Source organism: Polaromonas sp. A23 (assembly GCF_002001015.1).
Classification (GTDB): domain Bacteria; phylum Pseudomonadota; class Gammaproteobacteria; order Burkholderiales; family Burkholderiaceae_C; genus Polaromonas.
Genome location: NZ_MUNO01000018.1, coordinates 1 through 111,730 on the forward strand (window position 1 = coordinate 1; position 111,730 = coordinate 111,730).

Consider the following 111,730-nt stretch of genomic DNA (forward strand, 5'->3'; position numbering starts at 1 on the left):
CCGCTTAACTGCACGGCCTCGAGTTTGAATTCAAGGCTGTACTGCTTGATCTTCGCTGGTCCGATTCTTCTTGCCATAGACTCTCTCTCCGTTAGGTAAGAGTGTCAACCAAAGTGAGGCAAGCTCCAAACCTTACACTCGAACGATGTTAGTTCTTGGAATTGAATCGAGTTGCGACGAGACCGGCGTGGCGCTGGTTGACGCGTCGGGGCAGGGCGTGCCCGTGCTGTTGTCGCACGCCCTGCACAGCCAGATTGACATGCACCAGGCCTACGGCGGGGTGGTGCCCGAATTGGCCAGCCGTGACCACATCCGCCGCGTGCTTCCGCTGATTGATGAGGTGCTGGGACAGGGGCAGCGCTCGCTGGATCAGGTCGATGTGATTGCCTACACACGTGGCCCCGGTCTGGCCGGCGCCTTGCTGGTGGGCGCGGGCGTTGCATGTTCGCTGGCAGCGTCGCTTGGCAAACCGGTGATGGGTGTGCACCATCTGGAGGGGCATTTGCTTTCGCCCTTTTTGAGTGCAGACCCGCCAGCGTTTTCTTTTGTAGCCCTGCTGGTTTCGGGCGGGCACACCCAGCTGATGCGCGTCGATCGTGTTGGCAACTACGAGTTGCTGGGCGAAACCATCGACGATGCGGCCGGCGAAGCTTTTGACAAGTCAGCGAAATTGCTGGGATTGCCCTACCCGGGTGGGCCGCACTTGGCCAAACTTGCGCAGGGCGGGGACGCCGAGGCCTTCAAACTCCCCCGGCCCTTGCTGCACAGCGGCGATCTGGATTTCTCATTCTCAGGCCTGAAAACGGCGGTGCTGACACAGGCCAAAAAACTTGGTGAGCCAATCGGCGAAAAAGCGCGGGCAGACTTGGCGGCGTCGACCCAGGCGGCGATTGTGGAAGTGCTGGTGAAAAAATCCCTCAAGGCACTGGAGCAGACAGGCCTGAAGCGGTTGGTCGTGGCCGGTGGTGTTGGCGCCAATGCACTGTTGCGAGAGCAGCTCAATGCAGCATGCAAGAAGAAGGGGATTCGGGTGCATTACCCGGAGCTGCACCTGTGCACCGACAACGGAGCCATGATTGCGCTGGCAGCCGGCATGCGGCTGCAGGCCGGCATCTCCGAGGCCAATAGCGCCTACAGCTTTGATGTCAAGCCGCGTTGGCCTCTGGATATGCTGGCTGCGCAGCAGTGATCAGCGCGGACTCAACACCACGATTTCACCGTTGCTCCGGAGTTTGACCTGCAGCGTCTCGCCCAGGCTGCGGAACTCGCTGCAGCCGGCCGGGAAGCGCGACCATTCGACGCAAACGGCGGATTCCTCCACTCGCCACTTGCCGCTGTCATTGGACGATCCCACGTTGACAAAGGCATAACCGTTGTCCTTGTACTCCACACGCACCGTGCCTCCTGCTGCGGTCTTATAGGAAAAGGCTTTGCCGTTCACCCGGGTGCGCAGGGCCTCGGCTTCCAGTGGTTTGGCCTCTGCAGCAAAACCGGGCAGAGGCGTTGCCTGCGCAAGCGCGACTGATGGCAGGACAAGTAACAGAAAAAGTGCTTTCATGACAGGAGTCCCTTTTGTCCAAGGTGTGGGTGTCCTGCAATCTAACACCTGAACTCGCTGTACAGAACGCCTGCAGCGCGGCATGGCAAAAGGAAAGCCCGCTGGCAGGTGCACAGCGGGCTTGCAGGCGCGGGCCTCCGAAGGCGTTGAGTCTCTTAGTTGATGGTCAGGGGAATCACTTTGCTTGCGGGTATTTTTTTGCCCAGCTGCAATGTCAATACGCCGTTTTCGAGTTTCGCCGAGCTGGCTGCCGCATCAATTTCCAGCGGAAAACGCCAGGCGGCTTTCACGCTGCGCGCCGCGTCGGCCTTGCTTGCCACACGAACGACATCTCCTTCGATACCAATGTCCAGCTGTTCCCTGGTCAGGCCCGGTACATCCATCTGCAGCGAGTAAGCCTGCTCGTTGTCTTCCACCGCGGCCGATGGCGCGGACCGTGCGCCGGCCAGAGAGCCCAACGTGTCATCGAGGAAGCGGTCAAGGGCGAGGTTGTTCACCAGCTGCGAAGCAGGGCGCTGGTAGCTGCGTGCGGGACGGTTGGCCAATGAGTAAAACATGTGTGATTCCTTTGGGTTGAGGGGAATTTTTCCCCTTACACTTCGCGGCTCTCAACCGTGATTGCCGCATGAACAGCAGGTAGGCGTGGCAGAGCTTATTTCAAGGAAATTTCAGAATGTATTTTTTTGCACCAGCACTCTTGAAACGGATCGTGTCGACCCTAGGGGTCTGCCTGTTGTCACTGGGCGTGCACGCTCAGCAAGCGCCGGCTGCGCCAGCGCCGATCCGGGTTGCCTTGATCGAGAGTCTTTCCGGTCCCTTTGCCAATACCGGCGAAGCCGTGTTCCGCAACCTGGTCTGGGCGGCTGAGCGTGTCAACGCGCGCGGCGGCGTCAAGCTGCCGGGCGGCAGTCGTCCGCTTGCTTTTGTGCGATACGACAGCAAGGGGCAGAACGAGGAGGCACTGTCTGCATTGCGTTCGGCCATGGACGACGGCATCACGCTGGTGGCCCAGGGCAACTCTTCATCAACCGCTGCGGTGCTGGTGGACGCGATCAACAAGCACAATGAACGGGAGCCCGGCAAACGCGTGCTGTTCATGAACTATTCCGCGGTGGACCCGGTGCTGACCAACGAGAAATGCAGTTACTGGCATTTCCGTTTTGATGCCCACGCCGACATGCGCATGACCGCGCTGATGGAAGTTTTGAAAGACGACAAGGCGCTCAAGAGCATTTATCTGATCGGCCAGGACTACAGCTTTGGCCAGGCCGTGCTTCGCGAAGCCCGCAAGCAACTCGGTGGCCAGCGGCCTGACGTGCAGATCGTGGGTGACGAGCTGCACCCGGTGGGCCGTGTGAAGGACTTTCTTCCCTATGCCGCGAAGATCAAGGCCAGCGGCGCGCAGGCTGTGCTCACCGGCAACTGGGGGAATGATCTGACCCTGTTGGTGAAGGCCGCCAGGGAAGTGGGCTTTGAAGGCAGCTTTTATACCTTCTACGGCAACGCGTTGGGTGTGCCAGCCGCACTGGGCGATGCCGGTGTGGGCAAGGTCATTGCGGTGGCTGACTGGTTCCCGAATGAACCAGGCAGCGCTTCGGAAGTGTTCTACCAGTCCTTCCGCCAGCGTTTTCCCAAGCCCCAGGATGACTATGTGCACATGCGCATGCAATTGATGGTTGAAGCCCTGGCGCAGAGTATTGAAAAAGCCCGCACGGTAGAGTCCGCCGCAGTTGCTGCCCAGCTGGAAAAAGCGACAGTGCTGTTTGCCGGTCACAAAGGCGTCATGCGCGGTGCCGACCACCAGTTCCAGCAGCCCTTGCTGGTGGCTGTCATGGACAAGCAGGGGGCGCCCGGGGTGAAGTTTGATGTCGAGGGATCGGGTTATGGTTTTCGCGTGATCAAGACCATTGACGCTGCGCGTTCCGAGCAGTCGCACAGCTGCAAGATGCAGCGGCCCTGAGCTCATTCCAGTCCCCAGAAAGATGCCGATGCGACAGACTGTTTTAAACCTTGAAGAATCGATGATCCGCCAGGTGGCCAACGCGGGCATGGGGCGCAGCGATGTGCTCAAGTTCTGGTTTGGCGAGAGTGACGAAGTCACGCCGGCGTTTATCCGCGAGGCGGCCATCGCATCGCTGCAGCAGGGCGAAACTTTTTATGCGCACAACCTGGGCTTACCGGAGCTGCGCGAAGCGATTGCCGGCTACGCCACAGCCATGCGTTGTGCGGGCGCCGCACCCATTGGGGCAAACCGCATTGCCGTGACTTCGGGCGGCGTGAGTGCCCTGATGCTGGCGGTGCAGGCGCTGGTCGATGCCGGCGACGAGGTGGTGGCCGTGACGCCGGTCTGGCCCAACCTGACGGCGCAGCCCCTGATCATGGGTGCGAAGCTGCGCTGCGTGAGTCTCAGGCCCGTGAAGGGTGAGTGGCAGCTCGACATGGCCGAGTTGCTGGCTGCGATCACACCGCAGACGAAGCTGCTGATCGTCAACGCGCCGAACAACCCGACCGGCTGGACCTTGAGCCGAGCTGAGCAGGAAACCCTGCTGGCGCATTGCCGCGCCACCGGCACCTGGATTCTGGCCGACGAGGTTTACGAGCGGCTTTATTTCGAGCCCACCGAAAATGGCTGCGCCCCGAGCTTTCTGGACCTCGCCCAGCCGGACGACCGGCTGGTGGTCGTGCACAGCTTTTCCAAGAGTTTTTTGATGACCGGCTGGCGCCTTGGTTGGCTGGTCATGCCGCCTGCCATGACGCCGCACATGGGCAAACTGGTGGAATTCAACACCTCCTGCGCGCCGGTGTTTGTCCAGCGGGCCGCCCTGGTGGGGCTGGAAAGAACCGCCGACGTCACGCCGCAGCTGGTGGCGCACCTGAAAACCTGCCGCGACACGCTGGTGCCCATGCTGCAGGCGGTTCCGGGTGTCGAACTCGCTTCGCCCAGGGGCGGCATGTACGCGTTTTTCAGGCTGGCAGACCAGTCTCGTTTTGGCGATTCGCTGGCCACGGCCAAAAGGCTGGTGGTGGAGGCTGGTTTGGGCCTGGCGCCGGGCGATGCCTTCATGGTCAACCCGGCCGCTGAGGCCCGGGGCTGGCTGCGCTGGTGCTTTGCCAGCCGGGACCTGGACCGGTTGGGGCAGGGGGTTGAACGCCTGGCCCGCTGGCTGCCAGGTGCCTAGTTCTTCAGTCTGGGCTATAATCCAAGGCTCTGCGCAAGGGCGTGCTTTTTCATTCATGAAGCGGCACACCGCAGAACACGGCGGCCACGGTCAACTCCCACGTCGGGAACACTGTACCGCTCGCAAGTACATAAAGGTATATCCATGATCGAGAAATCCATCAAGGCCGAGATCGTTCAGGCCAACGCACGCGCTGCCGGCGACACCGGCAGCCCAGAAGTTCAAGTGGCCCTGCTGACCGGCCGCATCAATGAACTGATGCCCCATTTCAAAACCCATGCCAAGGATCACCACGGCCGCCGTGGCCTGTTGCGCATGGTGAGCCGCCGCCGCAAGCTGCTGGACTACCTGAAGTCCAAAGACGCGGCTCGTTATGTTGCGTTGATTGCCAAGCTTGGCCTGCGTAAATAATCGCTGATACGACTGCAAAGCGCCTGAGTTAGTTCACTAGCTCAGGCGCTTTGCACTTTAAAGAACCAAAAAACCAATTTCAGAAGCGCCAGCGGCGCCGCTGACTTACTTCGGAGCAAGGCAAAACGATCACGCGCTGTGTCATTCCACAAGAAAAGACCTGAAATTGCAGGCATTTTGTGGAATGGCATCGTGTTCTGCCAGCCACCACTCCGGGCCTCCAGCGCTGCCTCAAGTGCTTGAAACTAGTGGAGATAAAACATGAGCATTTTCAATAAAGTCACAAAATCCTTCCAATGGGGCCAGCACAAGGTCACGATGGAAACCGGCGAAATCGCCCGCCAATCCGGCGGCGCTGTCATGGTGGACATGGACGGCACCGTGGTGCTGGCCACCGTAGTTGCCAAGAGCGATGCCAAGCCCGGCCAGGACTTTTTCCCGCTGACTGTTGATTACCTCGAGAAAACCTATGCCGCCGGCCGTATTCCCGGCAGCTTCTTCAAGCGTGAAGGCCGCCCCAGCGAATTCGAAACGCTGACCTCGCGCCTGATCGACCGCCCGATCCGTCCCCTATTCCCTGAAGGCTTCTTCAACGAAGTGCAGGTTGTCATTCATGTGCTGTCGTTGAACCCTGAAGTTGAGGGCGACATTCCCGCGCTGATCGCTTCGAGCGCTGCGCTGTCGATTTCCGGCATCCCGTTCAATGGCCCCATCGGTGCAGCTCGCGTGGCCTACATTGATGGCCAGTACGTGCTGAACCCTGGCAAGACCCAACTCAAGGATTCCAAGATGGACCTGGTAGTGGCCGGTACCGAAGCCGCCGTGCTGATGGTCGAGTCCGAAGCCCAGCAACTGTCCGAAGAAATCATGCTCGGCGCCGTGGTGTTTGGCCATGAACAGGGCAACATCGCCATTAATGCGATTCACGAACTCGTTCGTGACGCAGGCAAACCGGTCTGGGCCTGGCAGGCGCCTGCCAAGGACGAGCCACTGATCGCCAAGGTCAACGAACTCGCCGCTGCCAAGCTGCAGGCCGCTTACCAGATCCGTGCCAAGCAGGCTCGTACACAAGCCTGCCGCGTTGTGACTTCCGAAGTCATGGCTGCGCTCAAGGCCGACGGCGCTGCGTTTGACAGCGTTGCTGTCGAAGGCATGTTGTTCGACATCGAAGCCAAAATCGTTCGCAGCCAGATTCTGTCCGGCGAGCCACGTATTGACGGCCGCGACACACGTACCGTGCGTGCGATTGAAATCCGCAACAGCGTGTTGCCACGTACCCACGGTTCGGCCCTATTTACGCGCGGCGAAACCCAAGCTCTGGTCGTCACTACGCTGGGCACCGAGCGCGATGCACAGCGCATCGACGCACTGTCGGGCGACTACGAAGACCGCTTCATGCTGCACTACAACATGCCTCCGTTCGCCACTGGCGAAACCGGCCGTGTCGGCAGCCCGAAACGCCGCGAAATCGGCCACGGCCGTCTGGCCAAGCGCGCGCTGATCGCCGTGCTGCCGACCAAGGAAGAATTCCCGTACACCATGCGTGTGGTCAGCGAGATCACCGAGTCCAATGGCTCTTCGTCGATGGCTTCGGTCTGCGGTGGCTGCCTGTCGCTGATGGACGCTGGCGTGCCGATGAAAGCCCACGTGGCAGGCATCGCCATGGGCCTGATCAAGGAAGACAACCGCTTTGCCGTGCTGACCGATATCCTGGGTGACGAAGATCATCTGGGCGACATGGACTTCAAGGTCGCCGGCACCACCGCTGGTATCACCGCGCTGCAGATGGACATCAAGATCCAGGGCATCACCAAGGAAATCATGCAGGTCGCACTGGCTCAGGCCAAGGAAGCCCGCATGCACATTCTGGGCAAGATGCAGGAAGCCATGGGCGAAGCCAAGGCCGAGGTCTCTGACTTCGCACCGCGTCTGTATGTCATGAAGATCAATCCCGAAAAAATCCGTGACGTGATCGGCAAGGGCGGCGCTGTGATTCGCGCGTTGACCGAAGAAACCGGCACGCAGATCAACATCGAGGAAGACGGCACCATCACCATCGCGTCGAACGACAGCGCCAAGGCTGACGAAGCCAAGCGCCGCATCGCCGAGATCACGGCTGAAGTGGAAATCGGCAAGGTTTACGAAGGCCCGATCACCAAGATCCTGGACTTCGGTGCCCTGGTCAACCTGTTGCCCGGCAAGGACGGTCTGCTGCATATCAGCCAGATCGCCCACGAGCGTGTCGAGCGTGTGACCGACTACCTGAGCGAAGGCCAGATCGTCAAGGTCAAGGTTCTGGAAACCGACGAAAAGGGCCGCGTCAAGCTGTCCATGAAAGCACTGCTGGACCGTCCTGCCCAAGGCCAGGACCAAGGTTAATTTGCTATTTATTTTGTAGCTGCTCGCGCCCGCTAACCGGGGGCTGCAGCCACAAATAATCAGAAAATTCCATGAAAGCAGTTGAAATCACTTCCTACGGCGCGCCGGACGTTCTGCGCCTGGGCGAGCGGCCCGACGCGGTTGCCGGTGCCGGTGAGTTGCTGATTCGCGTGGCTGCCTCCGGCGTGAACCGGCCTGATGTGTTGCAGCGCACCGGCAACTACCCGGTGCCACCAGGCGCCTCGGATATTCCGGGGTTGGAAGTTGCCGGCGTCATTGTCAGCGGTGATGCCGCAGCCATGGCGCAGGCAGGTCTGAAAGTCGGCGACCGGGTCTGTGCGCTGGTGGCTGGTGGCGGTTATGCCGAGTTGTGCGTGGCGCCTGTCGGGCAGTGCCTGCCGGTGCCGGCGGGGCTCACCGATATCGAGGCAGCTTCCTTGCCCGAAACCTTTTTTACCGTCTGGAGCAACGTCTTCGATCGGGTGCGCCTGCAAAAGGGCGAGACGCTGCTGATTCAGGGCGGCTCCAGCGGCATCGGCGTGACGGCAATCCAGCTCGGCAAAGCCATGGGTGCGACGGTGCTGGTCACTGCCGGCAGTGATGAGAAATGCGCGGCCTGTCTGGCGCTGGGGGCTGATCACGCCATCAATTACAAGACCAGCGACTTTGCCGAAGAAGTCAAAAAGCTCACCGATGGCAAGGGCGTCGATGTGATTCTGGATATGGTGGCCGGCAGCTACGTGGCGCGTGAGATCGGCTGCCTGGCTGAAGACGGTCGCCTGGTATTCATCGCGGTGCAGGGCGGGACCAAGGCAGAATTCAATGCCGGCCTGGTGTTGCGCAAACGCCTGACAATCACCGGCTCCACCTTGCGGCCGCGGCCGCTGGAATTCAAGACAGCCATTGCCAGGGCGCTCCAGGAAAAAGTCTGGCCGCTGATTGCCAGTGGCGTCATCAAACCCGTCATTCACAGCACTTTCGCCGCGGCCGATGCTGCCAAAGCGCATACGCTGATGGAGTCGAACCAGCATGTCGGCAAAATCGTTTTGACCTGGTAATACGCAGTCTCATGAAAAAGCTCATTGCAGGAAACTGGAAGATGAACGGCAGCCTGGCTGCCAATGAAGCCTTGTTGACGGCTGTGGCGGCGGGCATGCCGGCACAGCCTGTTTGCGCTGTCGCTGTATGTGTTCCCTCACCTTATCTCGCACAATTTCAGGCTTTGGCCCTTTCTGTGCGTGGGTTGTCTGCTATAGATTTGGGAGCTCAGGACGTTTCTGCAAAAGCCTCCGGTGCCTACACGGGTGAGGTCAGCGCGGCGATGCTCAAGGATTTTGGTTGCCGCTATGTGATTGTCGGTCATTCAGAGCGCCGCCAATACCACGCTGAAACGGATGCCTTGGTGGCTGAGAAGGCGCAGCAGGCATTGGCTGCAGGCATCACGCCGATTGTTTGTGTCGGCGAAACGCTGGCCGAACGCGAAGCGGGCCAGACTGAAAACATTGTGAAGCGCCAACTCGCGGCGGTGATCCATACCAACGGTCATTGCATTAGCGAAATTGTTGTGGCGTATGAGCCTGTCTGGGCCATCGGCACTGGCAAGACAGCCACGCCTGAAGAGGCGCAGGCTGTTCATGCCGTGCTCAGGGCCCAGCTCAAGGCTGCAACGGATCACGCCGATCGCGTGAAGATTTTGTACGGCGGCAGCATGAATGCCGCCAATGCCGCCTCCCTGCTGGGGCAGCCCGACATTGATGGCGGCCTGATTGGCGGTGCTTCGCTGAAGGCCAATGACTTTTTGACAATTATTGCTGCAGCCGCCGTCTGACGGGCGAAAAGTGCTATTAAATTAGGAGTAACCATGAACGTTTTATTGACCATTGTCCTTGCGATCCAGATGATTTCTGCCCTGGGCATGATTGGCCTGATTCTTGTGCAGCACGGCAAGGGCGCTGATATGGGTGCGGCTTTTGGCAGCGGCGGTTCCGGCAGCCTGTTTGGTGCCAGCGGCAGTGCCAATTTTCTGTCGCGCACCACGGCGGTTCTGGCCGGTGTCTTTTTTGTGTGCACTCTCGCGTTGGCATACTTCGGCAATTCCGGCCCGCAGACTGGCACCAGCGTGCTGGAAGGCGCAGCGATCACGGCACCTGCTCCGGCAACCCCGGGAGCCGGACAGATTCCAGGTACCGTAACTCCAGCGCCAGCATCTGGCGCCACTGCTGTGCCGCCTGCACCAGCCGCTTCTGGCGCAGGTCAAATTCCGACGAAATAGAGTGCCGCTTCGCTAAGGGAGCGACATAATTTCAGGGTAAACTCTGAGACTGCCCGGAAAGCCAAAACCGCAAGGTTCCTCATGCCATCCGGGCATTAAAAAAACCGCGGACGTGGTGAAATTGGTAGACACGCTATCTTGAGGGGGTAGTGGCGAAAGCTGTGCGAGTTCGAGTCTCGCCGTCCGCACCACTTACAGGTACTGGTCAGCGCGCTGCACGAGCAGGGCTCAGGGCCTGGAACAGCAAACTGGCACACAGCACAAGCGGCTTGCAGAAGTTGAATCGACGATGAACCTCGACCAATACCTCCCCGTCCTGTTGTTTATCCTGGTCGGCGTGGCTGTCGGCGTGGTACCCCAGTTGCTCGGGCGTCTGTTGGGCCCGAACAAGCCGGACAGCGAAAAAAATTCCCCTTATGAGTGCGGCTTCGAGGCGTTCGAGGATGCCCGCATGAAGTTTGATGTGCGCTACTACCTGGTCGCCATCCTGTTCATTCTTTTTGACCTTGAAATTGCTTTCCTGTTTCCCTGGGCGGTTGCGCTCAAGGAAATCGGCGCCGTCGGTTTCTGGGCCATGATGATTTTCCTGGGTATTCTGGTCGTGGGCTTTGCCTACGAATGGAAAAAAGGCGCCCTGGACTGGGAATAGCTCACCAAGATTTCAGCGGCAGCGCAAGCGGTCGCCACAAAGGGCAGGTATGTCACTAGAAGGTGTTTTTAACGAAGGCTTCATGACCACGAGTTACGACTCGGTGGTCAATTGGGCCAAGACCGGATCGCTCTGGCCCATGACGTTTGGGCTGGCCTGCTGTGCGGTGGAAATGATGCATTCGGCCGCTGCGCGTTACGACATCGGCCGTTTTGGTGCCGAGGTGTTTCGCGCCAGTCCGCGCCAGAGTGATCTGATGATTGTGGCCGGAACGCTGTGCAACAAGATGGGGCCGGCCCTGCGCAAGGTGTATGACCAGATGGCTGAGCCGCGCTGGGTGATCTCCATGGGCTCCTGCGCCAATGGCGGCGGCTATTACCACTACAGCTATTCGGTGGTCCGGGGTTGCGACCGCATCGTGCCGGTGGACGTTTATGTCCCGGGTTGCCCGCCCACGGCCGAGGCCCTGATCTACGGCATCATCCAGCTGCAGCAGAAAATCCGCCGCACCAACACCATTGCGAGGGCTTGATGGGTCCTTTGCATCCTGCTTCTGCTGAAGAACTCGCCGGCATCGTTACCGCCGCCCTGGGCGAAAAAGCCAAACGTGTCACGGTCGCACTCGGTGAGTTGACTGTTGTTGTCGATGCTGCCGACTACAAGGCTGCGGCTCTGATCTTGCGCGACGCCAAAGGCTGCCAATTTGAGCAGTTGATGGATCTTTGTGGTGTCGACTACTCCGAATATGCTGACGGTCAATACGATGGCCGGCGTTTTTGTGTGGTCTCCCACTTGCTCTCCGTCAGCCTGAACCAGCGTGTTCGCCTGAAAGTTTTCTGTGGGAATGATGATTTTCCGGTGGTGGACTCCCTCAACGACCTGTGGAATTCAGCCAACTGGTTTGAGCGCGAGGCGTTTGACCTGTTTGGCATCATCTTCGAAGGCCACAACGACCTGAGGCGCATCCTGACCGACTACGGTTTTATCGGCCATCCTTTCCGCAAGGATTTTCCGACCACCGGATATGTCGAGATGCGCTACGACCCCGAACAAAAACGCGTGATCTACCAGCCGGTGACGATCGAACCCCGTGAAATCACACCGCGCGTGATCCGCGAAGATAACTACGGGGGGCTCCAGTAAGGAGCGCCGTGAGAGATCCACATGGCTGAAATCAAAAACTACACACTTAACTTCGGGCCGCAGCACCCCGCTGCCCACGGCGTATTGCGCCTTGTCCTTGAGTTGGACGGCGAAGTGGTGCAGCGTGCCGACCCGCATATCGGTCTGTTGCACCGCGCCACCGAAAAACTCGCCGAGAGCAAGACCTACATCCAGTCGCTGCCCTACATGGACCGGCTCGACTATGTGTCCATGATGTGCAACGAGCATGCCTATTGCCTGGCCATCGAAAAACTGCTGGGTGTCGACGTGCCGATTCGCGCGCAATACATCCGTGTCATGTTTTCGGAAATCACGCGCCTGCTCAACCACCTGATGTGGCTGGGCTCGCATGGCAACGACTGCGGCAGCTCGACCATTCTGATCTACACCTTCCGTGAGCGTGAAGACTTGTTTGACATCTACGAGGCGGTATCCGGAGCGCGCATGCACGCGGCTTATTTCCGTCCCGGTGGTGTTTACCGCGACTTGCCGGACACCATGCCGCAGTACAAGGTCAGCAAGATCAGGAATGCCAAGGCGATAGAGGCGATGAACGAGAACCGTCAGGGTTCGCTGCTCGATTTCATCGGTGACTTCACGCGCCGCTTCCCGGGCTATGTGGACGAGTACGAAACATTGCTGACAGACAACCGCATCTGGAAGCAGCGCACGGTGGGTGTCGGTGTGGTATCACCGGAACGCGCACTCAGCATGGGCATGACCGGTCCGATGTTGCGCGGCTCCGGCATCGCGTGGGATTTGCGCAAGCAGCAGCCCTACGAGGTGTACGACCGCATGGATTTCGATATTCCCGTGGGCAAGACCGGTGACTGCTACGACCGCTATCTGGTGCGGGTCGAAGAGATGCGCCAGTCCAACCGCATCATTGAGCAGTGCGTGGCCTGGCTGCGCGACAACCCGGGTCCCGTGATCACCAGCAACCACAAGGTGGCTGCTCCTAATCGTGAGTCCATGAAGTCCAACATGGAAGAGCTGATCCATCATTTCAAGCTCTTCACGGAAGGCTTTCATGTACCCGAGGGTGAAGCCTATGCCGCGGTTGAGCACCCGAAGGGCGAATTCGGTATTTATATCGTGAGCGACGGCGCGAACAAACCTTATCGCCTGAAGATCCGTCCGCCCGGTTTTGCACACCTTGCCGCGCTGGACGAAATGGCGCGTGGCCACATGCTGGCCGATGCCGTGGCGATCATCGGAACCATGGACATTGTTTTTGGAGAGATTGATCGATGATCTCTGAAGTTACCAAAGCGCGCTTCGCCAAAGAAGTCGCCAAATACCCCGCGGACCAGAAGCAGTCGGCCGTCATGGCCTGCTTGGCGATCATCCAGGAAGAGCAGGGCTATGTCAGCGCCGAGAGCGAAAAGCTGGTGGCCGAGTACCTGGGCATGGCGCCGATTGCCGTGCATGAGGTCACGACCTTCTACAACATGTACAACCAGAAGCCGGTGGGCAAGTACAAGATCAACGTCTGCACCAACTTGCCGTGCCAGTTGCGCGATGGCACCAAGGCGCTGGCGTATCTTGAGCACAAACTCGGTGTCACCATGGGCGGCACGACGCAAGACGGCCTGTTCACCCTGCAACAGTCCGAATGCCTGGGTGCCTGCGCGGACTCGCCGGTCATGCTGGTCAACGACCTGCACATGTGCAGCTTCATGAGCAACGACAAACTCGACCAGTTGATCGATGGCCTGAAATCGAGCGAGGCAAAATAACCATGTCTGCTTCCAGCATCCTCTCCCAGTTTGAAGCCACCGGCGTTCAGACCTCCTTTCACGGCCGTCACATCAATCCGCAGATCATGGCGGACCTGGACGGCGCCAACTGGCGCCTGAAAGACTACGAAGCGCGCGGCGGCTACCAGGCGCTGCGCAAGATCCTCGGCAAGGACGGTGGCGAAGGAATGACGCCTGACCAGGTGATTGCCGAGGTCAAGGCCGGCAGCCTGCGCGGCCGCGGGGGGGCTGGTTTCCCGACCGGCCTGAAGTGGAGCTTCATGCCGCGCCAGTTCCCGGGCCAGAAATACCTGGTCTGCAACTCGGACGAAGGCGAACCGGGCACCGCCAAAGACCGCGACATCATGCAGTACAACCCGCACATCGTCATCGAAGGCATGGCGATTGCAGCGTACGCGATGGGCATCAGCGTCGGCTACAACTACATCCATGGCGAAATCTTCACGACCTACAAGCGGTTTGAAGAGGCGCTGGAAGAAGCGCGCGCCGCCGGCTTGCTGGGCGACAACATCCTCGGCAGCAATTACAGCTTCCAGCTGCATGCGGCCCACGGTTTCGGCGCCTACATCTGCGGCGAGGAAACCGCCTTGCTCGAATCGCTGGAAGGCAAAAAAGGCCAGCCGCGTTTCAAGCCGCCGTTTCCCGCCAGCTTTGGCCTGTACGGCAAGCCGACCACCATCAACAACACGGAAACCTTCGCGGCCGTGCCCTGGATCATCCGCAACGGCGGCCAAGCCTACCTGGATTGCGGCAAGCCCAACAACGGCGGCACCAAGATTTTCACCATCAGCGGTGATGTCGAGCGTCCGGGCAACTACGAAATCCCGATGGGCACCCCGTTTGCCAAACTGCTCGAACTCGCGGGCGGCATGCGCGGCGGACGCAAGCTCAAGGCCGTGATCCCCGGCGGCTCGTCAATGCCAGTGTTGCCGGCCGACATCATGATGGCCACCGACATGGACTACGACTCCATCGCCAAGGCCGGCTCCATGCTTGGCTCCGGCGCGGTGATCGTGATGGACGAGACCCGCTGCATGGTCAAGAGCCTGCTGCGCCTGTCCTACTTCTACATGCACGAAAGCTGCGGCCAGTGCACACCCTGCCGCGAGGGCACGGGCTGGCTCTGGCGCATGGTGGACCGCATTGAACACGGCCACGGCCGCGAGAGCGACCTGGAGTTGCTCAACTCGGTTTCCGACAACATCCAGGGCCGTACCATCTGCGCGCTTGGCGACGCAGCGGCCATGCCGGTGCGCGCCATGATCAAGCACTTCCGCGCCGAATTCGAGCATCACATCACCCACAAGACCTGTCTGGTCCCGGTTTACGCATAACAGCGCTCCAATAAAGCAGATTCACATGGTTGAAATCCAACTCGACGGTCAGAAAGTGGAAGTGCCCGAAGGCAGCACGGTGATGCATGCTGCCGAAAAAGCTGGCACCTACATTCCGCACTTCTGCTATCACAAGAAACTCAGCATCGCGGCCAACTGCCGCATGTGCCTGGTGGATGTGGAAAAAGCCCCGAAGCCGATGCCGGCCTGCGCCACGCCCGTGACGCAGGGCATGGTCGTGCATACCAAGAGTGACAAAGCCATCAAGGCCCAGAAGGGCGTGATGGAATTTCTGCTGATCAATCACCCGCTCGACTGTCCGATCTGCGACCAGGGTGGCGAGTGCCAATTGCAAGACCTTGCAGTGGGTTATGGTGGCAGCGGTTCGCGCTACGAAGAAGAAAAGCGCGTGGTCTTCCACAAGGACGTTGGCCCGTTGATCTCCATGGAGGAGATGAGCCGCTGCATCCATTGCACCCGTTGTGTGCGTTTTGGCCAGGAGGTAGCCGGCGTCATGGAGCTCGGCATGTCCAATCGGGGCGAACATGCCGAGATTGAAACCTTTGTCGGCATGTCAGTGGACTCCGAATTGTCCGGCAACATGATAGACATCTGCCCGGTGGGCGCGCTGACCAGCAAGCCGTTCCGCTACAGCGCCCGCACATGGGAGCTGTCGCGACGCAAGTCGGTCAGCCCGCATGACTCCACCGGCGCCAATCTGATCGTTCAAGTCAAGAACAACCAGGTCATGCGCGTGGTGCCGCTTGAGAATGAAGACGTCAACGAGTGCTGGATTGCTGACCGCGACCGTTTTTCGTACGAAGCACTGAACAGCACTGAGCGTTTGACGAGCCCGATGCTGAAGCAGGGCGGCCAATGGAAGGCCGTGGACTGGCAGACGGCGCTCGAATATGTTGCCAACGGCCTGAAACAGATCAAGGTCGACCATGGCGCCCAAAGCATAGGACTGCTCGCCAGCCCGCACAGTACATTGGAGGAGTTGTACCTCGCCGCTTCTCTGATGCGTGGCCTCGGCAGCGACAACATCGACTACCGCCTGCGCAACGCAGAATTTTCGCCTGCGCCGTCCGTGCGCTGGCTGGGCACCTCGATTGCATCGCTGTCGCAGTTGCAGCGTGTGTTGATCGTCGGCTCCAACCTGCGCAAGGACCACCCGCTGTTTGCACAGCGAATTCGCCAGTCCGTCCGCAAAGGCTGTGCGCTGAGTGCTATCACTTCCGTAGCGGAGTTGGTGTCTGCCGACGCCTGGGCCATGCCCGTGGCCCATAGCGTGCTGGCCGGACCGGGCGCCTGGGCACAGGCTCTTGCCGACGTGGCCGCTGCGATTGCCGCAGACAAGGGCGTAGCGGCGCCGGCTGCCGGCCAGGTCACGGATGCCGCCAAGGCCATCGCCAGGTCCCTGCAGGGTGGCGAACGCAAGGTCATCCTGTTGGGCAACGCCGCTGCGCACCATGCGCATGCGGAGAGCCTGCTGGCCCTGGCCAACTGGATCGGCGCCCAAACCGGGGCCAGTGTTGGGTTCCTGACAGAAGCGGCCAACACCGTGGGCGCACAGCTAGCGGGTGCCATGCCGTCAGGCCAGGGCTTGAACGCGGGGCAGATGTTGGCAGGCGGCCTGAAGGCGGTGCTGCTGCTCAACAACGAACCCGAGTTCGATTCCGCGGCAGGCGCGTCGGCCGGGACTTCGCTCAGTGCAGCGCAAATGGTGGTGACCCTGAGCCCCTTCAAAGCCAACATGGCGTTCAGCGACGTCCTGTTGCCGATTGCACCGTTCTCGGAGACCCCGGGCACCTTTGTCAACGCCGAAGGGCGGGTGCAGGGTTTTCATGCTGTGGCCAAGCCGCTCGGCGAAACGCGGCCGGCCTGGAAAGTCTTGCGTGTGTTGGCCAACCTGCTCGAATTGCCGGGCTTTGACTTTGAATCCGCACAGGACGTGCTCAAGCAGGTTCCCGCTGCCGCAGCAGCGCAGGTTCCCGCAGAGCATCTGGGCAACAGCACTCAGGCTGGCATTGATCTGTCGGCGGCAGGCCGGTCCCCGGTGGTTGCCGGCATTTACCAGCTCGACGGCCTGGTCCGACGTGCGACTTCGCTGCAACTGACCGCCGATGCGCGGCAGGCGCTGGCAGGTGAGGGAGCAGCAGCATGATTGACAGCATTTTCGGCTTTGGCCAGGGTTTGATGGGCGGCATCTGGCCGGGCACGGTCTGGCCTGTCCTGTGGATTCTGATCAAGATCGTCTGTGTCTTGCTGCCCTTGATGGGCGCGGTGGCTTACCTGACCCTGTGGGAACGCAAGCTGCTGGGTTTCATGCAGGTGCGGCTTGGCCCGAATCGCGTGGGTCCGTTTGGCCTGTTGCAGCCCATCGCCGATGCGGTGAAGCTGCTGACCAAGGAAATCATCAGCCCGACGGCTGCAAGCAAGGGCCTGTTCGCACTCGGTCCCATCATGGCCATCATGCCCGCGCTTGCGGCGTGGGTCGTGATTCCGTTCGGCCCCGACATTGCGCTTGCCAATGTGAACGCTGGGCTGTTGCTCATCATGGCGATCACTTCCATCGAGGTGTATGGCGTGATCATTGCCGGTTGGGCCTCCAACTCGAAATACGCTTTCCTGGGGGCGTTGCGCGCCTCAGCCCAGATGGTCAGTTATGAGATCGCCATGGGCTTTTGCCTGGTGGTGGTGTTGATGATATCGGGCAGCATGAACCTGACGGACATCGTCATGGGTCAGGCCAGGGGCATGGCAGCCGACAAGGGTTTGACCTTCCTGTCCTGGAACTGGCTGCCGCTGTTGCCCATCTTCATGGTCTACATGATTTCCGGCGTGGCTGAAACCAATCGCCACCCGTTTGACGTGGTGGAAGGCGAGGCCGAGATTGTGGCCGGCCACATGGTCGAGTACTCGGGCATGGGCTTTGCCATCTTCTTCCTGGCCGAATACGCCAGCATGTGGCTGGTGGCGATCCTGGCGGCGCTGATGTTCCTCGGCGGCTGGCTGTCGCCGGTGGACAGCGCGCTGTTCAACTGGATTCCCGGCTGGATCTGGCTGGGGCTGAAGACTTTCCTGGTCGTGTCCATGTTCATCTGGATCCGCGCCACTTTCCCGCGCTTCCGGTATGACCAGATCATGCGGCTGGGCTGGAAGATTTTTATCCCGGTCACCCTGGTGTGGCTGGTCGTTGTGGGTGTGTGGATGCAGACGCCCTGGAATATCTGGAACTAAGCGAAAAATCATCATGGCCAGCGCAACCGCTTCAATGTTTTCGTTCAGGGATTTTTTCAGGAGCTTCATGCTCGTGGAACTGCTCAAGGGCATGGCCTTGACCGGCCGTTATGCCTTCCGGCGCAAGATCACCGTGCAATTTCCGGAAGAAAAAACACCTCTTTCGCCGCGCTTTCGAGGCCTGCACGCCTTGCGCCGCTACGACAACGGCGAAGAACGCTGCATTGCCTGCAAGCTCTGCGAGGCCGTGTGCCCCGCGATGGCGATCACCATCGAGTCGGATGTTCGCGAAGACGGCAGCCGCCGCACCTCGCGTTACGACATCGACCTGACCAAATGCATCTTCTGCGGCTTCTGCGAGGAAAGCTGCCCTGTGGATTCCATCGTTGAAACACACATCCTCGAGTACCACGGGGAGAAGCGTGGCGACCTCTATTTCACCAAGGACATGCTGTTGGCGGTCGGTGACCGTTATGAAAAAGAAATCGCCGCCAATCGCGCCGCGGATGCCAAGTACCGCTGAAACCGCCGCAACGTAGTTGGCTCAAGAAAGATTCGCAGAACATGGACGTTACAACAGGTCTTTTTTATCTTTTTGCCCTGGTGCTGCTGTTTGCCGCCTTCCGGGTAATCACGGCGCGCAACCCCGTGCATGCCGTGCTTTATCTGATGCTCGCCTTTTCACAGGCGGCGGCAGTGTGGCTGCTGCTCAAGGCAGAGTTCCTCGCCATTACGCTGGTGCTGGTGTATTTGGGCGCGGTGATGGTGCTATTTCTGTTCGTGGTCATGATGCTTGACGTCAACATGGATGCCGTGCGCAGGGGGTTCTGGAAGCATTTCCCATTGGCCGCCACGGTGGGCGTGTTTATTGCGCTGGAAATGGCCGCCGTGCTGATGGGCGGTTTCCGACTGACCGAAGAGCCCAAGAGTGCTGCGCTGGTCAATGCCGCAGGCCAGGTCATACAGCCGTCCAATACCAAGGCGGTGGGCAAGCTGCTCTACACAGAGTATCTGTATCCTCTGCAAATTGCTGCAACCATTTTGCTGGTGGCGATGATTGCCGCCATTGCACTGACGCTGCGTCAGCGCAAGGACAGTAAGCACATCAACCCGGCCCTGCAAATTCGCGTGAAAGCAAGTGACCGTGTCACGCTGGTCAAGGTGGCGGCTACACGGGCCGCGACCGAGGTCGCTGCAACCCAGTCGCCCGTCGAGGAGAAGAAGGCATGACTTTGACCCTGGGACACTTTCTTTCGTTGGGAGCGATGCTGTTCGCGTTGTCCGTGATCGGCATCTTTCTCAACCGTAAAAATCTGATCGTCTTGCTAATGGCCATTGAGCTGATGCTGTTGGCCGTAAACACGAATTTCGTTGCCTTCTCCCACTATCTGGGCGACATGCATGGTCAGATCTTTGTGTTTTTTATTCTGACGGTTGCTGCTGCCGAGTCCGCCATCGGCCTGGCCATCCTGGTGCTGCTGTTCCGGAACAAGTCCAGCATCAACGTGGATGAACTCAATACGCTCAAGGGATAACAAGAACATGAGCCAAACCCTTTCGGCCGCCACTCTGCTGGCCGTTCCCCTGGCGCCCCTCGCGGGCTCGTTGCTGGCCGGTATTTTCGGTACCGCGTTTGGCGGCAACTGGATTGGCCGCCGCCTGTCGCACACGCTGACCATCCTCGGTGTGCTGGTGGCCTTCGTTATTTCCGCCATGACGCTCAAGAGCGTGGCGCTCGACGGCGCGCGTTTCAATGAAACGCTTTACACCTGGATGGTCGTGGGCGGCCTGAAGATGGAGATCGGCTTCCTCGTCGACGGCCTGACGGCCATGATGATGTGCGTCGTCACCTTTGTCTCGTTGATGGTGCACATCTACACCATCGGCTACATGGAAGAAGACGAAGGCTACAACCGCTTTTTCGCCTATATCTCGCTGTTCACCTTCTCCATGCTGATGCTGGTGATGAGCAACAACATGCTGCAGCTGTTCTTCGGCTGGGAAGCTGTGGGCCTGGTGTCCTACCTGCTGATCGGCTTCTGGTTCAACAAGCCGACAGCCATCTTCGCCAACATGAAGGCCTTCCTGGTCAACCGTGTCGGTGACTTCGGTTTCATTCTCGGCATCGGCCTGCTCGCCGCCTATGCCGGCACGCTCAACTACACCGAGGTGTTCGCCAAGTCGGGCGACATCGCCAAGCTCGGATTCCCCGGCACCGACTGGATGCTGATTACCGTGATCTGCATCTGCCTGTTCATTGGTGCCATGGGCAAGTCGGCCCAGTTCCCGCTGCATGTCTGGTTGCCCGATTCGATGGAAGGCCCGACGCCAATTTCGGCGCTGATCCACGCGGCAACCATGGTGACCGCCGGCATTTTCATGGTGGCGCGCATGTCACCGTTGTTCGAGCTGAGCGACACCGCGCTGAGTTTCGTCATGGTAATTGGGGCCATCACGGCCCTGTTCATGGGTTTTCTGGGCATCATCCAGAACGACATCAAACGTGTGGTGGCCTATTCCACGTTGTCGCAGCTGGGTTACATGACCGTGGCGCTGGGGGCTTCGGCCTATTCGGTGGCTGTGTTCCACTTGATGACGCACGCTTTCTTCAAGGCATTGTTGTTCCTGGCGGCGGGCTCCGTCATCATGGGTGTGCACCACAACCAGGACATCCGCTGGATGGGTGGGCTGCGCAAGTACATGCCCATCACCTGGATCACCGCGATGCTCGGTTCTCTGGCCCTGATCGGTACGCCGCTGTTTGCCGGCTTCTATTCCAAGGACAGCATCATCGAGGCGGTGCATTTCAGTAATCTGCCGGGCGCCGGTTTTGCCCACTTCGCGGTGCTGGCCGGCGTGTTCGTGACCGCCTTTTATTCCTTCCGCATGTATTTCCTGGTCTTCCACGGTAAGGAACGTTTTGACCAGAATCCAGACGCGCATCACGATGATCACCACGGCCACGATGCGCATCATGGATCGCACGCACCGCACGAATCTCCCTGGGTGGTGACCGCGCCACTGGTGCTGCTGGCCATCCCTTCCGTGGTGATCGGCTTCATGAGCATCGACGCCATGCTGTTCGGCGACTTCCTGAAAGACGCGATCATCGTCAACGCCGACAAACATCCGGCCATGGCCGAGCTGGCAAAGATGTTCCATGGGCCTGCGCAGATGGCCTTGCACGGCCTCTCGACTGCACCGTTCTGGCTGGCGCTCGCAGGCGTGGGTTCCGCGTATTACATGTACATGCTGAATCCGGCCCTTCCAGCAGCGATCAAGCGCCGTGTCGAGCCGCTCTACACGCTGCTCGAGAACAAGTACTACATGGACTGGTTCAATGAAAACGTTCTTGCGCGCGGTGCGCGCGGGCTCGGTATCGGCTTGTGGAAAGGCGGTGACGAAAAGCTCATCGACGGTGCGCTGGTCAATGGGTCCTGGAAACTGGTCGGTTGGGTGTCGGGTGTGGTGCGCAAGGTCCAAACCGGCTATATCTACCACTATGCGCTGGCCATGATCATGGGTATTTTTATTCTGATCACCTACTTTTCGACCTGGCCCCTGATTTCGACTTGGCCTGTCATCAAAGACCTGCTCAGCAAATAAGCGACAAGGAGAAAAATAAAAATGGGATTGTTGAGCCTTGCCATCTGGACGCCGGTCTTTTTCGGTGTCGTGCTGCTGGCACTTGGACGTGACGACCAGGCACGCAGTGTGCGCTGGATCGCACTGATCGGTGCCGTCGTCAGTTTCCTTGTGACCCTTCCCTTGTATGGCGGCTTTGAGGTCGGATCCTCGGCCATGCAGTTCGTCGAGAACGCACCCTGGATTGCGCGCTTCAATGTGAATTACCACCTTGGTGTGGACGGTATTTCACTGTGGTTTGTGCTGCTGACGGCCTTTATCAATGTGGTGGTCATCATCGCCAGCTGGGAGTCCATCACCAGCCGCGTCAACCAGTACATGGCCGCCTTCCTGATTCTCAGCGGGCTGATGATAGGTGTGTTCGTCGCACTCGACGGCATGCTTTTTTATGTGTTCTTCGAGGCTACGCTGATTCCGATGTACCTGATCATCGGCGTCTGGGGCGGCCCCCGCAAGATTTACGCAGCGTTCAAGTTTTTCCTTTACACGCTGCTTGGCTCGCTGCTGATGCTGATCGCGCTGGTCTTCCTGTATGTCAAGTCGGGCGGCAGTTTTGATCTGGCCACCTGGTACAAGTTGCCGTTGGGTGATACGGCGCAGACCTTCCTTTTCTTTGCCTTCTTTGCCGCTTTTGCCGTCAAGGTGCCGATGTGGCCGGTCCACACCTGGCTGCCCGATGTGCACGTCGAGGCGCCCACCGGAGGGTCGGCCGTGCTGGCGGCCATCATGCTCAAGCTCGGCGCCTACGGCTTTCTGCGTTTCTCCATGCCCATTGCGCCTGATGCCGCCCGGGAGTGGGCCTGGCTCATGATTGCGCTGTCCCTGATTGCCGTGGTCTATGTTGGTCTGGTGGCCATGGTTCAGCAGGACATGAAAAAGCTGGTGGCTTATTCGTCCGTGGCGCACATGGGATTTGTCACGCTGGGTTTCTTCATCTTCAATGACATCGGTGTGTCCGGCGGCATTGTGCAGATGATTGCGCACGGTTTTGTGTCGGGCGCCATGTTCCTGTGTATTGGGGTGTTGTACGACCGTGTGCATTCGCGCGAGATCGCAAGTTATGGTGGCGTGGTCAACACCATGCCCAAATTCACCGCGTTTGCGCTGCTGTTTGCCATGGCCAATTGCGGCTTGCCTGCTACCGCCGGTTTTGTCGGCGAGTGGATGGTTATCCTGGGCGCGGTCAAGTTCAACTTCTGGATCGGCGCGGCCGCTGCTTCGGCACTGATTTTCGGTGCGGCCTACACGCTGTGGATGTTCAAGCGCGTTTACCTCGGCCCGGTTGCCAATGACGACGTCAAGGGGCTGACCGACATCAACAGCCGTGAGTTCCTGATGCTGGCCCTGCTTGCCATTGCCGTGCTGTTCATGGGTATTTATCCGAAGCCTTTCACCGATGTGATGGACAGCTCGGTCATCGACCTGCTCAAGCACGTGGCGATCTCCAAACTGCAATAAGCAACCATTCAAAAGAATTCAGATGATTGACAAACTCAGTTGGCTATCGGTTTACCCGGAGATCGTGCTCCTGGTCATGGCGTGTGTGATCGCCCTGGTCGACCTTGGCGTAAAGAGCCCCCAACGCACCCTGACTTATGTGCTGACCTTGCTGACCCTGGCCGCTGTCGCCACGCTGGAGGCCGTGTACGCCGTGAAGGGCAATACTTTCTATGGCTTCGGCAACATGGTTGTGAGCGACCCGATGGGCAACTGGCTCAAATGTTTCGCTGCCATCGCAATGATGGTCACCCTGGTGTATGGCCGCGGCTACGCGGCAGATCGTGACATGTTGCGCGGCGGCGAGCTGTTCACGCTGGGTATGTTTGCACTGCTCGGCATCTTCGTGATGATTTCCGGCAACAACTTCCTGGTGCTCTACATGGGCCTGGAGTTGATGACACTTTCCAGCTACGCCCTGGTGGCGCTGCGCCGCGACAACGCCACGGCCACCGAAGCGGCCATGAAGTATTTTGTGCTGGGTGCCCTGGCCTCAGGCTTGCTGCTCTACGGCCTGTCCATGATGTACGGTGCTACCGGTTCGCTGGATGTCAACGAGGTGTACAAGGCGATTGCGAGCCGCCAGGTGAACCACCAGGTGCTGGTGTTCGGTCTGGTCTTCATCGTCGCCGGCCTGGCTTTCAAGCTTGGCGCCGTGCCTTTCCACATGTGGCTGCCGGACGTCTATCAGGGCGCGCCCACGGCCATCACGCTGTTGATTGGCGCGGCGCCGCAGCTGGCTGCCTTTGCCATCTGCATCCGCCTGCTGGTGCAGGGCATGCTGCCTCTGGCCATTGACTGGCAGCAAATGCTGGCGCTCATGGCCATCGGCTCGTTGCTGGTCGGTAACCTGGCAGCGGTGGCGCAGTCCAACCTGAAGCGCATGCTGGCGTTTTCAACCATCTCGCAAATGGGTTTTTTGCTGTTGGCCCTGTTGGCCGCTGTGGTTCCCGGCAAGCAACTCAACGCCGAATATGCCTATGGTGCGGCCATGTTCTACGCCGTCACCTATGTGCTGACGACGCTTGCGGTGTTCGGCATCATTTTGCTGCTGGCGCGTGCCGGCCATGAGTCCGAAGAAATCACTGACCTGGCTGGCCTGAACCAGCGTAGTCCGCTGTTCGCCGGCGTTATGGCCGTCAGCATGTTCTCGCTGGCCGGTGTGCCGCCTGTGGTTGGTTTTTACGCCAAGCTCGGTGTGCTGCAGGCCCTGGTGTCCTCGCAGCAGACCAGCTACATCGTGCTGGCGGTTTTTGCGGTGGCAATGTCGCTGGTCGGCGCTTTCTACTATTTGCGTGTCGTCAAGGTGATGTATTTCGACGCACCCAATGTCGACATGCCCACGGCCATCACTGCTCCGGCTGATGCCCGTGTGGTGCTTTCCATCAACGGCGCACTGGTGTTGCTGCTGGGCATCATGCCGGGAGGCCTCATGACGCTGTGCCAGCAGGCAATTGCCAGCGTGGTGAAGTCACTGGGTACATGAACCAGACAGCTTCGGTGTGGCTGGTGGTCGCGCTGGCCCTGCTGGCGGCGAACCTGCCTTTCATCAGCAACCGACTGCTGCTGGTTTACCGGCTGGTTGCTCCCAAAAATCTCGCAATACGCCTAGCGGAGCTGGTGTTCTGGTATTTCGTGGTCGGCGGCCTGGCCCTTTTTCTTGAACAGCGCCTCGGCCAAATTGCACCGCAGGGCTGGGAGTTTTACGCCATCACGGGCACGCTGTTCATCACCTTCGCCTTTCCCGGCTTTGTGTTTCGCTACCTGTTCAAACACCGCTGACCATCGCGACAGCCGGATCTTTCGACATGCCTGACCAATCCCCAGACCCTGGCGATCCGGCTGACGATCATCTGCGCGAACACCAGCTCAGCAGCCAGGAGCTGTTGCGCGGCCATTTCCTGCACGCATTCCGGGACACCGTGCGCCTGCCTGACGGGCGCGAGGCCTTGCGCGAATATGTGCGTCATCCGGGCGCGGTCATGATCATTGCCCAGCTCGAGGATGGCCGCCTGGTGCTCGAGCGACAGTACCGTTACCCGGTGCAGTCCGTCATGCTGGAGTTTCCGGCCGGCAAACTCGATGCCGGTGAAGCCTCGCTGGCCTGTGCCCAGCGTGAACTGCTGGAAGAAACCGGCTACAGCGCCGCCTCGTGGGCCAAAGCCGGCGTGATGCACCCGGTGATCTCCTACTCCACCGAATTCATCGACGTCTGGTTCGCCAAAGACCTGACTGCCGGGGAGCGCAAGCTCGACGCAGGCGAGTTTCTCGACGTGTTCACGGCCAGCCCGGCTGAGCTGCTGCAGTGGTGCCGCGACGGTCGCGTCACCGACGCCAAGACGCTGGCTGGCACCCTGTGGTTGCAAAACGTTTTGTCGGGCGCATGGACGCTGGACTGGCAGGATGGCGCCCGCCCGGGCCAGGCCTGATAATTGGCACATGAAAGTTCTCAACCTCCAGTGTTCGGACCAGCATGCCTTTGAGGGCTGGTTCGCGTCGGAAGATGATTTTCAAAGCCAGCTCGGCCGTGGCCTGGTCTCCTGCCCGCTGTGCGGCGACCCCGCCATCCGGAAAATGCCCAGTGCACCTCGGCTAAATTTCGGGGCGGTAGCCGAGGTGCCCGCAGCGGTTTCGCCTTCGCGCGAGCTGTCCGTGCCTGCGGCTTTGCCGGCCAGCCCGGCCCACGAAGTGATCGCTGCCGCCGGCAGCCCCGCAGGGCAGGCGGAGTTTCTTAAGGCCCTGCGCCACGTGCTGGCCAATACCGAAGATGTGGGCCAGCGTTTCGCCGACGAGGCGCGTGCCATGCATTACGGCGATGCCGAACAGCGCAGCATCCGCGGCCAGGCCAGCCGGACCGAGGCGATTGAGTTGCTGGAAGAGGGCATTGACGTCATGCCGCTGCCGCTGGTCGAGGCGGTCAAGGAAACCCTTCAGTAGGCAGGCCTCTGGCACTGCCAAGAGCGGCCGGGCATCTGCATTCACTTGCGCCGGTTGACCATGCGGCTGGCGGCGTAGAGTCCCGCTGGAATGGCGATGAAATGCGGCCAGATGAAATATGCGGGCTGGTAAACCATCCACTCGAAAGGATCTTCGCCGATGGCGACAGATTCCAGCACGCCGGTTACAACGACGTACAACAGCCAGGGCAGGGCGCTTGCCGCCACAAGGCGTACCGAGGGTTTTTCCAGCACCCGGAAGATCAGGCGACCCGCCACCACGGCGAGCAGGAACATCGGCAGGTGACGGATCGCTATGAGTGCATAAGCCGCACGGAAATCATTTTCTTCATGCGTCTGAACCGTCCAGCGCGCGAGCGCCGGCGGGTCAAGCAAGGGCCCGACCCACGCTGCGAGGCTGGCCAGCAAGGCGCCCAGAACAAGCGCCGTTATCGGGCGGCGGCAGGTGATCATCCTGTACTATAACCGCCCAAGTGCCTGTCAAATCAAGGATACAAACCACGCAACTCGCGCGTGTGCAGTATGCGTTTGCAGGCCACGATAAATGTTGCGGTGCGCAGGCTGACTTTGTGGTCTTGTGCGACCTGCCACACACCGGCAAAGGCTTCTTTCATGATGCGTACGAGGCGCGCATTGATTTCGGTTTCGTCCCAGAAGAAGCTTGAGAAATCCTGTACCCACTCAAAATAGCTGACAGTCACGCCGCCGGCGTTGGCAATCACGTCGGGCAATACCAGCACATTGCGGTCATGCAGGATGTCATCGGCTTCAGGGGTGGTGGGGCCGTTGGCGCCTTCGATGATCATGCGCGCCTTGATGCGCCCGGCATTGTCCTTGGTGATCTGCTGCTCAAGTGCGGCGGGAATCAGGATTTCGCAGTCGACTTCCCAGAATTTGTCGTCGGCGATTTTTTCGGCTTGCGGAAAACCACCGACGCTGCCGGTTTCGGCCACATGTTTGAGCAGTGAAGGCACATCCAGGCCGGCTTCGCGGTAAATCGTACCGCCATGGTCCTGCACTGCCACGATGCGCGCGCCGGCTTCAGCAAACAGCTTGCCCGCCACGCCACCCACGTTGCCAAAACCCTGCACCGCCACGCGTGCGGTCGCGATGTCCAGCCCGATGTGTTTGGCCGCTTCCGCGCCGACGGTGAATACGCCGCGGCCGGTGGCCTCGCGGCGGCCCAGTGAGCCGCCGAGATCAACCGGTTTGCCGGTGACCACGCCGGTAGAAGTGGAGCCGGTGTTCATTGAGTAGGTGTCCATCATCCACGCCATGATCTGCTCATTGGTGTTGACGTCGGGAGCGGGGATGTCCTTGTTGGGGCCAATGATGATGCCGATCTCGCTGGTGTACCGGCGAGTCATGCGCTCAAGCTCACCGCGCGAGAGCTTCTTGGGATCCACGCGGATGCCGCCCTTGGCACCGCCATAAGGCACGTTGACTGCGGCATTCTTGATGGACATCCAGGCCGACAACGCCATCACTTCCGACAGCGTGACATCCTGGTGAAAACGCACGCCGCCCTTGCCTGGCCCGCGCGACACGTTGTGCTGGACGCGGTAGCCCTCAAAGTGGGCCACCGTGCCGTCGTCCATATGAATAGGCACGTCGACGATCAGGATGCGCTTGGGGCGCTTGAGCGTTTCGGCCCAGCGACCCAGGCTGCCCAGATGAGGAATGACCCGGTCTACCTGCTGCAGGTAGTTGCCCCAAGGCCCGAGATTGTCGGCCTGAAGGTAAGAGGGAAGGGGATGGTTGCCAGCGGGGGCAACGGTTGAGGGGCTGGACGCTCGCGACATTAAAAAACTCCTTGTGGAAGATCAATGGACGGAGCTTAGGCCTGCCGCGCCCGGCTGTCCAAGGCCGGGTTGCCGGGGTTGTCATGCATAAAACGCATAACAGGTGTTTTTGGCAAGGACCACCGAGACTTGTGTTGGGGCCGTAAGCCGCAATTCCTGCCGCACAAGCCTTGGCGGTGGTTGGCCTGACAGGGTCCGTGCAGCCCGGTATGACCTCAGACGTTGAATTGCAGCGCGGCCAGCCGCGCGTAAATGCCGCCGCGCTCCACCAATTCAGCGTGGGTGCCTTGCTCCACCAGCCGGCCATGGTCCAGCACCAGGATGCGGTTGGCTTTCTGCACTGTGGCCAGGCGGTGCGCTACCACGAGTGTGGTGCGTTCCTTCATCGCCGACTCCAGCGCGGCCTGTACCATGCGTTCGCTCTCGGCGTCGAGCGCACTGGTGGCCTCGTCCAGCAGCAGCAGTGGCGGGTTTTTCAGCATGGCGCGCGCAATCGCAATGCGCTGACGCTGCCCGCCGGAGAGGCGCACGCCGCGCTCGCCGAGAAAAGTTGCGTAGCCCTCGGGCAGGGCGGTGATGAAGTCATGCGCAAATGCAGCCTGGGCCGCGGCCTTCACCTCGTCATCGCTGGCTTGGGGTTTGCCGTAGCGGATGTTCTCCAGCGCGCTGGTCGAAAAAATCACCGCGTCCTGCGGCACGATGCCGATACGCTGGCGCAGGTCATGCAGCGCCATGTCGGCGGTTCGCACGCCGTCCAGTTCGATGCTGCCCAAGGCCGGGTCGTAAAACCGCAGCAGCAGCTGAAACACTGTGCTCTTGCCCGCACCGCTGGGCCCGACGATGGCGACGGTCTCACCGGGCGCCACGCTAAGCGAAAAATCTGTCAGTGCAGCCTGCACCGGCCGCGACGGGTAGTGAAAGGTCACTGCTTTGAAATTGATAGCACTTCCCGACCGTACCACGGGGGCTGGTACCGGATTTGATGGTGAAGTCACGCGAGAACGCGTCTCCAGCAGCTCCATCAGGCGCTCCGTGGCACCGGCGGCGCGCAGCAGGTCGCCGTACACCTCGCCCAGCACCGCGGTGGCGCTGGCCAGAATGATCACGTACACCACGGTCTGGCCCAAGTGGCCGGCGCTGATTTCGCCGCGCATCACCGCCTGCGTTCCTTCATACAGTCCCCACAACAGCGACGCCGAGGTGGCGATGATGATGAAGGCCACCAGAACCGAGCGCGCCTTGCTGCGGCGCACGGCAGTGTTAAAGGCGTTGGTGGTGGACTCATCAAAGCGCGCAGTCTCGCGCGCTTCGGCGGTGTAGCTTTGCACCACTGGAATGGCATTGAGCACTTCGGCCGCAATGGCGCTGGAATCAGCCACCCGGTCCTGGCTGGCGCGCGAGAGCTTGCGTACACGCCTGCCAAACCACACCGTGGGCAGCACGATCAGCACCAGACCGCCCAGCACCTGCACCATCAGGTAGGGGTTGGTCACCACCAGCATGCCCAGCGCACCCACGCCCATCACGGCATTGCGCAGCCCCATGCTGAGCGACGAGCCCACCACCGTCTGCACCAGCGTCGTGTCGCCGGTCAGGCGCGACAGCACCTCGCCGGTCTGCGTGGTTTCAAAAAACTCCGGGCTCTGCCGCACCACATGCGAATACACCGCGTTGCGCAGGTCGGCCGTCACACGTTCACCGAGCCAGCTCACCATGTAGAAGCGGCCCGCCGAGAACAGGCCCAGCGCCGCCGCCACCGCAAACAGCTCAAAGAAGTGAGTGCGCAGTGCCATCAGTTGCTGGCCTTTGTCCCCCGCGCCCAGACCGCCGTCGATCAGGCCGCGCAGTGCCAGTGGAAACACCAGCGTGGCCACAGCCGCCATGACCAGGAAAAACATGGCTATCCCGATTCGGCCACGGTAAGGGCGCAGAAACGGCAACAGGCCCGACAGCGAGCGGGGAGCACCCTTGGGTACGTTAGAAAGGGAGGAAGTGGCCATGACCGAGTTTAGTCGGCGTCTGTGACAAGGGAGTTAGCCGTGGCGGTGAGCCGTCTCTTTCAGGATGCGGCGGGCTTCCGGGTTTTTCGGGGCTTGCCAGCAGGCGGCGGCTTGGTCTGGGAGCCCGCGGCGACCTGTCTCAAGCCGGCCAGCGCCGGCGCCAGCACCGTCATGTCGGCATCGGCCGCATACACCGCATAGGCCGGGTACAAAAATTCCGGCGCGCCGGTCACGCGGTGCAGCCGGCCTTCCTGGATATACGGCCGAACCACGTTCTGCCGGAAATAACCAGCGCCGCCCACGGCCAGCAGGTATTCAAGCCCCAGCGGTCCGAGGCTGGACGACAGACCGACGCTGGACAACTCGGGAAACGCCAGACTGTGCTGCGCCGCAAATTCAGGGCCCCAGTCCACATACACATAGTCGGCCGCCTCGGGCGTCTGCGCGCCAGGCGTGGTCGTGACCAGCACCAGTTTTTCCTCGATCAGCAGCTCGATCCGGAGCCCGGGGCGTTGCCGCGGCGCGTAGGCGATGGCGATGTCCAGCGCACCATGAGCCACCCGCTCCAGCAAGTCTTCTGCAACGCCAACTTCGGTTCGCAGGGCCAGATCAGGTGCGCCTTGGCGCATCCATAGCAGCCAGTCCAGCAGCAGCGGATGCCAGAGGCTGATTTCACAGCCCACTGTGACCAGCGCCCGACGCCCGGGTGGCACTGTCATCTGGTGGCGGGCTTGCTCCCAGACCTGCACCAGCGTCATGGCATGGCGAACAAACTGCTCGCCCGCCGCCGTCAGCGATGCGCCGGCCTTGTTTCGCACAAAAAGTTTACGGCCCAGCAAATCTTCCAGTGTCTTCACGCGTGCGCTGACGGCCGTCTGCGTGACGTGCAGCTGTTCGGCAGCTTGGGCAAAACTGTGGCTGGCAACGATCTCCAGAAAGGTACGGGCGAGGTTGATATCCATCAATAAACTCCGTTGCCGATGGTATTTTTAAAACAATATTTTTGCATTGAAATCAAATATAAGTCGTTTTACCTCTATCAGAGTAAACCCTATACTTTCTTTCATGCCGCTGGACCGGCAAACCCGTTCAGGTCCAATTTGAAAGGAAGCTCCATGACTCGCACCGCACTCTTCGCCAATGCCCAAGCCAACGGATCATCTGCTGGCCGGCGCTCCTCGCCGTCTTCCTCCCTGGTTCGCCAGGTGCTGGATTCGGCGAAAGTCATGCTCGCGACGCTGACCTTCGCGAACGATGCCGGGCAGCCTTCCGCCTGGTTGATGCCCTCCATCCGCCGCAACATGAGCGTTCGCGCCCAGCGGTTGATGCGCGCCGACTACTAAGCAGTTTTCAGGCAGCCGCTGGCGGGGGTGACTCCGCTGGCCGGCTATCCGCTTGATGCGGCGCCAGGTCCTGCAACGAGAAGGACTGCCAGAGCGCTATTGATTTAATAGCTGCTTGCGCAGGAAGGATAAGGGCTGGGGGCTCAAAAGGCTTCAAGCTTTTGAGAAACTGAGCAACCTGCCCGATCGACACCCTAGACGTGTTGCGCCTGCCTCGGATTTCCAGGCGACGGCTATCCAATCTTCATTCGATCTTCTCTTCCCCGGCAGAGGGCGTGCGCTCTATCAGTTCAGGCCCAGATCAGCACTCAGCTGCCTGATCAGGTCGTCATTGGTTTCCGCGTACTTCAAAAACGACAACTCTTCTGCGTTGACGGTTTTCCGGTCCACCATGTCCTTCAAGCGCGCCTCAAGGCTGCGCCAGTGGGTCTGGCGATTGCCCAGCAGGTAAACGGGCACCTTCGTCAGTTGCCTGCTCTTGATGGTTTCAATGATTTGAAACAGCTCCCACTCGGTACCGGTTCCACCCGGCGCAATGACCATTGCTGCTGAGTGCTTGATCATGGCCGACTCGCGAACAGCCACACTGGAAAAAATCAAGCCATGTGTCACGTAAGCATTCAGCGCCGGTTTAGGGTCGCCGCCATAAGGCTTTGCAGGATCGCTGCCAGCTTTGCGGTCGTAGTAAGTCGTGTAGCCAACACTTGCTCCACCCGCTTCAACGGCCCCCTTGTTTCCGGCCTCCATGAGCCCAGGGCCAGCTCCGGTCATGATCGGGTACTTCTTGCCGTGTCGTTGAGTCCAGGCGTAGGCAAAGTTCCGGGTGTCCCGGTAGATCACGTCGTTGGCGACCTTGACCGCCTCGTTGCAGTTTTCTCCACGCGCATCGCAGGGGACATTCTTTTCCCTGATACGAGAGCTGCCATAGATAGTGACGAAGCCGAGGGGGAAATTTCGGGCCTTGAATGTGTCGGAGCAATACACGTCCTGGGCCACTTCCTTCAGCGGGACAATATTCTCAACACCCATGTAGGGTCCGATGTAGTCGGCGTTGGGAACGGCTGACCTGGATGTCGGGCAGGTGAGGCTCAGGCCGATGGACTCGATCGGGGGCGTTGATGATTTTGCGGCGCCTGCGGGGGCCATTGCGGTCTGGCAGCCGGCAAGGCCCGCAACAAGAGTTGAAACCGCCAGCCATGGTAAGAGCTTGAATCGCACGTCATCTTCTCCTTGTACGGGACCAGTTACGTTTTTGAATCATGGAAGCAACGACCGTGCCGCCTTTCTTCCATCATCGACCTGCATACAAATAAATGACGCCATGGTCTGCTCGTTGCCACATGGGTGGCTGAGGCGCCAGAACAAGCATAGCAAATCGCTACCTCAGGCCTTTCCCGTTGCGCGCCGGTTCATCGCCGGTTGCCGTCAGCTGCACTTTGCGGTGGCGCACGCTTCTTCCTAATGTCCTAATGCGATCCTGACGCCCCCGGTGTTACGCTGGCTCACCATGAATGCGCACGAGCTTCCTGAATCAGGCACCCCTTCTGCCAGAAGCTGGACTGTCGTGGCGTTGCTGCTGGCCGCAGCCACTGCCACGGGGCTTGTACTGGACCGCCATGTCTCGCTCACCAGTCTGGCCATGGTGTATGTACTTGCCGTGGTGATTGCCTCCTACCGGCTGGGATGGATCGAATCGACCGTCTGTGCGGTTGGGGCTGTCACGGCATTGAACTTCTTTTTTATGCCACCGCGCTGGACCTTTGTGGTTGACACCCGGGAGAACTTTATTGCGCTGGCCACCATGCTGGTGGTTGCCCTGGTCATCAGCCGGTTGGCCACCGGGCTGCGGCGTGAGACGGAAACAGCCCGTCTGAACGAGCGGCGGGCACGACAGTTGCAGGCCCTGGCGACGGAGCTTGCCGGCGTTGGTTCGCCGGAAGAAGTGTTGGTGCTTGGCCGGGCGGCCTTGAGCGCCGCCTTTGCAGGGCCTTGTTCGCTGGCCCTGGCGGATGCCAACAATGAACTGATACATGCAGATGCGCTGGATACTTCTGTGAAAGACGGCATGCGCCATTGCATGGTCGAAGCGGCAGTGCTTGGGCCGGGCACCGGGCGCTGGCCGGGCCTTAACGCCTGGTACCTGCCTTTGGGCGACAAGGGACAGGTTACCGGCGCGGCCTGCGTGCAGCCTGCCCTGGCTGCGGATGAGGATGGCCGGCAGCATGCGCAGGCGCTGTGCTCCCTGTTGGCGCAAGCCGCGTGGCGTTTGCGTTTGACGTCCTCCATGCTGGCTGCGCAAAACGAGGCGCAACACAAGCAATTGCAAAACACCTTCCTGGCGGCGATATCGCACGACCTGCGCACACCGCTGGCGGCCATTGTTGGCGCAGCTTCATCGCTACAGACCCAGCGCGACAAACTCAGCCTGGCGGAGCAGGACCGCCTGCTGGGCAGCATCGCCGGCGAGGCAGCTCACCTGTCCACGGTGACCGAGAACACCTTGCAACTCGTGCGGCTCACGACTTCGGCGCACGAACTCCAACGCGACTGGGAAGCCATGGAGGAGATCGTGGGCGCGGTGCTGGCACGGGTGCGCCAGCGTGACCCGGGCCGCCGTATCAAGTCCAGTGTGCCCGAGGGCTTGCCGCTGGTGAGGGCCGACCCGGTGCTGCTCGCGCAGTTGCTTGGTAACCTGCTTGAAAACGCGCTGAAGTACAGCGAAGGTCCGATTGACCTGGTCGTCCGCACCGGGCCTGGCGAACTGGTGGTCTCGGTCAAGGACAGGGGACCCGGCATCTCCGAGGCCGAGCAGCACACCGTTTTTGAGCCTTATGCCCGTGGTGACCACCCGGGCTCGCGTGGTGCGGGTCTGGGCCTTGCGGTGTGCCGGGCCATCGCCCAGGCGCATGGCGGGCGCCTGACGCTCAGGCGGCGCAATGGCGGCGGCAGCAATTTTTCCTTGACCTTGCCGGTTGAGGCGCAGCCGCCACAAGGGGACTTGCCATGACCTTGCGCGTGTTGGTCGTCGAGGATGACCGGGAGATCCGGGCCCTGATGCGGTCATCCCTGTCCGTGGAGGGCTTTGAGGTGCAGACCGCTGTGTCACTGAGCGAGGCCAGCGCCATGCTGGCCCATCACCTGCCCGATGTGGTTGTGCTGGACCTGGGCCTGCCCGACGGCGATGGCGTGGAGCTGGTACGCGAGCTGCGCAAGAGCAAAGCCATTCCCATCATCGTGGTTTCAGCCCGCCATCAGGAAGCGCAGAAAATCCAGCTGCTCGATGCGGGCGCTGACGACTACCTGACCAAACCCTTCAGCGTCGGCGAATTGCTGGCACGCATTCGCGTGGCGCTGCGTCACCGTGGCACAGCCCTGGCTGCAGCAGTGACTGTGCATGAGCTGGACGGCTTGCGCATCGACCTGCAGTCACACGTGGTGACGCTAGAGGGCGAGGCGGTACATTTGACGCCAACCGAATACAAGCTGCTGGCACGGCTGGTGCGCAGCGCCGGCCGGGTGGTCACGCACCGGCAGTTGCTGGTGGATGTCTGGGGTCCGGAATTTACCGAACACACCCATTACTTGCGGCTCTACATGGCCCAGCTGCGCGCCAAAATAGAGCGCGATTCGGCCGAACCGCGCCATCTCCTGACGGAAACCGGCGTGGGCTACCGCCTGGCGTCTGCTTGATCCAGCGCATCCTTATGCGTTCCTGATGCTCCTGCGGCGACAGTGAGACCTTGTTCACTGTTGATGGATGGTTATGACCAAGACTTCAAGCCGCGAGGGCGTGGCAGCGCTTACCTTGGGCGCCATGGGTGTGGTGTACGGCGACATCGGCACCAGCCCGTTGTACACCATGAAGGAGATTTTCAGCCACGGCACCGGCATTCCGTTGGACGCGGCGCATCTCATCGGTGCCACCTCTGTCATCTTCTGGGGCCTGATGATGGTGGTGACGCTGAAGTACGTGCTGCTGATCCTGCGCGCCGACAACCGCGGTGAAGGCGGCATCATGGCGCTGACTGCGCTGGCGGCCAAGGCGGCTGGCAAAACGCCGAGGAGGCGAGTGATGTTGCTGCTGGCAGGTGTTTTTGGCGCCGCCATGTTCTACGGTGACAGCGTGATCACGCCGGCCATTTCGGTGCTCAGCGCGGTCGAAGGGCTGGAGGTTGTGACACCGGTACTCAAGCCCTACGTGCTTCCTGTTTCCATCGCGGTACTCATCAGCCTGTTTGCCGTCCAGCGTTACGGCACGGGAACGGTTGGCAAGCTCTTCGGGCCGGTGATTGTGGTCTGGTTTGGTGTGCTCGCCCTGGTGGGTGTTCTGCAGATCATCCAGCAGCCGGCCATTCTGGCGGCGCTCAATCCCCTGCATGCGTTTGCCTTTCTGCGGGCACAGGGCTGGCACATGTTTGTTGCGTTTGGGGCCATCGTGTTGGCCTTCACCGGTGCCGAGGCACTGTATGCCGACATGGGGCACTTCGGCAAGCGTCCTATTCAATTCGCATGGATGGGGCTGGTACTGCCGGCACTGACGATCAACTACATGGGGCAGGGTGCCCTGTTGATGCGTGACCCGTCCGCGCTGGAGAACCCTTTTTATCGCCTGTTTCCTGAGAGCTGGTTGATTCCCGCAGTGGTGTTGGCCACATTGGCTACGGTGATTGCCTCGCAAGCGGTGATTTCCGGCGCCTATTCAATGACCAAGCAGGCCATGCAGCTGGGGCTGCTGCCGCGCATGCAGGTGCAGCACACCTCGGCCAAAGAGGCCGGGCAAATCTACATGCCTGAAGTCAACTGGCTGCTGCTGGTGGCGGTACTGTTGGCAGTTGTCGGTTTTGGCAGTTCGTCAGCCCTGGCCTCGGCCTATGGCATTGCGGTGACGGTGACCATGCTGGTGACCACCGTGTTGACGTTCTTTGTGGTGCGCCATGCCTGGGGTTACCCGTTGCCTGTGGCGATTGCAGCAACCAGCGTTTTTCTGGCGCTCGATTTATTGCTGGTGATTTCGTGCTCGCTCAAGTTCTGGCAAGGCGGCTGGTTCCCGCTGGTACTGGGCGCAGCCATCTTCATCATCATGGCCACCTGGCGGCGCGGCCGTGAGCTGCTGATGGAGAGCATGCGGCGCGATGATCCCGAACTCTTGCCTTTCATTACGGCGCTGGCTGCGGATCGCACGCATCGCATCCCGCGCACCGCGGTTTACGCCGTGGCGAACCCCGACACCGTGCCACAGGCGCTGATGCACAACCTCAAACACAACCAGGTGCTGCACGAGCGCAACCTGATTCTTACGGTGGTGTTTCAGGATGTGCCGTGGATACCGTTTGAGGAGCGGGTTCAGGTGACGCCGCTGGTGGCGGGCTTCTGGCGGGTACAGATCAACTACGGCTTCATCAATACACCCGACATTCCGAAAGCGCTGGAACTCTGCCAGGCACAAGGCCTGCCCATCAACCTGTTCGAGACGTCTTATTTCCTCAGCCGCGAGATTGTGGTGCCGACCAAAGGTGCCGGCATGGCGCACTGGCGTGAAGCACTTTTTGCGGTGATGTCGCGCAACGCCGGAAGTGTGGCTGCCTTCTTTCGCCTGCCCAACAATTGCGTGATTGAACTGGGGACGCGGGTGCAGATTTGAGCGTGGGGCTGCGGTTGATGCGGCATGGATCCCCGGATCAGGCCTGCTCCGGACTTGATCCGGGTCCGGGATGGCAACCGGGGCCTAACGCAAGTCCTGCGCAGCCAGCGTGTAGGAAAGCTGGTACATGCCCGTGATGCCCCCTGGCCATGCGCCAGAATTGCATTTCACCAAGCGTATGTCGCGGTAAAGTGTGGCATGGATATCGCAACTCAGTACGAACGCCAGTCCGCGTGGCGTGATTGGCGAACTGCTTATCGCGCCCTCCCAGACCTGAAGGGGAAAAAGGTGCTGGACTTAGGCTGCGCCGTTGGAACTCAGTCAAGAGATCTGGCTGAACTGGGCGCTGCCGTTGTCGGTGTTGAGCTGGACCCGAAGCTTTTGGCGGTAGCGCGAAGCAAAAACATTCCACGTGCAACATTCCTTCTCGGTGATATCAGGGACGCTTTTCCGACTGAGCCAGTTGATGGAATCTGGTCCAGCTTCGTTACCGCGTATTTTCCGGATCTGGAACCTGTGCTGCGGAAGTGGCGCTCTGCGCTGAAGCCGGGCGGTTGGCTTGCGCTGACAGAGGTTGACGACATGTTCGGCCACGAGCCGCTATCGGTACGGGCCGCGCAAATTCTGAACGCCTTCGCGAAGGATGCTTTGATTGCCAAACGATACGACTTCTCGATGGGAAGCAAGCTGGCGTCCCAGATGAAACTGGCAGGGTTTCAAGACGTGAAGGAACTCTCGCTGAACGACCAGGAGCTGTCCTTCACGGGGCCGGCAAGCCGCGAGATACTGGATGCTTGGGCAGACCGTTTCGACAGGATGAAATCGCTGCAGATGACCGCCGGAGAAGAGTTCGAGCAACTCCGGAAAGATTTCCTGGAATGCTTGGCGCATCCTGAGCACCGCGTAACTGCCAGGGTGTGTTTTTGCGTTGGTTTCCTGCCTGATTGTGCGTCGTGACGTCCGCTTTCGGCCAGAAGCGGAGATCAGCTAAGGCTCCCATGAATGACATTGCGATTATTAAAGAAGGCACTTGGTTGTATGACGGCCAGATTTCTACTGGTGTACGGATTGTGAGTTGTTCCATACGATGGGGCACGGGCGATTGGGAGGATCTACCTGAGGTCTGCAACGATCTCAAGGTTGCAGGATTCGACGTGCAGTGGGCATCACCCACCTCACCAGTTGATTACGCCAACCGTGAGTCAGCAAACTTTGCGACGCTCAAGGCGGCAATTGAGTATGCGGAAAGCGTCGCTTGGACAAAGGGAACCCTCAAATGGTCTACCGAGGTAGAGTGAGTCTTTCGAATCCACCTCTGCTGCAGCTGGGATGACGACAACCTGTCGGAGGTGGACATTAGGTTCAGAATCGTGAAGCGTTGGTGGAATAGCCCTTATCTCTCCTTGATTGGCAATATTGCTGGACTTTGCCTCGCGCTTATTCTGGGATGGGCTTGTCTCAATGCGACACTCACTGGTGAAATCAAGTTCAGCAAGGCCAATCGATGGATTCGGTTGGAAAGCGAGCCAACTATGTTTTGGCTGGCCTTCTGGTTTCAATTTGCCCTCGCGGTTTTCGCTGTTGCATTGATCCCCAGATCAATGCGCAAGGATGTTCGCACCATCCGAGAAAATCGAGTGCAACGAAAGAAGGCATGACCTCTGCTTTGGGTCGCAGAGTGGACGTCGGGTGCTAATGTCAAAAACTTTTGATAAGCGGACATCGGGGTTAAACAGCCAAAATCATTCATCAAAGCCTCAACGCCGCCGCATACCCCGTCATTTCCAGGTAACCGCGGCCGACTCGCTTGCCATTGCTGTCAATCAGCTCGCTCAGGCCTTCCCAGTAGATCGCGCCTGTCGACTGACGGCTGTCGAGTTCCTGGTTGTCGATGACGGCACGCACGGTGTAGATATCGGCCGGCGTGCGCACCAACCATTCCACCGGATAGCTGGCCTGGCTTAGAGGGCTTTTCCATCGGCGCACCGGCCTGAAGATCACTTCGCCGCGGCTGAAGGCAAAGAGATCTCCTTTTGCAGAACGGAAAGAGCCGCCGTCCCACAGGGCATTGCCTTCCTTGTCACGCAGCCGGAAGGCCGTGAGGGCGCTGCCGTCGTCGAGATTCATGCCTATCCAGTCCCAGCCTGTGGCGCTGGGGTGCAGCACTTCTTCACTCCATTCGTGGTCCAGCCAGGCCTTGCCCGTTACTTCAAATTTTTGACCTTTGAGCTGCAGATTGCCCGCGGTCGCCAGTTGCGGGAGGCTGTAGTAATAGCTCGCCTGTTTTGCTTCCGGCCCCTTGCGTGACAGGCCCTGGTCGCCTTGCAACAGCACACCCTGGGTTTCCGTGAATTGCAGGTCCAGTGCAAAGTCACTGGCGGCCAGATGCGCTTTGTGGGTGCGGCCCTGGCTTTGCAGCGTCCACTCACGCAGCTTGATGGCCATGCCCTGCGTGCTGGCGGTGGCTACGTCAAAACCCTCGCGTGCAATGCGTTGGTCATGCCAAAGTTTCTTGCCTTGCACGTCAGTGAGGGCCGCATGCGCAAACATCAGCTGCCTGGCGGCGAATTTGGACGCCATGCCTTGTGTGCCATCCACGCGTGAGCGAAAGAAGGTGAGTTGAAAACCAAACTCGCGCGCGCCCGTATTTGCGTGACCGGTGATGTACCACCATTCGGTGCGAAAGTCAGGGTGCGCACCAAAGTCGCGCGGAAACTGCAGCGCCTTGCGTGGCAATGCATGGGTTGTCCCCAAGCCGGCTGCGGACAGGCTTGCTGCCAGCAGCAGCAGCATGCGGCGGCGCAGCAAGCTGGGTGTGTGGGCGAGGGTGATCCGTGGCGGCATCGAAACATTCTCGCAGCAGGCCCGGCCTTTTGTAGGACTACTCCTGTTGCGAGGCCGGGATGTAAGGTCTATCCTTGGGTCAGGCATTGCCCCTGCCCCCATTTTTGACCAAGCGGGAGAGACACCATGTACAAGCAAATTTTGTTGGCATATGACGGCTCCAAGGCCGGACAGAAGGCCTTGCTGGACTGTCAGGAGATTGCGCAGTGGAGCCAGGCCTCACTCACCCTGATTGCCGTGACGCCGCTTTATATGGACCTGATTGGTGTGGAAGGCGGCGTGTACGACAGAAGCCTGGCCGAGCACGAAAAGGAAAAATACACCGCTGTTCTGAACGAGGGGCTGAGCCAGCTCGCTGCTGCGGGCCATCAGGCCAAGGGCGAGGTGGTGGTGGGTGAGACGGTAGATGAAATCACCAAATACGCCAAAAAAATCAGCGCGGACCTGATTGTGGTGGGCCACAAACATCTGGACGGCTGGGCAGCGCGCTGGTGGCGGGGGTCGGTGTCCAAGTCACTGATCGAGCATGCACCCTGCAGCGTGCTGGTGGTCATTACCCACTGAGCGGCTGACAGCGGCGTGCGGCGGTTTATTGCCCGCCGCCGGGCGGGCTTAACGCCCCCGTGCCTGGTGCGGCAGCACAGTGTGTCGCTTGCTGCCGTGCAGACGGGCTGATGCATGCACCGGCGGCTGTTTGCCGGCGCGCAGTTTTTTCGGCAACTGGACGGGCGTCAGCACGGCGTCGGCCGGTGAGTTGGGAAACAGGCTGGTCAGTTGCACGCTCAAGGCGCGCCAGCTTGGCAGAAGCCAGATCACCAGCAGGCAGACGAGGGCCAGAACAATGGCAACCAAAACGATGTTCATGGTGCAGTACCTCCTGAAAAGTCCTGGAGAGTTCTTTCGCCATGCTACGCCGGTTGAGTGTTTTGCGCACGAAAATTTTGCGCTTCCGCCGGTTTAGCGCCTGTCCCTGCGCCAGGCCTGCGGATCTTCAAGCAAGGCCGGAATGTCACCGCGACTGATGCCGAGGTCGTTGAGTTCGCGCGCGCTCATTTGCAACAGTTCTTCCCGGCCTTGCTGCAGGCACTTGTCTGTCACCTGCCCGCGAGGCATCAGCTGCGCCAGCCCGCGCACCAGGCCGTGAAAGGGAAGGGCAATCTTGAACACCATGAAGGTCTCCTGAAGTGGAAGACCTGATGGTGCAGTTTTTCGTGCTATTGTGAAAGTTGAGTTTTCTGATCAAAACTATCAGGATATCTGATGCGTGAATTGAACCTTGACCAACTTCGCACCCTCGTGGCCATCACCGACCTGGGCACTTTTTCGGCAGCGGCGCGCGCGCTGCATCTGGCCCAGCCCACGGTGAGCCTGCATGTCAGCGAGCTGGAAAGCCGGTTGGGTGCGCCGCTGGTGGTGCGCGGCGGCAGAAAGGTCGAACCCACGGCCGCCGGCGCTGTGCTGGTTCACCGTGCCAGGCAACTGCTCCGGGATGCGGACGATGCGGTGGATGCGGTGCAGCGTCATGTCGAGGGCCGTACCGGCCGCGTGCGGCTGGGCAGTTCGACCGGCGTGCTGGTTTACCTGCTGCCCGAGGTGCTCAAGGCTATGGAGCGGGCTCACCCGAACATTGACGTGGAGGTCAGCATCCTCGGCTCCGGGGAAGCGATGGAGCGGCTTAGCCAGGGTACGCTAGACGTCGGGCTGGTGGCTTCGCCGCAGCTCCCTCGGCCCGGTGTGGTCATGACGCACTGGCGCAGCGATCCGATGATGGCGTTTGTGCCCAAGCACTGGCCTGTACCCAAGCGCATCACGCCGCAATGGCTGGCTGCGCGGCCGCTGATTTTCAACGATGCAAGCACCCACATGTACCACCTCACCATGGAGTGGTTTGCCAACGCGGGCCTGAGCCCACGCACACGCATCGAACTCAATTACAACGAAGCCATGAAAAGCCTGGTGGCCGCCGGTTATGGTGCGGCGGTGCTTCCGCTGGAACACCCGGGGGAGCCGCAAGTGCACCAGGGCATTCAGGTCGTTCCGCTCAAGCCGCTGCTGACACGCCACACCCTGGTGGTGCACAGGGCGCTGGAAGCGGTGGATGGCGCTACGCGCAACCTGCTCAAGACATTGATGGAATTTCGCCAGGGGTCGGGCGCTGGCACGTGAATGTCAACCGGCCTCAGGACCCTAGTACTGTGAGGTCTGGAAAACAATTTCCCCTGTGGGAATGTGCACCACGCGGATGTCCTGGCGCGTGGGGTCGGTCAGGCTTTTAACTGCCACAGCCACCGCGAGCGACTGATCGGAGTAAAGCCGCTGGAGGGGCGCCGGGGGCAACAGGCTGCCACGCAAAGGGTCGCTACTTTCAATACGGAACTGGGCGTGAGCGGTTGCCATGATTGAAACTCCTTGAGTGAGACTTCATGTTGCGCCGCTTGTGCGGCGAAGTCATGACAATTCACAAAATTTCACGCTCTGCCGCAGGGAGTTTGGTAAGCAAATGAAAAAGCAAATCGCGGTGCTTCAACGGATAGCAGACAGAATTGACAGGGGTGGAGTCGTTCCTGGCTACCAGTCTTCCTTGACCGCCAGCACCGCGTCCTTGCCGGCCGCCGCACGCCCGGCCAGCCATGCTGTGACGGTGCCCGCCAGAACCACAGCGGCGCACAGGGCCAGCAGGCGCGCCCATGGCAGGGCCAGGTCCATGGTCCAGTGAAAACTCTGCGGATTCACCACATGCACCAGCACCAGAGATACGGCCAGGCCAAGGCCCAGCCCGGCCACGGCACCGGCCAGCGTCCACGCTGCGCCCTCGCCGGCAACCAGCATCAGGATTTGCCGCCGTGTGAGGCCCAGGTGGGCGAGCAAGCCAAATTCCTTGCGCCGCGCCAGCACCTGCGCGCTGAAACTGGCCGCCACGCCGAACAGTCCAATGGCAATGGCCACCGCCTGCAACCAGTAGGTAACGGCAAAGCTACGGTCGAAAATGCGCAGCGATGTGGCGCGGATCTGGCTGCTGGACGCAAATTCAATCAGCTCGCCCGAACCAGACTGCGCCTGCGCCAGTGCGCGCACTGCCTGCTGCAACTGCGTGTCGCTGGCGCCAGGGGTTAGCCACAGTGCCACGTCGTTGACGCGTTGGTCGCCGGTCAGGGTTTCGAAATCGCGCCGGTCCAGGGCAATGGCGCCGAACTGGCGGGAGTAATCGCGCCAGACACCGGCTACATAAAACTTGGATTGCTTGGCCTCTGCTCCTGAATTGATAGCTGCTGGCGCCCGTGTTTCAAGGGCTAGGGCCTCAAAAGACCTTGAAATCGGGGTGAATTCGGTGCCGGGGCGTGCACCGTACAAATCAAGCATGGGTTCGCTGACATAAATGGCCACGTGGCCCGCCGGCACAACAAGCGGGCGGCCAATCAGCGGCAGGCTTTGGGCCGGGTCTTGCAGGTCGCGGGCTATCAGTGCAACGGCGGGCTGGTTGGCGTCCAGCAGAAGCGAGCTCACCCGCAGGGTGCTGACGCGCGCCACACCCGGCAGTTGCGCCAATGCCTGCACAAAAGCCGGTGTGAAGAAAACAGTGTCGCCGGCTGCTGTGTTGTTGGCGGTGCGCACATACAGGTCGGCAGGCAGAACCACGTCCAGCCAGTGCGTGACCGAGTCGCGAAAACTCGCCACCATCACCGTCAATGCTACCGCCAGGCTTAGTGAAGCGACCACGCCGCTGACGGCAATGGCCGCGCTGCCGCGCACGCGGCGCGCGCGTTCCACCGCCAGCAGCGGCAGCAGGTGCCGCGTTACGCGTGGTGCGATGCGGTCGTACAGCAGGGCAATCAGCCAGGGCAGGGCGGCAATGCCGCCGACCAGCAGCAAGCCGACCGACAGATAGGCGCCCAGCGCGATACCGGCCACCGGCGGGCTCAGCGCAAGCAGGCCGCCCGCCGCCATCAGCAGCAGGCTGAGCCGATAAGGCGTGCCACCGGCCGGTGGCGCGCCCAGACCCTTGAGGGTTTGGGCGGGCGGAAGTTTTTGCGCGGCGCGTGCCGGCCACCAGCCGCCCACCAGCGCCGCCGCAATTCCCAGCAGGCCGTAAACCAGCGCCGCACCAGCATCCCATTGCAAAGCAGGTGCCACGCCGGAGAAATAACCACCACCGAGGTCACCGCCCAGCCACCGCAGTGCCAGTGCGGCCAGGGCGGTGCCCAAGCCAATGCCAGCGGCGCTGCCAAGGGTGCCCAGGATGGCGGATTCCCAGAGCACCAGGCGCAGGCGTTCGCGGCCGGTCAGGCCCAGAACTCCCAGCAAGGCAAATTGCTGCGACCGCTTGGCCACACTCAGTGACAGCACCGAAAACACCAGAAACGCGCCGGTGAACAAGGCCACCAGCGCCAGCACGGTGAGGTTGACGCGGTAGGCGCGCGAGAGATTGCTTACTCGCTGCGCGTCGTCGCCGGGTTCGGCTGCGGTGATGCCGGCCGGGAGTTGCAAGGAGGTGATGAAGGCTGCGCGGTTGGTACCGACCTGAAGGCGCAGGTCGATGCGCGAGAGTTGCCCGGTGCGCTCAAACAGTTCCTGCGCCGCTCCGATGTCCATCACCGCCAGCGCGCTGCCGCCGGCAACAACGCTGCCTGCCACCCGCACACTTTTCAGCGCCAGGCCGCTTTGCAGCTGGAGTTGCTCGTCCGGCAGGCTCTGGCGCGCTGCCGCATTAAGAAAAATGTTGCCGGGCGAAAACAGCGCTAGCCGCTCGGACCCTGCTGCAGGCACAGGCATCAGGGCAGGTGCCAGCCAGCCGACCACCAGCGCATCCACGCCGACCACACGCAGCGCAACACGCTTGCCGCCGGCGCCGACTGCGTAGGTGTTGAGCTCCAGCACCGGGCTGGCGAGCGCCACCTGGGGATGGTTGGCCACACGCGCGAAGACGGCTTCATCAAAGGCGCCGCGCACCGCGCGCAACTCCAGGTCGGGCTGGCCGTTGACAGAACGCACCGCCTGGGAGAACTCGCTCAGCGCGGAGGCATTGATCAGGTGCACAGAAAACGCCAGCGCTACTCCCAGCATGACTGCCACCACGGCGGCGGCGTTGCGCCAGGGGTTGTGTTGCAATTCCCGCCAGGAGAAGCTTGAGAGCAGGGCGCGCATGCGCCTCATTGTGCCTTTGAGTGTCGCGGTGGAATCAGGCAAGGGTAAATGACGAACCCGCCATCTGTATCGGTACAGAATCTGCCTTTCTGTTTCTGTCGGGAAAGCTCCTTGTCCTATAAGCTTGCAGTCTTCTGGCGGTCCCGATTTTTTTTTGATTTTTCCACCCGGAACGAAAGTTTGTTCACGATGCAACTCCCCACTTACGATGACGTCGTCGCCGCTGCCGCGCGGCTTGACGGCCATGCGCACCGCACACCCGTGCTGCGGTCCAGTACCGCTGACGCCCGCTGGGGCGCGAATTTCTTTTTCAAATGCGAAAACTTCCAGCGCATGGGGGCTTTCAAGTTTCGTGGTGCTTTCAACGCGTTGTCAAAGTTTGATTCCGCGCAGCGCAAGTCGGGCGCCATCGCGTTTTCTTCCGGCAACCACGCGCAGGCGGTGGCGTTGTCGGCACGCATGCTGGGCATGCCCGCGCTCATTGTGATGCCGCAGGACGCTCCTGCTGCCAAGCTGGCGGCCACGCGTGACTACGGTGCCGAAGTGGTGCTGTACGACCGCTTCACCGAAGACCGCGAGGCGCTGACCCTGCAGCTGGCAGCAGAACGCGGCATGACCCTGATTCCGCCGTATGACCACCCTGACGTGATTGCCGGCCAGGGCACGGCCGCGAAAGAGTTGATTGAGGAAATCGGCCCGTTGGATCGCCTGTATGTCTGCCTGGGCGGCGGCGGGTTGACCAGCGGCTCGGCACTTGCCGCCCGCGCGCTGTCGCCCGCGTGCAAGGTGTATGGCGTGGAGCCCGAAGCCGGCAACGACGGGCAGCAGTCGCTGCGCGCCGGGCGTATCGTGAGTATTCCTGTGCCCAAAACCATAGCCGACGGCGCGCAGACCCAGCAGCTGGGTAACTACACCTTTGGCATCATCCAGCGCGACGTGGACGACATCTTCACCGTGAGCGATGCGCAGCTGGTGGAGGCCATGCGCCTTTTTGCCGAGCGCATGAAGATGGTGGTGGAGCCGACAGGCTGCCTGGCTTTTGCCGGCGCTTGCGTTGACGCGGAAGCAATCAAAGGCGCGCGCGTTGGCGTGATCATCAGCGGTGGCAATGTCGACTTGCTGCGTTACGCCGAGCTGCTGTCTGGGCGCTGAATGGATTCAGGCCGAGCGCCAGAAGCGCAGCGGCACGCAGGTCTGCAGGCGGTGCACGGCTTGCGCCATCAGCGCCGGATGCAGCTCATGGCCCACGGTGGATGCAATGTCGCAGGTGGCGTCAGCGCCCAGTGCCATCAGTTCGGCATAGGCGCGCTGGGCCAGTTGTGCCGGTACCACCGTGTCAAGCTGGCCATGCAGCAGGTGGATGGTCGTAAGGCCAGGCGCCTTCTCGGGCCAGGCCGCGTAGCGCCCCGAAAAAGCCAGCACACGGCCGACCAGCCCGTCATGCTGGTCGCTGAGCGTCAGTGCGAGAGTTGCGCCCTGAGAAAAACCGGCCAGCGCCGTGTCGGACTGCAGAATCCCGAAGCGCTCCTGCTGCTGGCGAATGAATTCGGCCAGTGGCGGCACCGCCTTGGCCACCCGCTCCGGATGATTGGCATCGGTTAACTCGAAAGTCGGAAACCATTGACGCTCGGTCTTGCCGAGGTGGATGGATTCGATTCCCTCGGGCATCACGACGGCTGCTTCGGCAAACGAGTCTCCGATCAGGTTGGCCAGCTCCATCATGTCCATCGCCGAACCACCGGCGCCGTGCAGCAGAACAAACAACTGGCGCGGTGGGGTGGCGGGCAGCAATTCCAGGGTTTCGAAGGGGCTGGGATTCATGAAGGGTGATTTTCAGGCAGATGAAGGTCAGCTGCTGACGCCTTCGCTGCTGAGGTGCAGCACACGGTCGGCACGTGCCGCAGCAGTTTCCGAGTGAGTGACAAGCACCAGCGAGGCGCCGTGTTCGCGCGTTTGCGCCACCAGCGCGTCCATCACTTTTGCTGCAGTGCTCGGGTCCAGGTTGCCAGTGGGTTCGTCGGCCAGCAGCAGGCTGGGGCGGTGGATGAGGGCGCGCGCAATCGCCACGCGCTGCAACTGCCCGCCCGAGAGTTGTTGCGGCAGGCGTTCGCCCAGGCCTTCCAGGCCTACGGCGGCGAGCATGGCCTGCACCCGCGCGTCGTCGTGCTGGCCGAGCAGTAGCAGGGGCAGGGCAATGTTTTGAGCCACGTCCAGGTGCGGCAGGACATGGAAGGCCTGGAAGACGAAGCCGACTTTTTCGCGCCGCAGCAGTGCGCGCTGGTCGTCACTGAGGGTTCCCAGATCCACGCCGTCCAGGCTGACCGAACCCGCGTCCCAGTTGTCCAGCCCGGCCATGCAGTTGAGGAGCGTGGACTTGCCGACACCCGATTCGCCGACGATGGCGACAAACTCGCCGGGTGCGACGTCCAGGGAAACATTGCTGAACACCGCGGCCTCACCGTAGTGTTTGCCGAGATTGCGCACGCTGAGGCTCATGTAGCCCGACTCACGAGATCAAGCACCTGTTGCACGGCCGCGGGATCGTCGCATGCGACCACCTGCCGTTCAGGCATGGAGCGCAGCCAGGTGATCTGGCGCTTGGCCAGCTGGCGCGTGGCAAAAATGCCCTTGTCGCGCAGCTCGGCCATGGGGGATGTGCCCTCCAGTGCTTCCCAGGCCTGGCGGTAGCCGACGCAGCGCATGGACGGCAGATTGGCATGCAGGTCGCCGCGCGCGCGCAAAGCCTTCACTTCATCCAGAAAACCGGCAGCCAGCATGGCGTCAAAGCGCTGGGCGATGCGTTCATGCAACCATGCACGGTCTTGTGGTTCAAGGGAAATAAGGGTACCAGCCCTTATGGAACGGGCGTTAACAGCTACTTTTTCGATAGCATTTTTCTGATGGAAGAAAGACAGCGGCTGGCCGGTGAGCCGGAACACCTCCAGCGCGCGGGAGATGCGTTGCGAGTCGTTCGGCGCCAGTCGCGCTGCCGTTGTGGCATCCACCGCGGCCAGCTCGGCGTGCAGCGCGGGCCAGCCTTTATCGCCAGCTTCGGCCAGTAAGGCTGCGCGAATCACCGGGTCTGCCGGGGGCATGTCGTCGAGCCCGTCCAACAATGCCTTGAAATACAGCATGGTGCCGCCCACCAGCAGCGGCAGTTTGCCGCGCGCGCTGATCTCTTCGATCAGGTGCGTGGCATCGGCAGCAAACTCGGCCGCGCTGTAGGCCTGCAGCGGGTCGCGGATGTTGATCAGGTGGTGCGGCACGGCGGCCAGTTCGGCCGGTGTGGGTTTGGCCGTGCCGATGTCCATGCCGCGGTAGACCAGCGCGGAATCGACGCTGACGATTTCCACCAGGTGACGCTTGGCAATGGCGAACGCCGCCGCGGTCTTGCCCGACGCGGTCGGCCCCGCCAATCCGATCCAGCGCGCGGCGGTCATGGGCGTGCAGGCGCGGCCAGCACGGCCGGTTCGCCATGTCGCTGGACCAGCGTCCAGGCAACCAGGGAAATGCAGACACTCCAGAACAGCACCCCGTAGGCCAGCGGAAACACCGTGCCGTCCATGTGGCTGCCCAGCCAGCCGCCCATGGCAAAGGCGGCGATCATCATCAGAAAACCGTTCAGCGCCGAGGCCGCGCCCGCCGCGCCGGGAAAGGGGCTGACGGCACCGCTCTGGCTGCAGGGCTGGTGCACGCCGTGCGCAAATACAAACAGGTAATAGGGCAGCAGCAGGGCCCAGACGTTGTGGATGCCGGCCCAGGCCAGCGCGCTGATCAGCAGGCCGCCGCTGAGCGTGAGCACACCGGCCATCGCCACCGAGCGGCGCACGCCAAAGCGCGGCAGCAGGCGGCGGCACCAGAAGGTGCCCAGCACATAGACGAACGACATTGAAAACATCACCAGACCGTATTCGGTCTTGGACAGGCCCAGCACCTTGATGAAAACAAAAGACGAGGCAGCCAGAAAAGTGAACAGCCCGCCATAGGAAGCTGTGGACAGCGCCGAGAACGCGACGAAGGTCGGGTTGCGCACAATCGTCCACCAGGTGCGTACCAAGGTGCGCGGCTCCAGTGCACGCGGGTTTTTCAGCGTCAGGGTTTCTTCAAAGCGCAATGCAATCATGGCGAGCGCCACCGCCCCGAACACCGCCAGCGCCAGCAGCGCTGCGCGCCAGTTGAAAAGGTCCGAGAGCAGGCCACCCAGCGGCGCGCTCAGGCAGGCGATCACGCCCAGGCCGCTCAGGCCTCTGGACATGGCGCGCGCGGCAGCCACCGGTGTGTAGAGGTCGCGCACGATGGCCCGGGCACACATGACGGCCGCCCCCATGGCCGCGCCCTGCACGATGCGCCAGATGATCAGCAGTGCCATGGACGGTGCCAACGCCGCGCCTATGGCCGCCAGCACGTAGGCCCCCAGGCCGCAGAGCAGGATGGGCCGGCGGCCAAAACGGTCGGACAGCGGGCCCCAGAACAGCTGGGAAATGCCAAACGCCAGCAGCAGGCCGGTGAGCGTGAGCTGGGCCTGAGGCATCGGCGCACCGAAACCCTCGGTGAGCGCGGGCAGCGCTGGCAGGTACAGGTCGGTGGTGATGGGCTGGATGCCGAGCAGCAGGGTCAGCACCAGGACGATCAAGGGAGGTGACATGCCCGGGCCGGCGGCTTTGTGCGCGCCGGCAGCGCTGTTCAGGCGGTGCGAGAGGAAGCGGAACATCTGTCTGAGCGTATCAGACAAAGCAGCCGCGCAGACTCCCTCTTAACGTAAGCCCGAGCGGTACCGGGCGATGGCTTGCGCCCGCAGGTCGTCGCTGAGCTCGATTTCCTTTTCATGGGGAGCGCCAACCGCGGGTTGCGCGGGCTTGGCCGCGGAAGCTTTCTTGAGTACAGAAGCACTGCTGTTGCGCGGGCCCAGAACCTTGGTTTCCATGTATGCGGCGTAGGACCGCAGGCGTTCGTCCTTGCTTTTCAGCGCTTCCTGAACAACTTCCGTCGCGTAGGGAAGGTCGTGCAAAAACTGATGCACATCCAGTGATCGGCCGAACTCCCGCTTCATGGGAGTGACCATGCGCACCAAGTAACTCATCGTTTCGGAGTCTGGGGGATCCATGGCTAGCTGCATAAGTGTTGGATGGGTAGGCGACGCCAGGTTCACGCGCCGGAAATCATTTCACCGTGTTGCGCCAGATCCAGGCCCAACGCTTCTTCCTCGGCCGTCACGCGCAGCCCTGCAAGAGGCTTGACGACGAGCAGGATAATAAAGGTCATGGCGCCAGCGTAGAAGGTGACAGCCAGGGCGCCTGTGAGATTGGTCAGTATGGTCGCGGTGACGGGGGCGATTTCCTTGAGTGCAAATACCGGTGTGAGAACGGTTCCGATGAAGCCGCCCACGCCGTGCAATGCAAACACATCGAGAGAGTCGTCAATGCCCGTCAGGCGCTTGAACTGCGTCACGGCGATGAAACACAGCACGCCTGACACGGCGCCAATCACGGCGGCGCCTTGCGGCCCCACAAAGCCGGACGCCGGTGTCACTGCCACCAGGCCGGCGATGGCGCCCGTGGCCATGCCCAGGACACTGAATTTTCCGCGCTGTGTGAATTCGGCCAGACCCCAGGCAAAAGCGCCCACGCTCGCGGCCACTTGGGTTGCCAGCAGCGCACCTACCGCGCGGGAACTGGCCTCAAAGGCCGAGCCTGCGTTGAAGCCAAACCATCCGGCCCACAGCAATCCCGCGCCAATGATCGTGATCATCAGGTTGTGGGGCACCATGGGCTCTTTTCCGAAGCCCCGGCGTGGTCCGACAAACTTCGCGGCAACCAAGCCGCTGGCCCCGGCCGCAATATGCACAACTGTTCCGCCGGCATAGTCCATGTGGCCCATGGCCGCCAGCCAACCGGACGGTTGCCAGATCCAGTGCGCCACGGGGGCATAAACCAGCACGGTCCAGAAGCCTGCAAAAAAGATGGTTGCGCTCAGGCGCATGCGCTCAACGGTTGCGCCGATGATCAGGGCGAATGTGATCACGGCAAAAGCCAGCTGAAACAGGAAAAATGCGGATTCCGGAACTGTGGGCGCAGACGGATGGGCGCCGACTTTGGCGCCAATGAGGCCCTGGCTGAAAAGCCGGGTCAAGTCGCCCAGCAACGGCGTACCCGGCGTAAACGCCAGGGAGTAGCCAATGGCGACCCAGGTCAGGGTCACCACCGTGGTGGCTGCAAACACGTGCGCAACAATCGACAGGGCGTTTTTCGCGCGCATCATGCCGCTGTAAAAAAGCATGATGCCCGGCACTGTCATGAGCAGCACCAGCACGGTACACACCAGCATCCATGCGGTGTCACCGCTGCTGAAAGAGACGGGGGCAGCAGCAGGGGTCGCGGCGACTGTGCTCTGTGCCTGGACATAGGTGAAAGAAAGCAGTGCGACGGCTGCAGCGGGCAGACGCAGCCCGGACACTAGGCGTTTTGACAGGCAGATCATGGATGTCTCTCTTTGTCTTTCTTGTTGGGTCTGTGCGACTTTAAATTAAATAGTCTTACTTTGTTACAAGATTTTTGGCGTTTGGTATTAATTACCTGCCTTATTTTTGTTTTTCCCGGAATTTTTTCTGGACGTGCCTTCTGTGCAACAGGCGTAAAGACGTTGTGGTCTCACGCCGGGCGGGAACCCTTGCATGTTTTTATGAAATTATGTATGATGAACATCATGCGAAATACAAAACTCAACGCCAGAACAGCAGCCAAGGAGGCTTCCCACGAACGCATCGTGTCTGTCGCTGCGCGGGCAATCCGTCGTAGCGGTTACGACGGTACTGGCGTCGCCGACATCATGAAGGAGGCCGGCCTGACCCATGGCGCTTTTTACGCACACTTTCCCTCGCGTGAGGCCATGCTGGCAGAAGCAGCGACCCGGGCCTGCGCTGAAGCAGCCGCTTTGACGGCGGATGTTGTGGCCAGCGTACCTGCAGATCAAGCTTTGGCATCCATGCTTCGCGCCTATCTCTCGCCGGAGCACCTGAAACAGGTCGAAATGGGGTGTCCTCTGGCCGCGCTGGGCTCGGAGACGGCGCGCCAGGCGCCCGAAGTACGCCGTGTTACCACCCGTCATATCAAGGAAATGATTGATGCAATTGCTCGCCAGTCGCCTGACTGGGGGCAGCCTGGTGCCCACGAACGGGCGCTTGTGACCATTGCCACAATGGTCGGAACTTTGATGCTTGCCCGGGCGGTCGACGAGCCCGCACTGGCGACCAGCCTGTGTGAAGCGGCGTTGACGCAGCTAACCAAAACCTGATCTTTAAACACTATTCTTTTTGTTCGAATTTTAATATGACGATCATCATACAAATATCAACAAATCCCAACGTGTCGATCAACCGAAAACTTTTTGGAGGAAAACACACCATGAGCATCAAAAACATGATTGCCCTCGTAACCGGCGCCTTTGCGGGCATAGCCGAGACGAGTGCGGAGCAGCGTTCGAAGATCGGCGACAAGGCCTGGGTACGCCAGGAATAAGGAAAAAAATGAAAGCACTCACCTTCAAACGCTATGGAAAATCTCCCGATATCGGCTTCGCCGATGTTCCTCGCCCGGCGCTGGCGCCGGATGAACTGCTGGTTCAGGTCCACGCAGTGGGCGTCAACCCGATCGACAACATGATCCCGACCGGGCTCTTCAAAGCTGTCCTGCGATTCCAGCTTCCAGCTGTGATGGGCAGCGATCTGGCCGGTGTGGTGACGGAGGTCGGCAGCCGCGTGACCCGCTTCAAGCCAGGCGATGCCATCTTCGCCAACATCTTCGATCTTGGTACGGGCTCGATTGCCGAGTTCGCGGTGGTGCCAGAGGGCGTTGCCGCGCTGAAACCAGCCAATCTGGACTTTGTGCAGGCGGCATCAATCCCGATGGTCGGGCTCACCTCGTGGCAAGCGTTGAAGGAACGCATGAATCTTCGGGCTGGTCAGAAGGTGTTCATCCCGGCGGGTTCCGGCGGTGTTGGCACGTTTGCGATCCAGCTGGCCAAGCACCTTGGCGCGAAGGTGGGAACGACTACCAGCACGGGCAATGTCCAACTGGTGAGTAGCCTTGGCGCAGACGAGGTGGTCGACTACAAGAAGCAGGGGTTCGAGGAAGTCTTGCGCGGCTATGACGCTGTGCTTGGCACTGTGAGGGGTGACGCGATGGAGAAGTCTGTGGGCATCCTCAAGCCTGGCAGCACCATGGTCTCTCTGGTCGGACCGCTGGACGCAGCATTCGCTCGCGCCCGAGGGCTGAACTTCTTACTGACGTTCGTGTTCGGGTTGATGAGCCGCAAGATCATGCGCCTTGCGAAAAAGCGGGGAGTCACTTACTCATTTCTCTTTGCGCGCCCCGACGGCGATCAGCTCGCTGAAATCAGCGAACTCCTCAAGACCGAGCGCATTCGGCCGGTGATCGACAAGGTGTTTCCGTTCGAGCATGCAAAGGAAGCTCTTGAATACCTTGCCCAAGGGCGAGCCAAGGGCAAGGTTGTCATCAAGGTTCGATGAGTTATTCGCTTCAGCGCGGCTGCAGGCCTGAAAGCCTGAGCGCCGGCGGCTGAGTCGGTTGTTTTCCCTTTTTTTGGAGATTGTCATGAAGATTGAAAATTCTGTTGTCCTCGTCACGGGCGCCAATCGCGGCATTGGCCTGGCATTCGCGCGCGACTTGCTCGCCCGCGGTGCCCGCAAGGTCTATGCGGCCGCACGCGATCCCTCAACCATCACCCTTCCTGGCGTTCAAGCTCTGCGGCTCGACGTCAACAAGCCGGAAGACGTGGAAGCCGCTGCAGCGCTAGCCCCCGATGTCACGCTGGTGATCAACAACGCCGGTATTGCCCAGCCGGGAGGTTTTCTCGCAGCCGATAGCGAGGAGATTGCACGACGCATTTTCGAGACCAACTTTTTCGCTGTGCTGCGCATGAGCAAGGCCTTCGCACCCGTCCTCAAAGCCAACGACGGCGGCGCCTTGCTCAATGTCCTGTCGGTTGCTTCATGGATGAACGGCGGCGAGCTGGCCGCCTATTCGGCCAGCAAGTCCGCAGCCTGGTCGCTCACCAATGCCTTGCGCAGCGAACTGGCGGCGCAGAAAACGCAAGTGCTGGGGCTGCACATGGCCTACGTGGACACCGATCTCACACGCGGCTTCGACGTCCCAAAGTCCAGCCCTGAGGAAATCGTCAGGCGTGCGCTCGACGGGCTCGAAGCAGGCGTGGATGAAGTGCTGGCCGATGAAATCACCCTGCAAATCAAGCAAGGGATGACGGCGGCCAGGCCCAGCTACCTGCCGCAGACATCCTGAATCCGAAACCCCACAAATATCGAGAAGGTGAAGAGACATGAGCGCATCGCAAAACCCGACAGTCACCTGGAAAGATGTTCCCACGCGGACGGTCACCGCCAGTGGCGTAACGTTCGTCTACCGGGAACTTGGAGCAGACAAGCCCGGCACGCCGGTGATTTGCCTCATCCACCTGGCTGCCGTTCTGGACAACTGGGATCCCCGGGTCATCGACGGACTGGCTGCGAAGCATCGCGTGATCACCTTCGACAACCGGGGTGTTGGCGCGTCGAGTGGCGCGCCGGCAGCGTCCATCGAAGAGATGGCCGGCGACGCCATCACCTTCATCAAGGCCATGGGCCTCGATCAGGTGGACCTTTTCGGGTTCTCGATGGGCGGGATGATTGCGCAGGAGATTGCGCTGATGGAGCCGCAGCTTGTGCGCAGGATGGTCATCACCGGAACAGGCCCGGCCGGCGGCGAAGGCATCAGCAAGGTGGCCCGCGTGACCTACCTCGACATGATCCGAGGCTGGCTCACCTTCCAGGATCCGAAGCAGTTCCTCTTTTTTACCAGGACACCGGCAGGAATCCGCGCGGGGAAGGCGTTCCTGCTGCGTATCAAGGAACGTTCCGAAAACCGTGACAAGAAAATCACTGTGGCCGCGCTGCAGGCCCAGTTGAAAGCGCTGCGCCAGTGGGGCGAGAAGAAGCCTGCGGATCTGTCAAAGGTGCATCACCCCGTCCTCGTCGCGAACGGCGACAGTGACCGTATGGTCCCAAGCAAGAACACGCACGATCTGGCGCAGCGTCTTCCGAACAGCGAACTCATCATCTATCCCGATTCCGGACACGGCGCGGTGTTCCAGTTCCACGCCGACTTTGTGCCCAAGGCGCTAGAGTTTCTTTCACACTGATCGAGGCACAGGTGCGAAAGAGCGGAGAGCCGATGCGCTTCGGTATCAGGGCGCTGCGGATACTGCGAGACTGTTCAAGCTGAACAGCTGCGCCAGGGCCTGCCGGTACTGCGCCTGGCCGACAGAGTTGGTGTTGTGATGCGAGCCGCCTTCCACCAGCACAAAAAGCTTGGGCAGAACGGCCGCCTCGTACAGTTTGCGCCCCAGGTCGGGCAGGATCAGGCGGTCTTCACCGCCGTGCACCACCAGCAGGGGCGAGCCGATCTTGCTGACCTTGCGGGCCGCTTCGAAACGCTGGGTGATCAGCAGCGATACCGGCACCCAGCCCCATTTGGTGGTGCTGATGACGTCGGCAATGGAGGTGAAGGTGCCTTCCACAATCGTGCCGCGTTCGTCGGTGACTTCGGTGGCCAGGTGGATGGCAATCGGGCCGCCCAGCGAGTGGCCGAAAATGTAACGCGGCCGGTCGGGGTACTTTTTGGCGAGCCAGTCCCAGGCTGCGCGCGCATCTTCGTAGGCCGATTCTTCGGAAGGCAACGCCTGCGTGCTTTTGCCGAAACCGCGGTAGTCCACACCCAGCACGGAAAAGCCCAGCTCCTGCATGCGGCGCATGCGCGGTGCCGAGCCGGTCACGTTGAAACGGGCACCGTGCAGGTACAACAGGATGGGCGCCTTGGCCTCTTCGGCAGGATGCCACAGGCCATGCAGCCGGACATCGCCACCGGACATGCTCTTGAAGTCAATCCAGGCATCGTCCATGCCTTCGGCTGCCGCCAGCCCGCCGCTCCAGCTGCGGTCGCTGGGCTGGAAGATCCAGGCGCGTTGCCGCTCGTCGAGCGTGCTGCAGCCAGACAGGATGGCAAAACCAAGAGACAGGAGGAGGGCGGCAATCAGGGTCCAGCGTTTCATAGCAATGACTGAGTGGCAACGGATGTAAAAGTTCGCATCCTCAGGGGTTGCCCTCAGGAAGTCGGTTTTGGGACGTGTCCATTGAGTGAAACGCGCGCGCAGTTACCGTGGTTGAGAGGGTAAGCCCTTGCAACAGCGCTTCATCAAACCGTCATTTGTCTGCACCATAGTGGGACATTCAAATTCACGGAGGAAACGCATGTATCAATTACGCATCCTGGCGGCCGGGCTGGCTGCGGCTGGCATCCTGGGTCTGGCCGCCTGTGCCGGCGGTTCGCCAGCCGCTTCAGGGCGATATCCGACATTGGATGGCAAAGCGCCGCTGGTCATCGGACACCGCGGGGCCAGCGGCTATTTGCCGGAGCACACGCTGGAGTCGTACAAACGGGCGATCGAGCTGGGCGCCGACTTCATCGAGCCCGATGTGGTGGCCACCAAAGACGGCGAGCTGGTGGTGCGGCACGAGCCCAACATCACTGCAACCACTGACGTGTCCACACGCCCCGAATTTGCCAGCCGCAAAACCACGCGCATGGTCGACGGCATTGCCGAGACCGGCTGGTTCACCACTGATCTGACACTGGCCGAGCTCAAAACGCTGCGCGCCAAACAAGCCATGGCCGAGCGCGACCAGTCCCACAACGGCAAATACGCAATTCCAACCCTGCGCGAGGTGCTGGACCTTGCGCGCAGCGAAAGCGCGCGCACCGGGCGGACCATCGGTGTCTACCCCGAGACCAAACACCCGACCTACCACGTGAACGCAGGGCTGGCGCTGGAAGACCGGCTGCTGAAACTGCTGGCGGAGTACGGTTACACGTCAAAAAATTCGCCGGTCATCGTGCAGTCGTTTGAAGTGGGCAATCTCAAATACCTGCGCGGCAAGACGGCGGTACGCCTGGTGCAACTGATCGATGGTGATGGTGTCAATGCCCAGGGCAAGGTGACGCTGGCGCCACCTTCTGACAGGCCGTACGACTTCACCGTGGCCAGGGACAGCCGCACTTTTGCCGATCTGCTGACCCCCACAGGTCTGAAAGAGATCAAGACCTATGCCGACGGCATTGGGCCCTGGAAGGCCTACCTGCTGCCGGCGCGGCAGTTGGACGCCAACGGCGATGGCAAGCCTGACGACCTTACTGGTGACGGTGTCATCGATGAACGTGACCGTGTGCAGCTGCCGGCCACACCGGTGGTGAAAGACGCCCACGCGGCGGGCCTGTTTGTGCACCCCTTCACCTTCCGCAGCGAGGCCAAGCGGCTGGTGTCCGACTACCGCGGCGATGCGGCGGCGGAGTACAGGAAGTTTTATGAAATGGGTGTGGACGGCGTGTTCAGCGACTTTCCTGACACAGCCGTGAAGGCGCGCGACCGCTGACGATGGCGGTTGCAACGCTTGACTGCCATGCTGTGAAGAATTGCTATTAAAAATGTAGCTGTTGACGCCCGAAACCATTGGGCCAACGGCATATTTCGTTCTTGATTCAAGCCCCGTCAAGCTTTAGGCGCGTTTTGCCGTGCTTGACTTGCCGGGGCTCCCGAACTTGCTGTCGAGCAGCCAATGCGCCAGTTGGCGGCTAAGCACAGTGCCCGTAGGCACCGGAACCGGCAGGCTGTCAAACACCGCGTGAATGGACAGATGGGCCAGGCCATGCGCCAGGCTCCAGCCGGCCAGTGCCAGCGGCATGGCCTCTGACGGGCTGACGGTTTCGGCGGATTGCTGCAGTACAAAAAAAGCGCGATTCGCCGCTTGCTGCAGTCCAGGGTAGGACTCTTTGTGCGCCAGCAGCGGGCCAAACATCAGGCGAAAACGAGTGGGATGCTGCACCGCGAAAGCCACATAGGCTTCGCAGATGCCAATCAGTTGATCGCGCGGCGTGCTTCCACCCGCTGCCTGCATCGCGGCGGTCAGGCCGTCAAACCCGCGCTCGGCAATGGCAGCCAGCAGGGCCTCGCGGCTGCCGAAGTGGTGGTACGGCGCGCCATGGGAGACGCCGGCCTCCCGCGCCACCTCGCGCAGAGTCAGGGCTTCGGCGCCGCGCTCGGGCAGTAATTGCTCGGCGGCGTCGAGCAGGGCTTCGCGCAGGTTGCCGTGGTGGTAGGTTTTTGCGGTCATGGGCGTCATCTTGACATGAGAAAGTTTGGCTCTTACCATCGCCTCATCTTTCGCTTGTCTAGATTATGTTGCGTCCAGTCAAAAGGAGCTGTCATGTACCACTTCATCGTTCGCCAGAAACTCAGGCGCTCATTTGGCGACCTCAACGCGGGGCGCTACGCACCCATCGTCGCGCAGTTTGCCGGCCCGCATCGCCACCTCATGGTGGGCCGCCATGCGCTGTCCGGCGAGCGGCGCACCCCGGCGGCGACCGGCAGGTGGTATGCGCGGCTGCAGCGCCTGTTGCCCGGCCTTCGGTTTGAGCTGGAATCCGTCGCCGTCAGCGGCTGGCCCTGGGACACGCATGCGCTGGTGAGCTGGAAAGACAGCTTCACACTGCCCGATGGCTCGGTTGGCAACAACCAGGGCGTGCATGCGTTTCGCATTGCCTGGGGTAAGGTGCGCTCACTGGAGGTGCACTGCGATACCGACCGGCTGCACACCTACCTGGCACGCATCCAGACGCTGGGGCTGGAAGAAGCGGCCGCGCCGCCTATTACCGATGTGCCTGCCTGAAAGGGCAGGGTTTAAGGAAGCGCTGAACAAGCCCCCTGCGGCGTGCGATCAGCCGGGCTCGGGCGGTCTGCTGCGTTGAATTTCTTGCCAATAGTCAACTATTGGCTGCGAAATCCGCCTTGCATCCCATCCCGATCCGGCTGCCGCCCATCTGCCAGGACTTATTCAGCGCTCCCTTAACGCCCGCGCAGGAACAGGTTGTCCAGTTCCTTGATGGTGACCTGGCGCCAGGTCGGCCGGCCATGGTTGCACTGGTCGGAGCGCTCGGTGCCTTCCATCTGGCGCAGCAGGCCGTTCATCTCGTCGATGGTGAGCTTGCGGTTGGCGCGCACGGCGCCGTGGCACGCCATGGTGGAAAGCAACTCGTTCTGCGCGCGCTGGATCACGGTGCTGGCGTCGTGCTGCGCCAGTTCCGCCAGCACGCTGCGTGCCAGTTCCACTGCATCGCCTTGGGCCAGACTGGTCGGTACTGCACGCACGGCCAAAGTGCGCGGTGAAAACGGGGTGATCTCCAGGCCCAGCGCTTTCAAGGTGTCCACATGGGCTTCGGATGCGGCGACTTCTTGCGGCGTGGCCGCAAAGGTGGCTGGAATCAGCAGTGGCTGGCTGGCGATGCTGGCGTTGTCCATCTGGGTTTTCAGGCGCTCGTAAACAATGCGTTCGTGGGCGGCATGCATGTCGACAATCACCAGGCCCTGGGTGTTTTCGGCCAGGATGTAGATTCCCTGCAGCTGCGCCACGGCGCGGCCCAATGGCCAGTCGCCCGGGGGCAGGTTGTTTTCCACTTCCATGCTGGCGGGGCTTGCTTCACCCCCGGCTGCATAAGACCCTTCGACAAGCTCAGGGCGAACGGTGGAAACGCCGGTGGCTGGCGATGGCCACATGGCCTCGAAGTCAGAGACTTGCGGATTCTGACGGAACGACTGAGGCGCTCCGAAATTGATAGCTGGTTGCGCCCATGAAACAAGGGCAGGGGGGCGATTTGACTCAAGGATTTCCGTGGAAGCTCCGTTGGCAGCCGCCAGCGCTGCTGCAGCCCGTGGTGCTGCCAGGGCGTTTTCAACCGCATGGCGCACCGCCTGGTGCACTTCGCGGCTGTCACGAAAGCGTACTTCGATCTTGGTCGGATGAACGTTGACGTCCACCCGTGTTGGATCCATGGTGACGTAAAGCGCATACACCGGCTGGCGGTGGCCGTGCAGCACGTCTTCGTAAGCGCTGCGCGCGGCGTGGGTCAGCACCTTGTCGCGCACGTAGCGCCCGTTGACATAGGCAAACTGCTGGTCGGCGCGTGATCGCGCCGCGTCGGGAATGCCCGCGCGCCCGGTGACCCGCACCGAGCCCGCGCTGTAATCAACCGCGATGCTTTGCCCCAGCAGCTCGCTGCCCAGCACGTCGGCCAGGCGCTGCTCGTGGGCGGCATCGTCCGTACAGGCGCGCCACTGTTCGACCAGCTTGCCTTCGTGCCAGATCGCAAAACCGACATCGGGCCGCACCAGCGCGTGGCGCCGCACGGCCTCGATGCAGTGCGCCAGCTCGGTGGCGTCGGTTTTCAGAAACTTGCGGCGTGCCGGTGTGGCGTAAAACAGCTCGCGCACTTCCACCGTGGTGCCCCGGGTGCGTGCGGCCGGTGTCAGTTCACCGGAGCGGCCGTCCAGCTGCCAGGCATGGGCGTCGCCCGCGCCGTCCGCGGTACGGGAGAGCAGGCTCATGTCGGCAATTGAATTGATGGCGGCCAGCGCTTCACCGCGAAAACCCATGGTGCCGACGGCTTCGAGGTCCTGTAGCGAGGCGATCTTGCTGGTGGCGTGGCGCCTGAGCGCAATGGCCAATTCCTCGCGTGGAATGCCCTGGCCGTCGTCCTCAACAGAGATCAAGCGCACACCGCCGGCCAGCAAGCGAACGGTGATTTGTTGTGCACCGGCGTCCAGTGCGTTGTCCACCAGTTCCCGCACCACAGAGGCCGGGCGTTCCACGACTTCACCGGCGGCAATCTGGCTGACGAGTTCGTCGGGCAGCTCGCGGATGGGGCGGCGAAGAGAGGATGCGGCAGAAAGGGGGGAGGCAGGCGTCACAGGATGGATTCTAGGGTCGAACCGGTTATCACGATGCCACCGGAAGGCCTGGTGGGCAAAAGGTTTAACGAGTTGGCCCTTCGGAGTCGCGTGTCAAAATCGCCGCATGGAACTTATCGCCTTTCTCATTGATTTCATTCTTCATGTCGACAAGCACCTGGAGGCCTTTGTAACCAGCTACGGCGCCTGGGTGTATGCACTGTTGTTTCTGATCATCTTCGTGGAAACCGGGGTGGTCGTCATGCCGTTTCTGCCGGGTGACTCGTTGCTGTTTGTGGTGGGCGCCATGTGCGGCGTGGGCCTGATGAATTACCCGCTGTCCGTTGGTCTGCTGTTTGCCGCCGCAGTGCTGGGCAACCAGTCCAACTACACCATCGGCCGTTATTTCGGGCCCAAGGTGTTCCAGTGGGAAGACTCGAAGTTCTTCAACAAAAAGGCCTTCAACCAGGCGCATGAGTTTTACGAGCGCTACGGCGGGATCACCATCGTGGCGGCGCGTTTCATGCCTTTCCTGCGGACCTTTGCGCCCTTTGTGGCAGGTGTGTCCCAGATGACGCGCAGCAAGTTCACGCTCTACGACGTTGGTGGCGGCGCGCTCTGGGTCGGCGGCATCGTCACCATCGGCTATTTTTTTGGCAACATCCCGTTTGTCAAAACCCATCTCGACAAAATCATCTGGGCCATGATTCTCATTCCCGGGGTGTTTGTGCTGTATGGCGCCTGGAAGACGAGCCGGTCCACGCGCCAGCCGGCACGCTGAAGGGTTTTCACGGATACATTGATCCGGGGCAAGGCGGCCACGCTTTGCCGGTGCAAACTTGGTCAGACATGCTCCCTGGAAAAAACTGCCCATGACTGCCTTCGAGATGAATCTTTCTGCCGCGCAGACCCTGCCAGAGCTGCTGGCTTTCCGTGTGGCCAACAGCCCGCAGGCCGAGGCTTACCGTGAATTTGACGCCGGCGCCGGCCAGTGGGTCAGTACTTCCTGGATGCAGGCGAACGAGCGCTTTACCCAATGGCGCCATGCGCTGGCGGCCATGCAGTTGCCGCGGCAGGCAAGCATCGCCATTCTTCTGCCCAACGGACTGGATGCGGTCAGCCTTGACCAGGCGGCGCTGGCGCTGGGCCATGTGCCGGTGCCGCTGCATGCGCTGGACAATCCCGGCAGCATTGCCTACATCCTGGCTGACTGCGAAGCGGCGATGCTCATGGTTTCGTCGCTCGTGCAATGGCGCGCCATAGAGGTGCTCGGTGTTCCCATGCCGGCGCTGCGGCGTGTCGTGATTGCCGGGGAGGCAGTGGCTGCCGGCGCTTCTGCAACGGCTGTGCCGGTGTGTTCGCTGGCCGACTGGCTGGCAGCAGGGCAGGGGCATGACGCTGCGTGGTCGCCGCCGACCGCCGGGGACCTGGCGGCCATCGTCTACACCTCGGGCACCACCGGCAAGCCCAAGGGCGTGATGCTCACACATCGCAACGTGGTGGCCAATGTGCAGGCCATCCTCCAGCGCGTGGCACCCGTCGTGGACGACGTCTTCCTCTCATTTCTGCCGCTGTCGCACACCTTCGAGCGCACCGCCGGCTACTACCTGCCCCTGGCTACCGGAAGTTGCGTGGCCTATGCGCGTTCGGTAGCACTGCTGGCCGAGGACCTGAAAACGGTGCGGCCCACGGTGCTGGTGTCGGTGCCCCGCATCTATGAGCGCGTGTTTGCCAAACTGCAGGAGACCCTCGCTGGCTCGACGCTGAAGACCCGCCTGTTCGAAGCCACCCAGGCCGTGGGCTGGCGGCGTTTTTGCCGGTCGCAGGATTTGCCCCTGGCAACCGGTGAGGGCAGTGCCTGGTCCTGGCTGGACCCGCTGGCGTGGCCGCTGCTGGACCGCCTGGTGGCACAGACCTTGAGGGCGCAGTTTGGCGGGCGTGTGCGTGTGGCCGTTAGTGGCGGTGCGCCGCTGTCACATGCCGTGGCGCGCTGCTTCCTGGGGCTGGGCCTTCCCTTGCTGCAGGGCTACGGCATGACGGAAACTTCACCGGTGGTGGCGGCCAATGGTGTGGAAGACAACGACCCGGCCACCGTGGGCCGCGCGCTGCCCGGCGTTGAAGTGCGCCTGGGCGACAACCGCGAGCTGCAGGTGCGCGGTCCGTCGGTGATGAAGGGTTACTGGAAGCGGCCCGACGACACGGCGCGCGTGCTGTCGTCCGATGGCTGGCTGTCTACCGGTGACCAGGCAGACATGGAGGGCGGGCGTATCCGCATCATCGGCCGCATCAAGGAGATCATCGTGACGTCCACCGGCGAGAAAGTGCCGCCGGGCGATCTGGAGCTGGCCATTGCCGTCGATCCGCTGTTCGCCCAGGTTCTGGTGGTCGGCGAGAATCAGTCTTTCATCGCCTGCGTGGCCGTTGTGCACCCGGCTGAATGGCGCCGGCTGGCAGAGACGTTGAAGGTCGACCCCGATGACGCCGCCAGTTTGAAGCTGCCGGCGGTGCGGCGGGCTGCACTGGAGCGCATGGCGGTTCAGTGCAGCAACTTTCCGCGTTACGCCCAGCCGCGTGCCGTGCTGCTGACGATGGAGCCCTGGACGATGGAGAACGCCCTGATGACCCCGACGCTCAAGCTCAAGCGCAATAACCTGATGAAACGTTATGCGCGCGAGATCGAGGCGATGTACCGTCCCGAAACGCGGATCAGCGACCACCCTTGAGAAACAGGTCGCGGTCGGGGGCGAAGTTGGCGTGCAAAGGCAGCATGGCACCGCCCAGTGCGCGAGCGTCGGAGCCAATGCTGCCGGCCATTACCTGGGCGGGCCAGAGGCCTTCCCAGCTGTAGCGGCCCAGTGCAGCGCCCGTGGCGTCAATCAGGCGCTGCAGCAGGGGGCGGCAAAAGGAGCCGTCCATCACAACGGCGTCGATATCCAGCACGGCCGTTGCGCTGACCACGCTGTGGGCCAGTGCATTGGCGGCGCTGGCCACCCAGGCCTGGGTGTCGGACTCGAACGGCGGCTGCATGGCGCGTTCGTCGTAGGCTGCAGCCGGGTCAAGCCCGCGCGCCTTGAAACACTGCTCCAGTTCCCAGAGCGAGGCCTGGCTGATCAGCTGTGGCGGTGTGTCCGGCCCCTGGGCTACCTGCAATGGCAGCGATGCCACGGCACCGGCGTTGTTGTGGATGCCGGCGTGGAGTTGTGAGTTGATGACCAGGCCGCCGCCCACAAAGGTGTCGACAAACAGGTAGAGAAAACTCTTGAGGTCGCGCCCGCGGCCCGACACCAGTTCGGCCACGCAGGCCGCCGAGGTGTCTTTGGCAAAACTCACGGGCAGGTCGGTCATGGCCTGCACCTCGGCGCTGAGGTCGATGTGGTTCCAGCGGTCCGACTGCTGCGCCGATAGCCCCAGCATCCGGTGCCAGCCGCCGAGCTGGAAGGGCGCGGCCACCCCCACGCCTACCAGCCGCGGAGCCAGTGCACCGAGTTGTTCACGCAGGGCGAGCAGGTTCTGGCCGATCACGGGGAGCAGGGTGTCGGCATCGGGGAAGGCATAGGCGAGCGACAGGCGTTGGCGGACCTGCCCGGTGAAGTCGACCAGCAGCCAGTCGGTGCTGCGCCGGCCAATCTTGATGCCTACGGAAAAAGCACCGTCGGGGTTCAGCGCCAGTGGCACCGAGGGCTGGCCAATGCGCCCGCGCACGCGGTCGTGCCGGATCAGCAGGTCGTCTTCTTCGAGCCGCGTAGTGATCAGCCCGATGGTCTGTGCGGTGAGGCCGGTCAGGCGGGCCAGTTCGGCCTTGGGCACGCTGCCATGCAGTCGGATGGCCTGCAGCACCACGCGTTCATTGAACTGGCGCATGCCCACGTGGTTGGAGCCACGCTGGCGCAGCCACACGGGCGTGGCTGCTTCGGATTCCGCAGGGGTAGCTGTTGCAGCGGCGGTGGCAGAAGATTCGGTCATGGACGCAGATTTTCGCCGATGACCCCTTTGCGCAGGATGAAGTTGCCAAAAGGCTGCAACTCACCCGTCACCACAATGGCATAGGCTTGGCGTACCCGCTCATAAAACGCATAGCGCTCAACGGCCTCGGCCTGCTGGCGTGGCAGCCAGTTCGGGGCCAGCAGCCCCAGGACTTCGCGCTGCAAATCTGAACGGTAGGGTGCCTCGGTACCGCTGACCTGCATGTAGGCCACCGGATGATCCACGTCTTCAGCCAGAGGCAGTAGCGAAGCCACGGCTCGCACAGTCCGCGCCATGCCGTGGCCAGGCAGGCGCAGCACGGGTTTGCCCGCGCCCAGACTCATGGCCGTGAAGTTGGCGTCGGCCAGCAACAGCGCATCGTCATGGCCCATCTCGGCCAGCAGCTTGAGCAAGTCGGGCGTTAGCAGGGGGTCGATGCCTTTAAGCATGGGCGAGCCTCGGAGCGACAAGCATGGAGGTCTTCTTCACACCAGCCGGGGCCGCGGAACCGGCTTTGCCGGGCCGCAGGCGCAGCGCCCCACCGGGGGGCAGCGTAGTACGCGAAGCGACAAGCGTGGGGGCTGCTTCAGGCAAGCGCGGACTCCGGCAGTTCTTCGGCCGTCTTGGCGCCCGTCATCACGGCCACGGTGTCGCTCATGCTGATGGTCTTGGGATTGACGACTGCTGCACGGCGGCCCAGGCGCTGGATGTGGATGCGGTCGGCGATTTCAAACACGTGCGGCATGTTGTGGCTGATCAGGATGACGGGCAGGCCCTTGTCGCGCACCCGGCGAATCAGCTCCAGCACCATGTTGCCTTCTTTCACGCCCAGTGCGGCCGTGGGCTCGTCCATGATGACCACGTGCTGCGCAAAGGCGGCGGCGCGCGCCACGGCCACACATTGGCGCTGGCCGCCAGAGAGTGTTTCCACGGCCTGCGTCATCGAACGAATCCCGACCTTGAGCTCCTGCATGCGGGCAATGGCCTGCTCCAGCATCTTCTTCTTGTCGAGCACACGCAGCCAGCGGCCCAGGGGGCTGGGCCTGAGGAGTTCGCGGCCCAGGAAGAGGTTCTCCGCAATGCTCATGGCAGGGGCCACGGCCAGGTCCTGGTAGACGGTTTCGATCCCGGCGCGGCGCGCATCGATGGGGGACTTAAAGCGCATCGGCTTGCCGTCGAGCAGCAGCTCACCTTCGTCGGGCACTGTGGCGCCCGACAGGGCCTTGATCAGCGAGGACTTTCCGGCACCGTTGTCACCGATCACGGCCAGGATTTCGCCGGCACGCAATTCGAAGTCGGTGCCGTCCAGTGCGGTGACCTGGCCGTAGCGCTTCACCAGTCCCTTGGCCTGCATGACCAGAGGCGCGAAAGTGGGGAGGGGTGTTGGGGTGTTCATCAGCGGGGCCCTTTCCGCGACATCTGGTCAGCCGCGACCGCCAGGATCACCAGAATGCCGGTAATCAGTGTCTGGTAGACGGAGGCAACCCCCATCAGGGTCAGGCCGTTGCGGAACACGCCGACAATCACCGCGCCCACGAGTGTGCCCAGAATGATGCCGCGCCCGCCAAACAGGCTGGTGCCGCCCAGCACCACGGCGGTGATGGCATCGAGGTTTTCGGTTTGCCCGGCATTCGGATCGCCGACGCCGGTGCGCGCCACCGACAGGAGCGCGGCAATGCCGTAAAAAAGACCGGCCAGCGCGTAGACGGCCACCAGCACGCGGTCGACCCGGATGCCGGTCAGCCGTGCGGCTTCGGCGTTGTTGCCCACGGCGTACAGATGTCGGCCCGGCGCGGTGTCCCGCAAGACAAACCACGCCAGCAGGTAGAGGCCAATCATGGCGACGGTTCCCAGGCTGACTTCTGTGCTGCCCAGATCGAAGGTGTTGCCCAGCGCGGTCAACTCCGTCGGGAGGTTGGAAACGATTTGTGCGTTGGAGTAAATCTGAGTGATCGCAAATGCGATGTTCAGTGTGCCCAGCGTCACGATGAAAGGAGGCAATTTGATGCGGGTGACCAGCAAGCCATTGAGGAGGCCGAAGCCGGTCGTGACTGCCAGGCCGCAGGCAATCGCCGCGTAGGGGTCGATGCCGTAATTCACGGCGAACTTCGTCATCACCATGCCGCCCAATGCCATCACCATGCCGCAGGACAAGTCGATGCCGGCCGTCAGGATGATCAGGGTCTGCCCAATGGCCAGTACGCCGACCACCATCACCTGCTGCAACACCAGGGACAAATTTTCACCGGTCAGGAAGCGGTCTGACTGGGTGGTAAAAAAGATGCAGGTGGCCAGCAGGGCCAGCCAGGGGCCGAGCGCCCCCCACGGAATGTGGCGCGAAGACAGGTTCATCGGTAAGGGCCCAGGAGGAAAAAAATGATTTTGTCATCCCGCACCGAATCCGGCCCGGGATGAGAGGCGGCAAGCAATGGCTCGCTTACTTCGCGCCCCAGCAAAGGTCCATGCCCGTCTTGATGTCCTTGCTGTCGACACCCGGTAGGGCTTTGGCCGAAATCAGGGTCACGCCGGTGTCGGTGTAGCCTGAAGCCTTTTTGCCGCCCTTGGCATAACTCACGCCCGCCGCGACGCCCAGCGCCGCCATGGTCAGGGGGTATTGCTGCGAGGTTGCGGTGATCACGCCGGCTTGCGTGTCCTTGATGCCCTGGCAGCCGCCGTCGACCGAGAGAATGGTCACGCCTTTTTCCTTGCCGGCTTTTTTCAGGGCGTTGAACGCGCCCGCTGCTGCGGGTTCGTTGATGGTGTAGACCACGTTGATGTCGGGATTTTTCTGCAGGCAGTTTTCCATGGCGGTCTGGCTCTTGGCCCGGTCACCAAAACCATCGGCCATGCAGACCACGGCCGGGTCTTTGGACAGCTCGTTGGATTTCGCGTCTGCCGCGGGCAGACCGAACCCCTTCATGAAGCCGTTGTGACGCTGCGCTCCCACGGGATGGCCAGGGAACAGATCGAGCGTGGCAATTTTGGCGGGTTTGCCGGCCATCGCCGCCTTTGCGTACTGGCCAATCAACACGCCGGCTTTGTAGTTGTCGGTGGCGAACAGGGCATCGGCGCCTTTGAATGGGCTGTCCAGCGCAATCACCTGCACGCCTTTGGCCTGAAGTTTTTTGACGGTCGGGCTGATGGCGTCGCCGCTGGCGGTGATCAGGATGGTCTTGGCGCCACCGGCAGCCATGTTTTCCAGCGCGGTGATCTGGGCCGCGGTATCGCCGTCGGATTTGCCGGAGGCGGTCAGCAGTTTGGCGCCGAGTTTTTTGGCTTCGGCTTCTGCGCCTTCCTTCATCTTGACGAAGAAGGGGTTGGTGTCGGTTTTGGTGATCAGGCCGATCACAGGTTCGCCTGCTGCCAAGGCCGAAGAGGTGGCCAGTGCGAGGCTGGACAGTGCAAAAAGGGAAAGAGTGGTCTTTTTCATGAGATGGTCTCCTTGTTGAATCGACATTCAGGCCCGGGTTCGCGGGAAAGTACCCATGAGTGATGGGCGTTGGTGAACTATAGTGGCGCTTGAGTTATTAAATCAAGTTGTTTTAGTTATGGATTACCCTGAGATCATGGAAAACCCTGAGCAAGTGCTGCAAGTTGCAACCGCTGGTGAAGCATTGATTGACCTGATTGTTCAACCGGACGGACGTTATGAGCCCTGTCCGGGCGGCGCTGTTTTCAACCTGACGCGTGCGCTGGCGCGACAGGGCGTCAACACCCTGTACCTCAACCCTTTGTCGCATGATCGCTTCGGCCGCCAGCTGGCTGCAGCGTTGACTGGCGATGGTGTGCGGCTGGCCTGTCCGCAGCCTGTGGCGCAAAGCACTTCACTGGCCGTGGTGGGCCTGGATGACGCAGGCCATCCCGACTATGTTTTTTACCGGCAGGATGTGGCGGACCGCGCTGTCACGGCGGACAGCCTGATCCAGTCGTGTCAACGCGTTCCCGCGCTGGAGATGGTGTACACCGGCGCTCTCGCTCTCGCGCCGGAGGACTCCGGTCGCTATTTGCCGTGGCTGCGCGCCCAGCATCAAGCCGGCAGCGTGGTGGTGGTTGATGCCAACCTGCGGCCGTCGGTCATGCCGGACTTGCAGGCCTACAGACGCAACGTGCACGCCGCGCTGCAGCATGCTGACGTGGTCAAGGTCAGTGATGAAGATCTCGAAAACCTGGAGATACCCGGCGCTGATGTATTCGCGAGGGCGCGGCATCTGCTGGACGCGAGCGGCGCCAGTTTGCTGGTTTTGACTCTCGGCCCGCATGGGGCTTGTCTGTTGACGCGTGATGGCCGGCAGTGGCGAGCCCGCGAATCCCGGCCCTTGGCGGTGGTGGATACCGTGGGCGCAGGCGACTGTTTTCTCGCCGGCTTCATGGCCGCTTTGCTCGCGCGAAAAAACGGCGTGACTGGCACGGTCGACCTGCTCGCACTGCCGGACGATGCAGGACGCAGCTTGCTGGCCCACGCCATGGCCAGCGCCAGCTTGTGCGTTATGCGGCGTGGCTGTGTGCCCCCGACCGGCGCGGAAGTGCAGGCCAGGATTGAACAGGCAAGCTGCGTGTTCGAGTGACTGAGTGACGGCTACGGCCGATGCCGTACTGAAAAATCAGGGCAAAGAAGTCGAAGATCGCAAGCAAGACGGGCTTAACGCCTCTGGTCCTGACGTTTACCGATTTCGTTACCGATCACGGCGCCGGCAGCCGCGCCACCCACCGTGCCCAGTGTGCCGCCGCCCAGCGCACTACCAGCTGCTCCGCCAATCACCGCGCCGGTTGCTGTGCCTATTTGGGCATTCGTCGGGGGAGTGCTACAGCCGGCCAGTGTGACCAGGGCCGCTGTGAGGGCGATCAATAGTTTGTTCATGGCGTTCACCTTTCGTGTTTGTGCAGTCACGGTGCCGCGAACGCATGTGCGCTCACGCGCGCACCGTTGTCTGTGCTTTCACTTTAGTTTGAGTGCTTTCCCAGGTTGTAGGAAAGAGGCCAGCCTGCCTGTCGGCTTGCCGCGAAAGGCGCTGACCTACAGCGGGCGGTTACGCGCCAGTGGCGGGTTCTTTGCAAAGTAACGGTTGATGCCGCGCATCAAGGTCTCGCTCCCCGTCGCTCGGGACACGACTGATTCACGCTTGTGCACTGCACATGGCTCGCCTAGCAGGTATGAACGACGAGTCCTGCACCAGCAAGGGAGGAGCCGCGTCGATGGCTGCGCTCTACGTGAAATGACCTCATGTGCTTGCTGCGCCGGCTAGCGCAGCTCCTTAATTAATATAGCTGACACTATACAAATGATTTCGACAATGATATAGTGACGGCTATATTGTTTAATGGCCACGTTGGCCAAGGAGAAAACACTATGAATGTGACCAGAAGCCACGAAGGCCAAACGGTGCAGGTCCTGGGTGACCGCGTGACCATCAAGCTGCCTTCAGACCAGTCGACTCACGGGCTGTCTATCGTGACCGTCCACGTGCCGCCAGGCAGCGGCACTCCTTGCGTCACACACGCGCAGGAGGAAGAGGTCTACTTCGTGCTTGAGGGCGAGCTGCTGATGCACACGCCCACGGAGCGCCATCATCTGCAAGCCGGGGACATGGTCCACTTGCCGCCGCTCACGCCGCACGGGTACCGCAATCCCGGCGAGCAGCCAGCGTGCTTTCTGGCATGGACCGTTGGTGGCCCGATGGACCGCTTCTTCGTGAAGATGGCCGAGTCGGTGCACGAACTGCCGCGCGACCTGGACCGTATGCAGGCTGTGATGGCCGAGCATGGGGTCGAGTGCGTGTCCTGAATTTCCGCGAGCCGGGTTCGGCTCGCCCCTTTTCTTTGGAGATCCCATGTCAACAACCCTACCTGTCCGTTTTTCCCTGTCCGAGCAGCGGGACTTTCCCGCCTACCCGGACGACCACCCCGTGCCAGCCGAGCCGGTCACCGTGCCGTGGCCGCTTAAACCACTGGGGTCCGCCGAGTGCGGTGCCGAACGCCTTCCTGACGGCCGGTTGAGCTACTGGATTCGCCACGAGATCGTCAGCGGCGTTACGCCTCGCATGCTCGCCTGGTGGTTCTCCCACCTTGAGGGCGACATCATGGTGGCTGGGCAACGCATCAACCGTTACCGCGCCTGGCATCCCTACGACCACGTGCACGCCAGCTATGCGAGGCGCCGCCCCGACGGAAGCGTCGGCCCCGGCGCTGCGATCCGGCTGCGGGAATACCTGGGCGCCAACCCCCGCTATAACGTCGACACCGTAACCGACATCGAGAAGCTGGACGAGGAGGGCTTTATCCACAACCCGCGTCTGTTCGGGGTGAGCGGCTTGGTGCGCATGGAGTACCGTTTCATCTCGGTACCCGCGGGCACGCTGTACGAGAATCGCCTGCTAGTCGGCGGCGTGAGCGGGTGGCGGCGCTGGGTCACGCCTCTTATGCAGCGTTTCGGGTTCGACCATGCGCACGGGCTGGCGTGGCTGCGCCATAACATCGAGGAGGTGGGATTGTTCGAACATTTCCTCCCGGGCTTGTACCGGCAGGAGACGGGCTTTGCCGAGTGAGTTCGCGGCCCTAAACTCGGCAGATGCACTCTCCACCCCCCGCAGGCCGGCGCGGCCCCGTCCCGACAAAGCACATCGACATCCTATGGGCAGCCGCGCGGCTGTTCGCCGCGCGCGGCGTGGCGCAGACCAGCACGCGCGAGATTGCAGCTGCCGCCAACACTACCGAGCGAACGCTCTTCAAGCATTTCGGCACCAAGGACGGCCTGGTCCAGGCGGTGATTCAGGAGGCGGTCTTGCCGCATCTGGCGCCGACCTCCCTTGAGGCACTGAGGCAGGTAATCGAGTCGCACGGAGATGACTTCGCGACCTGGCATATGGCGCTGCTGAAGTCCCGCGCGGACAGCCTCTCGCATGCTCCCGAACTCACCCGCCTGCTACTGGTGGAAATGCTGCGCGATGAGGATCTGCTTCGTCGGTTCGCGGACCAATGGCGTCCTGCAGTCTGGGAGCCCCTGCTGCAATTGTTCAAGCGCTTGCAGCAGGAGGGAAAGATGTCGGAAACCTTCCCGGCGGACTCCCTTGTGCGGATGTTTCTTTCGCTGAACCTTGGGTACCTCCTGTCCAGATTTCTCCTGGCCCCGGACCTGGAATGGAGCGATCGCAAGGAGCAGGAGGCCATCGCCAGATTTTTCTTCGAGGCGGCTGGCGATTTGCCAGGCCGCTGAGTCATGTGCATGGATCCAGGACGAAGGCGGGTTTTCATTGCGGCCGATCCGCAGGAACTGTCTCGCTACAGCGGACGGCTACGCGCCAGCGGCGGGTTTTTAGCAAAGTAGCGGTTGATGCCGCGCATCAACGCATCGGCGAGCTGCACCTGGTAAACCTCGCTGCGCAGTCTGGCCTCTTCGTCCGGATTGCTGATGAAGGCGGTTTCCACCAGGATGCTGGGTATATCCGGCGCCTTGAGGACGGCAAAGCCGGCCTGTTCGACACGCGGCTTGTGCAGCTTGCCGACATTGCCGATCTCACCGAGCATGGCCCCGCCGAGCTTGAGGCTGTCGTTGATTTGCGCTGTCGTACTCATGTCGAACAACGCTTTCTGCACTTGCGCATCCTTGACTTTGACATTCACGCCGCCCACCAGGTCTGCAGAGTTTTCCTTGTCTGCAATCCAGCGCGCCGCGCTGCTGGACGCGCCTTTTTCACTGAGCGCAAAGACGCTGGCACCTTGCGGTCGCGGCGTGAAAAATGCGTCGGCATGAATGCTGATGAACAGATCGGCCTGCACTCGCCGGGCTTTTTGCACGCGCACATGCAGCGGTACAAAAAAATCGGCATCGCGCGTGAGGAAGGCACGCATGTTCGGGATCTGGTTGATGCGCTCGCGCAGCCGCAGTGCAATCTGCAGGACCACGTCTTTTTCTCGCGTGCCGCCGGGTCCGATGGCGCCCGGGTCTTCGCCGCCGTGCCCCGGGTCCAGTGCCACGATGATGAGGCGATCGGTTTTGCTGCGCGGCGCGGCGCCCCCAGATTCCGAAGGCGCTTTGGGCGCGCGGGCCGGCGTACGTTCGTTGTCGGCGTCCGGCGTGGTAGGGCGCGTGTTGTCGGCAGGTTTGGCTGGCGCCGGCTTGTCGGTCTGTTTGGCAATCAGGTCGCCGATCGGGTCAGTGGCCGGCGCAGAAGCAGGCGCCTGGGGCTTTTCTTTCAGGCGCTCGCCAATCAGTGCTTCCAACGGATCTGCCACCTGGGTGGGGTAGAGATCGAACACCAGCCGATGCTGGTAGGCTGCCACCGGCTGCAGCGAAAACACCTGAGGCCGCATGTGCTGCTTGAGGTCAACCACCAGGCGGACCACGCCCGGTGAGTTTTGCCCGACGCGTATGCCGGAGATATTGGGATCGTCTGGTTTGACCTTGGCCACCAACTCGCGCAGAGCCGGTATCAGCTCGATGCCTTCGATGTCCACCGCCAGCCGCGGCGGTTCGGCCACAAAGTAGGTTTTGGTTTTCAGGCCTGTGTCTGACTCGATGGTGACGCGGCTGTAATCCTTGGCAGGCCAGACTCGCACCGCGAGAATGGTCGCGCCCCGCGCAATATGCTGGGTGCCCAGCAGTAGCACGAGGCTGCCCATCTGCAGCACATTGCGCCGGCTGACCGGCGAAGGCGTCAAGCTGCTCATGGCATCAGGGCCGCACCTGCGGCCGTGTGGGCGGTGAGCGTGACAGCGCGCGTTTCGTTGGCCAGCATCTCCAGATGGATGTCCAGGTCGGCCGGCGGCAGGTGGCTGCCGGCTTTTTCAGGCCACTCAACGAGCTTCAGTCCGGGGCTGGCGAAGATGTCGCGAAAACCTGCTTCTTCCCATTCGTCGGGATCGTTGAAGCGGAAAAAATCGAAATGCCAGATATTGAGGTCGCCGGCTGATGCCGCACCTTCGACCGTATAGGGCTCAACCACCGCGTAGGTCGGGCTTTTGACTCGCCCCTGCACGCCCAGGGCCTTGAGTACATACCGTACCAGGGTGGTCTTGCCGGCGCCCAGATCGCCATGCAGCTGGATCAAGGTCTGGCTGTCTGTCCTGGAAGTGTGCAGCTTGCCCGCCAGTGTTTCGGCGAAAGCCCGGGTCTGGACTTCGGTGTCCCAGGCGATACTTTTTACAATGTCCTGGTGATCTTCAATAGCCATCAATTTGTTTCTCGAATTCAGACATGGGCGCGTGAGCTTGGATTCTCGCAAATCGGCATTGCCGGCGTGGACCTGTCATCGGCTGAGGCGGGACTGTCTGCATGGCTGGCCGCAGGCTTTCATGGTGACATGAATTACATGGCCGCGCATGGCCTCAAGCGGGCTCGTCCTGCCGAGCTTGTGCCCGGCACCGTCAGCGTGATCACCGCGCGCATGGACTACCTGCCTGCCTCGACACCTGCTGAGCCGGGCGAGTGGCAAGCCAGGGAGCTTGCGCGGCTGCAACGTCCGGATGAAGCAATTGTGTCGGTTTATGCACGCGGGCGGGACTATCACAAGATCATGCGAGCGCGGCTGCAAAAACTCAGCGAACGGATTGAAGCGGAGGCCAGCGCTTTCGGGCACCGCGTGTTCACTGATTCGGCACCGGTGCTTGAGGCGGAGCTTGCCGCTCGCAGCGGTCAGGGCTGGCGCGGCAAACACACGCTGCTGCTCAATCGTGAAGCCGGCTCCATGTTTTTCCTCGGCGAAATTTACGTGGACATTGCCCTGCCGCCCAGTGATCCCGTTTCCGGCCATTGCGGCAGTTGCAGTGCCTGCATCGATATTTGCCCGACGCGGGCGATCATTGCGCCGCACAAGCTCGATGCACGCCGCTGCATTTCTTACCTGACCATTGAACATGCGGGCCCGATACCGCTGGAGCTGCGCCCGCTGATCGGAAACCGGATTTACGGTTGCGACGATTGCCAGTTGATTTGCCCCTGGAACAAGTTTGCGCAGCGCAGTGCCTTGCCCGACTTCGACGAGCGCCAGGGCCTGACCGGCCAGCAGCTGACGACACTGTTTGCCTGGACGGAAGAGGAGTTTTTGCGCCATACCGAGGGCAGTGCGATCAGGCGCATCGGCCATGAACGCTGGTTGCGCAATATCGCCGTTGCCATGGGTAACGCGCTGCATGCCGGCACGGGGGACGACGCCAACCTGCGCGCAGCTTTGCTGGCGCGGCGCGATCATGCCAGTGACGTTGTGCGGGAACATGTGGAATGGGCTCTTTCGTCAGGAGTTTAAGACAAAATTGGCCTCTTGCCCTTTAAACACGGGCAAAGGTAGCTACTAATTTGGTAGCATTTTGTATGCCCATGCGCCGGCTTGCCTGGTGTGTTCCGGCAGTTGCCGCTGGCCACTGGGCATAATTTTTCTCACAGAAGCTCGATTTCACTCAAAGTCAAAAAGCAGCTCTCGCGCGTGATCGCCACAAAGTCAGCCAGCCAGGGGCGGGCTGATGTTGCCTCGGTGCAAGCCACGTACAAGCGGCCGGTCAATCCCTTCTTGCCCACTGGCCGTGCGGTGACATAGCCCCGGTCCAGATAGCTTTGCACCGCCCACTTGGGCAGCGTGGCAATGCCGCGGCCGCTGGCGACCAATTGCAGCATGGCAATCGTCAGTTCGGTGGTGCGGCGTGCGGGCTTGACGCCCGCCGGCTCCAGCACCTGGCGCACGACGTCCAGCATGTCGTCGGGCACGGGGTAGGTGATCAGCGTTTCCCTGGCGAAATCTTTGGCCGTGAGGTGCGTCCTGGCCGTCAGTGCATGGTGGTTGGCCAGTAGCGCCATGATTTCGAAACGGAACAGCGGATGAAAGTCCACTGTTTCATCGGCGTCCGCTTCCGACACGATGGCGATATCGGCGCGGTCTTGCAGAACGAGCGCAATCGGGTCGGGGTGAAAGCCTGACACGATGTCCAGTTCCACCTCGGGCCAGCGCGTGCGAAAGGCGTCCATCGCCGGCATCAGCCAGTCAAAGCAGGTATGGCATTCCACTGCGATGCGCAATTGCCCCGAGCGACCGGTGGCCAGCCGCGCCACGTCGCGTTCGGCACCTTCCACCTGCGGCAGCACGGCATCGGCCAGGGCCAAGAGCCGCAGGCCGGTGGTGCTGAATTGCGGCGGCACCGATTTGCGTTCAAACAAGGCCGCGCCGTAGCGGTCCTCCAGCAGCTTGACCTGGTGCGACAGGGCCGACTGCGTGAGATTGAGCAATTGCGCAGCCCGCACCAGGCTGCCGGCATCGCGCAGCGCGACCAGCGTTCGCAGGTGGCGGATTTCAAGAACAGATTGATGCATTAATAATTTTCATGTTAATGGGCTAAATGTTTCGTTTGAATAATAAATCAATTCAACTGATCATGCTGTCTTGATCCACCAATCACTTCAGAAAGACTTGCATGAGCGCCAGGCCAACTCTCTCCCACACTCTGGGTTTTCCCCGCATGGGCGCACACCGCGAACTGAAATTCGCGCTTGAACAGCACTGGAAAGGCGACATCGATGCCGCAGCGCTGGAAGTTGCCGGCGCCGACCTGCGCGCGCGGCACTGGGCGGTCCAGCGCGAAGCCGGGCTGGACTTTGTCACGGTGGGCGACTTTGCCTTTTATGACCATGTCGCCAACCACATCCAGCTGCTTGGCTGCGAGCCTGCCCGGTTTGGTTTTCACGGCGATGAATCAGCTCTGTCGCGTTACTTTTCGATGGCGCGCGGAGTGCAGGTCGATGCTGCACACAGCCATGCTCCGGCATGTAAACACAGCCGCAGCTCCGAGGGCGAGCCCGCCCTGGAAATGACCAAGTGGTTCGACACCAACTACCACTACCTGGTACCCGAATTTTCCAGTGCAACCCGGTTCAAGCTGGCTGAAAACCGCTTGTTCGGGGAGATGGATGAGGCGCTGCAGGCCGGCCACCCGGTCAAAGCGGTATTGCTCGGGCCTTTGAGCTTCTTGTGGCTGGGCAAGGAAAAGGAGGCTGGTTTTGATCGTTTTTCCTTGCTGGAGCAACTGCTGCCGGTCTACGAACAAATCCTCGGTCGCCTGAAGGCCCAGGGGGTGCAGTGGGTGCAGATCGACGAGCCCATTCTCGGGCTGGACCTGTCCGGGCCATGGCGCCATGCTTTCGAGAAAGCTTATTGGCAGCTGTCCCGGCGCGCTCCGCCTATTTTGCTGGCCACCTACTTTTCGCCGTTGCAGGAGAACCTGCGCATGGCCTGCCAGCTGCCTGTTGCCGGGCTGCATGTGGATGCTGTCCGCGCGCCAGAAGAATTGCTGGGCGTTGCCGACTGGTTGCCCAGCTACAAGGTTTTGTCAGTTGGTATTGTTGACGGCCGCAACATCTGGCGTACCGACCTTGATGCCGCGCTTGGCAGACTCCGTCCGATCGCCGAGAAGCACCAGGGCGCGCTGTGGATTGCGCCGTCCTGTTCGCTGCTGCATGCGCCCTACAGTTTGCAAGCCGAGACGGCACAGAACCCCGAGATCAAATCCTGGCTGGCTTTTGCGGTGGAAAAACTCGGCGAGCTGAAAACACTCAAAGCCGTGCTCAATGATGGCGAGGCCTCCGTACAGGCCGAGCTGGAGGGCGCGCGTGTTGCCTGCGCGGCCCGTCGCACGAGCCCGCGTGTGCACCGCGCCGACGTGGCCTTGCGCCTGGCCCGCACAACCGCCGATGACGACCACCGCCTCTCCGGTTTCGCGCGGCGCCAGGCTGTGCAGGCCGCTTGCCTCGGGCTGCCGCTGATGCCGACCACCACCATAGGCTCTTTCCCCCAGACCGCAGAGATTCGTGCCGCCCGCGCGGCCTTCAAGCGCGGCCAGCTGGACGAAGCTGCGTACCGCGGAAAAATGCAGGCCGAAATTGCTCTGGCCGTGCGCAAGCAGACGGCCATCGGTCTGGACGTGCTGGTGCACGGCGAGGCCGAGCGCAATGACATGGTGGAGTATTTCGGTGAGCAGCTCGACGGCTTTGCCTTCACGGCCAATGGCTGGGTGCAGTCTTACGGTTCGCGCTGCGTGAAGCCGCCGGTGATTTACGGCGATGTGTCGCGCCCCGCGCCCATGACGGTAGAGTGGACGACCTACGCCCAGAGTCTGACCGAGCTGCCCATGAAGGGCATGCTTACCGGTCCGATCACCATCTTGCAGTGGTCGTTTGTGCGCGACGACCAGCCACGCAGCATCACAACACAACAGATTGCTTGGGCTATTCGCGACGAGGTGGTGGACCTGGAGCGCGCCGGGATTGGCATCATCCAGATCGACGAGCCCGCCATACGCGAAGGATTGCCGTTGCGCCGGGCGGACTGGAAGGCTTATCTCGCCTGGGCGACCCGCGCCTTTCGGATCAGCGCCAGCGGGGTGGCCGACCGCACGCAGATCCATACCCACATGTGTTATTCGGAATTCAACGACATCCTTCCCGAGATCGCCGCCATGGATGCGGATGTGATCACGATAGAGACCAGCCGCTCGGGCATGGAGTTGCTGCGCGGGTTTGGTGACTTCAAGTACCCCAATGAAATTGGCCCGGGTGTGTACGACATTCATTCGCCGCGCGTGCCGGCGGTCAGTGAAATGGTCACCCTGCTGAAAAAGGCCGCCAGCGTGATACCTGCGCGCAATCTCTGGATCAACCCGGACTGCGGCCTCAAAACCCGCGGCTGGCCCGAAACCGAGGCTGCACTGGTCAACATGGTGGAGGCGGCGCGGCGTGTGCGGCAGGAAATAGCGACAGCCTCAAGCGAGCGCCTGGCAACCGTGTGAGGTCGCGGCTTCGGTCGCAGTGTGCCGCGTCTTTATATAATCGCGCGGTGCCAAACACTTCTTCCTCTTGCCCGCTGTGGGCTCGCTTTGCCGCGTGGTTGGGGTTTTTGGCTGTCTTCTCCGCGCTGCTGGCGCCCGTGTCCATGCTGGCCGAAGAAGTGCGCACTGGCAAGCTTGGGGGGCTGTGCAGCGTGGCTTCCCAGGCAAGCTCTACCGGAGCGCTCGGCGGTTCAGGCACCGATGACACCTCCCTGACCAGTGGCCACTGCGACCTGTGCGGCTCGCTTGGGCTCGGTCTGCCGCCGTTGCCGCAAACCGAAGTGGTTTCTGCTGCCGTCACCGCGATGGCGGTGTTCCATGACGATGCCGTTCGCTCGGCGTCTTCGCCGGGGCTGCCTTTCAGCCGCGGCCCGCCTGTACTTTGAACTGAAGCGCCTCTCCCGGAGGTCTGACGTGTGATGGTCTTTCGGTCTTCACACCGTCCTTTTAATTTCCAGGGTGCAGTTTCACCACATTTTCGTCGCGCACCTTCGCGTGTGTTTTTCCTGGCTTGCGCATGAACAGGCGCACTTGCCAGATCCCTGGGCATAGCCACGATGCGTGAGCTTGTAGCCCCAGGATGGCCCCTACCGTTTTAGAAAGTTTCACCGTGCATTTTTCATTTGCTACCAAATTAATAGCTTCCTTCGCATTGTTGGCGGGGGCTGCACCCGCTTTTTCTCATATTGTTCTGGAAAACAAGAGCGCACCCGCCGGCAGCAGCTACAAGGCCGTGTTCCTCGTTGGCCACGGCTGCCAGGGCTCGGCCACCACCGGCGTGTCGGTGCAGATCCCGACCGGTTTCCTGGGCGCCAAGCCTTATCCGAAAGCCGGCTGGACCGTGTCAGCCCAGCTTGGCAAGCTTGCCAAGCCCTATGAGAGCCATGGCAAACAGATAAGCGAAGACGTGACGGTGGTCAGCTGGAAAGCGGCAACGCCGGGAGCTGGGCTGCCGGACGCGTTTTTTGACGAATTCGTGCTGCGCGGAAAATTGCCTGTAAGCCCAGGCCCGCTCTGGTTCAAGGTGCTGCAGACCTGTGAAAACGGCAGCAACGACTGGAGCGAGATTCCTGCCTCGGGCATCTCTACCCAGGGCCTGAAGTTACCCGCTGCCCTGCTGGAAATCAAGCCCGCTGAAACCGCTCACCACCATCATTGAGCCCTTGCATCCGATTCGACAGCTCTCATTTATTTTCTAACTTCAGAAAGAAGCGCATGAAACTCAAAACCATTGCAACCGTGCTGGCTCTGACCGCCGGATTCGCCCAAGCCCAGTCCGTCGACGTGAAAAATGCCTGGGTGCGCAGCGCGGTGCCCGGCCAGTCGGGCACGGGCGCCTTCATGGCCCTGACGTCCAAAGACGGCACGAAGCTGGTGGGGGCGTCGTCCCCCGTGGCCGGTGTGGCGGAAGTCCATGAGATGAAGATGGAAGGCGACATCATGCGGATGCGTGCCGTGCCCGTGCTGGATTTACCGGCCGGCCAGACCGTGCAACTCAAGCCCGGCGGCTACCACGTGATGCTGATGGGGCTGAAGCAGGCGCTGCCCAACGGCAGCACCGTGCCGCTGACACTGACCTTCAAGGATGCGAAAGGCCAGGAGAGCAAGGTGGAGCTGAAGCTGCCGGTGGCCGCTTCGGCGCCGGGCGCTGCTGCCGCGCCGGCATCAGGCAAGGCCGATGCCATGCACCACAAGCACTGATTATTTAGCTTTGCCGCCCAGCCGCCGGTAAACGGTGGCGCGGCTGATGCCAAGTGCTCGCGCCGCCTTCATGACGTTGCCTTTGGCTTCGTTGACGGCCTTGCGTATCAGCGCCGTTTCGACGTCCTTGAGCGGCAGGGCCGGCGCTGCCCGGCCATTGAGCCGGCCCGACGCGCCGGCGCGCCCGCGCAGCAGCGGCAGCGCGTGCAGGCGCAGGCCGGACCACAGGGGCACGTCCATGGCTTGGGCGTAACCCAAGGTGTCGCTTTTGGCGGCGTCAAACAGCATCTCGTAAGGCATGGCAAACAGCTCGCTGCAGTGCACCGCTGCCGGGCTGCCGACCTGCAACGCCGGTACCATTTGCCGCGCGGCCGGGTTGGCGCCGCTGACCCAGCCGTCCGGGTCCACGCAGACCAGGCCGTCCGAGTCTTCGCCCAGGCATTGGCTGGACCAGTTCAGACGGATCAGCAACTCGTGCGGCCGGCTTTGCATCAGCGCGTTTTCAATGCTGCGTGCCGACTGCACGACCAGGTGTTTGAGTTCGGGGCGCTCCACCGTGTCCACGCCGGTCAGGTCCAGCATGCCGGCGCAACGGCCATCGGGGTCGAACAGCGGTGCACCGGCGCAGCTGTAGGCAGAGTTGGATGTAAAAAAATGTTCGCCGCGGTGCAGCCAGACCGGCTGCAACTCGCTCAGCGCGGCACCAATCGCGGTGGTCCCCACACGTTGTTCGGACAGGTCCACCCCGATGCGCGTGATCAGGTCGGCCCGGCGGTCGCGCCGGTCGATGGCGCCGTTCACGTCGACCACCACGCCCTGTGCATTGGTCAGGATGGCGAAGTAGCGTGTGCTGGCGATGGCGGCGCCTAGCTTTTCCAGCACCGGACGCGCGGCCTGCACCAGCATGTGGTTGGCTTCCTCGGTGCGGCGCAGGGCCTGCGCGGGCAACACATCGAAGCTGATGGGTTGTTCGGGAGTCTGACCGTTGGCCAGGCAGCGCTGCCAGGAGCGTTCTATCCACGGTTCAGCCAGCACGCCGGAGAGGTTTTTGCCTTCCTGCAGCACCGCCCGGCGCGCATGCGCAATCTGCTGCAGGCGTTGCTCGGAGGAGGGCGGGAGGACGGACAGCATGGGTGTGGAAATGCGGAAGAGGCAGCCTACCAGACCTGCCGCAGACACGTCGGCTTACGTGTTTGGCGGGGAGTGTTCCATTTTGAGAATTTCAACGGGCTTTGGCAAGGTCCTAGGGTTTTACCTAGGGTTCCCCAGGGGGGCCAATTCAACAATGACTGGTTAATCCGCCAAGCTCATCCGTAGCCAAACAACAGCCATCAGGAGACAAGCCCATGCAAGTTCAGCTCAAAGTCAACGGCAAGGCAAAAAGTGTCGAGACGCCCCCCAACACATTGCTGGTGCAGGTGCTGCGCGAGCAGCTCCATCTGACCGGCACCCACGTGGGCTGTGACACCGCCCAGTGCGGCGCCTGCACGGTCATCATGAACGGGCGTGCCGTCAAGTCCTGCAACATCCTGGCCGCCCAAGCTGAAGGTGCTGACATCACCACCATCGAAGGTTTGGCGGCCGCCGACGGCACCATGCACCCGATGCAGGCGGCCTTCAAGGAATGCCATGGCCTGCAATGCGGTTTCTGCACCACCGGCATGGTGATGAGTGCGGTGGACCTGTGCAAGCACCACCCGAAAGCCAGCGAAGGCGAAATCCGCGAGCTGCTCGAAGGCAACATCTGCCGCTGCACCGGTTACCAGAACATCGTCAAGGCGGTGCAGCAGGGTGCTGCCGCCATGGCGACCTGAACCAGCCAGCGTCTCAGGTCCTCACCGTTTCCTCAGGCATCGCCGCTTCGCGCGCCGCCAGGCTTCTCCCTTTCATTTTCAGGAGTACACACATGGGTGCATCCGATTTCGTCAACTTGCCAAACATTGGCACCTCCGTCCGCCGCAAGGAGGACTACCGCTTTCTCACGGGGGGTGGGCAGTACACCGATGACATCACGCTGGCCAGTCAGAGTTATGCGGTGTTTGTGCGTTCGCCGCATGCCCACGCGAAGATCAACGGCATCAACACCTCAGCCGCCAAAGCCGCGCCGGGCGTGCTCGATGTGTTCACCGGCGAGGATGTGGCGGCCGACAAGATCAACGGCCTGCCTTGCGGCTGGCTGATCACCAGCACCGACGGCACCCCGATGAAAGAGCCGCCGCACCCCATCCTGGCGCAGGGCAAGGTGCGTTATGTCGGCGACCATGTCGCCATGGTGGTGGCCGAGACGCTGGAGCAGGCGAAAAATGCCGCCGAGCTGGTCGAGGTCGATTACGACGTGCTGAGCGCCGTGGTCCGCGTCACCGATGCGGCCAAGGCCGCCGCCCTGCACGATGCGGCGCCGGACAACCATTGCTACAAATGGGCGATTGGCGACAAGGCCCAGGTCGATGCGGTGTTTGCCAAGGCGGCGCATGTGACCAGGCTGGACCTGACCAACAACCGGCTGGTGCCGAATGCGATGGAGCCGCGCGCCGTCATCGGTTCCTACAACCGCGCGTCGGACGAATACACGCTGTATGTGTCGAACCAGAATCCGCACGTGGAACGCTTGCTGCTGACGGCATTTGTGATGGGCTTGCCCGAACACAAGGTGCGTGTGATTGCGCCGGATGTCGGTGGCGGTTTTGGCTCCAAGATCTACCTGTATGCCGAAGACGTGTGCCTGACCTGGGCCTCAAAAAAGCTCAACCGCAACATCAAGTGGACGGCCGACCGCAGCGAGGCCTTTGTCAGCGATGCCCATGGCCGCGACCATTCCAGCCACGCCGAGATGGCGCTGGACAAGGATGGCAAGTTCCTCGCGCTGCGGGTACATACCGACGCCAACATGGGCGCCTACCTCTCCACCTTTGCACCGGCGGTGCCGACGATTCTGTACGCGACCCTGCTGGCGGGTCAGTACACCACGCCGCAGATTTATGTCGAGGTCGATGCATGGTTCACCAACACCGCGCCGGTTGATGCCTACCGCGGAGCCGGGCGGCCCGAGGCCACCTATCTGCTGGAGCGGCTGGTCACGCGCTGCGGCTGGGAGCTGGGCCTTGCGCAGGACGAGATCCGCCGGCGCAACCTGGTGAAAGATTTCCCCTACCAGACACCGGTGGCACTGCAGTACGACGTGGGTGACTTCCACGCGCTGCTCAAGCGCGGCAACGAGCTGGCCGACGTGGCCGGTTTTGAAAAGCGCAAAACCGCCTCGACCGCCAAAGGCCTGCTGCGCGGCATGGGTTACTCCTGCTACATCGAGGCCTGCGGCCTGGCGCCCAGCAACATTGCCGGTGCGCTCGGTGCGCGCGCCGGCCTGTTCGAGTGCGGTGAAGTGCGCGTGCACCCGACCGGCAGCGTGACGGTGTTTACCGGCTCGCACAGCCACGGCCAGGGGCACGAAACCACGTTTGCGCAGGTGGTGGCCGCGCGCCTGGGCATCTCGGTGGACCAGGTGGACGTGGTGCACGGCGACACCGGGCGTGTGCCTTTCGGCATGGGCACCTACGGCTCGCGTTCGCTGGCCGTCGGCGGCACGGCCATCATGAAGGCGCTCGACAAGATAGAGACCAAGGCGAAAAAGATTGCCGCGCACCTGATGGAAGCCAGCGATGCCGACGTCGAGTTTGCCAACGGCGAGTTCACCATCAAGGGCACCGACAAGAAGGTGACTTTCGGCCAGGTCGCGCTGACGGCCTATGTGCCGCACAACTACCCGCTCGACAAGCTCGAGCCCGGCCTGAACGAAACGGCGTTTTACGACCCCACCAACTTCACCTTCCCCGCAGGCACCTACATCTGCGAGGTCGAAGTCGATCCGGCGACGGGTGTGGTTCGGGTGGACCGGTTCACCGCCGTGGATGATTTCGGCAACATCATCAACCCGATGATTGTTGAAGGCCAGGTGCATGGTGGTCTGGTGCAGGGCATCGGCCAGGCCCTGCTGGAAAACTGCGTGTACGACCCGGAATCCGGCCAGTTGCTGACCGGCTCGCTGATGGACTACGCGCTGCCGCGCGCCGACGATATGCCCACCTTCAAGCTGGACACTTTGTGCACGCCTTGCAGCCACAACCCGCTGGGCGCCAAGGGCTGCGGCGAGGCGGGCGCCATCGGCTCGCCGCCGGCCGTGATCAACGCCGTGCTCGACGCCCTCAAACCGCTGGGTGTGACCGACTTCGACATGCCGGCCTCACCCAGCCGCGTCTGGGAAGCCATCCAGTCCGCCAAAAAGCAATAAACCAGACATTCAAGGAGAAACCACCATGTATGCATTCACCCTGGAACGGCCCACCTCCCTGGCCGCTGCCGTGAAGCTTGCCGCCGCTGGCGCCAAACCGCTGGCCGGCGGCCAGACCCTGCTGGCGTCGATGAAGCTGCGCCTGTCCAGCCCGGACCAGCTGGCCGACCTCAGCGGCATCAAGGAGCTGACCGGCATCAAGCGCGATGGCAATGCCTTTGTCATCGGCGCCATGACGCGCCACATCGACGTGTCCAACAGTGCCGAACTGAAGGCGGCCTTGCCAGCGCTCGCCGAACTGGCCGCCCACATCGGCGACCGGCAGGTGCGCGCCATGGGGACCCTAGGCGGTTCAGTGGCGAACAACGACCCCTCGGCCTGCTATCCGGCGGCGGTGCTGGCGTTGGGCGCGACCATTTTCACCACCTCACGCAAGATAGCGGCCGACGATTTCTTCCTGGGCATGTTCTCCACGGCGCTGGAAGAAGGCGAGCTGATCACCGCCATCAGCTTTCCGATTCCGAAGCGCGCGGCCTACATGAAGTTCAAGCAGCCGGCCTCGCGCTTTGCGCTGGTGGGCGTGTTTGTGGCCCAGTTTGATGCCGGCGTGCGCGTAGCCGTCACAGGCGCATCCAGCGGCGTGTTCTGCCACAAGGGGCTGGAAGTGGCGTTGAGCAAAAGCTTCACGCCCGAGGCTGCTGCATCAGTGAAGATTGATGCGACAGACCTCAACAGCGACATTCACGCAACGGCGGCTTACCGTGCGAACCTGATCAGCGTGCAGGCGCAGCGCGGTGTGGCAAAGGCGTTGGGTTGAGCAGAGGGCGGCCGAACGCCTGCCTGACACCGGGAATGCCGCTATCTTGTGATGTTTTGTGCCTCCAGCCCTTTAAATACGGGCGCAAGCAGCTCCTGAATTGATAGCGTTTGAAGCGCAGGCTAAACTGATCCGATGACACCTTTTCCCACGATTGATGCCCTGACGCAGGCGCTGCAGGGCGCCGGCTACTTTGCCGACCGCCGGCTGGCCACGGCCGTGTTTCTGGCGCTCAAGCTGCAGCGGCCCTTGCTGCTGGAGGGCGAACCCGGTGTCGGCAAGACCGAACTGGCGAAAGCGCTGGCGCTGGCATTACAACGGCAACTGATACGCCTGCAGTGTTACGACGGCCTGGAGCAGCGCGAAGCTTTGTACGAGTGGAATTACGCCGCCCAGTTGCTGCACATGCGCGCCGTCGAAGGCCAAAGCGAAGGTCAGGAAAATGTCGACGTCGAGCGCGAGGTTTACCAACACCGTTACCTGATACGCCGGCCGTTGCTGCAGGCACTGCAAACGCCCGCGCCCGGTGCCGTGCTGCTGATCGACGAGGTGGACAGAGCAGATGAGCCTTTTGAAGCCTTTCTGCTGGAGTACCTCGGCGAGTACCAGGTCAGCATTCCGGAAATCGGCACGGTGCGCGCCGAGGTGACGCCGGTGACCATTCTCACCAGCAACCGCACGCGCGAACTCCACGATGCCGTCAAGCGCCGCTGCCTCTACCACTGGCTCGACTACCCCGACCGTGAGCGCGAGCTGGCGATCGTGCGTGCCCAGGTGCCGGAAGCGGGCGAGCAGCTGTCGGCCCAGGTGGCGAGCTTTGTGGATCGGTTGCGCCGTTCACCGTTTGGCAACGCCTTCCAGCGCGCGCCGGGCATTGCCGAAAGTGTGGAGTGGGCGAAAGCGCTGGTGGCGCTCGACACCCTGGTGGTCGACCCCGAGGTGGTGGCCGATACCGCAGGCATTCTGTTCAAGCAGCGGGAAGACGTGGCGGCACTCACGCACGAGCTGGCTGTGGAGCTGCTCAAGCCTGAAGAGGCGGGTGCATGAGATGGAAGGCGTCAATGCAGCGCCATTTCCCGCAGAGCTTCGAACAGTATCTGCTCTGACAAACACTGGGGCTCTCTCTTTACCAGCAGGGGCCGCGGATCTGGCTTTGCCAGTCCGCAGGCGCAGGCCTTGCAGGCCGCCAGGATGCGAGACGCATCCCATCTGCGTGCCGTCCAAGCCTGCACCTGCAGGCTCGGAGCCGCGGCACGCAGCTCCCTCGGGGGGCAGAGAGCTACGCGCAGCGAGCGAACGTGGGGGCCTATGCTCTTAGGTGATTCAAGAAGCGGCAAACTCGCCGACAACATTGCCGGCTTCGGACGTGCCCTGCGCCGCGCTGGCGTGAAGGTGGACAGCCAGCGCATTGCTCTCGCCAAGGAAGCTGCACTCGCCGTCGGCATCAGTGAAAAGGAAGACCTTAGCGCCGCCTTCGAAGCCGTGATGGTCAGCCGCGAGCAGGACCGCATGGTGTTTCGGGAACTGTTCGACGTTTATTTTCAGGATCCGAAAGTGGCCAACAAGTTGCTGGCGCAATTGCTGCCCAGCGCCGAGGGCCGGGCCGAACCGAGCAAGCGCCGGCCGCGCGTGCGTGAGGCGCTGGCGCCGCAAAAGGCTTTTGGCCAGCAGGCCAAACCCAGTACCGAAGACCAGAAGGTCGAGTTCGATGCAGCCATGACGGCCAGCGACATTGCCCGCCTGCAGCACGCCGATTTCAATGCGCTCTCGGCCACCGAATACCGGCTGGTCGAAAGGTTGGCGCGCGACATCAAGCTGCCCCTGCCGGTGTTTGCCTCGCGGCGCAGCCGGCCCGCAGCCTCGGGCGCACGCATGCACTGGCCCGGTGTGATGCACCAGGCGGCGCGCACCGGCGGTGAACTCATGCACCTGCCACGGCTGCAGCGGCGCGAGCAGGCCCTGCCTTTGTTGGTGTTGGTCGATGTGTCGGGTTCGATGGAGCGTTATGCCCGCTTGCTGCTGGCCTTTCTGCATGCGGCCACGCGACGCCACCCGCACCGCGACGTGTTTGCCTTCGGCATGCATTTGACTGACCTGACGCCCGCCTTCCGCCAAGCCGACACCGACGAGATGCTGGCCCATGCCAGCCTGGCGATCGAAGATTTCGCCGGCGGCACGCAACTGGGAGCGTCACTGGCCAGCCTGCGTGAGCATCATGCGCGCCGCCTGGTCGGGCGGCGCACCATCGTGCTGGTTATCACGGACGGGCTGGATACCGGCGAGCCGGCCGATCTGGCGCGCGAGCTGGCCTGGCTGCGCCGGCGCAGCCGCCGCCTGCTGTGGCTCAATCCCCTGCTGCGGTTTGACGGCTATGCGCCGCTGGCGCGCGGCGCGGCGGTGCTGCATGCACATGCGCACGGCATGCTGGCTGTTCACAATTTAAGCAAGCTTGAGGAACTGGCGGCCAGCCTGGCCGCTCTGATGAAGAAGTAACGCTGCATTCGGGCGAGACGGATTCAAGGAAAACTCGAAAACCAAAAAAAGGGAAAACACATGGACATGCAAGGAAGCCGCCAACTGGCTGTGACGCAACAACAGGCCTGGGACGCGCTGAACGACCCCGCCGTGCTCAAGGCCTGCATTCCCGGCTGCGACAAGGTGGAGGCCACCGGCGAGAACCAGTACGCCGTCGCCATGGCCTTGAAGATCGGCCCGGTTTCGGCAAAATTTACCGGCAAGATTTCGCTGACCGAGATGAATCCACCGGCAAGCTACAAGCTGTCGTTTGACGGGCAGGGCGGTGTGGCCGGTTTTGGCAAGGGCAGTGCCGAAGTGACGCTGACGCCCAACGAGGGCGGCTGTGAACTGTCGTACCTTGTGCATGCCTCCGTCGGCGGCAAGATAGCCCAGCTGGGGCAGCGCTTGATCGACGGTGCAGCCAAGTCCATGGCCGAAGATTTTTTCAAGCGCTTCGACGAGGAAATGCAGCGCCAGCATCCGGAGAGTTATGCGGCCAAAATGGTCATGGGTAATGTGGAAAGCGGCACGCCCGTCAAGGACGGGAAAACGGCCATTCCGGTGTGGGTCTGGGTTGTGGGTGCTGCAGTGCTGGCACTGGCAGTCTGGCTGGGCAGTTGACGGCTGGCTGCACCCCCCCCAAAAAAAAGGAGCGCAAATGGAAAACCTAGATGTCATGGTGTTGCGTACCCTGCATGACTGGCGTGCGGCGGGTAAACGCGCCTTGCTGGCCACGGTGGTACGCACCTGGGGCTCGTCGCCGCGACCGGTTGGCTCGATCATGGCGCTTAACGAGGACGGGATGGTGGTGGGTTCAGTCTCTGGCGGTTGCATTGAAGACGATTTGATCTACCAGCATACGCAGGCTTACGCCTCGGCTGCTTCCGGCGTCAGCAGCAAGGCCATCCCCTCCGGCCCGCCGGGCTTTGTCAAGTACGGCATCACCGCCGACGAAGCCCACCGCTTCGGCCTGCCCTGCGGCGGCACGCTGGAGCTGCTGCTGGAATACGATCCCGACGCCACGGCGCTGGCGCAACTGGTCAGCGCACTGGAAGCCGGGCAACTGATGCAGCGCACGGTGCGGCTCGCTGATGGTGCGGTCACCCTCACCGAGGCCAGGGCCCCGGCCGAACTCAGCGTTTCGTCGCTTGAACTGGTCAATACCTTTGGCCCCGAATACCGCATGCTGCTCATAGGTGCCGGCCAGCTGACCGAGTATCTGGCCACCATGGCGCTGTTCAGCGGTTTTGCCGTCACCGTGTGCGACCCGCGCGAAGAGTACCGCAGTGCCTGGTCCGTACCTGGCGCCAAGGTGCTCAGCGACATGCCCGACGACGTGGTCATTGCCTTCAAGCCGGACAGGCGCAGCTGCGTGATCGCGCTCACGCACGACCCGAAACTCGACGACCTGGCCCTGCTCGAAGCCCTCAACACCGACGCGTTCTACGTCGGCGCCATCGGTTCACGGCGCAACAACGACGCACGGCACCAGCGCATGGCTGAGCATTTTGACCTGGAAGAATCCGCCCTGGCCCGCCTGCGCGGCCCCATCGGCATCTACATCGGCAGCAAGACCCCGCCTGAAATTGCCGTCAGCGTCATGGCCGAGGTGCTGGCCGTGAAAAACGGCGTGGTGTTGCCGCGCGACATGGAAGTGGCACAGGCCAAGAATGAACGCGCGGTGTTGGCCAACGATCCCGGTGAACTGGTGTGCGGGGTGGCGCGGGTATCGCCCTGAGTCCGTTGTGCTTGAGTTTCGTAAGGAAATCGGGCTGTAGCCATTGTGTATATTGTGCAAGTAGCTATAAAAAATATAGCAGATACGATGTGACGCCGAGGCTGCGCGTCAGCCAGTTTATATTTGGCACAATCCGCATCATCCATCCCGCTTGGGGGGCATTATGTTTCCATGGTTCTGGTTTTGGGCGCCACAGGTTCACTTCCCCTGGAGTGGCAGCGTGGCTCAGCAGATCGAGCCCAATCTGGGCTGGTTTTTTGGGGCAATTCGTCCAGATGCAGGTGACGGTTCGGTGGAGCGTGAAGCCTTTGACGTCGCCTCCTACGGCAAGCAAATCGGCCTTCTTACCGAGGCCCTGCTCGGTCTTTCGGGCCGGAGCAGCATTACCGCTGAACAAGCCAAGGTAGCACTCGACCGCCTTGAAGGCATCCGAAAGCAGATCGAGGAGCTCAAGAAGAGGAAAGGTGCGGCTACGGTTGAGCAACTTTCAGAGCAACTGGAAGGGCTTCGCCTCAGTCAGCCCGCCGCGTTCGAGCTGCTGTCGAACAGGTTTTGGCCCAGAGACTGAGCACCAGGTGCTTACCCCCTTCCATCGGGCAGACCCGTTGTTGCAGGCTTCGCTGGCCTCCACGGTTCGCTCCCGTCGAACCCCGGATTCCATTCACTACACCGCCATGCAGGTAGCCATCCCCACCTTCGAAGGCTTCAACGAGCATGCCAAACAGCTAGACGTGAAAGCCACATCTCTGCATGAAAATTGAAGCTGATGACCTGACCCGGCCCGAAGTCATTGCGCTGCTCAACGAGCACCTGTCGAACATGTACGAGCTGTCACCGCCAGAAAGTGTTCATGCGCTTGACGTGGCGAAGCTTCGAAGCCCGGACATCACCTTCTGGACGGTTTGGGACGACGGTGTTCTTCTTGGTTGCTGCGCGCTGAAAGAGCTCTCGCCGTCCCACGGTGAGGTCAAGTCGATGAGGACCCCGCTGGCTTTGCGCCGCCTGGGCGCCGGCCGCGCAGTCCTCGCGCACATCATCAGCGTTGCAGGAGGTCGGGGCTACCAGCGCCTGAGCCTGGAAACCGAGGCTGTAGACGCCTTTGTACCCGCCCAGGAGCTTTACGCGAGTTTTGGTTTTTCCCTGTGCGGCCCCTTCGGAAGCTACAGGGAAGACCCACACAGCGTGTTCATGTCGCGAGAGTTATGACTCCCCTGGGGCCGGCACGCTGCCCGCCGGCGAGCTGAAAAAAGCTTTTAGTCCAGATGCGTCCAATGGAAAATCACGCCAAGCGTGTTTTTCGCCTTTTACAAGATCAAATTGGCTTGCAGCCCATATGTGGCGGGCGCAAGCAGCTATCAAAAGCAGAGCGAATTTACTTGTTTGCTTTCGCCAGCAGCGCCTGGATTTCCTGCCGGCGGCCGCTGTCGGCCAGTTCACGGCCCGGGCGCGGCGGGGCCTTCAGTGCGGCTTCCAGGTGGGTGCGGGCTTCGGCATGGCGGTCGCGGCCGAGCAGGTACTCGCCGTAGAAGAAGTTCGGGTCGATGCCGGTCGGGTTGATGGCCAGTGACTTCTTGAAATATTCTTCGGCCTTGTCCTTGTTGCCAAAACCGACCGGCCAGCCCGGTACTTGGGCGTACAGCGTGGCCAGGCTGGTGTAGGCGGAACCGGCGAGCGCCTTGTCATTGATCTTCAGCGCTTCCTCGAAGCGCAGCTTGGCCTCTTTGGCCAGCGACAGCGCGCCCAGGCCGCCCTTGGCACCGGCTTCGCTGGATACCACGATGCCTTCCCAAGTCAGCGCCTCGGCGCTGGCGGGGTTGGCTTCAACAATTTTGTGCGCCTGCTGCGCCAGGGCGTGGTACAGATCGGCTTGCTGTTTTTCCGGCTTGCTGTATTTGATCTCGGCCCACTGGTCCTGGATGGGGCGTATCAGTTCCTCCGATGTGGCCGCGGCGGCAAGCCCGGCGAAGGCAAACACAAGAGGCAGGAGGAGGGTGCGGATGACGGGGTGCATGGAAAGTCCTTTCATGGCTGTTCAGAAGAGGGGGCGTGTTGCTTGACGATGGCCAGTTGGCCGGCCAGGCCGCGGTCTATCAGTGAGGGGGCGAAGCCGTTGAGCCAGGCAAACAGGCGTTCCGGAAAACCGAAATGGTGTTCACCCTTGCCGTGGCGCAGGGCCGCGACAATCTGCCGCGCGACGGCCTGGCTGCTGTCGCTGTTGTTCTTCAGCGCGCGGTTGAGCTGGTTGACGGCTTCGGTGTTGAGCGGCGTGGCGATGACGCGCGGTGCGATATGGATGACCGCCACCGGGGTGTCGGCGAGTTCGCGGCGCAGCGCCTGCGAAAAACCGCGCAGGCCCGCCTTGGCCGCCGAGTAGGCGGAAAAGCCGGGAAAGGGCAGGCTGCCGAACATGGACCCGACGTTGACGATGGCAGCGGTCGGTTGTGTCTTCAGCCACGGCAGCAGGGTATGTGTCAGGCGCAGCGGCGCCTCGAGGTTGGTGGCCAGCACCTGTTCGACGGTGTGCCAGGCCTGCTGGTCGAACAAGCCAAAAGCGCCGATGCCGGCATTGTTGATCAGCACATTGACACCGAAGGCGCGGGCGGCGGCGTTCGCTGCGGCGATGCCTTGCGCCGTGGTCAGGTCGGCGATCACACTGTCGGCCTGCGCGCCCAGCTCGGCTTTGATGGCGGCCAGCCGCAGCGTGTCGCGGCCGGCCAGCAGGACGGCGGCGCCGGCACTGGCCAGCTCGCGCGCGAGGTCCCGGCCCAGGCCGCCACTGGCGCCGGTCAGCAGAATGCGCGCCTGGTTCAGTTGCATGAGACGGCCTCGGGCTGCGACAGGGCGCGGAAGATGTCACCGTACAGGTGGTAGAAAACGCGGGCATAACGCACGACGTCCTGCCGGTCTTCCGGCGCCATTTGTTCCAGCAGTTCAGCCAGGTACTTGGTGTGCTCCTGGTCCAGCGTGCCGTGCGAACGCAGATAGGAAAAGGCGGCATCCGGCAGTTTCAGCCCCTGCTGGATGCGGTCCGCGGCCATCAGGGCCAGCGCGACGCTGGTGCCTTCGAGCACATACACCATGCCGAAAAAGCCCGCGGGGTTGCCCCGGTTCACCAGGTCGTAGGCGTAGGCCACCATCAGTTCGGCCGGCAGCTCGGGCCGGCTGTCGCGCACGGCATCGGCGTCGCCGCCGGCCGCGCGGATGTCATTCAGTATCCATTCCTCGTGGCCGATTTCTTCTTCGATGTACTCGGCCACTGCCGGGCGCAGCCAGGCCAGGCGTTCGGGCAGGCGGCCACCCAGGGACATCAGCAGTGGTGTGGTGTGGCGCACATGGTGGTAGGCCTGGCTGAGAAAGGCGTGGTAGTCCGTCAGCTTGACGCGGCCCTGCAGGCAGTCGGCAATGATGGGCACGGTCAGCAGCTGGTCGCGCTCTTTCTGGGTGGCCGCGGTGAGTTGCTCATAAAACGACATGGGAAGACTCCTTTGTTTCGTAAAGCGCCGCCAGGGCGGCGGCATGGTGGGTGGCGATGGCGCTGCGCAGTGGCCGGCCATTGCCGGTGGCCTGGCCGTTGAGCAGCGTGAAGGGCGGGCCGGCGATCCAGCCGCCCGCGCGGGCGTAGTCGGGCAGTGTGTTGTTGGCCTGCGCGACGGCAGCATCCAGCTGGGCCGGCGTGGCGCCGGGGCTGGCGACCAGCACGGCGCTGAGCCAGGGGCGGGCGTCACCCATGACCGCCGCCTGGGCTATGGCCGGCTGGGCCAGCAACACCGATTCCACCCATTCCGGCGAGATGTTGCGGCCGAAGGAGGTGATGAGCAGGTTCTTGCGCCGGCCCGACAGCAGCAGGTGGCCGTTGGCATCGAGCTCGCCGAGGTCGCCCGTCGCGAAGTCTTGCGCACCGGCTGCCTGACTGGATGCAGTGTCGCCCACGTAGCCGAGGAAGGCGGGGCTGGCGATGTGCACCTCGTTGTCCGCTATGCGCAGGCGCACATGCGGCAGCGGACGACCGACGCCCGGGCCGTCATCGCCGGGGCGGTTGATGCAGACGACCGAGCCGCATTCGGTCAGGCCGTAACCCTGGTAGGCCGGAATGCCGAGCGCGCGGGCGCGCTCCAGCAGGGCCGGGTCCACGCGGGCGCCGCCGACGGCCACAAACGCCAGATCGGCCGGGGCACGCTGGCCACTGATCATCAGAAACAGCGTCCAGGCCTTGAGCAGTTCGGGCACCAGAATCAGGCTGTGCGGGTGGTTTGCCATGACCGACTGCTGCAGGGCCGCCGGGTCGAAGCCAGCCATGCCGCGCCATCCCAGGGTTTGCAGGCCGGGCAAGTGAACCTCGGCACCGCGCAGCAGGGGCGCGTAAATGCCGGCGGTGTTGTCCAGCAGCAGGGCCAGCGGCAACACGGCCATGTGCTGCGTGATAGGCAGGTTGCCCAGGCGTGCGGCCACCCCTTCGGCGGTGGCCATCAGTCCGGTGGCGCTCAGGCAAGCGCCTTTGGGTGTGCCGGTGCTGCCGGAGGTGAAGGAGATCTTGGCGGTCCCGGCGGGCAGCGGGACGGCCGGGCACTGCCGCTGCATCCAGACCAGACCGCTCCATTGCCAACTGGCGACAAAGCCGAGGTTCAACGCCAGGATTCTTTCGGGCTGGTCGGTCAGCAACACGTCGGTGCGGGTCTGTTCCAGCACATGCGCCATTTGCGTCGGGCTGAAAAAAGTCGGCAGGGGCAGGTGCACGGTGCCGGTGCGCAGCGCGGCCAGGTCGGCCATGACCCAGGCCGGGCTGTTGTCGGCCAGCACGGCCAGCACGCGGTGGCCGGACAGCCGCATGGCCAGCGCCGCCACGTTGTCCAGCACGTCGGCGGCGCGCCAGGTGTCGCTCTCGCCGCGTAGCACCAAGGCACCGGGCGCGCGCGCGGCCAGTGCGTCGAACACGCGTTCGGCGCTCATGCCTGCCGCCTCATGCGGTCCAGCCCCAGCTGGATACGGCCGGCCACCACGATGGGCTGGGTGTTGTAATACGTGCCCCAGGCCGCGGCGTCGTCGCCCAGGCGGGCGGGGTCGGCCTTGGCCAGGGCCAGCATGGGCAAGCCCAGTTTGGTGAGTATTCCTATCAGCTCCTGGGTTGCGGTGAACACCACCCATTCAAAGCCCAGGCGGTGCAGGTGCCGGCCCAGCGTGAGGATGACGTGGATGCTGCCGCCAGGCTTGTCGGCCGCGAGGTGGCCGACCTCGACAATGCGCTCGCGCACCACCTTCTCGCTGGCCAGGCTCTCCATCGCCGCTTCAATCGGCGCATCGAGGTAGCGTTCCAGGTACAGCGTTTCGGCGCCGGCGCCGCGCCATCCCGTGGCGGCGATGATGCGCTGGTGCTGCTCCAGCATGACGAGGTTGGGTGCGAAGGCCGCCGGATCGGCCTGATACCGGCTTGCAAAAATCGAGCGGATATAGGCCTCGGCTTCCCGGCGGCGCGGTGCGCCTGGCGGGGCGTGGGTCACGGTAATGGGGGCGACGGGCGAGTCAAACACCTTGCTCAGCGCACTCTGCATGTTGCATCCTTTGGATAAGAGATGCGCGAGTGTAGGAAGGGCTGGCTTAAGAGAGCCTTAAGAGGCCTGAAGGAGGGATCCGGGCGAAAAACGGGCGTGCTGTGGCGGAAAACAATGCAGAAGGCCTGGTGTGCGGGATTGACCGTGTGGCGGGCATCAATGCAGATACTGCATAAAAAGTAGCTATTGCCCATACGTTGCGGACATAGTTTGCTATCTACTTGGTAGCAAATCAATCTGTTGAAATGTCTCAGCTGGCCAGACTGTTTGTCTCGGCAGGGGCAGAGTTTTGGTTCGAGGCCATGTGCAGGTTGGCTATGATGGAAGTGTCCGATTGCAAGCAACCTTGCCAGTGATCCGCAATAGCGGAGAGGAAGCCTCGTGAAAACTTCAAGTTTCAACCGCTACGTATTCGGCGTCTCTCTGGCATTTCTGTTCCTGCCGTTACCCATTCATGCCGAAATTTTCAAATGGGTGGATGCGAAGGGGCAAACGCATTATTCGGAAAGAAAAGAAGATGCAGGCAAGGTCAAGCCGGAAGAAGTCAAGGTGAGGCCTCTACCCACATCCGCGCGGGCACCCAACTCATCCACACCAGACTGGAAGGAGCAGGAACACAGGCTTAAGGAACGACAGGCACAGAGGTTGAGAGAAAGCACGGCTGATGTGCCAGTAGCGCGTGTCAAGTCGCTTTCGGGAGGGAGGTCGGATGACACGGCTTCTTCTAAATGCAACCTGGCCCGGGACGTTCTTAGCGGGGCCGTCAGGCACACGAATGGCGCCCCTACTGATAAATATGACCTGGAAGTCGCAAAAAACGATGTCAGTGCTTTTTGCCGCTAGCAGCCACATTCTTCATGCTCGCGCAGCTATCAAAAACAGAGCACTCTTGATGCCGGCCACGGTCAGCAGCAGTGAGCCGAACAGGTGAAGGGCGGCGGTGCCCAAGGCCATGGCGTAGCGCTCATGCGGCAGCATGGCGATGACTTCGGCGGAAAAGGTCGAGAAGGTGGTGAGCGCACCCAGAAAGCCGGTGACCAGCAGGAGGCGCCAGATCGGGTCCATTTGCGGCATGGACTGAAAGGTTGCGACGCAGACGCCGACCAGGTAGCCGCCTATCAGGTTGGCGGCCAGCGTTCCCCAGGGGATCAGGCCACCCGGGTTGAGCCACAGGCCCAGGCCCCAGCGGGCGAGCGCGCCGGCAGAAGCACCGAGGCAAATGGCGAAGACCGAATAAATCAGCGGTGGCATGAGAGACCTAGCGGCTCATTTGTTGCGGCAGCCAGGTGACGATGCCGGGAAAGACATACACAATCGCCACGGCAGCGCACATCAGGAAGAACATGGGCAGAGTGACTTTGGCAATCCATGTCAGCTCGCGGCCAGTCATGCCCTGCAGGACAAACAGGTTGAAGCCGACGGGTGGCGTGATCTGCGCCATTTCGACCACCAGAACAACAAAGATGCCGAACCAGATCGGGTCGATGCCGGCTTTCTGGATGGTGGGCATCAATACGCCCATGGTGAGCACCACCATGGAGATGCCGTCCAGAAAGCAGCCGAGCAAAATGAAAAAGAAGGTCAGCGCCAGGATCAGCTGGCCCTGCGTCAGGCCCAGCGTGGCAATCCATTCGGCAAGGTGGCGCGGCAGGCCGATGTAGCCCATCGAAAGCGTCAGGAAAGCAGCACCGGCCAGGATCAGCGCGATCATGCAGTACAGCCGCGTGGCTCCCATCAATGCATCGCGGAAGGTGGCCCAGCTCATCGAGCCTTGCAGGGCAGAGATCACCAGTGAACCCACCACACCCACTGCCGCGGCTTCTGTGGCCGTGGCGATACCGGTGTAAATGGAGCCGAGTACCGCAGCGATCAGGAGTACCACCGGAATCAGGGCGCGTGATGCGGAAAGTTTCTGCGGAAAAGTCGATTTCTCGTCTGCCGGAGGAATTTGCCCGGGGTTGCGCAGTGCCCAGAGCATGATGTAACCCGAAAACAATGAAGCCAGCAGAAGGCCGGGCAGCACGCCGGCGATGAACAGCTTGGCAATCGATACTTCTGCGGTGACCCCATACACAATCATGATGATCGAGGGCGGAATCAGCAACCCCAGAGTGCTGGCGCCGGCCAGGGTGCCGATAATCATGTGTTCGGGGTAGCCGCGCCGTTTGAGTTCCGGCAGGGTCATTTTGCCGATGGTGGCGCAGGTGGCTGCGCTGGAGCCCGACACCGCGGCAAAAATCGTGCAGCCCACCACATTGGTGTGCAGCAGCCTGCCCGGCAGGCCCTGCATCCACGGTGCCAGACCCTTGAACATATCTTGCGAGAGACGGGTGCGAAACAGGATTTCGCCCATCCAGATAAACAGCGGCAGAGCGGTCAGCGTCCAGCTCGACGCTGAACCCCAGATGGTGACGGCCATGGCGTCGCCGGCCACGCGTGTGGTGAACAGCTGCATGCCTATCCAGGCCACGCCCGACAGCGTCAGCCCGATCCATACACCCGTGCCCAGAATAAGAAAGAGTGACAGCACCAGCAGTGCCATGATTCCAAGATCGCTCATGGGGTCCCTATTCGTTGCGCAGGGCTTCGCTGCTGGTCGTGGTGACGCGGCGGCCCGTGATCTCGAGCACCAGTTCGTCAACGAACGCAATGACGAGGATCACGGCGCCGAAAGCCATGGCGAGCTGGGGCATCCACAGGGGGGTGGCATCGCTTCCGGTGGATATGTCGTTGAACGCGCGGGACTGCCAGGCCAGCTTGCAGCTGTAAAACGCGAACAGCAGCGCCAGGAGTGTGGCCAGGGCCAGTGCCCATACCTCCATGGATTTCTTCCAGCGGCCGGTCAGCGCATTGATCAACAGCGTCACGCGGATGTGTTCACCGCGCTTGAGAGTGTGGGCCAATGCCAGGAAACCGCTGGCCGCCATCAGGTAGCCGGCATAGGCGTCGGTTCCCGGCACATGAAAATGGAGTTGCCGGCTGACAATGGACAGCAGCACCATGACAAGCAGGCCCACCATGAAAAGCGCCGCCAAAGCGGCGGCGCTGTCGTAAATACCGTCGAGGAGCTTGCGCATCTCCGGTCTATTACTTGCGGTAGGCATCAACCACGGCCTGGCCTTCGGGGCCGGCCTTGTCCAGCCATTCCTTGAGCATCACATCACCGACTTTTTTCATGTCGGCCTTCAGTGCCGGGGACGGCGTGACGATGTTCACGCCGTTGGCCTTCAGGGTGTCCAGCGATGCGGTGTTGACGCGTTTGGAGGCCGCCCAGCCGCGTACCTCGGCGTCGGCTGCGGCTTTCAGAACAGCCTGTCTGGTCGCTGCGTCCAGGGCATCAAAAGCTGCCTTGTTCACAACGACGGCGTTTTTGGGCAGCCAGGCCTGGGTGTCGAAGAAGAACTTCAGGTGTTCATACGTCTTGCTGTCGACACCGGTGGAGCCGGATGACATGTAGGACTCGACCACACCAGTCGCCAGGGCCTGGGACAACTCTGATGCCTGGATGGTCACCGGTTGCGCGCCGACCAGTTCGGCAATGCGGGCGGTCGCCGGGCTGTAGGCGCGCCATTTCACGCCTTTGAGGTCAGCTGCCGAAGCAATGGGTTTTTTGGCATAGATTCCCTGCGGTGGCCAAGCCACGGCGTAGAGCAGGGACATGCCTTGCTCGCCGAGCTTTTTCTCCAGCAGAGGCTTTTGCGCCTGATAGAGCTTCATGGCCGAGTCATAGCTGTCGGCGAGGAAGGGCAGGCCGTCAGCGCCAAACAGTTGTGCTTCGTTCTGGAAGTTGACCAGCAGGATTTCACCCGCTTGGGCTTGTCCGCCCTGTACCGCGCGTTTGATCTCCGGCGCCTTGAAGAGGGATGCATTGGCATGCACGGTGATTTTCAGTTTGCCGCCGCTGGCCTTGTCAACGTCGCTGGCAAACTGAACCAGGTTTTCGCTGTGGAAGTTGGTGGCGGGGTAAGCGGCGGGCAGGTCCCACTTGGTCTGGGCCCAGGCCGAGGTGCCGAGGCCGATAACGGCTGCTATCAGGGCGAGTCTGAATTTCATGGAAGCTCCTGGACAATAAGATTGTTGCGGATCACAAGTATGGATAGGATAGACGCAAATCCCGCGCCAGCCGACCCGGGCATACCCCGAAAAACTGAACGGCCTCACCGGCCCCGCTGAATGAACCTTCGCTTTGTAGAAGCCTTTTATTGGGTGGCCACACTCAAAAGCATCTCACGTGCTGCTGAAAAGCTTTACCTGACACAGTCCGCCATGTCCAGCCGCATTGCCACGCTGGAAGACGAATTGGGCATCTTGCTGCTGGACCGTCGTGACAAGCAGTTCAAGCTGACGGGGGCGGGTGCGCGCTTCCTGCAGTACGCCGAGAAATTGCTGGCGCTGCAGCGGGAGGTCAAGGCCGAGATGGGGTCTGGTCAGACCATGGCGGTCTCGATGCGCATAGGCGCCATCGAATCTGTGCTGCATTCATGGTTGATACCGTGGCTCGAGAAGCTGCGTGCCGACTTTCCGGGGCTGGAATTGGAGTTGACGGTGGAAACCACGCCTATCCTGATCGAGCAGATGCAGCGCGGCACGCTGGATCTGGTTTTTGCGGTGCTGCCTGCCTCAGCCGAAGGCGTGAGAAACCATGCGCTGCCAACCATGGAAATGGTGTTTGTGGGGCACCCGGATCTGCAAAAGAAGAGAAATTACAGACTTGACGAGCTTGCCAGCATGGAATTATTGACTTTCCAAAAGGGCTCTCAACCGCATGTCACGTTACTTGACCTGTTCAGAATGCACCGCATGGAACCCAAAAAGGTGCATGCCATTTCCTCGATTTCGGCCATGGTGCAATTGGTCCAGGGTGGCTTCGGCGTGGCCTTGCTACCGCGTGCAGCGGTCGAGCGGCTGACCGGTTTTGCGCGCCTGAAACCATTGACCTGCGACGCGAAATTGCAGTCCCTGCCTATCCACGCCAGCTACCGCACGGATCCCAGCTCAAAGACGGTGGAAACTGTTGTGCAGTCGGCGATTGCCTTTGCTGGCAACCGGAAAAACGCACCAAAAAGGCGTCAAAAATCCCTCTAAAGGTAAACCCTTACCATCGAAAAAATCGATGACGTAAGCAAAAAATTTTGAATTTGCTGAAGGTCACTGACGCTTACACAATTCGCCCATCGTCATGAAAATGACATACGCAAACGGGGAATTTTCTGGTGAGCACTTTGACTGAATCAGCACTCTCGGTTTTTGGCGCAGGCGGCATCAACAATGCCGCGCACGTTCGCAGCGTCATCCGGCAGGGCAGCTGGACTTCGCAGACGAGCGGCCTGGCCAACGGCCACGTGCAGGGCAACGTGGTCATCCTTCCGGCAGCTGAAGCCGGCGATTTTCTGCGTTACTGTCAGCGCAACCCCAAACCCTGCCCGGTGCTCGCGGTTTCTGAGCCCGGCCAGGCAGAACTTCCTTCACTGGGTGCCGATATCGACATCTGTACTGATTTGCCGCGCTATCGTGTGTGGCGTCACGGCGAGCTGGTCGATGAGCCCACAGAAATCAGTGCGCTGTGGCGCAAAGACATGGTGACGTTTGTGCTCGGTTGCTCGTTCTCTTTTGAGCAGGCCTTGCAGGAGGCGGGTCTGCGCATCAAGCATATCGATCAGGGCAGGAACGTGCCGATGTATCGCACGAATACCGCCACCGAAGCGGCAGGCCCGTTTCATGGACCGATGGTTGTCACCATGCGGCCGTTCAAGGCGGCTGATGCGATTCGCGCCGTTCAAATCACCTCGCGCTTTCCTGATGTACATGGTGCGCCTGTGCACATCGGAGACCCTGCACAGATTGGAATTGCTGATTTGGCTCACCCCGATTACGGCGATGCCGTCGAGGTGTTGCCTGATGAAATTCCAGTTTTCTGGGCCTGTGGTGTCACGCCGCAGGCGGCCATCATGCAGGCCCGCCCCGAGTTCTGCATCACTCACGCGCCGGGCGCGATGCTGATCACCGATTTATTGAACCACCACCTGGCCACTCTTTGAGGCTACTTTTTTAACTGGAGATCATGATGAAAAAACTGCTTGTTTCCCTGGCTGCCATTGCCACTTTCGGCGCCTCCTGGGCTCAAACCAAATGGGACCTGCCAACCGGCTACGGTGCCAACAGCTTCCAGACCCAGAACGTGCAACAGTTCGCCAACGAAGTGGACCAACTCACTGGCGGAAAACTCAAGATCACCCTGCACGCGGGTGGGTCGCTGTACAAGGCCAACGAGATCAAACGCGCGGTGCAGACCGGTCAGGTGCAGGCTGCCGAGTTCATTCTTTCAGGCGCTGCGAATGAGAACCCGTTGTTTGGTGTGGACTCCATTCCCTTCCTGGCCACCAGTTACGGTGATGCGAAGCGCCTGTATGTGGCTGCCAAACCCGCGCAGGACAAGCTGCTGGCGTCTCAGGGTGTCAAGGTCCTGTTCACTGTGCCATGGCCCGGCCAGTCGCTGTATTCGCTCAAGCCCATCAGCACGCCGGCTGACTTTGCCGGTACCAAGATGCGTGCCTACAACCCGGCGACCACGCGTATCGCCCAACTTCTCAAGGCCCAACCAGTCACCATTCAGCTGGCCGAACTGGGTCAGGCGCTGGCTACCGGCGGTGTGCAGAACTTTCTGACGTCCAGTGCCAGCGGCGTGGAAAGCAAGCTGCATGAACAGGTCAAATACTTCTACCCTGTCAGCGCCTGGCTGCCGCGCAATGCAACAGTGGTGAGCCAGAAGGCGTTTGACGCGCTGGACAAGCCCACGCAGGACGCGCTGCTCAAGGCTGCTGCTGCTGCCGAACAGCGTGGCTGGGCGACCAGTGAGAAGCTGGATGGCGAATACATGAAAGAACTTGCCGCCAAGGGCATGACCATCAGCCCGCCTTCGGACAGTGTCAAGAAGGAGCTCGCCGCCATCGGTGAGACCATGACAGCTGAATGGCTCAAGACTGCTGGCGCCGAAGGCCAGGCTGTGATCGACGCTTACCGCAAGCAGTAAGCCTTTCCCTGCGGCGGGCGGGTCTGTGCAACGCAGACCCGTCGGCAGAAGGCCCGCCGCTTCTTCTTTTTCCTTTCTTTTGATCGATGCAGGAGCACGTGATGGGCAAACTCGTCCAGAATTTTTACAAACTGCTAATGGGCTTGTCCTGCATGGCCATGTTGGCGGCCTTCGGCACTGTCATGTTGGGTGTGCTGGCGCGCGAGGCGAACTGGGACATTCCCGGTCTCGACGCCTACGCCGGCTACGCCATTGCGGCGGCCCTGTTTCTTGCGCTGCCCGGCACGCTCAAACATGGCGACCACATCCGTGTGACCTTGTTGCTTGAACGCGTTTCCCCCAGGGTGCGCGGCATTCTTGAGTGGTGGTCTCTGGGTGCCGGACTGGCCCTGGCGGCTTATGTGGCCTGGTACGCAATACGGCTGGTCTGGGTGTCGTACAGCACGCACGACATCTCGCCGGCAGCAGACGCCTCACCCCTGTGGATTCCGCAGCTTGCCATGGCGCTGGGCTGTATCGGCTTTGCGTTGTCTTTTGTCCAGGCGCTGGTCGAGCGCTGGTACGGCGGCAGTTTTATTGCTGTCTCCACTGAAGCCGCCCACATCGAATAAGTCCCGGAAAGGAAAACAAAATGGATATCGTTATTGCCTTCGGGTTGATCGTGCTGCTCTTTGTGGCGCTGGGATCGGGTTTGTGGATAGGGTTGTCTTTGCTCGCCGTGGCCTTGCTGGGAATGGAGCTGCTGACCCAGCGCCCTGTGGGGGACAGCATGGTGCTGACCATCTGGGGCTCCACCTCCAGCTGGACACTGACAGCCCTGCCTCTTTTCCTGTGGATGGGTGAAATCCTTTTTCGCAGCAAGCTGTCTGACAGCATGTTCAAGGGGCTCGCACCCTGGCTGGACCGTTTGCCCGGCCGGCTGCTGCATATCAACGTCGTGGGCTGCACCATCTTCGCCGCTATTTCGGGTTCGTCTGCGGCCACTTGCGCCACCATCGGCAAGATCACCTTGCCCGAACTCAAGAAGCGTGGTTATCCCGACGACATTTCCATCGGGACTTTGGCCGGCGCAGGCACGCTGGGCCTCCTGATTCCGCCGTCCATCATCATGATCGTGTACGGCGTGGCCGCCAATGTGTCGATTGCCAAGCTGTTTCTTGCCGGTGTGATCCCTGGTCTGATGCTGGCCGCGCTGTTCATGGGATACATCATGGTCTGGGCCCTGTTCAACAAGGACAAGGTGCCAGCGGCTGACGCGGCCATGAGTTTTGGACAGAAAATTTACGCTTCGCGTCACCTGATTCCCGTGGTGTCGCTGATCGTGGTCGTACTTGGCGGTATTTACAGCGGCATTGCAACCGCTACGGAAGCCGCTGCACTGGGCGTTGCAGGCTCACTTGTGCTGGCTGCCATTGAAGGTTCGCTGAACTGGGACAAGTTCAAGGAAGGGCTGGTTGCCGCCTGCCGCATCTATTGCATGATCGGCCTGATCCTCGCCGGCGCGGCTTTCCTGACCCTGTCCATGGGTTTTATCGGCCTGCCGCGGCACCTGGCTGAATTCATAGGCGCATTGCACCTCTCGCCCTTCATGCTGATGCTGGGGCTGATCGGCTTCTTTATTGTCCTGGGTTGTTTTCTCGACGGCATATCGGTCGTCGTGCTGACCATTGCTGTCTTGCTGCCGACAGTGGAAGCGGCCGGGTTCGATCTGATCTGGTTCGGCATCTTCATCGTGTTGGTGGTCGAGATGGCTCAAATCACACCACCCGTTGGCTTCAATCTCTTCGTCATCCAGGGCCTGACAAGGCGTGAGGTGACCTGGATCGCACGAACGGCGCTGCCCTTGTTTTTTCTCATGATTCTCGCGGTACTGATTACCTACTTTTTTCCCGATGTGGTGCTGTGGCTGCCACGTCATATGTAGTTCAACAGCAAGTAGCCACTTCTTTTCAGGAGTTCCCATGAAAAAGCTTTTGATCTCCGCCTTGTGCGCGGTTTCGCTGGGTCACGCCTCCACCGTGATGGCCCAGACCACCTGGAAGCTGGCGACGGGCTATCGGGCCGAATCATTCCATACGCAGAACATCATGCAGTTCTCGCGTGAAATCGACCAGGCGACAGCTGGCCAGTTGCGGATACAGGTGCATCCCAACAATACGCTGGCCAAGCTGAGTGAGATCAGCCAGGCGGTGCAGCAGGGCAAGGCCGAGGCCGGCGAAACCATCATGACCAGCATGGTCAAGGACATCCCGCTCGCGGGTGCAGATTCCATCCCTTTCGTGGTGAGCTCCTACAAGGACGCCGAACGCTTGTGGAAACTGCAGCGCCCGGGCATAGAAAAACACTTTGCCCAGCGCGGCTTGAAATTGTTATATGCCGTGCCTTGGCCACCGCAGGGTCTGCACTCAGGCAAGCCGGTTCGTGGCCTGGCCGACTTCAAGGGCACGCAAATGCGCACCTACAACTCCACCACCTTGCGCATTGCCGAAATGCTTGGCGCAAAGCCAGTGGATGTCGCCATGGTGGATGTGGGCAAGGCGCTGGCTGAGGGGCGGATGGACAACATGATCACCTCAGCGCTGACCGGTGTTGAAAACAAGGTCTGGGGTCCTATCAAGTATTACTATGAAATCAATGCATGGTTCCCCAAGAATGTGGTGTTTGTGAACAGCAAGGCGTTCGAGTCCCTGAAGCCGGCAACTCGCAACCTGGTCATGAAAGCAGCGGCAGATGCCGAAACCCGCGGTTGGCAGGCCAGCCAGGCGCTCGCAGGAAGTGCCACCGAGGAGCTGCGCCAGAACGGCATCAAGATCGAACGTATCCCCGCGGACCTGGAGCAGGAGATCAAACGCATGGGCGAAAAATTCTCGCGTGAATGGGTACGATCAGTGGGCAACGAAGCCAATGACATCTTTGTGCCTTACTACATCCAGTAATAGATAACAGTAACAGGTAGATGCCGGGCTATCGTCTGGTTTCAACTCGGGAGACATACTGAATGCACACACCCGCCGATTCGATCGTTGCCTATTTGCGCGCAAAGGATGGCAACCGTCCGCACCTGATGGCTCAGGCTTTCACCGATGATGCGTCGCTGGCCATGCTCGTCAACACAGGAACCATTTCCTTCCCGCCCCTGTCCAGTGGGCGGGACGCGATTGCCGAGGTTCTGGTGCGGCGGTTTACCCAGACCTATGAAAATGTCTACACCCTGTGCCTGGCCTCTCCGCCGGCTGGGCAGGTGGCAACATTCACGTGTGACTGGCTGGTGGCAATGACGGAAAAGGCAAGCGGTGCAGTGCGTGTCGGGTGCGGCCGCTATGACTGGTGCTTTTCTCCGAGGTCCCATTTGGTTGAACGCCTGGCGATCACTATCGAGACCATGGAGTCGTTGCCGTCACGCGATCTTGATGCTGTCATGGGTTGGATGTCCAACTTGCCCTATCCGTGGTGTTCCGCCGAAGAGGCCTTGAATGCGGCGCCTGCCCTGGATGAACTGGGGAAGGTGCTTGAATATATCGATGCAGAAAGCGTTCGGACGCAGCTGGCGTAATCGACCCGACCGTCAGATTTTCTTTCTTCACAAAAAACTTCAGACCTTTGAATATGTTGACTCTGCAAGACAAAGCGCCGGATCGGAGCAGTAGCCGGCTCAAGCTTTACGACAGAAACACATCTGGTAATAGTTACAAGGTGCGTCTGATGTTGTCCTTTCTGGAGTTGTCTTGTGAGCTGATTCCGGTGCAGCTTGAAGAGGGGCGCAACAAGGTCGATACTGCCTACTTCGAATTGAATCCGCGTGGACAGGTGCCGACCCTGAAAGATGACGACGTGGTGCTTTGGGGTTCTACAGCCATCCTGATGTACCTGGCCAGCCACTACGACGATGCCCGGCAATGGCTGCCTGTCGAACCGGTCGCGCTGCCCCAAACCGGCCAATGGCTGGAGCTTGCGCAGAACGAAATTTCCACGGGCCTTTTTCTGGCACGGGCGGTGCAACGTTTTGGTTACGCTGGTGACCTGGCTGCTGCGCAGATAGCTGGCCGGAGGGCATTGGAGGTGCTTGAAGGGCGTCTGGGTCAGCGCGAATGGCTGGTTGGAGGCTGCGCTACTGTCGCTGACGTGGCTTGCTTCCCGTACGTGGCTCTCGCGGGTGAAGGGGGCTTCGTCCTAGCGGATTATCCGGGCGTTGGACGCTGGCTGGCCCGATTCAAAACCTTGGCACGGTTTGTTTCCATGCCTGGTATTGGTGAGGCCGCGCCAGCCAATTCAAACTACTTCCATCAAGCCACCTCTTTGAAAAGCTAAACGTGGCGCGAACACTATTTACAGAAAACTTTGAAATATATGCAAAAAAATAGCCCTACTCTTGATACCAAACGCTGGCAATTCTGGATCGACCGAGGCGGCACATTCACCGATATCGTGGCGAAGAAACCGGACGGCTCACTGGTGACGCACAAGTTGCTGTCGGAGAATCCCGAGCAGTACCGCGATGCAGCGGTTGCCGGCATACGCCACCTCCTGGGCCTGAAGAAGGGGGAACCCATTCGCGCCGATGTCGTGGAATGCGTGAAGATGGGTACGACGGTAGCCACCAACGCCTTGCTGGAACGCAAGGGTGAGCCAACCCTGCTGGTGACCACACGAGGCTTTCGCGATGCACTGCGCATTGCTTACCAGAATCGGCCGCGCCTGTTTGATCGCAATATTGTGTTGCCCGAATTGTTGTACAGCGCCGTCGTGGAAGCGCATGAACGTATCGGAGCCCAGGGTGAAATGCTCCAGGCGCTGGACGAAGCGCTGTTGAAACAGGAGCTGCTGGCACAGTACAAGCAAGGGTTGCGCAGTGTTGCGATAGTGTTCATGCACGGCTACCGCTATACCGACCACGAGAAAGCGGCAAGCCGCATTGCCCGCGAAGTTGGTTTCACGCAGATCAGCACGTCTCACGAAACCAGCCCGATGATGAAGTTCGTCAGCCGCGGTGATACCACCGTGGTTGATGCCTACCTGTCGCCCATCCTGCGCCGCTATGTCGAGCAGGTGGCCGGCGAGATGCCTGGCGTCAAGTTGTTCTTCATGCAGTCTTCGGGTGGTCTGACCGATGCACATGTGTTCCAGGGCAAGGATGCGATTTTGAGCGGTCCGGCGGGAGGCATTGTTGGCATGGCTCGCACGGCGGCGATTGCGGGGCATGCAAAAGTGATTGGCTTCGACATGGGCGGAACATCCACCGACGTGTCGCACTACGCCGGCGAGTTCGAGCGCGAGTTTGAAACCCAGGTCGCTGGCGTTCGCATGCGCGCACCCATGATGAGTATCCACACCGTTGCCGCAGGTGGCGGTTCGATCCTCAAGTTCGACGGTGAGCGTTTCCGCGTCGGGCCGCAAAGTGCCGGTGCCAACCCGGGGCCGGCCAGCTACCGCCGCGGCGGCAGGCTGGCCGTGACCGATGCCAACGTGATGGTGGGCAAGGTGCAGCCGCGTTACTTTCCAAAGGTGTTCGGCCCGAATGCCGATGAACCCCTGAGTTACGAGGCGGTGCAGGCGCAGTTCAACGAACTCGCCGGCCAGACCGGCCGCAGCGCCGAAGTGGTGGCCGAGGGCTTCATCAATATCGCTGTTCAGCAGATGGCCAATGCCATCAAGAAGATCTCCGTTGCCCGGGGTTATGACGTGACGCGCTACACCTTGCAGTGTTTCGGCGGCGCAGGGGGGCAACACGCCTGTCTGGTGGCCGACGCGCTGGGTATGACCAAGGTGTTTGTGCACCCGCTGGCCGGTGTGTTGAGTGCTTACGGCATGGGCCTGGCTGATCAGAATGTGATACGCGAGCAGGCTGTGGAGCTCAAGCTGACGGAAGCAGCTGTGCCAGAGATCGCCGCAACGCTGGAAGGCCTTGCCGCGACGGCGCAGGCCGAACTTCAGCGTCAGCAGGTGAGCAAGGGCGTCATTACCATGCACCGCCGCGTGCATGTTCGTTACGAAGGAAGTGATTCGGCCCTGGTGGTGTCTTTCGGCACACTGGACCAAATCGAGGGTGGTTTTGAAGCGGCCTACCGCCAGCGGTTTGCGTTCCTGATGCAGGGCAAAGGGCTGGTGGTTGAAGCTGTATCGGTCGAGGCTGTGGTCGCCGGGGATGCGCCAGCCGAGCCGCGCCATCACACCCATGAGCCCCGTGAAGTACCGCGCCGCGAAACCGTGCGCATGTATTCAGGTGGCCAGTGGCACGATGCGGCTTTGGTGGTGCGGGAAGACCTGCAGCCGGGCGACATTATTTCCGGCCCGGCCATCATCGCCGAGAAAAACGCCACCACGGTGGTCGAGCCGGGATGGGAAGCAGCGCTCACGGCGCTGGATCACCTGGTGCTGGACAGGCGTGCGGAGCGCGCCATCACGTTTGCGGCGGGCACGACGGTGGACCCGGTGCTGCTGGAAGTGTTCAACAACCTGTTCATGAACATCGCCGAGCAGATGGGCCTGCAGCTGCAGAACACCGCCTACTCGGTCAACATCAAGGAGCGGCTGGACTTCAGCTGTGCGCTGTTCGATACCGAAGGCAACCTGATTGCGAACGCGCCGCACATGCCGGTGCACCTGGGCTCCATGGGCGAAAGCATCAAGACCGTCATTCGCGAAAACGCCGGCAAGATGCAACCGGGCGACGTTTATGTGCTGAACGACCCCTACCATGGAGGTACGCACCTGCCCGACATCACGGTGATTACGCCGGTCTACCTGGGCGGCGCGGACTTGCCGACCTTTTATGTCGGCTCGCGCGGTCACCACGCTGACATCGGCGGCACCACGCCGGGCTCCATGCCACCGTTTTCGACACGCATCGAGGAAGAGGGTGTGCAGATCAACAATTTCAAGCTGGTCGAACGCGGTGTGCTGCGCGAAGCCGAGATGGTGGCCCTGCTCAAGAGCGGGCAGTACCCGAGCCGCAACCCGCAGCAGAACATGGCCGATTTGAAGGCGCAGATTGCCGCCAATGAAAAAGGCGTACAGGAGCTGCGCAAAATGGTGGACACCTTCAGCTTGGAGGTGGTGCTGGCCTACATGCGCCATGTGCAGGACAACGCCGAAGAGTCGGTGCGCCGCGTGATTACCAAGCTGAAAGACGGTGCCTTCACGCTGCCGCTGGACAATGGCGCGCAGATCCAGGTGGCCATCCGGGTAGACACGAAAAACCGCAGCGCGGAAATCGACTTCACCGGTACCTCACCCCAGCAGACCAATAACTTCAATGCTCCGACGGCGGTATGCATGGCGGCGGTGTTGTATGTGTTTCGTACCCTGGTGGACGACGACATTCCGCTCAACGCTGGCTGCCTGAAGCCGCTGAAGGTCATCATTCCCGCGGGTTCCATGCTGAACCCGAATCCCCCGGCATCCGTGGTGGCAGGCAACGTGGAAACCTCAACCTGCATTACCAATGCGCTGTATGGAGCGTTGGGCGTGATGGCCGCCAGCCAGTGCACCATGAACAACTTCACCTTCGGCAACGAACGGCACCAGTATTACGAAACCATCTCGGGTGGTTCCGGCGCCGGTGGCCAGATGGATGCGAATGGGAAAATCGCCAAGGGTTTTGACGGCACCTCGGTCGTGCAAACCCATATGACCAACTCGCGCCTGACAGACCCTGAAGTGCTGGAGTTTCGCTTTCCGGTGCGGCTGGAAAGCTATGAAATCCGCCAGGGTTCGGGCGGCGCGGGGCGTTGGGTGGGGGGCAACGGCGGTGTGCGCCGTGTGCGCTTTCTCGAACCCATGACGGCCAGCATTTTGTCAAATGGCCGCAAGCATGGCGCGTTTGGCATGGCGGGCGGTGAGCCGGGGCAAGTGGGCCGGAATGTCGTTGTCCGCTCCGGGGGACAGATCGAGGCCCTGGATCACATCGGCCAGGCTGAAATGATGCCTGGCGATGTGTTCGAGATCCACACGCCAGGCGGTGGCGGTTTCGGAAAGGCCTGAGGGGCAGTTATGGCCGCCCTGACGTCAACCGTGTTGTCATGGCTTTCCCGCGCGCGCGCGGGAAACCTGGCGGATGAGCATGAGACGGGCAGGGAGCTCGAGGCCATCCGCTTGGCCATGAGCCTGACGGTGTCGGCCTGCAGCGAGGCACATCGTTTGCGCGCGCTCTACCAGATGGGGCAGGCGCGCTCGGTCATGGCGCTGTGGTTATTGCGGGCTGATCTTTTTCATTACCTTGCGCAAGATATCGGGGAGTCGGAGGCGATGCGCCGGATCGACGGGCTGCTCCCCCTGTTTGCCAACACTGTGCCGGGCGCTGCAGCCTGCGGGAAAATTCCCGACAATGGCAGGCATGAACAACGCTTTCATTGACAACTATCGTTTTCTGGCCCGTTACAACCGGTGGATGAACCAACGCCTTTACAGTGCCTGCGGCGCACTGTCTGACGAAGAGCGCAAACGGGAACGCGGTGCATTCTTTGGCTCCATCCACCGTACGTTAAATCACCTGGTTGTTGCCGATCAGATCTGGCTGCGGCGTTTCGCTCAATGCGGCGCAGACCACGGCTTTGTATTTGATTGCCTGAATGCAGCTGTTCTGGACCTGGCGCCCGGCACCCAGCTGGACACGGTCGTCTTCGATAACTGGCAGGCCCTGCGCGACAAGCGAGAGCAACTGGATACGGCCATCGAGCAATGGGTTCAGGATATGCCCGAGGGTTACCCGCAGTTGATCATGCAATACAGCAACAGCAAAGGTGTCCAGCGTGCCCATCCGGCATGGCAAGCGATGACACATTTTTTCAACCATCAGACCCACCACCGCGCCCAAGCCGGTACCTTGCTGACGCAGGCGGGGGGCGACTTGGGCGTGACCGATTTGATAGCCTTGGTCTGATTACCAAGTCTTGCAATTGAACCGTTTTCGGTGTGTTTCTTCAAAAAATGAGGACGCAGCCCGACGAGGCGCTGCCTCGCCGGTTAACACACCCGATACCCGGTATTTTGCCTAGGGAAGCGCTGAATAAGTCTTGGCGGATGCGCGGCAGCCGGATCGGGATGGGATGCAAGGCGGATTTCGCAGCCAATAGCCAGCTATTGGCAAGAAATTCAACGCAGCAGACCGCCCGAGCCCGGCTGATCGCGCGCCGCAAGGGACTTGTTCAGCGTTTCCCTAAAGCACTTCACTCGCAAAATCCGCCAACCTCGACCGCTCGCCACGCGCCAGCGTGATGTGCCCGCCATGCGGCCAGCCCTTGAAGCGGTCCACCGCGAAGGTCATGCCGGACGAGCCCTCGGTGAGGTAGGGGGTGTCGATCTGTGCGAGGTTGCCCATGCAGATGATCTTCGTGCCGGGGCCGGCGCGGGTGATCAGTGTTTTCATCTGCTTGGGCGTCAAGTTTTGCGCTTCGTCGATGATCACGTACTTGTTCAGGAAGGTGCGTCCGCGCATGAAGTTCATGCTCTTGACTTTGATGCGTGAGCGGATCAGTTCATTGGTGGCCGCGCGACCCCATTCGCCGGAGCCGCTGTCGTTTTTTCCGAGCACTTCGAGGTTGTCGTCCAGCGCGCCCATCCACGGGCCCATTTTTTCCTCTTCGGTGCCGGGCAGGAAGCCGATGTCTTCACCCACGCTGACGGTGGCGCGGGTCATGATGATCTCGGTGTAGCGGCGGTCGTCCAGCACCTG

Annotated in this window: 115 protein-coding genes and 1 tRNA gene (1 of these 116 cut by a window edge); 75 read left to right on the top strand and 41 right to left on the bottom strand. The window is 61.4% G+C overall.

What is annotated here, in order from left to right; genetic code table 11:
* Positions 1-145: 145 nt before the first annotated feature.
* Entirely contained in the window at positions 146-1,189 is a 1,044-nt protein-coding gene (gene tsaD, locus B0B52_RS08865; RefSeq protein ID WP_077593273.1) for a tRNA (adenosine(37)-N6)-threonylcarbamoyltransferase complex transferase subunit TsaD, read from the top strand.
* Here tsaD and B0B52_RS08870 read toward each other — a convergent pair whose 3' ends face one another.
* Both B0B52_RS08870 and B0B52_RS08875 read right to left on the bottom strand, forming a co-directional pair.
* Complete coding sequence (locus B0B52_RS08870) at positions 1,190-1,558, bottom strand: hypothetical protein (RefSeq protein ID WP_077593274.1); 369 nt, start codon at positions 1,556-1,558, stop codon at positions 1,190-1,192.
* Positions 1,559-1,713: 155 nt separating this feature from the next.
* Positions 1,714-2,115: an Hsp20/alpha crystallin family protein gene (locus B0B52_RS08875; RefSeq protein WP_077593275.1), complete on the bottom strand. Its 402-nt coding sequence runs from the start codon at positions 2,113-2,115 to the stop codon at positions 1,714-1,716.
* A gap of 116 nt (positions 2,116-2,231) precedes the next feature.
* Between B0B52_RS08875 and B0B52_RS08880 the strand changes: the two genes are divergently transcribed.
* From B0B52_RS08880 to B0B52_RS09000, 25 genes are all read left to right on the top strand, one after another.
* Positions 2,232-3,518 carry a branched-chain amino acid ABC transporter substrate-binding protein gene (locus B0B52_RS08880; protein ID WP_077593276.1) on the top strand — a complete coding sequence of 429 codons (1,287 nt, stop codon included), beginning with the start codon at positions 2,232-2,234 and terminating at the stop codon, positions 3,516-3,518.
* 28 nt (positions 3,519-3,546) lie between these two features.
* Positions 3,547-4,737, top strand: a complete 1,191-nt coding sequence (locus B0B52_RS08885) for a pyridoxal phosphate-dependent aminotransferase (RefSeq protein ID WP_077593277.1) — start codon at positions 3,547-3,549, stop codon at positions 4,735-4,737.
* Positions 4,738-4,881: 144 nt separating this feature from the next.
* Positions 4,882-5,148 (top strand): 30S ribosomal protein S15, encoded by a 267-nt coding sequence (rpsO, locus tag B0B52_RS08890; RefSeq protein WP_077593278.1) that lies wholly within the window; start codon positions 4,882-4,884, stop codon positions 5,146-5,148.
* Between the two features lie 261 nt (positions 5,149-5,409).
* Positions 5,410-7,527 carry a polyribonucleotide nucleotidyltransferase gene (pnp, locus tag B0B52_RS08895; protein WP_077593279.1) on the top strand — a complete coding sequence of 706 codons (2,118 nt, stop codon included), beginning with the start codon at positions 5,410-5,412 and terminating at the stop codon, positions 7,525-7,527.
* 71 nt (positions 7,528-7,598) lie between these two features.
* A complete protein-coding gene (locus tag B0B52_RS08900) occupies positions 7,599-8,585 on the top strand; it encodes an NAD(P)H-quinone oxidoreductase (protein ID WP_077593280.1) in 987 nt (328 codons plus the stop codon).
* 11 nt (positions 8,586-8,596) lie between these two features.
* Positions 8,597-9,355 (top strand): triose-phosphate isomerase, encoded by a 759-nt coding sequence (tpiA, locus tag B0B52_RS08905; RefSeq protein WP_077593281.1) that lies wholly within the window; start codon positions 8,597-8,599, stop codon positions 9,353-9,355.
* Positions 9,356-9,388: 33 nt separating this feature from the next.
* Positions 9,389-9,799 carry a preprotein translocase subunit SecG gene (gene secG, locus B0B52_RS08910; protein ID WP_077593282.1) on the top strand — a complete coding sequence of 137 codons (411 nt, stop codon included), beginning with the start codon at positions 9,389-9,391 and terminating at the stop codon, positions 9,797-9,799.
* A 106-nt stretch (positions 9,800-9,905) separates the two neighbouring features.
* Positions 9,906-9,990: transfer RNA gene (locus tag B0B52_RS08915), tRNA-Leu, on the top strand.
* A gap of 98 nt (positions 9,991-10,088) precedes the next feature.
* Positions 10,089-10,448, top strand: coding sequence for an NADH-quinone oxidoreductase subunit A (locus B0B52_RS08920; protein ID WP_077593283.1), 360 nt, complete (start codon positions 10,089-10,091; stop codon positions 10,446-10,448).
* A gap of 49 nt (positions 10,449-10,497) precedes the next feature.
* The gene (locus B0B52_RS08925) at positions 10,498-10,980 is read left to right on the top strand and encodes an NADH-quinone oxidoreductase subunit B family protein (protein ID WP_077593284.1); all 483 of its coding nucleotides are present in this window, start codon (positions 10,498-10,500) and stop codon (positions 10,978-10,980) included.
* Positions 10,980-11,591, top strand: coding sequence for an NADH-quinone oxidoreductase subunit C (locus B0B52_RS08930; RefSeq protein WP_077593285.1), 612 nt, complete (start codon positions 10,980-10,982; stop codon positions 11,589-11,591). Before B0B52_RS08925 ends, B0B52_RS08930 begins: the two co-directional genes overlap by 1 nt.
* A 21-nt stretch (positions 11,592-11,612) precedes the next feature.
* Entirely contained in the window at positions 11,613-12,866 is a 1,254-nt protein-coding gene (locus B0B52_RS08935) for an NADH-quinone oxidoreductase subunit D (protein ID WP_077593286.1), read from the top strand.
* Positions 12,863-13,351 (top strand): NADH-quinone oxidoreductase subunit NuoE, encoded by a 489-nt coding sequence (nuoE, locus tag B0B52_RS08940; RefSeq protein WP_077593287.1) that lies wholly within the window; start codon positions 12,863-12,865, stop codon positions 13,349-13,351. The genes B0B52_RS08935 and nuoE overlap by 4 nt, the downstream gene beginning before the upstream one ends.
* Positions 13,352-13,353: 2 nt before the next feature.
* The gene (gene nuoF, locus B0B52_RS08945; protein WP_077593288.1) at positions 13,354-14,706 is read left to right on the top strand and encodes an NADH-quinone oxidoreductase subunit NuoF; all 1,353 of its coding nucleotides are present in this window, start codon (positions 13,354-13,356) and stop codon (positions 14,704-14,706) included.
* Between the two features lie 25 nt (positions 14,707-14,731).
* Positions 14,732-16,873: an NADH-quinone oxidoreductase subunit NuoG gene (nuoG, locus tag B0B52_RS08950; RefSeq protein WP_077593289.1), complete on the top strand. Its 2,142-nt coding sequence runs from the start codon at positions 14,732-14,734 to the stop codon at positions 16,871-16,873.
* Positions 16,870-17,949, top strand: a complete 1,080-nt coding sequence (nuoH, locus tag B0B52_RS08955; RefSeq protein WP_077593290.1) for an NADH-quinone oxidoreductase subunit NuoH — start codon at positions 16,870-16,872, stop codon at positions 17,947-17,949. The genes nuoG and nuoH overlap by 4 nt, the downstream gene beginning before the upstream one ends.
* A 13-nt stretch (positions 17,950-17,962) precedes the next feature.
* Positions 17,963-18,472, top strand: a complete 510-nt coding sequence (nuoI, locus tag B0B52_RS08960) for an NADH-quinone oxidoreductase subunit NuoI (RefSeq protein WP_077593291.1) — start codon at positions 17,963-17,965, stop codon at positions 18,470-18,472.
* A gap of 41 nt (positions 18,473-18,513) precedes the next feature.
* Positions 18,514-19,179 (top strand): NADH-quinone oxidoreductase subunit J, encoded by a 666-nt coding sequence (locus tag B0B52_RS08965; RefSeq protein ID WP_077593292.1) that lies wholly within the window; start codon positions 18,514-18,516, stop codon positions 19,177-19,179.
* Positions 19,176-19,484: an NADH-quinone oxidoreductase subunit NuoK gene (gene nuoK, locus B0B52_RS08970; protein WP_077593293.1), complete on the top strand. Its 309-nt coding sequence runs from the start codon at positions 19,176-19,178 to the stop codon at positions 19,482-19,484. The genes B0B52_RS08965 and nuoK overlap by 4 nt, the downstream gene beginning before the upstream one ends.
* Positions 19,485-19,491: 7 nt before the next feature.
* Positions 19,492-21,555: an NADH-quinone oxidoreductase subunit L gene (gene nuoL / locus B0B52_RS08975; RefSeq protein ID WP_077593294.1), complete on the top strand. Its 2,064-nt coding sequence runs from the start codon at positions 19,492-19,494 to the stop codon at positions 21,553-21,555.
* A 21-nt stretch (positions 21,556-21,576) separates the two neighbouring features.
* Positions 21,577-23,052, top strand: a complete 1,476-nt coding sequence (locus B0B52_RS08980; RefSeq protein ID WP_077593295.1) for an NADH-quinone oxidoreductase subunit M — start codon at positions 21,577-21,579, stop codon at positions 23,050-23,052.
* A gap of 22 nt (positions 23,053-23,074) precedes the next feature.
* Positions 23,075-24,577, top strand: a complete 1,503-nt coding sequence (nuoN, locus tag B0B52_RS08985; RefSeq protein WP_077593296.1) for an NADH-quinone oxidoreductase subunit NuoN — start codon at positions 23,075-23,077, stop codon at positions 24,575-24,577.
* On the top strand, positions 24,574-24,873 hold the full coding sequence (locus tag B0B52_RS08990) for a DUF2818 family protein (RefSeq protein ID WP_077593297.1): 300 nt from the start codon (positions 24,574-24,576) through the stop codon (positions 24,871-24,873). The genes nuoN and B0B52_RS08990 overlap by 4 nt, the downstream gene beginning before the upstream one ends.
* A gap of 26 nt (positions 24,874-24,899) precedes the next feature.
* Positions 24,900-25,520 (top strand): NUDIX domain-containing protein, encoded by a 621-nt coding sequence (locus B0B52_RS08995; protein ID WP_077593298.1) that lies wholly within the window; start codon positions 24,900-24,902, stop codon positions 25,518-25,520.
* A gap of 10 nt (positions 25,521-25,530) precedes the next feature.
* Positions 25,531-26,028 (top strand): DUF1178 family protein, encoded by a 498-nt coding sequence (locus B0B52_RS09000; protein ID WP_077593299.1) that lies wholly within the window; start codon positions 25,531-25,533, stop codon positions 26,026-26,028.
* A gap of 41 nt (positions 26,029-26,069) precedes the next feature.
* Here B0B52_RS09000 and B0B52_RS09005 read toward each other — a convergent pair whose 3' ends face one another.
* The 4 genes from B0B52_RS09005 to B0B52_RS09020 all read right to left on the bottom strand — a co-directional run bounded on the left by B0B52_RS09005 (position 26,070) and on the right by B0B52_RS09020 (position 30,812).
* Complete coding sequence (locus B0B52_RS09005) at positions 26,070-26,501, bottom strand: hypothetical protein (RefSeq protein WP_077593300.1); 432 nt, start codon at positions 26,499-26,501, stop codon at positions 26,070-26,072.
* Between the two features lie 32 nt (positions 26,502-26,533).
* A complete protein-coding gene (locus B0B52_RS09010) occupies positions 26,534-27,850 on the bottom strand; it encodes a Glu/Leu/Phe/Val dehydrogenase (protein WP_077593301.1) in 1,317 nt (438 codons plus the stop codon).
* Positions 27,851-28,065: 215 nt separating this feature from the next.
* Complete coding sequence (locus B0B52_RS09015) at positions 28,066-29,850, bottom strand: ABC transporter transmembrane domain-containing protein (protein WP_077593302.1); 1,785 nt, start codon at positions 29,848-29,850, stop codon at positions 28,066-28,068.
* Between the two features lie 59 nt (positions 29,851-29,909).
* Entirely contained in the window at positions 29,910-30,812 is a 903-nt protein-coding gene (locus B0B52_RS09020) for a LysR family transcriptional regulator (RefSeq protein ID WP_077593303.1), read from the bottom strand.
* A 153-nt stretch (positions 30,813-30,965) separates the two neighbouring features.
* Between B0B52_RS09020 and B0B52_RS09025 the strand changes: the two genes are divergently transcribed.
* Positions 30,966-31,193 (top strand): hypothetical protein, encoded by a 228-nt coding sequence (locus B0B52_RS09025; RefSeq protein WP_077593304.1) that lies wholly within the window; start codon positions 30,966-30,968, stop codon positions 31,191-31,193.
* Between the two features lie 285 nt (positions 31,194-31,478).
* Here the strand turns inward: B0B52_RS09025 and B0B52_RS09030 are convergent, their stop codons facing one another.
* Positions 31,479-32,411 (bottom strand): LOG family protein, encoded by a 933-nt coding sequence (locus B0B52_RS09030; protein WP_139351875.1) that lies wholly within the window; start codon positions 32,409-32,411, stop codon positions 31,479-31,481.
* A gap of 289 nt (positions 32,412-32,700) precedes the next feature.
* Between B0B52_RS09030 and B0B52_RS09035 the strand changes: the two genes are divergently transcribed.
* The 6 genes from B0B52_RS09035 (at position 32,701) to B0B52_RS22125 (ending at position 38,492) form a co-directional block, all read left to right on the top strand.
* Positions 32,701-34,200, top strand: coding sequence for a DUF4118 domain-containing protein (locus B0B52_RS09035; RefSeq protein WP_077593306.1), 1,500 nt, complete (start codon positions 32,701-32,703; stop codon positions 34,198-34,200).
* On the top strand, positions 34,197-34,883 hold the full coding sequence (locus tag B0B52_RS09040) for a response regulator (RefSeq protein ID WP_077593307.1): 687 nt from the start codon (positions 34,197-34,199) through the stop codon (positions 34,881-34,883). Before B0B52_RS09035 ends, B0B52_RS09040 begins: the two co-directional genes overlap by 4 nt.
* A 73-nt stretch (positions 34,884-34,956) precedes the next feature.
* Positions 34,957-36,834 (top strand): potassium transporter Kup, encoded by a 1,878-nt coding sequence (locus tag B0B52_RS09045; RefSeq protein ID WP_077593308.1) that lies wholly within the window; start codon positions 34,957-34,959, stop codon positions 36,832-36,834.
* Between the two features lie 198 nt (positions 36,835-37,032).
* The gene (locus tag B0B52_RS09050) at positions 37,033-37,791 is read left to right on the top strand and encodes a bifunctional 2-polyprenyl-6-hydroxyphenol methylase/3-demethylubiquinol 3-O-methyltransferase UbiG (protein ID WP_168173512.1); all 759 of its coding nucleotides are present in this window, start codon (positions 37,033-37,035) and stop codon (positions 37,789-37,791) included.
* 41 nt (positions 37,792-37,832) lie between these two features.
* Positions 37,833-38,132, top strand: a complete 300-nt coding sequence (locus tag B0B52_RS09055) for a hypothetical protein (RefSeq protein ID WP_077593310.1) — start codon at positions 37,833-37,835, stop codon at positions 38,130-38,132.
* A 72-nt stretch (positions 38,133-38,204) separates the two neighbouring features.
* Positions 38,205-38,492, top strand: coding sequence for a hypothetical protein (locus B0B52_RS22125; protein WP_139351876.1), 288 nt, complete (start codon positions 38,205-38,207; stop codon positions 38,490-38,492).
* A 91-nt stretch (positions 38,493-38,583) separates the two neighbouring features.
* Here B0B52_RS22125 and B0B52_RS09060 read toward each other — a convergent pair whose 3' ends face one another.
* Entirely contained in the window at positions 38,584-39,678 is a 1,095-nt protein-coding gene (locus tag B0B52_RS09060; protein WP_077593311.1) for a lipocalin-like domain-containing protein, read from the bottom strand.
* A gap of 126 nt (positions 39,679-39,804) precedes the next feature.
* Here B0B52_RS09060 and B0B52_RS09065 point away from each other — a divergent pair, with 126 nt between their 5' ends.
* Positions 39,805-40,242 (top strand): universal stress protein, encoded by a 438-nt coding sequence (locus B0B52_RS09065; RefSeq protein ID WP_077593312.1) that lies wholly within the window; start codon positions 39,805-39,807, stop codon positions 40,240-40,242.
* Positions 40,243-40,290: 48 nt separating this feature from the next.
* Here B0B52_RS09065 and B0B52_RS09070 read toward each other — a convergent pair whose 3' ends face one another.
* Together B0B52_RS09070 and B0B52_RS09075 are read right to left on the bottom strand one after the other, a co-directional pair.
* The gene (locus B0B52_RS09070) at positions 40,291-40,542 is read right to left on the bottom strand and encodes a hypothetical protein (protein ID WP_077593313.1); all 252 of its coding nucleotides are present in this window, start codon (positions 40,540-40,542) and stop codon (positions 40,291-40,293) included.
* A gap of 93 nt (positions 40,543-40,635) precedes the next feature.
* Positions 40,636-40,848, bottom strand: coding sequence for a DUF1127 domain-containing protein (locus tag B0B52_RS09075; RefSeq protein ID WP_077593314.1), 213 nt, complete (start codon positions 40,846-40,848; stop codon positions 40,636-40,638).
* Positions 40,849-40,938: 90 nt separating this feature from the next.
* Between B0B52_RS09075 and B0B52_RS09080 the strand changes: the two genes are divergently transcribed.
* Positions 40,939-41,844 carry a LysR family transcriptional regulator gene (locus B0B52_RS09080; RefSeq protein ID WP_077593315.1) on the top strand — a complete coding sequence of 302 codons (906 nt, stop codon included), beginning with the start codon at positions 40,939-40,941 and terminating at the stop codon, positions 41,842-41,844.
* Between the two features lie 21 nt (positions 41,845-41,865).
* Here B0B52_RS09080 and B0B52_RS09085 read toward each other — a convergent pair whose 3' ends face one another.
* Both B0B52_RS09085 and B0B52_RS09090 read right to left on the bottom strand, forming a co-directional pair.
* Positions 41,866-42,075: a hypothetical protein gene (locus B0B52_RS09085; protein ID WP_077593316.1), complete on the bottom strand. Its 210-nt coding sequence runs from the start codon at positions 42,073-42,075 to the stop codon at positions 41,866-41,868.
* Between the two features lie 171 nt (positions 42,076-42,246).
* Positions 42,247-44,820 (bottom strand): FtsX-like permease family protein, encoded by a 2,574-nt coding sequence (locus B0B52_RS09090; protein WP_077593559.1) that lies wholly within the window; start codon positions 44,818-44,820, stop codon positions 42,247-42,249.
* Positions 44,821-45,009: 189 nt separating this feature from the next.
* Between B0B52_RS09090 and B0B52_RS09095 the strand changes: the two genes are divergently transcribed.
* On the top strand, positions 45,010-45,972 hold the full coding sequence (locus B0B52_RS09095) for a threo-3-hydroxy-L-aspartate ammonia-lyase (protein ID WP_077593560.1): 963 nt from the start codon (positions 45,010-45,012) through the stop codon (positions 45,970-45,972).
* Between the two features lie 6 nt (positions 45,973-45,978).
* Here the strand turns inward: B0B52_RS09095 and ypfH are convergent, their stop codons facing one another.
* From ypfH to B0B52_RS09125, 6 genes are read right to left on the bottom strand one after another with little or no spacing between them, the layout of a single operon-like run.
* Positions 45,979-46,641, bottom strand: a complete 663-nt coding sequence (ypfH, locus tag B0B52_RS09100) for an esterase (protein ID WP_077593317.1) — start codon at positions 46,639-46,641, stop codon at positions 45,979-45,981.
* Positions 46,642-46,668: 27 nt separating this feature from the next.
* Positions 46,669-47,316, bottom strand: coding sequence for an ABC transporter ATP-binding protein (locus tag B0B52_RS09105; protein WP_077593318.1), 648 nt, complete (start codon positions 47,314-47,316; stop codon positions 46,669-46,671).
* Positions 47,313-48,260 (bottom strand): tRNA (adenosine(37)-N6)-dimethylallyltransferase MiaA, encoded by a 948-nt coding sequence (miaA, locus tag B0B52_RS09110; RefSeq protein WP_077593319.1) that lies wholly within the window; start codon positions 48,258-48,260, stop codon positions 47,313-47,315. The genes B0B52_RS09105 and miaA overlap by 4 nt, the downstream gene beginning before the upstream one ends.
* Complete coding sequence (locus tag B0B52_RS09115; protein WP_371327389.1) at positions 48,257-49,531, bottom strand: multidrug effflux MFS transporter; 1,275 nt, start codon at positions 49,529-49,531, stop codon at positions 48,257-48,259. Before B0B52_RS09115 ends, miaA begins: the two co-directional genes overlap by 4 nt.
* A 42-nt stretch (positions 49,532-49,573) precedes the next feature.
* Positions 49,574-49,924, bottom strand: coding sequence for a hypothetical protein (locus B0B52_RS09120; protein ID WP_139351877.1), 351 nt, complete (start codon positions 49,922-49,924; stop codon positions 49,574-49,576).
* 41 nt (positions 49,925-49,965) lie between these two features.
* Complete coding sequence (locus tag B0B52_RS09125) at positions 49,966-51,297, bottom strand: ammonium transporter (protein WP_077593321.1); 1,332 nt, start codon at positions 51,295-51,297, stop codon at positions 49,966-49,968.
* Between the two features lie 213 nt (positions 51,298-51,510).
* Between B0B52_RS09125 and B0B52_RS09130 the strand changes: the two genes are divergently transcribed.
* The 4 genes from B0B52_RS09130 to B0B52_RS09145 all read left to right on the top strand — a co-directional run bounded on the left by B0B52_RS09130 (position 51,511) and on the right by B0B52_RS09145 (position 55,029).
* Complete coding sequence (locus tag B0B52_RS09130; protein WP_077593322.1) at positions 51,511-52,110, top strand: TetR/AcrR family transcriptional regulator; 600 nt, start codon at positions 51,511-51,513, stop codon at positions 52,108-52,110.
* A gap of 232 nt (positions 52,111-52,342) precedes the next feature.
* Positions 52,343-53,344 carry an NADP-dependent oxidoreductase gene (locus tag B0B52_RS09135; RefSeq protein WP_077593323.1) on the top strand — a complete coding sequence of 334 codons (1,002 nt, stop codon included), beginning with the start codon at positions 52,343-52,345 and terminating at the stop codon, positions 53,342-53,344.
* Positions 53,345-53,429: 85 nt separating this feature from the next.
* A complete protein-coding gene (locus B0B52_RS09140) occupies positions 53,430-54,134 on the top strand; it encodes an SDR family oxidoreductase (protein WP_077593562.1) in 705 nt (234 codons plus the stop codon).
* A gap of 37 nt (positions 54,135-54,171) precedes the next feature.
* Positions 54,172-55,029 (top strand): alpha/beta fold hydrolase, encoded by an 858-nt coding sequence (locus tag B0B52_RS09145; protein ID WP_077593324.1) that lies wholly within the window; start codon positions 54,172-54,174, stop codon positions 55,027-55,029.
* 45 nt (positions 55,030-55,074) lie between these two features.
* On the opposite strand, the gene B0B52_RS09150 is transcribed toward B0B52_RS09145, so the two are convergent.
* Positions 55,075-55,938 (bottom strand): alpha/beta hydrolase, encoded by an 864-nt coding sequence (locus B0B52_RS09150; protein ID WP_077593325.1) that lies wholly within the window; start codon positions 55,936-55,938, stop codon positions 55,075-55,077.
* Between the two features lie 199 nt (positions 55,939-56,137).
* On the opposite strand from B0B52_RS09150, the gene B0B52_RS09155 reads away from it, so the two are divergent.
* A complete protein-coding gene (locus B0B52_RS09155) occupies positions 56,138-57,316 on the top strand; it encodes a glycerophosphodiester phosphodiesterase (RefSeq protein WP_077593326.1) in 1,179 nt (392 codons plus the stop codon).
* 123 nt (positions 57,317-57,439) lie between these two features.
* On the opposite strand, the gene B0B52_RS09160 is transcribed toward B0B52_RS09155, so the two are convergent.
* Positions 57,440-58,054: a TetR/AcrR family transcriptional regulator gene (locus B0B52_RS09160; RefSeq protein ID WP_077593563.1), complete on the bottom strand. Its 615-nt coding sequence runs from the start codon at positions 58,052-58,054 to the stop codon at positions 57,440-57,442.
* A gap of 93 nt (positions 58,055-58,147) precedes the next feature.
* On the opposite strand from B0B52_RS09160, the gene B0B52_RS09165 reads away from it, so the two are divergent.
* Positions 58,148-58,609: a nuclear transport factor 2 family protein gene (locus B0B52_RS09165; protein WP_077593327.1), complete on the top strand. Its 462-nt coding sequence runs from the start codon at positions 58,148-58,150 to the stop codon at positions 58,607-58,609.
* A 176-nt stretch (positions 58,610-58,785) separates the two neighbouring features.
* On the opposite strand, the gene mutL is transcribed toward B0B52_RS09165, so the two are convergent.
* Positions 58,786-60,684: a DNA mismatch repair endonuclease MutL gene (gene mutL / locus B0B52_RS09170; RefSeq protein ID WP_077593328.1), complete on the bottom strand. Its 1,899-nt coding sequence runs from the start codon at positions 60,682-60,684 to the stop codon at positions 58,786-58,788.
* Between the two features lie 106 nt (positions 60,685-60,790).
* On the opposite strand from mutL, the gene B0B52_RS09175 reads away from it, so the two are divergent.
* Complete coding sequence (locus B0B52_RS09175; protein WP_077593329.1) at positions 60,791-61,444, top strand: VTT domain-containing protein; 654 nt, start codon at positions 60,791-60,793, stop codon at positions 61,442-61,444.
* A 91-nt stretch (positions 61,445-61,535) separates the two neighbouring features.
* Complete coding sequence (locus tag B0B52_RS09180) at positions 61,536-63,386, top strand: long-chain fatty acid--CoA ligase (RefSeq protein WP_077593330.1); 1,851 nt, start codon at positions 61,536-61,538, stop codon at positions 63,384-63,386.
* Here B0B52_RS09180 and B0B52_RS09185 read toward each other — a convergent pair.
* The 5 genes from B0B52_RS09185 to B0B52_RS09205 all read right to left on the bottom strand — a co-directional run bounded on the left by B0B52_RS09185 (position 63,370) and on the right by B0B52_RS09205 (position 68,056).
* Positions 63,370-64,626 (bottom strand): ROK family transcriptional regulator, encoded by a 1,257-nt coding sequence (locus B0B52_RS09185; RefSeq protein ID WP_077593331.1) that lies wholly within the window; start codon positions 64,624-64,626, stop codon positions 63,370-63,372. The two genes, B0B52_RS09180 and B0B52_RS09185, sit on opposite strands and share 17 nt — an antisense overlap.
* On the bottom strand, positions 64,623-65,075 hold the full coding sequence (locus tag B0B52_RS09190) for an RbsD/FucU family protein (RefSeq protein ID WP_077593332.1): 453 nt from the start codon (positions 65,073-65,075) through the stop codon (positions 64,623-64,625). The genes B0B52_RS09185 and B0B52_RS09190 overlap by 4 nt, the downstream gene beginning before the upstream one ends.
* A gap of 137 nt (positions 65,076-65,212) precedes the next feature.
* Entirely contained in the window at positions 65,213-66,022 is an 810-nt protein-coding gene (locus B0B52_RS09195) for an ATP-binding cassette domain-containing protein (protein WP_077593333.1), read from the bottom strand.
* The gene (locus B0B52_RS09200; protein WP_077593334.1) at positions 66,022-66,978 is read right to left on the bottom strand and encodes an ABC transporter permease; all 957 of its coding nucleotides are present in this window, start codon (positions 66,976-66,978) and stop codon (positions 66,022-66,024) included. The genes B0B52_RS09195 and B0B52_RS09200 overlap by 1 nt, the downstream gene beginning before the upstream one ends.
* 85 nt (positions 66,979-67,063) lie before the next feature.
* Positions 67,064-68,056, bottom strand: coding sequence for a sugar ABC transporter substrate-binding protein (locus B0B52_RS09205; RefSeq protein WP_077593335.1), 993 nt, complete (start codon positions 68,054-68,056; stop codon positions 67,064-67,066).
* Between the two features lie 136 nt (positions 68,057-68,192).
* Between B0B52_RS09205 and B0B52_RS09210 the strand changes: the two genes are divergently transcribed.
* On the top strand, positions 68,193-69,191 hold the full coding sequence (locus B0B52_RS09210; RefSeq protein ID WP_168173513.1) for a PfkB family carbohydrate kinase: 999 nt from the start codon (positions 68,193-68,195) through the stop codon (positions 69,189-69,191).
* Between the two features lie 74 nt (positions 69,192-69,265).
* Here the strand turns inward: B0B52_RS09210 and B0B52_RS09215 are convergent, their stop codons facing one another.
* On the bottom strand, positions 69,266-69,484 hold the full coding sequence (locus B0B52_RS09215; protein WP_077593337.1) for a glycine zipper domain-containing protein: 219 nt from the start codon (positions 69,482-69,484) through the stop codon (positions 69,266-69,268).
* A 489-nt stretch (positions 69,485-69,973) separates the two neighbouring features.
* Here B0B52_RS09215 and B0B52_RS09220 point away from each other — a divergent pair, with 489 nt between their 5' ends.
* Genes B0B52_RS09220 through B0B52_RS09230 form a run of 3 tightly spaced genes read left to right on the top strand, consistent with a single transcriptional unit; the run spans position 69,974 to position 71,836 of the window.
* On the top strand, positions 69,974-70,408 hold the full coding sequence (locus tag B0B52_RS09220; protein WP_077593338.1) for a cupin domain-containing protein: 435 nt from the start codon (positions 69,974-69,976) through the stop codon (positions 70,406-70,408).
* 46 nt (positions 70,409-70,454) lie between these two features.
* A complete protein-coding gene (locus B0B52_RS09225) occupies positions 70,455-71,168 on the top strand; it encodes a DAPG hydrolase family protein (RefSeq protein WP_168173514.1) in 714 nt (237 codons plus the stop codon).
* 23 nt (positions 71,169-71,191) lie between these two features.
* Complete coding sequence (locus B0B52_RS09230) at positions 71,192-71,836, top strand: TetR/AcrR family transcriptional regulator (protein ID WP_077593339.1); 645 nt, start codon at positions 71,192-71,194, stop codon at positions 71,834-71,836.
* Between the two features lie 65 nt (positions 71,837-71,901).
* On the opposite strand, the gene B0B52_RS09235 is transcribed toward B0B52_RS09230, so the two are convergent.
* Both B0B52_RS09235 and tsaE read right to left on the bottom strand, forming a co-directional pair.
* Positions 71,902-73,290, bottom strand: a complete 1,389-nt coding sequence (locus tag B0B52_RS09235) for an N-acetylmuramoyl-L-alanine amidase (RefSeq protein WP_077593340.1) — start codon at positions 73,288-73,290, stop codon at positions 71,902-71,904.
* Complete coding sequence (gene tsaE, locus B0B52_RS09240) at positions 73,287-73,793, bottom strand: tRNA (adenosine(37)-N6)-threonylcarbamoyltransferase complex ATPase subunit type 1 TsaE (protein WP_077593341.1); 507 nt, start codon at positions 73,791-73,793, stop codon at positions 73,287-73,289. The genes B0B52_RS09235 and tsaE overlap by 4 nt, the downstream gene beginning before the upstream one ends.
* Before the next feature lie 15 nt (positions 73,794-73,808).
* Here tsaE and queG point away from each other — a divergent pair, with 15 nt between their 5' ends.
* Positions 73,809-74,864 carry a tRNA epoxyqueuosine(34) reductase QueG gene (queG, locus tag B0B52_RS09245; protein WP_077593565.1) on the top strand — a complete coding sequence of 352 codons (1,056 nt, stop codon included), beginning with the start codon at positions 73,809-73,811 and terminating at the stop codon, positions 74,862-74,864.
* A 131-nt stretch (positions 74,865-74,995) separates the two neighbouring features.
* On the opposite strand, the gene B0B52_RS09250 is transcribed toward queG, so the two are convergent.
* Positions 74,996-75,919 carry a LysR family transcriptional regulator gene (locus tag B0B52_RS09250; protein ID WP_077593342.1) on the bottom strand — a complete coding sequence of 308 codons (924 nt, stop codon included), beginning with the start codon at positions 75,917-75,919 and terminating at the stop codon, positions 74,996-74,998.
* A 101-nt stretch (positions 75,920-76,020) separates the two neighbouring features.
* Between B0B52_RS09250 and metE the strand changes: the two genes are divergently transcribed.
* The 4 genes from metE (at position 76,021) to B0B52_RS09270 (ending at position 80,127) form a co-directional block, all read left to right on the top strand.
* A complete protein-coding gene (gene metE, locus B0B52_RS09255; RefSeq protein ID WP_077593343.1) occupies positions 76,021-78,387 on the top strand; it encodes a 5-methyltetrahydropteroyltriglutamate--homocysteine S-methyltransferase in 2,367 nt (788 codons plus the stop codon).
* 47 nt (positions 78,388-78,434) lie between these two features.
* Positions 78,435-78,812, top strand: coding sequence for a DUF2946 family protein (locus B0B52_RS09260; protein WP_168173516.1), 378 nt, complete (start codon positions 78,435-78,437; stop codon positions 78,810-78,812).
* Between the two features lie 224 nt (positions 78,813-79,036).
* Positions 79,037-79,585, top strand: coding sequence for a YcnI family protein (locus B0B52_RS09265; protein WP_254425673.1), 549 nt, complete (start codon positions 79,037-79,039; stop codon positions 79,583-79,585).
* Between the two features lie 56 nt (positions 79,586-79,641).
* The gene (locus B0B52_RS09270) at positions 79,642-80,127 is read left to right on the top strand and encodes a copper chaperone PCu(A)C (RefSeq protein ID WP_077593346.1); all 486 of its coding nucleotides are present in this window, start codon (positions 79,642-79,644) and stop codon (positions 80,125-80,127) included.
* Here the strand turns inward: B0B52_RS09270 and B0B52_RS09275 are convergent, their stop codons facing one another.
* Positions 80,128-81,258, bottom strand: coding sequence for a sigma-54-dependent Fis family transcriptional regulator (locus B0B52_RS09275; protein WP_077593347.1), 1,131 nt, complete (start codon positions 81,256-81,258; stop codon positions 80,128-80,130).
* Positions 81,259-81,473: 215 nt separating this feature from the next.
* Between B0B52_RS09275 and B0B52_RS09280 the strand changes: the two genes are divergently transcribed.
* From B0B52_RS09280 to B0B52_RS09320, 10 genes are all read left to right on the top strand, one after another.
* A complete protein-coding gene (locus B0B52_RS09280) occupies positions 81,474-81,941 on the top strand; it encodes a (2Fe-2S)-binding protein (RefSeq protein WP_077593348.1) in 468 nt (155 codons plus the stop codon).
* 92 nt (positions 81,942-82,033) lie between these two features.
* Positions 82,034-84,412 carry a xanthine dehydrogenase family protein molybdopterin-binding subunit gene (locus B0B52_RS09285; protein ID WP_077593349.1) on the top strand — a complete coding sequence of 793 codons (2,379 nt, stop codon included), beginning with the start codon at positions 82,034-82,036 and terminating at the stop codon, positions 84,410-84,412.
* A gap of 25 nt (positions 84,413-84,437) precedes the next feature.
* Positions 84,438-85,229 (top strand): xanthine dehydrogenase family protein subunit M, encoded by a 792-nt coding sequence (locus B0B52_RS09290; protein WP_077593350.1) that lies wholly within the window; start codon positions 84,438-84,440, stop codon positions 85,227-85,229.
* 135 nt (positions 85,230-85,364) lie between these two features.
* The gene (locus B0B52_RS09295; RefSeq protein WP_077593351.1) at positions 85,365-86,276 is read left to right on the top strand and encodes a MoxR family ATPase; all 912 of its coding nucleotides are present in this window, start codon (positions 85,365-85,367) and stop codon (positions 86,274-86,276) included.
* A gap of 261 nt (positions 86,277-86,537) precedes the next feature.
* A complete protein-coding gene (locus B0B52_RS09300) occupies positions 86,538-87,722 on the top strand; it encodes a VWA domain-containing protein (protein WP_077593352.1) in 1,185 nt (394 codons plus the stop codon).
* Positions 87,723-87,782: 60 nt separating this feature from the next.
* Complete coding sequence (locus B0B52_RS09305) at positions 87,783-88,367, top strand: CoxG family protein (protein ID WP_077593353.1); 585 nt, start codon at positions 87,783-87,785, stop codon at positions 88,365-88,367.
* Between the two features lie 37 nt (positions 88,368-88,404).
* Entirely contained in the window at positions 88,405-89,484 is a 1,080-nt protein-coding gene (locus B0B52_RS09310; RefSeq protein ID WP_077593354.1) for an XdhC family protein, read from the top strand.
* Between the two features lie 220 nt (positions 89,485-89,704).
* The gene (locus tag B0B52_RS22565; RefSeq protein ID WP_174575482.1) at positions 89,705-90,052 is read left to right on the top strand and encodes a hypothetical protein; all 348 of its coding nucleotides are present in this window, start codon (positions 89,705-89,707) and stop codon (positions 90,050-90,052) included.
* A 7-nt stretch (positions 90,053-90,059) separates the two neighbouring features.
* Positions 90,060-90,245 (top strand): hypothetical protein, encoded by a 186-nt coding sequence (locus tag B0B52_RS22130; protein WP_139351879.1) that lies wholly within the window; start codon positions 90,060-90,062, stop codon positions 90,243-90,245.
* On the top strand, positions 90,235-90,690 hold the full coding sequence (locus B0B52_RS09320) for a GNAT family N-acetyltransferase (protein ID WP_077593355.1): 456 nt from the start codon (positions 90,235-90,237) through the stop codon (positions 90,688-90,690). Before B0B52_RS22130 ends, B0B52_RS09320 begins: the two co-directional genes overlap by 11 nt.
* Positions 90,691-90,856: 166 nt before the next feature.
* On the opposite strand, the gene B0B52_RS09325 is transcribed toward B0B52_RS09320, so the two are convergent.
* From B0B52_RS09325 to B0B52_RS09345, 5 genes are read right to left on the bottom strand one after another with little or no spacing between them, the layout of a single operon-like run.
* Complete coding sequence (locus B0B52_RS09325) at positions 90,857-91,495, bottom strand: hypothetical protein (protein WP_077593356.1); 639 nt, start codon at positions 91,493-91,495, stop codon at positions 90,857-90,859.
* Positions 91,496-91,506: 11 nt separating this feature from the next.
* Complete coding sequence (locus tag B0B52_RS09330) at positions 91,507-92,301, bottom strand: SDR family oxidoreductase (protein ID WP_077593357.1); 795 nt, start codon at positions 92,299-92,301, stop codon at positions 91,507-91,509.
* Positions 92,292-92,957, bottom strand: coding sequence for a TenA family transcriptional regulator (locus B0B52_RS09335; RefSeq protein WP_077593358.1), 666 nt, complete (start codon positions 92,955-92,957; stop codon positions 92,292-92,294). The genes B0B52_RS09330 and B0B52_RS09335 overlap by 10 nt, the downstream gene beginning before the upstream one ends.
* Entirely contained in the window at positions 92,944-94,431 is a 1,488-nt protein-coding gene (locus tag B0B52_RS09340; RefSeq protein WP_077593359.1) for an AMP-binding protein, read from the bottom strand. The genes B0B52_RS09335 and B0B52_RS09340 overlap by 14 nt, the downstream gene beginning before the upstream one ends.
* On the bottom strand, positions 94,428-95,030 hold the full coding sequence (locus B0B52_RS09345) for a thermostable hemolysin (RefSeq protein WP_077593360.1): 603 nt from the start codon (positions 95,028-95,030) through the stop codon (positions 94,428-94,430). The genes B0B52_RS09340 and B0B52_RS09345 overlap by 4 nt, the downstream gene beginning before the upstream one ends.
* Before the next feature lie 381 nt (positions 95,031-95,411).
* On the opposite strand from B0B52_RS09345, the gene B0B52_RS09350 reads away from it, so the two are divergent.
* A complete protein-coding gene (locus B0B52_RS09350; RefSeq protein WP_077593361.1) occupies positions 95,412-95,873 on the top strand; it encodes a DUF4124 domain-containing protein in 462 nt (153 codons plus the stop codon).
* 12 nt (positions 95,874-95,885) lie between these two features.
* Here the strand turns inward: B0B52_RS09350 and crcB are convergent, their stop codons facing one another.
* The 4 genes from crcB to B0B52_RS09370 are packed head-to-tail and all read right to left on the bottom strand — an operon-like array spanning position 95,886 to position 99,083.
* Entirely contained in the window at positions 95,886-96,269 is a 384-nt protein-coding gene (gene crcB, locus B0B52_RS09355) for a fluoride efflux transporter CrcB (protein WP_139351891.1), read from the bottom strand.
* Between the two features lie 19 nt (positions 96,270-96,288).
* Entirely contained in the window at positions 96,289-97,590 is a 1,302-nt protein-coding gene (locus B0B52_RS09360) for a TRAP transporter large permease (protein ID WP_077593363.1), read from the bottom strand.
* Between the two features lie 7 nt (positions 97,591-97,597).
* Positions 97,598-98,107 carry a TRAP transporter small permease gene (locus B0B52_RS09365; RefSeq protein ID WP_077593364.1) on the bottom strand — a complete coding sequence of 170 codons (510 nt, stop codon included), beginning with the start codon at positions 98,105-98,107 and terminating at the stop codon, positions 97,598-97,600.
* Between the two features lie 10 nt (positions 98,108-98,117).
* Positions 98,118-99,083: a TRAP transporter substrate-binding protein gene (locus B0B52_RS09370; protein WP_077593365.1), complete on the bottom strand. Its 966-nt coding sequence runs from the start codon at positions 99,081-99,083 to the stop codon at positions 98,118-98,120.
* Between the two features lie 120 nt (positions 99,084-99,203).
* On the opposite strand from B0B52_RS09370, the gene B0B52_RS09375 reads away from it, so the two are divergent.
* The 11 genes from B0B52_RS09375 to B0B52_RS09425 all read left to right on the top strand — a co-directional run bounded on the left by B0B52_RS09375 (position 99,204) and on the right by B0B52_RS09425 (position 110,938).
* Complete coding sequence (locus B0B52_RS09375) at positions 99,204-100,115, top strand: LysR family transcriptional regulator (RefSeq protein ID WP_077593366.1); 912 nt, start codon at positions 99,204-99,206, stop codon at positions 100,113-100,115.
* A gap of 128 nt (positions 100,116-100,243) precedes the next feature.
* Positions 100,244-101,068: a putative hydro-lyase gene (locus B0B52_RS09380; RefSeq protein WP_077593367.1), complete on the top strand. Its 825-nt coding sequence runs from the start codon at positions 100,244-100,246 to the stop codon at positions 101,066-101,068.
* A gap of 23 nt (positions 101,069-101,091) precedes the next feature.
* Entirely contained in the window at positions 101,092-102,060 is a 969-nt protein-coding gene (locus B0B52_RS09385) for a TRAP transporter substrate-binding protein (RefSeq protein ID WP_077593368.1), read from the top strand.
* 101 nt (positions 102,061-102,161) lie between these two features.
* Positions 102,162-102,671, top strand: a complete 510-nt coding sequence (locus B0B52_RS09390) for a TRAP transporter small permease (RefSeq protein ID WP_139351881.1) — start codon at positions 102,162-102,164, stop codon at positions 102,669-102,671.
* A 20-nt stretch (positions 102,672-102,691) separates the two neighbouring features.
* Complete coding sequence (locus B0B52_RS09395) at positions 102,692-103,984, top strand: TRAP transporter large permease (RefSeq protein ID WP_077593370.1); 1,293 nt, start codon at positions 102,692-102,694, stop codon at positions 103,982-103,984.
* Positions 103,985-104,021: 37 nt separating this feature from the next.
* A complete protein-coding gene (locus tag B0B52_RS09400) occupies positions 104,022-104,996 on the top strand; it encodes a TRAP transporter substrate-binding protein (protein WP_077593371.1) in 975 nt (324 codons plus the stop codon).
* Positions 104,997-105,058: 62 nt separating this feature from the next.
* Positions 105,059-105,613 carry a hypothetical protein gene (locus tag B0B52_RS09405; RefSeq protein ID WP_077593372.1) on the top strand — a complete coding sequence of 185 codons (555 nt, stop codon included), beginning with the start codon at positions 105,059-105,061 and terminating at the stop codon, positions 105,611-105,613.
* Between the two features lie 53 nt (positions 105,614-105,666).
* Positions 105,667-106,368 (top strand): glutathione S-transferase family protein, encoded by a 702-nt coding sequence (locus B0B52_RS09410; protein ID WP_077593373.1) that lies wholly within the window; start codon positions 105,667-105,669, stop codon positions 106,366-106,368.
* 39 nt (positions 106,369-106,407) lie between these two features.
* A complete protein-coding gene (locus B0B52_RS09415; protein WP_077593374.1) occupies positions 106,408-110,040 on the top strand; it encodes a hydantoinase B/oxoprolinase family protein in 3,633 nt (1,210 codons plus the stop codon).
* Between the two features lie 9 nt (positions 110,041-110,049).
* Positions 110,050-110,412, top strand: coding sequence for a hypothetical protein (locus B0B52_RS09420; RefSeq protein WP_077593375.1), 363 nt, complete (start codon positions 110,050-110,052; stop codon positions 110,410-110,412).
* Entirely contained in the window at positions 110,393-110,938 is a 546-nt protein-coding gene (locus B0B52_RS09425) for a DinB family protein (protein WP_077593566.1), read from the top strand. The genes B0B52_RS09420 and B0B52_RS09425 overlap by 20 nt, the downstream gene beginning before the upstream one ends.
* 276 nt (positions 110,939-111,214) lie before the next feature.
* On the opposite strand, the gene B0B52_RS09430 is transcribed toward B0B52_RS09425, so the two are convergent.
* Positions 111,215-111,730, bottom strand: the 3' portion of a protein-coding gene (locus B0B52_RS09430) for a PhoH family protein (protein WP_077593376.1). Its footprint extends 1,182 nt past the window's final position; the window shows 516 of its 1,698 coding nt (coding positions 1,183-1,698); the start codon falls outside the window, past its right edge; it ends in the stop codon at positions 111,215-111,217.

Coding starts and splice junctions, on each gene's coding strand:
- B0B52_RS09420 (WP_077593375.1), top strand. CDS start 110,050: ATGGCCGCCCTGACGTCAACCGTGTTGTCATGGCTTTCCCGCGCGCGC.
- secG (WP_077593282.1), top strand. CDS start 9,389: ATGAACGTTTTATTGACCATTGTCCTTGCGATCCAGATGATTTCTGCC.
- B0B52_RS09310 (WP_077593354.1), top strand. CDS start 88,405: ATGGAAAACCTAGATGTCATGGTGTTGCGTACCCTGCATGACTGGCGT.
- nuoF (WP_077593288.1), top strand. CDS start 13,354: ATGTCTGCTTCCAGCATCCTCTCCCAGTTTGAAGCCACCGGCGTTCAG.
- B0B52_RS09055 (WP_077593310.1), top strand. CDS start 37,833: ATGAATGACATTGCGATTATTAAAGAAGGCACTTGGTTGTATGACGGC.
- B0B52_RS09270 (WP_077593346.1), top strand. CDS start 79,642: ATGAAACTCAAAACCATTGCAACCGTGCTGGCTCTGACCGCCGGATTC.
- B0B52_RS09155 (WP_077593326.1), top strand. CDS start 56,138: ATGTATCAATTACGCATCCTGGCGGCCGGGCTGGCTGCGGCTGGCATC.
- B0B52_RS08935 (WP_077593286.1), top strand. CDS start 11,613: ATGGCTGAAATCAAAAACTACACACTTAACTTCGGGCCGCAGCACCCC.
- B0B52_RS09340 (WP_077593359.1), bottom strand. CDS start 94,431: ATGAGCGCCGAACGCGTGTTCGACGCACTGGCCGCGCGCGCGCCCGGT.
- B0B52_RS09425 (WP_077593566.1), top strand. CDS start 110,393: ATGAACAACGCTTTCATTGACAACTATCGTTTTCTGGCCCGTTACAAC.
- B0B52_RS09250 (WP_077593342.1), bottom strand. CDS start 75,919: ATGCATCAATCTGTTCTTGAAATCCGCCACCTGCGAACGCTGGTCGCG.
- B0B52_RS09285 (WP_077593349.1), top strand. CDS start 82,034: ATGGGTGCATCCGATTTCGTCAACTTGCCAAACATTGGCACCTCCGTC.
- B0B52_RS08870 (WP_077593274.1), bottom strand. CDS start 1,558: ATGAAAGCACTTTTTCTGTTACTTGTCCTGCCATCAGTCGCGCTTGCG.
- tsaD (WP_077593273.1), top strand. CDS start 146: ATGTTAGTTCTTGGAATTGAATCGAGTTGCGACGAGACCGGCGTGGCG.
- B0B52_RS09020 (WP_077593303.1), bottom strand. CDS start 30,812: ATGGATATCAACCTCGCCCGTACCTTTCTGGAGATCGTTGCCAGCCAC.
- B0B52_RS09175 (WP_077593329.1), top strand. CDS start 60,791: ATGGAACTTATCGCCTTTCTCATTGATTTCATTCTTCATGTCGACAAG.
- B0B52_RS09115 (WP_371327389.1), bottom strand. CDS start 49,531: ATGTTCCGCTTCCTCTCGCACCGCCTGAACAGCGCTGCCGGCGCGCAC.
- B0B52_RS09120 (WP_139351877.1), bottom strand. CDS start 49,924: ATGGATCCCCCAGACTCCGAAACGATGAGTTACTTGGTGCGCATGGTC.
- nuoI (WP_077593291.1), top strand. CDS start 17,963: ATGGCCAGCGCAACCGCTTCAATGTTTTCGTTCAGGGATTTTTTCAGG.
- B0B52_RS09040 (WP_077593307.1), top strand. CDS start 34,197: ATGACCTTGCGCGTGTTGGTCGTCGAGGATGACCGGGAGATCCGGGCC.
- nuoL (WP_077593294.1), top strand. CDS start 19,492: ATGAGCCAAACCCTTTCGGCCGCCACTCTGCTGGCCGTTCCCCTGGCG.
- B0B52_RS08880 (WP_077593276.1), top strand. CDS start 2,232: ATGTATTTTTTTGCACCAGCACTCTTGAAACGGATCGTGTCGACCCTA.
- ypfH (WP_077593317.1), bottom strand. CDS start 46,641: ATGAATCCCAGCCCCTTCGAAACCCTGGAATTGCTGCCCGCCACCCCA.
- B0B52_RS09230 (WP_077593339.1), top strand. CDS start 71,192: ATGCACTCTCCACCCCCCGCAGGCCGGCGCGGCCCCGTCCCGACAAAG.
- miaA (WP_077593319.1), bottom strand. CDS start 48,260: ATGACCGCCGCGCGCTGGATCGGATTGGCGGGGCCGACCGCGTCGGGC.
- metE (WP_077593343.1), top strand. CDS start 76,021: ATGAGCGCCAGGCCAACTCTCTCCCACACTCTGGGTTTTCCCCGCATG.
- B0B52_RS09290 (WP_077593350.1), top strand. CDS start 84,438: ATGTATGCATTCACCCTGGAACGGCCCACCTCCCTGGCCGCTGCCGTG.
- B0B52_RS09010 (WP_077593301.1), bottom strand. CDS start 27,850: ATGTCGCGAGCGTCCAGCCCCTCAACCGTTGCCCCCGCTGGCAACCAT.
- B0B52_RS09370 (WP_077593365.1), bottom strand. CDS start 99,083: ATGAAATTCAGACTCGCCCTGATAGCAGCCGTTATCGGCCTCGGCACC.
- B0B52_RS09220 (WP_077593338.1), top strand. CDS start 69,974: ATGAATGTGACCAGAAGCCACGAAGGCCAAACGGTGCAGGTCCTGGGT.
- B0B52_RS09160 (WP_077593563.1), bottom strand. CDS start 58,054: ATGACCGCAAAAACCTACCACCACGGCAACCTGCGCGAAGCCCTGCTC.
- B0B52_RS09390 (WP_139351881.1), top strand. CDS start 102,162: ATGGGCAAACTCGTCCAGAATTTTTACAAACTGCTAATGGGCTTGTCC.
- B0B52_RS09195 (WP_077593333.1), bottom strand. CDS start 66,022: ATGAACACCCCAACACCCCTCCCCACTTTCGCGCCTCTGGTCATGCAG.
- B0B52_RS09320 (WP_077593355.1), top strand. CDS start 90,235: ATGAAAATTGAAGCTGATGACCTGACCCGGCCCGAAGTCATTGCGCTG.
- B0B52_RS09080 (WP_077593315.1), top strand. CDS start 40,939: ATGCGTGAATTGAACCTTGACCAACTTCGCACCCTCGTGGCCATCACC.
- B0B52_RS09125 (WP_077593321.1), bottom strand. CDS start 51,297: ATGATCTGCCTGTCAAAACGCCTAGTGTCCGGGCTGCGTCTGCCCGCT.
- B0B52_RS09105 (WP_077593318.1), bottom strand. CDS start 47,316: ATGAGCCTCAGCGTGCGCAATCTCGGCAAACACTACGGTGAGGCCGCG.
- B0B52_RS09180 (WP_077593330.1), top strand. CDS start 61,536: ATGACTGCCTTCGAGATGAATCTTTCTGCCGCGCAGACCCTGCCAGAG.
- B0B52_RS09385 (WP_077593368.1), top strand. CDS start 101,092: ATGATGAAAAAACTGCTTGTTTCCCTGGCTGCCATTGCCACTTTCGGC.
- B0B52_RS09165 (WP_077593327.1), top strand. CDS start 58,148: ATGTACCACTTCATCGTTCGCCAGAAACTCAGGCGCTCATTTGGCGAC.
- B0B52_RS09365 (WP_077593364.1), bottom strand. CDS start 98,107: ATGCGCAAGCTCCTCGACGGTATTTACGACAGCGCCGCCGCTTTGGCG.
- pnp (WP_077593279.1), top strand. CDS start 5,410: ATGAGCATTTTCAATAAAGTCACAAAATCCTTCCAATGGGGCCAGCAC.
- B0B52_RS09400 (WP_077593371.1), top strand. CDS start 104,022: ATGAAAAAGCTTTTGATCTCCGCCTTGTGCGCGGTTTCGCTGGGTCAC.
- B0B52_RS09050 (WP_168173512.1), top strand. CDS start 37,033: ATGGATATCGCAACTCAGTACGAACGCCAGTCCGCGTGGCGTGATTGG.
- B0B52_RS09090 (WP_077593559.1), bottom strand. CDS start 44,820: ATGCGCGCCCTGCTCTCAAGCTTCTCCTGGCGGGAATTGCAACACAAC.
- B0B52_RS08885 (WP_077593277.1), top strand. CDS start 3,547: ATGCGACAGACTGTTTTAAACCTTGAAGAATCGATGATCCGCCAGGTG.
- B0B52_RS09205 (WP_077593335.1), bottom strand. CDS start 68,056: ATGAAAAAGACCACTCTTTCCCTTTTTGCACTGTCCAGCCTCGCACTG.
- B0B52_RS08965 (WP_077593292.1), top strand. CDS start 18,514: ATGGACGTTACAACAGGTCTTTTTTATCTTTTTGCCCTGGTGCTGCTG.
- B0B52_RS09215 (WP_077593337.1), bottom strand. CDS start 69,484: ATGAACAAACTATTGATCGCCCTCACAGCGGCCCTGGTCACACTGGCC.
- B0B52_RS09325 (WP_077593356.1), bottom strand. CDS start 91,495: ATGCACCCCGTCATCCGCACCCTCCTCCTGCCTCTTGTGTTTGCCTTC.
- B0B52_RS08875 (WP_077593275.1), bottom strand. CDS start 2,115: ATGTTTTACTCATTGGCCAACCGTCCCGCACGCAGCTACCAGCGCCCT.
- B0B52_RS09025 (WP_077593304.1), top strand. CDS start 30,966: ATGACTCGCACCGCACTCTTCGCCAATGCCCAAGCCAACGGATCATCT.
- nuoN (WP_077593296.1), top strand. CDS start 23,075: ATGATTGACAAACTCAGTTGGCTATCGGTTTACCCGGAGATCGTGCTC.
- B0B52_RS09145 (WP_077593324.1), top strand. CDS start 54,172: ATGAGCGCATCGCAAAACCCGACAGTCACCTGGAAAGATGTTCCCACG.
- B0B52_RS09395 (WP_077593370.1), top strand. CDS start 102,692: ATGGATATCGTTATTGCCTTCGGGTTGATCGTGCTGCTCTTTGTGGCG.
- B0B52_RS09140 (WP_077593562.1), top strand. CDS start 53,430: ATGAAGATTGAAAATTCTGTTGTCCTCGTCACGGGCGCCAATCGCGGC.
- B0B52_RS09035 (WP_077593306.1), top strand. CDS start 32,701: ATGAATGCGCACGAGCTTCCTGAATCAGGCACCCCTTCTGCCAGAAGC.
- nuoG (WP_077593289.1), top strand. CDS start 14,732: ATGGTTGAAATCCAACTCGACGGTCAGAAAGTGGAAGTGCCCGAAGGC.
- B0B52_RS08980 (WP_077593295.1), top strand. CDS start 21,577: ATGGGATTGTTGAGCCTTGCCATCTGGACGCCGGTCTTTTTCGGTGTC.
- B0B52_RS09185 (WP_077593331.1), bottom strand. CDS start 64,626: ATGACCGAATCTTCTGCCACCGCCGCTGCAACAGCTACCCCTGCGGAA.
- B0B52_RS09345 (WP_077593360.1), bottom strand. CDS start 95,030: ATGCAGAGTGCGCTGAGCAAGGTGTTTGACTCGCCCGTCGCCCCCATT.
- B0B52_RS09335 (WP_077593358.1), bottom strand. CDS start 92,957: ATGTCGTTTTATGAGCAACTCACCGCGGCCACCCAGAAAGAGCGCGAC.
- B0B52_RS08925 (WP_077593284.1), top strand. CDS start 10,498: ATGTCACTAGAAGGTGTTTTTAACGAAGGCTTCATGACCACGAGTTAC.
- B0B52_RS08930 (WP_077593285.1), top strand. CDS start 10,980: ATGGGTCCTTTGCATCCTGCTTCTGCTGAAGAACTCGCCGGCATCGTT.
- B0B52_RS09360 (WP_077593363.1), bottom strand. CDS start 97,590: ATGAGCGATCTTGGAATCATGGCACTGCTGGTGCTGTCACTCTTTCTT.
- B0B52_RS09135 (WP_077593323.1), top strand. CDS start 52,343: ATGAAAGCACTCACCTTCAAACGCTATGGAAAATCTCCCGATATCGGC.
- B0B52_RS09130 (WP_077593322.1), top strand. CDS start 51,511: ATGATGAACATCATGCGAAATACAAAACTCAACGCCAGAACAGCAGCC.
- B0B52_RS08995 (WP_077593298.1), top strand. CDS start 24,900: ATGCCTGACCAATCCCCAGACCCTGGCGATCCGGCTGACGATCATCTG.
- B0B52_RS09210 (WP_168173513.1), top strand. CDS start 68,193: ATGGAAAACCCTGAGCAAGTGCTGCAAGTTGCAACCGCTGGTGAAGCA.
- rpsO (WP_077593278.1), top strand. CDS start 4,882: ATGATCGAGAAATCCATCAAGGCCGAGATCGTTCAGGCCAACGCACGC.
- B0B52_RS09065 (WP_077593312.1), top strand. CDS start 39,805: ATGTACAAGCAAATTTTGTTGGCATATGACGGCTCCAAGGCCGGACAG.
- B0B52_RS09000 (WP_077593299.1), top strand. CDS start 25,531: ATGAAAGTTCTCAACCTCCAGTGTTCGGACCAGCATGCCTTTGAGGGC.
- B0B52_RS09070 (WP_077593313.1), bottom strand. CDS start 40,542: ATGAACATCGTTTTGGTTGCCATTGTTCTGGCCCTCGTCTGCCTGCTG.
- B0B52_RS09015 (WP_077593302.1), bottom strand. CDS start 29,850: ATGGCCACTTCCTCCCTTTCTAACGTACCCAAGGGTGCTCCCCGCTCG.
- B0B52_RS09005 (WP_077593300.1), bottom strand. CDS start 26,501: ATGATCACCTGCCGCCGCCCGATAACGGCGCTTGTTCTGGGCGCCTTG.
- B0B52_RS09275 (WP_077593347.1), bottom strand. CDS start 81,258: ATGCTGTCCGTCCTCCCGCCCTCCTCCGAGCAACGCCTGCAGCAGATT.
- B0B52_RS08920 (WP_077593283.1), top strand. CDS start 10,089: ATGAACCTCGACCAATACCTCCCCGTCCTGTTGTTTATCCTGGTCGGC.
- B0B52_RS09235 (WP_077593340.1), bottom strand. CDS start 73,290: ATGAGCAGCTTGACGCCTTCGCCGGTCAGCCGGCGCAATGTGCTGCAG.
- B0B52_RS09305 (WP_077593353.1), top strand. CDS start 87,783: ATGGACATGCAAGGAAGCCGCCAACTGGCTGTGACGCAACAACAGGCC.
- B0B52_RS09225 (WP_168173514.1), top strand. CDS start 70,455: ATGTCAACAACCCTACCTGTCCGTTTTTCCCTGTCCGAGCAGCGGGAC.
- tpiA (WP_077593281.1), top strand. CDS start 8,597: ATGAAAAAGCTCATTGCAGGAAACTGGAAGATGAACGGCAGCCTGGCT.
- B0B52_RS09190 (WP_077593332.1), bottom strand. CDS start 65,075: ATGCTTAAAGGCATCGACCCCCTGCTAACGCCCGACTTGCTCAAGCTG.
- nuoK (WP_077593293.1), top strand. CDS start 19,176: ATGACTTTGACCCTGGGACACTTTCTTTCGTTGGGAGCGATGCTGTTC.
- B0B52_RS09200 (WP_077593334.1), bottom strand. CDS start 66,978: ATGAACCTGTCTTCGCGCCACATTCCGTGGGGGGCGCTCGGCCCCTGG.
- B0B52_RS09075 (WP_077593314.1), bottom strand. CDS start 40,848: ATGGTGTTCAAGATTGCCCTTCCCTTTCACGGCCTGGTGCGCGGGCTG.
- B0B52_RS09095 (WP_077593560.1), top strand. CDS start 45,010: ATGCAACTCCCCACTTACGATGACGTCGTCGCCGCTGCCGCGCGGCTT.
- tsaE (WP_077593341.1), bottom strand. CDS start 73,793: ATGGCTATTGAAGATCACCAGGACATTGTAAAAAGTATCGCCTGGGAC.
- B0B52_RS09060 (WP_077593311.1), bottom strand. CDS start 39,678: ATGCCGCCACGGATCACCCTCGCCCACACACCCAGCTTGCTGCGCCGC.
- B0B52_RS09150 (WP_077593325.1), bottom strand. CDS start 55,938: ATGAAACGCTGGACCCTGATTGCCGCCCTCCTCCTGTCTCTTGGTTTT.
- B0B52_RS09300 (WP_077593352.1), top strand. CDS start 86,538: ATGCTCTTAGGTGATTCAAGAAGCGGCAAACTCGCCGACAACATTGCC.
- B0B52_RS09415 (WP_077593374.1), top strand. CDS start 106,408: ATGCAAAAAAATAGCCCTACTCTTGATACCAAACGCTGGCAATTCTGG.
- B0B52_RS09410 (WP_077593373.1), top strand. CDS start 105,667: ATGTTGACTCTGCAAGACAAAGCGCCGGATCGGAGCAGTAGCCGGCTC.
- B0B52_RS09295 (WP_077593351.1), top strand. CDS start 85,365: ATGACACCTTTTCCCACGATTGATGCCCTGACGCAGGCGCTGCAGGGC.
- B0B52_RS08990 (WP_077593297.1), top strand. CDS start 24,574: ATGAACCAGACAGCTTCGGTGTGGCTGGTGGTCGCGCTGGCCCTGCTG.
- B0B52_RS09330 (WP_077593357.1), bottom strand. CDS start 92,301: ATGCAACTGAACCAGGCGCGCATTCTGCTGACCGGCGCCAGTGGCGGC.
- nuoE (WP_077593287.1), top strand. CDS start 12,863: ATGATCTCTGAAGTTACCAAAGCGCGCTTCGCCAAAGAAGTCGCCAAA.
- nuoH (WP_077593290.1), top strand. CDS start 16,870: ATGATTGACAGCATTTTCGGCTTTGGCCAGGGTTTGATGGGCGGCATC.
- B0B52_RS09375 (WP_077593366.1), top strand. CDS start 99,204: ATGAACCTTCGCTTTGTAGAAGCCTTTTATTGGGTGGCCACACTCAAA.
- B0B52_RS08900 (WP_077593280.1), top strand. CDS start 7,599: ATGAAAGCAGTTGAAATCACTTCCTACGGCGCGCCGGACGTTCTGCGC.
- B0B52_RS09085 (WP_077593316.1), bottom strand. CDS start 42,075: ATGGCAACCGCTCACGCCCAGTTCCGTATTGAAAGTAGCGACCCTTTG.
- B0B52_RS09045 (WP_077593308.1), top strand. CDS start 34,957: ATGACCAAGACTTCAAGCCGCGAGGGCGTGGCAGCGCTTACCTTGGGC.
- B0B52_RS09280 (WP_077593348.1), top strand. CDS start 81,474: ATGCAAGTTCAGCTCAAAGTCAACGGCAAGGCAAAAAGTGTCGAGACG.
- B0B52_RS09405 (WP_077593372.1), top strand. CDS start 105,059: ATGCACACACCCGCCGATTCGATCGTTGCCTATTTGCGCGCAAAGGAT.